Source organism: Chryseobacterium vietnamense (genome assembly GCF_031454475.1).
In the GTDB taxonomy this organism is placed as follows: Bacteria; Bacteroidota; Bacteroidia; order Flavobacteriales; family Weeksellaceae; genus Chryseobacterium; species Chryseobacterium vietnamense.
Genome location: NZ_JAVDQX010000002.1, coordinates 1 through 115,343 on the forward strand (window position 1 = coordinate 1; position 115,343 = coordinate 115,343).

A 115,343-nucleotide genomic window follows, 5' to 3' on the forward strand; every position below is an offset into this window, starting at 1 on the left:
CTAATATAAACCAAGTGCTTTATGTGCAGTAAAGGTTTTGTCTTTGTGAAAGTTTTTATCGCTTAAAACAGGGAGCAGATGGTAGCAATCAGGAGTCAGGGAAACCTGCAGCCTATTACCTACAACCTGTAACCTTATATACCTTCTTTAGGGTGGTTTTAGCGGTGGGGCTCACCTGTTCCCATTCCGAACACAGAAGTTAAGCCCACCAGCGCCGATGGTACTGCTAACGCGGGAGAGTAGGCCGCCGCCAGTTTTTATTTTATTTTTAAAAATCCTTTATCATAACGATAAAGGATTTTTTTTTGCTTTATACCCAGCTCAGGGTAATGAGCAATGAGTAATAGATAATAGATAATAGATAATAGATAATAGATAATAGATAATAGATGCGCGTAGTAAGCAATCATCAATTATTATTCATCACTTATCATTTACCACTTATTATTTGCAGCTTATTACTATTGTCACATACTCCAATTGTCACTCCGCAGAGTCTCAACAATTAGAATTAACTATATCTATTAAACTTAAGCATATTTCCTTTTTTACTTTTTAAATCCATAAAATGTACATGGGATTCCTGCGGAATGCCTCACCACTTAGGTGATCACTTATTAATAATCATTTATAACCCAACAGTCACTCGATAGTAATTCTAACAAATCCATTATTTCCTTCAACCCATCCCTACAGAGTATTAAATTTAGACCATAGCCCATCCCACTTTAATTTTCACTTAATCATTTAATTATCAAAAGCTTTTCACTCATAGTAATGATCTATGATATTGTGATTAAAAAGATTTGGTTGCTTTTATTAATAGATTTAGCATAAATAATTAGTGATTGTATATTAATTTAGTAATAATTACGTTTATTTGTTGAAATATCTTGTGATATTGTTAAATATATACCAAATCTAATTTTTATGAAAAAAACCATTTTTAAGGTTGGACTGCTCCAATCCTTATTCTTTTTCAGTGGATTGTATGCACAAACTGATTCAACTAAAGCGTCAAAAATTGACGAAGTAGTTGTTACAGCTTATGGTGTAAAAAAGGAAAAAAAAGCACTTGGATATTCATTCCAGGATGTGAAAGGACAAACCCTTGTCGACGCTAAAGAAAATAATGTAACCAATGCATTAGTAGGAAAAGTTGCCGGATTACAAGTGATTAAAGCAGGTTTTGGACCAGGTTCTTCCTCCAAGATTAATCTACGGGGTTTTAATTCTTTTACAGGAGATAATCAGCCTCTTATTGTGGTGGATGGAGTTCCGTTAAGTAATAACTTAGGATCAAAGGTTAAGCAGAATGGAAAAGATTCTAATAACGATTTCTGGAATCCGGATCTTGATATGGGAAATGGTTTAAGTGATATTAATCCGGACGACATCGAAAGCCTTTCCGTTTTAAAAGGAGGTGCAGCTTCTGCTCTTTATGGTTCCAGAGGTGGAAACGGTGTTATTTTGATTACAACCAAAACCGGTAAAAGAAGAGGAGGATTAGGAATTACATATTCTACAAGTTTAGGTTTTGAAAATATTTTTATGAAACCTGATTTGCAGCATAGTTTCGCACAAGGAAGTAATGGTTTACCCAATCTACAAGGGGGTGATAACACAACTTCCTGGGGACCCGCCTTTGAAGGATCAAATATGACGGTCCATGATAACTTAAAAAACTTTTTTAAGACAGGAACTACCGCACAGCATACATTGAGCTTTCAGGAAAGCATTGGTGAAGGATCAAGCTTATACACTTCTGCTAATTATTTAAACAGTAATAGCCAGATTCCGAATTCAAAATATGAGAGGTTCAATTTTATGGCAAAAATGAATTCTAATTTTGGGGCTAATAAAAGATGGACTACTGAGGTGAAAGCCCAATATATGAGTGTTAAAGGGACAAACAGACCTTCTGCAGGGCAAGGGGATGCTAATTACTACCCAAGAATCCTTCTGATGCCTCAAAATATTGATGTAAGAGATTATCGTGAGGGACAGATGCAAAATGAAGTAATGTCGCGCTGGATAACCTCCAATGGAGTTAATCCTTATTGGACAGCCTATAATGCATTAAATGCTGATAAAAAAGATAGATTTTTATTAAACGGTTATCTTAAATATCAATTTAATAACTGGCTGAGTGCAGATGTAAGGCTAGGGACAGATTTCTATTCTTTAAATAATGATGCAAGGGTTTGGACGGGATCTGGCCGTAATAATTCTTATTCTACCGGTCAGCAAAAGTTTTATGAGAATAATTATATTATAAGTCTTAATGCTAAAAAAGATAATATTATTGGTAAATGGGGAGGATCGCTTTCTGTTTATGGGCAAATGATGGAAAGCAGGGATAAGGCACTCTATTTTTCCACACAAAATCTGATTCTTGCCAATGTTTTCAGCACTTCTAATACGAGTGATCTTGCTTCTGTTACAACGACTGAAGTTGATATGTGGAAAAAAATTAATTCAGTATTTGCTGCTGCTGAAATTAATTATGACGGATATTGGTTTCTGAATGTTACGGCAAGAAACGATTGGTCTTCTACTTTGAATATTAATAACAGGTCTTATTTTTATTCTTCCGTGAGTACTTCACTAGTTTTGACAGATATGCTGAAAAAATTAAATGGTACAACTTTAAATGCCTTAACATTTGCTAAACTTCGCGCGGCTTACGCAGTTACAGGAAATTCTTTACCACCCCAACAGTTATATAATACCTATACCGCTTCCACAGATCCAAGCGGACATATAGTGCTTACAAGAAATAAAATTCTTTTTAATTCAAATCTTCATGCCGAGAAACTTAAAAGTTTTGAAGTCGGGGCAGATATGAAGTTTTTTGACAGAGTATCTCTGGATGTAAGTTATTTTAGTAATAATGCAACAGAGCAGCTGATAGATTTACCAATAAATCCTCTTTCAGGATATGAGAAAAAGAAAATTAATTCTGGAGGGCTGCATAACAAAGGGTTTGAATTTGTATTGAATACGGATATCTTTAAGAAGGAAAGTTTTGTATGGAATGTTAATGTCAACTTTTCAACATTAAAAAGTAACATCGATAAAATTGATGGGATTGTTTCAAAATACCCTTTATCAGGTTTTGATAACGTTGCTTTCTTCGCAGAAGTAGGAAAACCCTACGGAGCGATTTATGGAACGAAATTCTTAAGAGTAGAAGATACCAGCAGTCCTCATTATGGAAAGCTTATTGTGGATCAAAACGGATTACCGCGGGCTACTTCTGATCAATATTATCTGGGAGATCAAACCCCAAGAGCTTTGTTTGGCTTTACAAACAGCTTTGTTTATAAAAATATTGGACTTTCATTTTTAATTGACGGAAGAATCGGAGGTAAATTTTTCTCTGCAACACAGGCTGCATTACAAGCGAATGGACTTGCTGCAGACACTGCACCCGGAGGAAAACGTGATAATATGATTTTGGATGCCGTAGTGGAGGGCAATGGCGGTTATACAGCAAATACCAAAGAAATTACTCAACAGGATTATTGGGGAGCTGTAACATCTGGAAACTTAGGAATTACAGAACAAAACATTTATGATGCTACCAATATTCGCTTAAGAAATATTCAGCTGACCTATAATTTCCCTAAAAGTATTTTCCAAAAACTGGCCTTACAGAGTGCTAAAGTAGCTTTTACGGCCAATAACGTATGGATGATCTATAGTAAAGCCAAAGGAATTGATCCGGAATCCGTATTTGCAATTAATTCTAATGCTACAGGATTTGAAAACCTTGCTTTTCCTACTTCAAGATCTTACTTATTTACAATCACTTTAGGCTTTTAATTAACAACTGAAACAATGAAAAAATATATCTTATCATTTTTTACGATTGGTTTACTATGTACTTCATGCAATGATTTTGAAGACATCAATAATAACCCGTTTGCCGTAGACGCTAATAAGGCAGAACCTGAATATTTTTTAAATAACTCAATTCTCGGTGCCCAGCAAGATCCTAATATCGCAGAACGTGTTTTTGTTTTATACTGGAAAACGGCAGCAAGACAGCATTTGACAACCGGAATTGCAGGTGGAACTTACGACGATTCCTGGACTTCCGAGTACTGGAAATACATTTCAGACTGGTTGAATAATGCAAATGCGGCCATTCAGTTGGCTAATGAGAAAAAGGTAGCCGGGCAGGGAAAACCTTATTATGACAATGTCATTCAGATTTCCAGAATCTGGAGAGCTTATTTAATGAGTGAATTTTCGGATAATTTCGGACCTCAACCTATTCAGGCTTTCCAGGGAACGAATCCTACTTTCAATTCTGAAAAAGAAGTGTATTATTTTATTTTGGAAGAATTAAAAGATGCAGTCGCAAAAATGGACACAACCCAAGGCGTACCATCCAATGCAAATGCCTATGATATGGTGTATGGGTTTAACTGGACACAGTGGGTAAAATATGCCAACTCTATGAGGATGAGAATTGCCATGAGAATTGCCGAAGTAGATCCTTCAAAAGCAAAAACAGAATTTGAAGCAGCGGCTAATTCAAATATGTTTATCGCTACAAGTGCAGATAATTTTAAAGTTACTGAAAAACCGGGATGGGATGCGCTGACAGGTGTAATGTCCAGAGAATGGAACTCTCAGATCTTATCAGCAACCCTTAATAATTTATACATTGGCTTGGGAGGAGTAAATTCTACAGACCAGTTACCAGCGGCTCAACATACACAGGTAAAGGCTTCTGATTATATTGGTATAAAATATGATCAACAGTTCACTACAATGACCAACGACCCAAGTGCAGGATACTGGTTGGACGGATTACCCAATAAAATAGATCCGAGAGCCTATAAAACATTCTATATTCCTGGGGATCTTACAAGCCCGGTTTACTCATTATATCCAACTTATACCAATCAGGCAACTACCAATCACGGAGATCTTACGTTTGAAGACAATTCTAAAATAACAGTAAATACCGTAAATACATGGAACGCCTATACCATTGGAAACTGGGGCGTAAAAGGACAGAGAAATGGCTTAAGAAATGTAGTAGGATGTATGCCGGCTTTAGGTAAGCAGTACAGGGAAAGTAAGAATGCAAGAATATTTTTTGCAAGCTGGGAAACCTATTTCCTTTTGGCGGAAGCTGCATTGAAAGGCTGGACCGTTCCAATGAGTGATGAAGCTGCCTATAATAAAGGAATTCAGGAAAGTTTTGTTTATAATGGAGTTTCTCAATTCTATGGTCAATATATTGCTTCAACGGATTATAACCGTGATGGTACTTCTGTTTCTTATAGTCATATTACAGAACCGGGAGCAAGCCATACCATGAAATATAAAGATCCTGTCAACGGAAACTTAGTTTCGGTTGAAATTAAATATCCTGTGAATACCATCTATAAGAATGGATCGGTAAAGAATGATAAACTCACAAAGATTATTACCCAGAAATATATTGCCAATATGCCTTGGTTACCATTAGAATCCTGGAATGATCAGAGAAGACTCGGGCTGCCATTTTTTGAAAACCCAGCCATCGAAACTCCATTGCCAAACCTTCCTAATTTGAGCTCAGGAAACTATATGACGAATTCTATTCAGAATTTTCCTCAGAGATTAAGATATCCAAGTACTTTCAGAAATACGGATCAGCCCGGATATGATAAAGCTGTACAATTACTTGGTGGCACAGATGCTGTACTGACTCCTCTTTGGTGGGCCAAACATTAATTAAGTTTACATACTAAAAAACAATTCTTTTCTGATTTTGAAAAGGATTGTTTTTTTTATACAAATTGACTGAATATCTCTTTAAATGGATTGTTCAATTAATGATGATAAGTAGTATCTGGATTGGCTTTGGAGTTTAATTGGCTGCAATTGTGAAAACTATTTGTGTACTGTATGCCGCCGCAGGAATTGTTACAGAAACGCCGCTAATTTCCAATTGTACATTAATAGCGGAATAATCAACATTGTGGCTCACACCTAACACTCCGGTAAAAGTAATTGTTGAAAGTGTTGCGGAGCCGGTTTGCGGTATTTCTACATAATTCACATTTCCTCCTGAAATTGTTGCAGCGCAGCCTACACAAAGGCCATTGATCTTGGTTGTACCTCCGCTTCTTTTTGCGTAGAGTTTCAAAGCACTATTCCAGGAAGTGGGAACATGCTGCATACTGATTCTGGCGCCGGCACTTGTAAGAAGACTCAGGAAAGATCCTGGTAAATGTCCGGACAAAACTAATTGCGAAGGATTATCATAAGTTCCGGCATAGTTACTTCCTGCCTCTGTAATGGTAGGAACACTGACCGTCCAGCTTGTTCCTGCAATGTTTATGGTTTGCCCTTCAAGATAACTTCCCATTAGTAAAGCAATAATGTATAGATATCTTTTTAAGAACTGTTCTTTGAGAAAAGGGCTTTTTATTTTCATTTTTAATTTATTCTGTGATGGTATAGGTGATGACAATTGCTGTATTGGCCTGAGCCTGTAAGTTGGCATAAGTATTAGTGGCAAGTGAAATGGTGAGCGCGTGGCCGTTATTCGCTCCATTTCCGGTAAATGCTCCTCCGATACCACTAATAATGGTAGTTGGAGTAGTGGTAAGCGTAACCTGTCCTGCAGATGTCCCCAATGTTCCACCTCCGGCTCCGGAAGCTGCAGCGGCCTGAATTCTTATATTGACCCCTGCAATAACCTGATTAACAGATGCCGTAATTCTTCTTGTAAGTCCTCCGGAAGCGATAGCGGATGTATAGTTGATCCACTTTGATGTATTGGGAGTTGGCGCTACCAAAGCATTTCCAGCCTCGGTAGGACGTGTAAAATTTAAGGTTATACTTCCGGTAGGTTCAACATCCATTAACGTTACTACAGGCAATGTTATACTGACAGTAGTACTTGCGGTCTGGGAATAGATTGGACCGGATACAGCACAAAATACAATTAATAATATGGTACGGATCAGAATCATCTCTTCTTTTTTATTTCATTATATCCTACTTTCAAGGATTCCTGTTGATATTTGATCTCTATCTGCTGTTTAACAACATTGATACTTAATTTTTTTGTTTCCGAAGGTTGTAAAGTAAACAGGAATTTATCTGTTGTGATTTTATAGCGTTTATCCAGTCCGTTACGGTAAACTTTTACAATCCAGTCTCCCGGGCGGAGATAAGTGAAATCAAAATCTTCTCCTATATAGCATACCTTACGGAAAGTCTGGTCATTATTGGTAGCTTCCACAATAATACTTTCCCTTTTCTTTTTTCCTTTTACAGGTGATAGTTGCCCATAATCTTGTTGATCTTTCTCTCCGGTTTCCAGGAACTTGACATGTCCCTGAACATTGGCTGCTGTTGTTAATCCGAAATTAAAAGTATTCTCCTTATTCACCAATGAAAGACTGGCAGGAAACGTTTGAGTGGGAATATCATTGATTGCTGTAGTGGAGCGGTCTATTTCAAGAAAATAATTACCCGGGATAACATTTTTAAACATATAATTTCCCTCCTTATCCGTAATAGACAGATAACTTCCAAGCATTAATCTTACGCCTTCAGTCTTTTTTATACCCAGATTGCTGACATTTCCCGACAGCGAAATATATTCGGCAGTTTTCTGTACCGGAATGTTAGGACGCCAGGTATACCGCATTGAAAATATAAAATCTTTATCTCCGATTTCTCCTCTCTGCAATGAATATCTTCCGGATAGATCAAGTTCATTTCCGGGAAATAACTGCTGGCGAAAAAGAAGTTCAAACAGATTTCTGTCTCTGAAATATTCCTCTGGCATATAATTGTTCTGATAGAAGATACTTAAGCTGGTCTTATCAGAAAACTGACTGAAGATTCTAGCTCCGTAGTAAAGATTTCTCTGGTTTTGAAGCTGATATCTTGAGCTTATAGCATAACTTCCGAAGATGTTAAACGATGTTCTGAATTTTTGAAATGAAAGATTCGCAGAATAAAAACTGGAATTTCCATTAAATCCTGTCAGATAATTATCTGTTTTACCGAATTGTCCATCCACATTTATCTGAAATATACCTATCTGCTGATTAATACTTACCTTGAAGTAACGTTCATAGTAATCAAACTGTTTAGGTTCTAAACGGTCTTTATAGATTTGATATCCATTATTAAGGATGATGGAGCCGCGAGGGAGATATTTGTACTGTACGCCATATTGAAAATACTTTCTGTAGGGAGCAGCCAGTAACAGTGTATCTCTTTGAAAGTTTTTGGCATCCTGCATGTAATTGGCAAATACACTGATCTTTTTGGTGATATTATAGTAAATATTACCGTTAAAGGTATTTGTATTGGTAAAATATCCGGCAAAATCTGGGCTGGCTCTCATGTACATCAGGCTTCCGTTCAATTTTTTAAAAATGGCTTCTGCCTGTAATAAATAAGCTGTTCCATCTGTTTTTTGTGTTGTACTGTAGGCAAATTCTCCGGAAAGATTAATATTCTTTGAAACTTTAAATTTCCCTTTAGCATAAGGAAGGTGAGCATCTGAGTCAAGCTTTACATCTCCGAATCTGATCTCTCCATTTCTTGGAGTTTTGTAGAGATAGCCTACTGAAACTTCAGATTCTTTCCTGATTTTAAAGGCCGAATAGAAATTAAATTCATCTTTAATATCTCTGAAAAACCTCGGGTGATTATAGAACCCACCAAAGCTCACTTTATTAAAATCATATCGGATTTCTGCCCCGCGGCCATATCTTGCAAATTCTGTAAGATAAGAAGAAGAGTAGGTTTTGTCACCAAGATGAATATACAGTTTATCACGTTTATAATTCACAAAATATTCTTCATACTGGGTGAATGTATTAAGTTCTATCGGGTTGTGCGTGACAGCCCTGAATTCAATCTGATTTTTATTGTCTTTATCAAGAGTTCCTTTGCCATAAATTTCGCCTTGAAATCCATCATTATAAACGCCCATGTTCTGCATTCCTATGAAAGATAAAGAGAGGGCAACAGGTAATCTGTGATAAATATCGTTTTCAGATGGTTTTACCGATATTACCTGAGTGGTTGCATAGACGTCCTGATTTTCTTTAGGATAATTCTTCGGGTATACCGAAAGATTTAAGTTTTGAAATTCGTTTTGAGGAAGTTCAGGGTTTGTTACTTTGTGAATAGTAATGATCCTGGATTCATTGGGAGTAAGAACCAGTGACGGTTCATTATCAACAATAGCATTTTTACTTTCAAGAACAATGCTTTCTGTTGTATTACCATTATTTTTTAAAAGAAAAGACGAACGGATCGTTTCTCCTGCTCTTACAAATTCAGGTGTATTTAAAACCGTAACCAAAAGCTTCCTGTTCACTGAAACTATAATTTTTGCATTTTTTGTAAAAGCTGTTCCATGATTACGATCGGTAATGTTCAGGGTTACAGAATAAGTGCCCTGTCCTGTTTCTGATCCGATACGCAAAGGAACGAGATATACTGATGTCTCGTGAGGAGAAATCTGGAATTCTCCTTTTATTAGAATAGGACTAATCAACGGGCTTGATGTGGTAACTGAAATATCATAGGTCCGGGTTTCAGCCGAATTATTTTCCAATGTGAAGGGAATAGAAGTAGACATTCCCGGCATTAAACTATCTTTTTTACTGATCAATCGGTTGGATTGCTCCTGAGAAAAAATAAATACCGGGAATAGTGATATGATAATAAATAAAGTCCAAGTTCTAATCATTTTTTACTTCTAATTCCACATTGAGTGCAAAAGCATTCTCTTCTTCATCTGTAGCTATGATAGCTGCTTTGTATTTGTCAGGAGGTAGTTTACTGAGATCAATGTAAAATGTTTTGGAGGTGTCTGGTAACAGCCCCATCGTTAAACTTGAATACGTTCCCACCTTTTCACCCGTTTTACGGTTATAGATTTCAATGGAAGCTGTAGGTTTACAGTAAAGATTGCCATTATTGGCTATTGCTATCTTTGCTGTTTGTTTTCCCTCCTGTTTTTCCACTTTTACACTTTCAAATTTAAGGTCCGTTTTGCCCTTTTCTGTTTCAAAATCTGTAATGACCTGAATAGCATACCGTATAATAGAAGTGATACTGACTCCCGGTTTATTATCACTGGGTTTTATCTCTTCTACCGGTTCTACAATGATCACACTCCAGTAGCTTCCCGGTTCCATTGCCTTATCGGGAACTGTTATTTCATACAATATCTCGGTCTTTTCCTTACCTTTAAGGGTAACAAGATTGGTATTGAGCTTTAACCATTCTCCGTTACTGCGTTTATTGGTACGTAAAGCTGTATAATTGATGGTTCCATCTGCGTGATAGGTATAATCCTGTAAAAATATTTTTACACTCTGAGGATTGCTGCCTGTGTTTTCAATAGCAACTTTTCCTTTATACACCTTTCCGTTTTCGATTTTATAAGAATGCGTAAGCCCGTTGATAATCACAATACCGGCATGTAAAAAGCTGAACTGCAAAATCAGGGTGATCAAAATAAGGATACGCTTTATCATGATGTAAAGTTTGGAGTTAAATTATGAGTAATACAAAGCCAGGAAGAAACTGAATAACAGCTTCTTCTTGTTTTTGAAAGGCAAAATTGAATTTTAATTAAATTCTAATTATCTGATATTGTATAAGTAACGGTAGCAACAACAGTAGCTGTTGCCTGTAAATCTGCATAAGCTGCTACACCTCCAGGACCGCTTCCTGCAGCGAGTGCATAGGTGAGATTGTGACCGTTATTAGCTCCATTTCCTGTATAAGCACTTCCAATACCAGAAATAATAGTCTGGTCAGTACCGGTTAAGGTAAGCAGACCTGCAGAAGTTCCTAATGTACCTGCTCCTGCTCCGGTGGCAGCCGCCGCCGTTACATGAAGATCTACTCCAGGAATGATAGCGTTCATTTTTACGCTTACGTTACGGGAAGGATCTGCCACAGATTTAATAGAAGAATAATTAAGCCACAAAGTAGTGTTGGCCGCAGCGGGAAGAATAGGATTTCCCGCTTCAGTAGGAGCTGTAAATCCAAGAGTGATATTTTTTGTTGCTGCTGGTTCAATATCTACCAATGCAACTTCGGGAATAGAAATGGTAACCGTATGGTTATCTGTAGCAAGGTCTTGTGCACTCAGATTCCCAGATAAAGCAAATGCAAATAAAGACACTGCAATAGTTAAATTTAGTTTTTTCATGACATTGTAATTAGTTACATGAAGATAATAAAATTCAGCTTATGGTGATAAAAATATACCACATTTTTTATTTAAGTGTTTATTTATCATATGTAATGCATTATAATTATGAAATAACTCAAAAAAAATCCTGCACAATTTTGTACAGGATTTTATCGGTATTATAAAGGTTTTTTACGCCCAATGCGGATCGGAAACAGAGACTTTTCCGGTTTCTATACGTCCGGCAAAGTGCCACAAATGCTCGTTTGATGTTATTTTCAGATCATACCACCCTTTAAATTTATCAAGATCGATCATTATTTTTTCCTCTGATTTTTGTACAGAAATTGTTTTCTTATTTTTTGTGTACAAATCTTCCAGATTGATGGTGAAATTTTTCTTTTTGTCATTTCTTATAGTCAGCTCCACTTGGTTTTTTGCGCTCACATTCACCAAAATTATCTCTATTTCCGGTGAAATACTTCCCTGGAATTTCCTGAAAAAGCCATTGGGACCGAAAATTTCATAATCATAGGCTCCGGAATGTACAGCATGGGATAAACTTTGCATGGAATATAAAGCATATGAAAAGTGATAATTATTACTGTTAAATTGCGTCCTGTCATAAACAAGCAAAGGAACTCCATTCTCTTTGAGATTCGTCATTTTGATCTGCCCGCCTTCTAAATTGACATGGAAGTGATACGGCAGCGGATTGGATGGCTTGAGACCTCTTTCCTGAATGTCAAGTAAGCTGTCTTTAAGTTCATCTTCAGAATACCATTTCAGATCAGGAACAGGCTTATTTCTGGCGGCATTGATGGTTTTAGCATAATCTTTCTGATTCAGATAATTCATCTGTGGAGCTTTTACACCGGAAGAGTTAAACGCAGAGGTAAGATCTCCGCATATTGCTCTTCTCCAGTCACTGATATTGTCAATATGTACATTCTTTTTGAATTTTTTCATAATAAACTTCTCCAGAAACTGCAGTACAGAAGTGTGATCTGATACTTCGGAATTGACGAAGCCTCCTTTTGTCCATGGCGATGCGATAATCATCGGTACTCTATATCCTAATCCTACGGTTCCTTCAACTTTTTCATAATTTTTTAAAGAAGGATTACTCATATATTCCTGAGATTGATCTACATATTCCACCCCTTCTTTTCCGTTCATATCAACAGGCTGGCTTGGATTCACAGGTGGAGCGAAAGGCAGTACGTGGTCAAAATACCCGTCGTTTTCATCGTAATTGATGATGAAAATTGTTTTTTTCCAGGTTTCAGGATCTTGGGTCAGAATATTCAAAACTTCTGAAATATACCATGCTCCGTACCAAGGTGATCCCGGATGGTCCGAGAAATGTTCAGGAGCTACCAGCCATGAAACCAATGGAAGCTTTTTTTCTTCTACATCTTTACGGAACTGAAATAATACATCTCCTTCCGGCACAACCAGTCTTTCTCCGTTTTCATCTTTTCCGATCTCCAGTTTCCAGTAATCCGGATCGTTGGAATTGGTCGTAAAAGCTTTTTCGTGAAGGTTTTTCTCCTCTTTTGAAAGTTTGGAATAATTATCAGGATGGTATTTCACCTGATCTTCCTGTACCTCCGCCAGCATAGCTTCAAGTCTTTCTTTCTGTTTAGGATTTTTTTCAATTTCCTGCTTCAGATAAGCGATGATGTTGGGAATATTCTGATAATATCCTTTTGAAAATTTAACGTTGAATCTTGAAAACCATTCAATCGGGTTATCTGTAAAATTACTTAGCCAGGCTTCCTGCTCTCCGGACATTCCCTTTGGAAGGCTGATTTCGTTCTGATAAATTCTCCACGAAACATTCTGCTGTTCTAAGATTTCCGGGAAGCTTTTCCATTTTGCCTGTCTTGCTTTGTCATAGTCAATGTTTTCATTCACAACATTGGCTTTTACCTTTCCGTTTTGCTGTTCTCTCAAGGTTCCGGACCAAAGAAACAACCTGTTGGGAGTTGTTCCGGTAAGAGAAGAGCAGAAATACTGGTCGAATATCGTGAATGCATCGGCCAGCTGATAATAAAACGGAAGATCTTCACGGTTATAATAGCCTAGTGTCAATGGGATATTCTTATAATCTTTATTACCTGAGGCTTTCGCCTGCAGCCATTGGTCAAATTTTCCTTTGTTCAATGCTTTTTGCTGATCAGCCCATGAATGTGGAAGCGAGCTCATCCAGGTAGATTTTGTGTTTCTTAAATCCAGTCGGGCGGGAGATGCATATTTTCCGTCGTCATTTTTTTGAAAGAAAACAGAATGTCCATCCTGTTTTACAAAAGCTCTTTTATCCAAAAAACCTCTTACTCCTTTAAGCGCACCAAAAGCGTGATCAAATGAACGGTTCTCCTGCATCAGGATGACAACATGCTCTGCATCATAAAATGTAGACTGAGCAGCCGGATCAATGGCTAAAGCTTTTAAAATAGAAGGATGCAGAACACCTGAAGTTCCTAATCCTGCTAATAAAAGACTTGATTTCTCTAAAAATTCTCTTCTGTTCATGTTCAATCGTAATAAGAAAGAAACCGCAAGTTAATAGGATTTTCCTGCGATTTCTTTGTTTTATATAAAAATAATCAGATTTTTATTGTAACCACCAGGGTTTGGAGTTGATATTATCATTTCCTCCATACTGAGCGGTTAAAGAAGCTTTTAAATTATTGCTGTTGTAATTATACTCAGACTGTGGATATCTGAATCTGAAAGGTGCTGCAACTCCTGCCTTTAAAGGATAATTTGGAAAGCCTGTTCTTAAATAATCAAAGTAAGAAGTCCATTGTGCCTGATGGAACATCGTCATGTATTTTTGAGTCATGATCTTCTCCAGTTGTGTTTGTAGTGGATCCGCATTATTATAAACGACTAAAGGAGTGGCCAGATATTGATTCACATCAAAGCCTGAGAAATATTGTCCCGGATTTTTCACATAGGTCTGATAAAAATTGAAACTCGCTTTAATGGCATTGTCATAATGTGTCTTTGCAGATCCCGAAATCCAGCCTCTTGCCGCAGCTTCAGCCAGAATAAACTCAAGTTCTGAGTAACTCAATACAGAAGAAGGTTCATTGGTAGGATCTTTATAAAAACGGTCGTTTACTTTAGAAATGTTTTTTGCCGTAATCAGTGCTGCATTATCAGAATAAGGGGAAATAGGATTTCCGCCGTTATATCCAGTGTAATCTGTAATTGCTTTTCCGGCTTCTTTAGCTCCGGTAGTTTGTGCTGCAAAGGTGAACAAACGCGGGTCATGTCTGTCTTTGAACATATTAATAAAATAATCTGCCATGTACAGACTTGAACCATATCCACTGTTGTTAAACATAGTGTATCTGCTGTCAGCAGCATCCGCAAACTTAAGTTCACCATTATCTGCAATGGAAGTCATGAGAGACTGACTTCCTGCAATAGAAGCAAATTCTGCAGCGATATTATAACTTCCTATGGTTGTTTTTTTAGATAAAGTGATCAGAATTTTCAGACGGAATGAATTGATCAGTTTTTTCCACTTTAAAGCATCGCCGTTGTAGACAATATCTCCTTCAATTTTATCATTGGTATTAATAAGATCATTGGCTTCCTTTAATTCTGATAAAATTCCGGACATGATTGCTTCCTGGGTATCATATTTAGGCTGAGTAATTCCTGATTCACCTTTAGCTGCTTCAGAATAGGGTGCACTCCCTACTTTTAAGCTGATATTGAAAAAATGATAAGCTCTTAAAAACTTTCCAATGGCCAGATAATTTTTATTTCCTCTTTTTTCCGCCTCCTGCATCATTTTTCCGGTATTCAGGAGCTCTCTTGTATATACTTCAAATGAGGTATCATTCCATTTCATATACTGGTATGAATTCTCGCCATCGGTACCAATCATCATCCTTGAAGCGTACATATTATCTCCATTGACCTGGAAAGTATACTTTTCTACGTAGGTCAAAAGATATTTGGGGTCAATGCTGGCCTGGTCATTCGGGTTTTCATTGATAGTATCAAGGTTGGATTCACATGATGCTAATGTCAGAAGTCCGGCTGTAAATATAGATTTCATCATCCATATTGCGGTTTTACCTTTTTGCCCTTTCACTTTGTTTATATTATTTTTCATTGTCTAGACGTACTTTTTAGTTAAAACTTAAGATTAAATCCGATTCCAAACCATCTGCTGGATGGATCCTGAATGTCATTCTCTGTTTTTGCCTGAAAATCAGGGTCAGAATATAAGTTCTTTGATTTTTTCCACATTGCCAGATTATAAGCAGAAATATTAGCAGTGAAACCTTTTACCATTCCTTTAGGATTCAATAATGAAGAGAAGTCATATTCTAATACTACAGATCTAAGCTTGACGAAAGTTCTGTCGAAAACGTTCGCAAACTCTTCGCTTTCATCCTGCGTTACTCTTGCACGGTATGGATAGTTTTGTGCCCAGTCCTGATAGCTGATTGCTTTGGTGTGTGGTGTATAAAGCCCGGTTGCCGGATTGTAATTAACCCCATCCGGTACAAAATAGTACGTTCCCGGATTCGCATATTCAAGATCTCTGTACGCTACAGAATTAGGATGTTTTCCTCCCCACCACATTTTTTCCACTACCTGCGACCTCATCACGCCACCGATACTTCCATCGATTCCGATGTTTAAAGTGAATTTTTTATATTTAAAAGTGTTGTTGAAACCGAAAGTCCAGTCAGGATTGAAATGTCCCAGGTTACTTGGGTTATTAGCTCTTGTCGGCATTCCTGTATTAGCATCAAGAATTACTTTTCCATCCGGAGACTTTTGCCATGTATAATCATAATAGCTGTCCATTCTTTCTCCTAACTTAATATTCTTGTAGTTCGGCATATTATCATAAATGGAAGTCAGCTTTTGTTCATAAGTACTCCAGTTGATCAAGGTTTTCCAACTGAAATCAGCAGTTTTTACCGGAACTAAACCAAGGGAAACTTCAAATCCTTTCGTAGTATATTCATTTCCGTTTACATATTGTGAGGTAAACCCTGATGATTCAGCTGCCGGGAACTGAAGAATATTATTATAATCTAATGTTCTGAAATAGGTGGCATCGAAGGTAATTCTGTTATTCAGGAAACCTGCGCTTAACCCTAATTCATAAGATTTTGTCTGCTCCGGTTTCAAAGAATTTTCTACGTTCAGAGTGGTTGGGTAATAATACGTAGGATTTCCGTTGAATGTGATTCCCTCATTGTTCAGATAATAGTTTCTGATGGAATATGGCTGGAAATCATAAGCTACTTTTGCCCATGATGCGGAAAGTTTCAGCATGTTGATAGATTCCGGTAGTTTTACCAGATTTGAAATAACCGCACTGATGGAAGCAGAAGGATAGAAATAAGATCTGTTGGCTTTAGGAAGAGTGGAAGACCAGTCATTACGTCCGGAAATATTGATGAAGAAAGCATTATACACTCCGATATCAATGGTTGAATAAGCACTGTAAATTAACTTTTCCTTTAAATAGGTATAATTTTTAAGCGCTCCGATAGAGTTTTCGAATGTGTATACTTCAGGAATCTTTAATCCGTCTGTAGACCTTTCATTGTTGTTGTTTTTATAATAGAAAGCAGAACCTCCGGCATTGATTGTAAAATCAAAGTTTTCAGATATTTTTTTCTTATAAGTTGCCAGAACATCATAGTTGAGATTCCATGTTTTATTATCTTTCAGAATATATCCACCACTTCTTGGCGCGCTGTAGTTGAAATAAGAGTAAGGACTCAATACTTCCGTTTTGCTGTGATTTTCAACCAGGGAAATTTTTCCTTTTACAGAAAGGTCCTGTGTTGCTTTATATTCTAACCCTGTCTGGGCATTGATGATATTGGTTCTGTTCTGATTTTTGTAATATTCCGCTCCAAACCATGGATTGTTGTACCATGCATAGTTCCAGTTGGCCTGTGCTCTTCCTTCTTTTCCGGGAATCCACATATGGTTTTTCAATGCTTTTCCGTCTACATCGCCTCCCATCCAGATCAGGATGGTGTACATATGCCCGCTTGGATTATAATCGTAATTAGGAATATTAGGAGTAAAAGCCTGGTTGAAGTTGAATTTTGTATCAAATATTAATTTTTCACCAAGATGATTTTCAGAAGAGAAGTTGATTCCATATTTCTGAAGATAGGAATTGGGAACTCTGTCATCATAATTCATGAAGTTCCCGGAGAATCTGTAGATGTCTTTGTTGTTTCTATAGCTGATCGCAAAATTATTATTGTTGATCACCGCAGGCTTTAGGAAAGTGCTTAAGTTATCATGGTATTTCCAGTCGATCGGAACTCTTTCATACCTTGATTTATCATCATACTGAGTTCCTGTCACAGCTCCGTACCACGGAACAACCTGTCCTGTTACTTTATCTCTGATAGGGCTGTTCCACTGGGCAATCTGTAGCCCGGGAACAAATTTTGGGCCCCAGATCATATCTCCGTCATTCACCCCGCCATCGGCTCCGTCCCAGAATTCGTATTTTCCATGGGACCCGTTTCCATATTCAGTCTGGGTTTTTGGAAGATTGGTAAATCCTCCCGTAATCATGGTGTTTTGTGAAAACTCTACGGAGAATCCTTTTTTCTTAGCATTTTTTGTGGTGATTAAAACAGCTCCGTAACGACCTCTTGAACCGTATAGCGCAGAAGCGGTAGCTCCTTTCAGGACGTTGATGTTTTCAATATTGTTAGGATCTAAATTCTGGAAAACTTCTTTTTCTACAATCACACCATCAATCACAAAAACCAGATTGGAATTTCCTCTCAATGTAAATTGCGGAGCCTGTTGCATTCCTGTAGGATTGGAAACATTAAGACCCGCTACCTGTCCTGAGAATAAATTACCAATACTTGGCGTAGTGATGGTTTCAAACTGTTTCGTTCCCACTTCCTGAGTGGAATAACCAATCTTTTCTTTCTTCTTGGCAATACCTAACGCGGTAATAACAACGCCTTCAATCAGCTTTTCGCTTGGTTTTTTTAAAATAACGGCATACTGTTTTTTGGAAGAAACCTCAACGGTATAAACAGAAAAATCAGGTGCAAAAAATTCAAGAATGTCTTTGGGGTTTGCAGAAATGGTGAAGTTACCATTTTCATCTGTAGTAGCAGTCTTTCCTGTGTTTTTGTCGGTGATATTTACACCGGAAACACTAGAACCGTTTTCTGATTTTACATTTCCTGAAATATTGATTTCCTGTGCAGAAAAATAAAGAGGAAGTAAAAAAACGGCAAAAGTGGCTAGAGTTTTCTTCATTTTTTTGAAGGCAAATTTAGCAGTGCACTGTTACCTGTACTTTAATGATGTATTAAAATAAAAATACGATTTAATATTTTTTAACATGAAGAATTAATAAATAAGTAAAATGGAAAATATCCTTTGTTTAGGGACTTTTGCTTTATTATATAGATATTAATATAAGTAGGGATGCTGAGAGAGGGAAGTTGGAAGTTATTGAGTCTTATCAACTTCCTGAAATCCTCAGTAATAAATTTTTGAAAAAAAACTTTTCTATAAAAACAACAGGATAGTAAAACTGTGACTTCGAGAACTTCCAGCCTCCAGCTTCCCTCTTCCTTTCTTTTTTAAAACCTGCTCAGAATTCCCCAGTGAATTTTGATATCATTAAATTTAAAAGGATTTCCAAACTCATTACCATTAGACAGCTGGAAACTCATCAGACCAATAGGAATAAAGAAATTGAAACCGAGTCCGACACTATAGAGTTTAGGTTTTACATTTAAAGATTTATTATTGAGCTGGCCATATTGTCCAAAGACGTCAAAGAATGCCTGATTACCGATCAGATACCGGTATTCCAGACTACCATAATAATAAAAGTCGGCGGCAAGAGAGTTTTCATTGAATCCCCGCATGGAATTCCAACCTCCAAAACGATATAATTCATTGGCGGAAAACTCTATTTTGGAATCCATCATGGCACCTTCCGCTTTAATGTTCAGAAAATGATTTCCTGAAATGTGATAATTATGTTCACCAAAGAAATAAAACTGATTCTGATTGGCTTTAATATTATCTTTAGAATAGGTGGTTGTTAAGAAGTCATATCCGGCATTGATCCTTGTTTTGTAAAGGAAAAGGTCAATATCTGTGGGTTCTGTCATTTCATACCATATCCCGATCCCTTTTTTGTTGTAATCTTTTCCCTGAACGTATAGGGTGTCAATAATAGTAGAGGTTTCGAGAGTCGCTCTCAAACCGATTTTATTTCGGTTATTGATATGGTAATAAAAGGCCGGAAGGAATTTCACGTTGGCAAATGTTGAGTCCTGTCTGTAGATATTTACTTTCGTATCCATCCCGATATTCGATTTGAACAGGTATGGAATATCCACCCTAAGATCGAAATTCTGCCCTTTATCCGGGTTTCTCTGCCAGTATAAATTGACGGTTTCAAAACCATTGAACATATTCCTGAAATTGACATTCATGGTTCCGTTTAAGGTAAACTTGGAGCTTTTGTCATTTCCAAAACCAATCACTCCATCGAAGGTATTCGTCTTTTTCTTTTCCAGGAACAGGTAAATACTGGTAGAGTCTTTCGTAAATAAAGTTTGCGGCTGCCGTTCAAGTGTCAGGAAAGGATGGCTCTGGAAGGTTTTGTTGATGGCTAAAAGATTTTTGTCATCATAGTTTTTACCTTTAAACTCCTTTTCCAGGTTTTTGATAAATCTTTTGGGAACTTTTTCGTATCCTTTTACCACAAAGCCGTTGATCGTTCTTTTATCATTCTTGTTGATGTCGAGTTCTACAATGGGATAACCGTTTTTCTGCCCTTTATATTTTGATTTGATTCTGCTGAAAGAATACCCTTCATCAATATAAGTTTTGTTGATGCTTTTCTTGGTAGAGTCTAAATTTTTAGTGAAAAAATCTTTCTGAATCTTTAATTTCTGAACCAGAGAATCCGTAAGGTTGACATACGTTTCATTGAAATTTTTTCCTTTATCGTAGAAAATTTCCGTGCTGTCCCCTTTTACCTTTACGTTTTTCAGCTGGGTGAAAAAATAATTACTTTGGGCTAAGGAATCAAGAAACTTTACTGCGGAAGTAGAATCTTTTACTTTTTTCCTGACTTTAGTTTCCGTGTCAATCAGCCAATACTGCTTCTTCTGCGCTTGTGTGAAAACGCAGAACAGTACAAAAAATATTTTTAAAAGTAATTTCAATTTATCCTTCTGAATATGAAGAGGAATCTCTATAAAAATACAAAAGATTCTTCACTGCATTTCATTCCATTCAGAATGACAATGCGCCTTATCAATCAACTAATTTTTATCCAGTTTATTATACTTCTTCATCAAATTCTCATAAGTTCCCTGTGGAAGAATCCATTTCAAAGGAACCCCGATTTTCTGCCCGAATTTACCAAAATAATAATGAGCTTTCCATTTATTTTTTGCTAAAAGTTTTTCAATGTATTCTGCTACTTCCAAAGGTTCTGTTCCGTCATTCACGTGAGAATTCATCAGCGCATATACTTTGTCAAAAACATTTTTGTAAGGCTGGGAAACCTGTGCAATCACTCTATTGTCTGCAATATTGGTTTTAATATCTCCCAAATGCAGCGAACATACATCAATATTCCATGGGTAGACTTCATACCTCATCGCTTCAGTTACTTTATCCAATGCAGATTTGGAAGCCGAATAAAATCCGCGGAAAGGCAGACCCATTTCACTTCCTATACTGGAAACATTAATGATTTTTCCGAATTTGTGTTCACGCATATTCGGAAGAACGGCGCTCATCATCTGTACAGGTCCGGCAAGATTCAGGCTGAAAAGTTTCAGAATATCTTCTTTGGTAGAATCTTCTACGGCACCTACCATTCCCATTCCGGCATTATTGATCAGAACATCAATTTTAGTTTCTGTTTTTAAAACCTCAGCAACAGCATTCTGAACAGCGGTGTTGTCTGTTACATCTGTAGGTATGGATTTGAAGTACTGGCTTTCTGTATGCTTTCTGCTTAATCCATATACTTTATGTCCTTTTTTACCAAAATATTCGGCCAATGCAAACCCGATTCCTGATGAGGTTCCTGTTATAATGATGGTCATTGAATTCGTATGATTTTTAATGTTTTTATTTTACTTCTGATGCCAGTGAGACATTTTTAAAGGTCTGTGTTCAAAAGTAAAATCTATTTTCAGCAAATGTAAAAAAAGAAAAATGAACTCAGGGATAGATAATATCTGAAAATTAGAGATATTATTTAAATAATAAAGCTTTTGAAAAATTACTTATATTTAATTAATTAAAAACAAAGTGGATATAATGAGAAAAAATCACTTTTATTTTACCAGCTATGTGCAGGCTTTTTATGGGATTAAATAGTACAAGATATAATTGTTTACAGATGAAACTGATATTTATATTATTATTAATCACTGGTTCTTCTTTCAATGCTCAGGAAGTCATCCGTGAGAAAGATGGTACTGTTATTATAATAACCCATTGCGAAAGAAAGTATGCAAGAGATACACTGGCTTATCTTAAAGAATTTGAAGTAGCTAAAGACAGATATATTGGGAAACCTTTCTCCATATTGCTAAGCGATATGAGATTGGTACAACCTAAGATGGTATCGTCTGAGTTCCATGGCAGAAAGAAAAATATAACACCAGGTTCTATGTTTAAATTTTCTGCAGGAACGCCAGGTGTGGATAATCCAGCAACTTTATTGATACGCTGGCAAGACCCTGTTCCAAGAGATCAAACAAAATATTACGAGCAAAAGAACAGTTTCTATTTTACCACTGAAGAAAAGAATTTCTACGGAAGTAAGATCGTAAAAGATATTATTATATATAGATAAATATTCTGAGCAATATATTTATATAAAATGGCCTCCAATTTTCTGGAGGCTATTTTTATAAGCTAACTTCTTATTTGTATCTGCTGTAAACTTAAAATAAAGTTAATCTCAATTATGCATAGAATATTTGAGGAATGATTACTTTTAATTGCTTATATAATTGAAATACAATTGTTTAATTTTGTTTTGTGATGACAGTCATCTTAAAAAAGCTAAAATTTCTTAATAAAAACATAAGAAAACCTTAATGAGTGGTGGAAGCAGGCTGATCTAATTTTGCACCTAATCAAAAAGGAGATCATGAATGTATTTAAAATCCCTGTATCCGTAACGTATTTAACGGGAAGGGTATTACTTATTGGTGCAATATCAGCTTCACCGATGTTCCTCGCTCAAAAAAAAGACAGCTTAAAAGAAAAATCCATCGACGAGATTGTTGTTGTCGGGTATGGAACACAGAAAAAAAGTAAAGTTTCCGGTGCTGTTTCGGAGGCTTCGCTGGATAAGCTTACTTCGAGATCTTTGTCCGGAGTAGGAGAAGTACTTCAGGGTAAAGCACCCGGAGTTACTGTAGTGAACGAGGGTGGTGATCCTAACGGCTCACCTAAAGTAAATATTCGTGGTCTGGGAGGAATCAATGGTGAAACGCCTTTGTATGTTGTAGACGGAGTAGTTTTTAATGGAACACCCTCTATTAATCCAAATGATATTCAGGATATTTCTGTGCTAAAAGATGCTTCTGCAGCTATTTACGGAGCAAGATCTTCAGGAGGGGTTATTCTTATTACCACTAAAAAAGGGAAAAAAGGAAATCTTACGGTAGATTTTGATGTTAAATACGGAGTCAACCAGGCTTGGAGGCTGAAGGAATCCCTGAATGCTGCGGAATTCCAGGATGTGATGTACAAAGCCTATGAAAATGCCGGGAAGCTGGGAAGTTTGCCGATGGCTTTTAATCCCAATCAATATCCGGACGGAAGAGTTACCAGAACAGACTGGATGAAAGAAATTTTCAGAACAGGAACAATCCAGGAATACAATGTAAACTTAAGTGGAGGAAGCGAAAAATCCAGATATTTCGTAGGTATGAACCACAGAAGTCTTGAGGGGATTTTATTGAATACTCAGGCAAAACGATACAATTTTAGAGTCAATTCTGAACATAAAGTAAAAGACTGGCTGACAATTGGAGAAAATATGTACTATAATTACTCTGACGGAAATACAGCCGATACAAAAAGTGGATATACAGGAGCTTTAGTAGCTGCCATGTACTATCCGCCCAATGTTCCGGTATATACGCCAAGTGGTGCATTTTCCGGATTACCCATTGATGTGGCAGGAGGTTATGGAGATATGATCAACCCGGTGGCGTATCTTAAAAGAATCAGCATCAGAAACCCTACCCACGAGATTTTAATCAATCCTTATGCTGAAATCACACTGGCAAAAGATTTAAAATTCCGTTCCAATTTTTCACAGACTTTTAAATTGGGAGATGTAAAGAACTTTACGTACAGAGTGTTGGAAGTAGGAAAAATTTTTGATACCAATAATCTAGAATATCAATCCAATAATTCATCTACAGCTCTTGCGGAGCAGTTGTTGACTTATAAAATATCAGCGGGGCAACATAATTTTGATTTCCTTGGAGGTTTTACTTTCCAGAAAACAATTGATGACGGTTTTGTGGCAAAATCGTATGACTTCAGAAGTGAAGCTGAGGTTTTCCAACACCTTCAGAATGCTGCGGATACCAATAAAGATGTTTCCAGTTACAGATTCAAACAATCTTTGGTTTCTTACCTCGCGAGAGTAAACTACGACTATGCAGGAAAGTATATCGTGAGTTTATTGGGAAGACGTGATGGTTCTTCACTGGTAGCCAAACAGAACAGATTTGCTAATTATTATGCCGTTTCTGGTGCATGGGTAGTTTCGAAAGAAAACTTTCTGAAAGATATTTCATGGCTTTCAAGTCTGAAACTGAGAGGAAGTTATGGTATTCTGGGAAATCTTGGAGGAATTTCGCCACAGGCAGTGAACCCATTGATGACAAGAGATAATAATATTATTTTCGGACAGGATCCTTCTCAGAATATTGCTTATTATGCAACCACACGTCCAAATCCGGATCTGAAATGGGGTAAATCTGAACAGACCAACTTTGGGGTGGATGCTTCATTCCTTCACAACAGTCTTTCTTTACAGTTTGATTATTTCGTAAAGAATTCCAAAGACCAGATCTTCAACGTAAGCTTACCGAGTACGGCAACCTATAATAATCAGTATGTGAATGCAGGATTATTTCAGGATAAAGGATATGAATTAGGAATCAATTATAATAAGGTGATTTCAGGTGATTTTTCTTTCTCAGTAGGCGCTACAATGAGTCAACTAAAAAATACGGTGAAGCAGCTTGCCAATGTAGATGAGATCTTTATCAATGATAACGGAGTAAGAGGAGTATTGAAACCAACCCGTGTGAAAGTAGGAGATCCTCTGTATTCCTTCTATGGTTATAAGACGGGAGGGATTTTCCAGACTCAGGAAGAAATCAACAATTATAAGGATGCTAACGGAAATCTTATTCAGCCGAATGCAAAACCCGGAGATATCAAATTCCTGAAGAAAGAAGGAAATACAGGAGTGCTTAATAATAACGATTTTGTCAATCTTGGAAGTCCATATCCTAAATTCTCTTACGGATTCTCTTACAACATGACATGGAAAAATTTTGATCTGAATCTATTCTTCCAGGGAGTATACGGAAATAAAATATTTAACGGGATGAAGTTTATTTCTTTAAATCCAGGCGGGACAGGACAGAATTATAATATGGACAGAGATATCCTGAATGCATGGACACCTCAGAATACCAACACCGATATTCCAAGACTGGTACATGGTGATCCAAGTGGTAATTATTCCAAAGTATCGGATTTCTATGTGGAGGATGGATCTTATTTAAGACTGAAGAACCTTACCATCGGGTATTCATTACCAAAAGAATTGTACAGGAAACTGGATGTGAACAAAGTGAGAATTTATATGACCACCAACAACCTGTTTACCATAACGAAATATACAGGATTCGATCCTGAAGTAGGAATGAACTCTTACGGAGTTGATACCGGAAGATATCCTCAGGCACGCTCATTCATCTTTGGAGTGGAGGTCGGATTATAATTTTTTAACCAACAAAAAGTAAAAAAATGAAATTTTTCAATAAAATATTGTTAGTATCAGGAATATCTGTAATGCTTTTATCTTGTACAGGAGAACTAGATGTGCAGCCGGAAGGAACCCCTACGGAAGCCAGTTTCTGGAAAACGGAAAACGATTTGGTTACCGGAGCAAATGCTATGTACAAGCCTTTATTCGATGGTGAATTTTATGGAAGAGGACTGTTCTGGTTCATCAATGCCAGTGATGATATGGTAACCGGAAGAGCAAAAAGTGAGGCGGATAATGCGAAAAACTTCAGCAGCAATTATATCGCGGCAGGAGATCTTGAAACCCAATGGAACAAAAGATACAATGTGATTGGAGTGGCCAACCGTGTGATCCGTAACGTTGATAATATTCAGACTTCACAGGCTACCAAAAATAAATACCTGGGAGAAGCTTTGTTCATGAGCAGCAGAATGTATTTTGAGCTGGCTTATTCGTACGGAAATGAAAAAGCCGGAGTTCCAATTATCGATCGGTCGAAAGATCCGGATACCAACCCGATTCCAAGAGCAGCCAATGTAATGGAGAATTACACTTATATTGTGAATGACCTGAAAAGAGCCTCAGAATTATTACCTGCACAGGCAGAACTTCCTGCAAAAGATTATGGAAGACCTCATAAAGCAGCAGCATGGGCATTGTTAGCAAAAGTATATCTGTTTATGAAAGACTGGAAAAATGCAGAATTCTGGGCTAATGAAGTAATGACGAAAGGAAACAGAGCCTTATTGGGAAATTTCGCGGATGTTTTCAAAGCTGAAAATAACTACAGTTCGGAATACATCTGGTCGATCCCGGGAACACCAAAGTTTACCGCATGGGGAAGTATTCTTCCAGGAGTAATGCTTGAAAACAAAGGATGGGGAGAATATAACGGATGGGGATACTTCCAACCAACGAAAGAGCTATTTGATGAATACGAAACAGGAGACCTTAGAAGAAGTGCTACCATTCTTAAAATAGGAGACAAATTTACCTTTAATGGAAAAGAAAGAATATACGCTTCTTCTAATTCCCTTACCGGATACCAATTCAATAAATATATGGATGCGTTCAAATATCAATTGAACAGTGGCCACGTGAGTGCCAACGGAGATTATCCATGTACAGACCTTGCCGTGCCGATTATGCGTTACGCTGAGGTAATTCTTATCAAAGCAGAAGCTTCACTAATGCAGGGGAAATCTGCAGATCAGGAAATCAATATGATCAGATTACGTGCTGGGTTATCTGCGAAAAACGGATGTACTCTGGCTGACCTGAAGCATGAAAGACGTTGCGAACTGGCAGGAGAATGGGCAGACAGACACAGAGACCTTGTACGTTGGGGAGACGCGCAGGCAGCTTATGCGAAACCTTTGCACGGTATCAATGGACAGGTAGTCTGGGCAGCAAGAAACTTTAATCCGGCAGTACATAATGTTTGGGCAGTTCCACAGGCTGAAATCGTAAACAGTCACGGGATTATTAAACAAAATGAGGGCTGGTAAAATTTTAATCTTTTTATATATAAGTCACTATATCATTACAGAACCTTCTGTGGTGATATAGTTTTTTCAAAGGTATGGAGATAGGTCGTTTCATTTTGACCTATAAAATAATAATGATATACGAATGAAACTATCAAAAATATGGGCTGTATTGGCCCTGGCTGTTTTTTCTGAAAACCAGGCACAGAATTATTTAAATTATAATGTAGGGAATGCGCATTCGCATAATGATTATATGCAGGAAATTCCCTTTTGGCAGGCTTATTATGCTAACTTCGGTTCCATTGAGGCAGATGTTTTTCTGGTAAAAGGAAAGCTTTGGGTTGCTCATACTGAAAAGGAACTTTCTGCAGACAGAACGCTGGAAAATCTTTATCTCGATAATATTTCAAAACAGATTAAAATCAACAAAGGGAATATCTATCCTGACGCTGGTAAGAAACTTCAGTTGCTTATCGATATTAAGCTGGATTATAAAACATCACTGGATGCTTTGGTCAGTACCTTAAAAAAATATCCGGAAATCACGGATAATTCAGGAATAAAAATTGTGATCACCGGAGGAAGACCTCAGCCTGAAGATTTTAAAAATTATCCAAGCTATCTTTATTTTGATGGAGATCTGGATAAAAATTATTCTGCAGATCAGTTAAAAAGAGTAGGAATGTTCAGTGCAGACCTTCCCGGATTGGTAAAATGGAATGGAAAAGGAATTCCGAGAGACGAGGAAACGGCAAAGATTAAAACTGCTGTTGAAAAAGCACATGCCCAGCAAAAGCCAGTACGTTTTTATGGAGCACCGGACTTCCCGAATGCATGGGTGAATTTTATGGATATGGGCGTGGATTATATCAATACCGATCATATTCCGGATCTTAAAAAATTCATGAACTCTATTCCAAGAAACTTTTATAAAAATACAAAAGAATACAGCACATATACACCGACTTATGCATCAGATGGAGTAACTAAAAAAGTAAAGAATGTTATCCTCCTTATACCAGATGGAACTTCTCTGCCACAATATTATGCTGCCTTTACAGCCAACAAAGGGAAACTGAATGTTTTCAACATGAAATCCACAGGGCTTTCCAAAACCAACTCATCCAATGCCTATATTACGGATTCTGCACCGGGCTCTACAGCATTTGCAACAGGAGTGAAAACTAAAAATACTTTTGTTGGAGTTGATACTATGGGGAAAGCACTGGCACAAATTCCTGATATTATTGCTGAAAAAGGAATGACTTCCGGTCTTATTTCCACCGGAGATGTTACAGATGCTACACCTGCAGATTTCTATGCGCATTCAGATAACAGAAACAGTTCGGAACCTATTCTGAAAGATTTTGCAGCTTCAAAAACAAAAATTCTGATTGGAGGTCCTACCAGTGGATTGTCTCAGGAAAATATTCAGAAATTTAAAGAAGCGAAAATAGATTTGTATCAGAATCTGAGATCAGTAACGAAAATCAGCAACTGTACTTTAGTTATTGATCCTTTGGCCTCACAAAGAATCACCAATGGAAGAGGAAACTGGCTGGCAGATGCTTTTGATCTTACTTTAAATGATTTAAAAAATAATAAACAGGGATTCTTTATGATGATTGAAGCCTCCCAGACGGATGGCGGTGGCCATAGCAATAATATAGAACAGCTGGTTACAGAATTGCTGGATTTTGATCATGTTGTAGGGAAGGCGATGAAATTTGCTGATGAGAATAAAGAAACTTTAGTGATTGTGGTGGGAGATCATGAAACAGGAGGTTTAACCCTTTTAGACGGAAGCCTGAAAGACGGTTGGATTTTTGGAAATTTCAGTACGAATGATCATACCTCTATTCCGTCAAGTGTTTTTGCTTACGGGCCGAATTCAAAAGAATTCACAGGATTGTTTGAAAATACGGAGATCTTCAACAAAATACTGGCTGCTTACGGAATTAAGAAATAGCTTTTAATTATACTTTTACTTTTACAAAGAGAGATTGTTTCGTTTTCGAAGCAGTCTTTTTTTATGAATTAATTTAGAGCTCCTGCGGATTTAACAGATTAAGCAGATATTTATGGTAATCGGCGTTATCTGCAAAATCTGCGGGAGATAAAAAGCAGAACAAAATTCAAAAAGGCTGTCTCAACAAGAGAAACAGCCTTTGAATAAATCTAACAAATAATAATTTAGAAATTGGTGTTAACGATCAATTGAGAAAGCTCAGCATTCACAAAATCAATTGGCATTATTCCGAATGATCCCTGAGTATTCGTCTGGAAGAATGTTTTAAGTCTAGGATTGATATTATTGGATACCGTAGGAATACTTGGAATTCCAAAAATTCCCGGCTTATAACCGCTCGTGAAATTCACGAAAAGCTTACCGTTTGTATCATTTTTAGCTTCATTAAGAAGGCTGGAAATCCCATTCCACTTATCGTCATTATTAGTTACTTTATAATAATCCTGCACTTTCAACTGTACCCCGGAATTGTTGATATCAAAAGTAGTATTGTCTGCCCATGGTGAGGCGTTGATTCCTTTGGTTGTTCCCGAAGAGAATCTTCTTAGTAATTTGATCTTTCCCCTAACAGAACCCAGTGTAGGAATGTTTGCTCCAAGATCCCACTTAGAAGGATTTTTCTGTACATAAGCATCAAAGGTCTGTTCAAAACTTCTGGTCGTGTTGGAAGCATCATATTCTTCCTTTACAGACATAATAATGGTTTCAGACGGATTGTTTTGAAGGAATGTATAGCATGCATTTAAAACATCATCAAAGTTCAGGTTTTGGTAAATTGCTCCGTGATGAATAGTGAAAGCATTGTCAATATGTCTGCAACGTATATCCAGAAAACGGACTCCTGCATTAAGTTGCTCCGCAATGCTGAGGTCTTGGGTTTTAGCCGTACCCGATACCACGGGGGCATCTACACGTGCTCCTGAATCATGAGTTCCGGGAATGGAGATTTTTGAAAGGGAAATATTATCCTGAAGACCAGACATCCAGTTATTCAGGGCAACAGGTAATAATGAAGCCTTATTACTTGTTTTTGCTAAAGAAGCCCTAGGATTCTCATTAGAATCTCTTTCCATCATGCTGTCATTTGAACACGAAAAAAAGATAGACGCAGTAACAACTCCAAGAGTAATGGCTGTAAAGCGTTTCATGTTTTGTTTGAACATAGTTTTTTTATTTTTTAAGGTAGCTTAAAAATAAGAATATATCAAAACACGAGGAGTTAATTTAACTTTAAGAGATAATTAAGTTGGTATAAAGTCAGGGAGTTGGATGATGGAAGCTAGAAGAAATAAGACGATTTTTATTAACGCAAAGATTATTTTCTATTCTTAAAATTGAGGAAGCAAAAATGAAATCAATAAATTGATTCTTTCTAAGCGAATGCATAGCAATTAAGCTTCATTATCGACATTGTCACCTTCTTTGCTTTCTTTAAATAGAACTATAGAATTGTTTTTTTTTGCATTTTTAAAAGATATAGCTTTTCCAGATAGAAGTCTCTCTTAAAACACAAAATCCTCTTTCAAACCGGGAAGCCTGAACTTGTGGTCTCCGATAAAGAAATCATTCATTTTAATAAGAGCCGGGAATTGATGAGTAAATTCTTTATGCGAGTTTTCTGGTACTTTGGTATCATCATCACAGGATGAATATTCTCTGTCAATAATCACCTGGCCTGTAGAAAAATTGATCTCATTCGTAAAACTGAAATCACAGGTATCTTCAAAATGATCGTATAAACCTATCAGATAAAAATCCCCGTTCTGAAATCTGAAGGTATGCTTATATTGCTGGGTATGCCTTGAATTGGTAAAAAACAGCTGTTCGATAATAAGACAGTTATTTTTTATATCGATTGTAAGAGTATTATCGGAAGGATAAAATCCGAATCCGCTAGAAAAAATGATCTCGGAATTTTCTTTCCATACTTTCAGGCCGTTGTTTTCCTTTTTCAGAATATAGAAAACCCTTTTATAATCACTTGTACCTTCCGGGTTCTGCTCGTCTGATGCTTTTATATTCGTATTAAATATGAGGACTGTTTCATCTTTTCCATCTTTGTCAAGATCGCCTTTGGCTTCTGCAATCTGAGTATAGCCTTTCGGAACCGAAAAATTTTTCAGCTTCTGAGCAGATAAACTCGAAACAGATAAAACAAGCAAAAAGGAAAAGAAAGTTTTCATCATTATTATATTCAACTTGTTTAAACTTTTGTTTTTGAAACATTAAGATTGTATTAAAGTGTTGAGAGTAATAAGATGAGCTTCGCTTTTAAGCTTGAAAATCAGAATGATTCATCTTAACTATACTTTATTTCTTCAATCCTTCTTAAACAACTTCATTGTAAAAATGTGGTAATCCGAAATAAAAATTATTATTCAAATTACCACATTTTATAGTATTAAATTAATGGGATAGTATGCTTTCAAGATCTTTCCAGAACATTGGATAAGACTTTTCTACCACATCTTCATCTTCAATATTGAGCTCGCTGATCAGACAAAATGGTGCAAAACTCATGGCCATTCTGTGATCCTGATAGGTCTTAATAGAAATATGGCCTTGTGGCTCTCCAAAACTGATTGATTTAATCGTCTGATCTGTAATTTCTGTTTCAGTACCTAGTTTTTGCAGTTCATTATATAAGGCAAGAAGCCTGTCGGTTTCTTTTACTCTTAAGGTTCCCAGTCCTGAAATCTCAAAAGGGATTTTTAAAGCGGCTGCTGTTACACAAAGAGTCTGCGCAATATCAGGACAGTCATTCATATCCAGAACAATTTTTTCCGGGAAAGAAAAATCTGGCTGAGGTTCAAGTGTTAATTTATGCTCATCTTCAGAGAATGTAGTTTTAATTCCGAAGAACTTTTCGTAGATGTCAGCACTTGCAGAATCTCCCTGCGTTGACTCTTTATAAAAACTTTTCAGGTGAATCGTTTTTCTTCCCAATGCACAGATAGAGTAGAAGTAAGAAGCCGAGCTCCAGTCACTTTCCACCTCATAATGTACTACTGCGGAATTGTCAGGAGTGAAAGGTTCTACTTTAATGGTATTTCCTTCAAAACTGCTTTGGATTCCAAACTTTGTCAGAATATCAAGGGTCATTTCAATATACGATCTTGAAGTCACTTCTCCCACAAGGTTAATCACCAATCCATTCTCAAGTTTTCCTGCAACAAGAAGCAGGGAAGTGATAAACTGGCTTGAAATATTGGCAGGAACATTCACGGACGTCTCAGTAATCTTTCTTCCTGTAATTTTTAAAGGGGGAAAACCTTCGTTCTCCATATATTCAATTTCCACTCCAAGATCCCTCAAAGCACTTACCAGATTTTTGATAGGCCTTTCTTTCATTCTCCCGGAACCGGTAAGAATTGTCGTTTTACCTTCCTGAATAGAATAATAAGAAGTAAGAAAACGCATAGCCGTTCCCGCATGATGAATGTCTACCACTTCAGTATCCTCAGATAAAGCTTTTTTTAACAGTTGAGTATCCTGGGAATTGGATAGATTTCCGATTTTTATATTGCTGAACAGGCTTTCCAGAATCAATAAACGATTCGAAATACTTTTCGAACCGCTGATCTGTACTGTTTTATCTCCTGATAATTTTGATTTTTCTAGCTTCATTATGATCTGCATTATCTTAAAAAATAATGAGTTACAAATTGATGTATTATTTATAACTCATCATTTAACATTATTTCAATTTTTCGTTGTTCTGATGCCGGTCTTTATCCCGGTCAGTTTTAATTTTCATTTTTCTGTCAAAAGCGTCCTGTAGGTTGACTCCTGTTTGATTGGCTAAACATAACGTTACAAAAAGCACATCTGCCAGTTCTTCACCAAGATCTTTATTCTTGTCACTTTCTTTTTCGCTTTGTTCACCATATCTTCTGGCAATGATTCTTGCTACTTCACCTACTTCTTCTGTCAGCATCGCCATATTGGTAAGTTCATTAAAGTATCTTACCCCAATGGTTTTGATCCATTCATCTACCTGCTGTTGTAACTGGGTAATTTCCATTATTGATAAGCTCCTAAAGTTGGGTTGGCAGTTCTTGATACATTCACAATATCAAAAGGTACTGTTGCTGCTACAGCTGTATTTCCTTTTCCAAGAGCTGGTGAACCCGGTTTTACTCTTAAATTCATTTTTGCCATAAAATAATTGACAAACTGAGGCTCTGCATTTTTTACCGTTTGTATCACATTCGGATTGTTGTCAAAAGTGAAACCTGCTCCGGTGGCACTGGTATATTTGATTAATGAATTTTGAAGTAAAAATTCAAACTGCTGTCCTGGGGTTTGCTCAAAATGAATAGCATCATCTCTGTCAGAATAGACAATACTGTTTTTGATGTCAAGCTGCTGTAAGGCTCCTTGCTGCGATTGCCCTGCATCATTTTTCCATTCATTGGCGGCAAAAATTCCTGTTCTGTCAAAAGAGCTCATCGTCTTGGAGTAATTCGCGATCGTAGCATGAGTATAGCTGTGTTTTCCACCCAGGAAAATCCCGACACAGGATAAACCACAGTTGTTCATTACAAGATTGTTCGCATTTACTGTAGAACCTACAGCATAAATTCCATATTCAAAGAAAGTATGGATGAATGAATTGGTAATGGTAGCATTGGTTTGTTTCATATCCAATCCTCTCGTACCTCCGAAAAGCCTCGCATGGTTCATCTTAAGGGTAGAATTGGCTTCCATTTTAATAGAATTCCAGTTTTTAGGAATTGTATCATAATAAGGATCATTTCTGTCACCACGAAGAATAACCTGATCTGCCTGAGTTCCGTTAATATTCAAGACCGCTCCGGAAGATACTTTCATTCCACTGTTTTTGTGAAAATAAACCTTAGTTCCGGCATTGATATCAAGGGTTACACTTGGATTGATGGTAAGATTTCCGTAGATGATCTTTGCTTTATTGTTATTCCATGTGGTGGAACTGGTAATTACATTCGGGTTGCCAGGGGTCTGGATGAAAAATTCAGCATCCTGAACCACAGAAAATAAAGTCACATGTTGTTGTCCGGTTGGGCTGGTGAAAAGAACTTTGTCTTCTGCAATAGCTTCCGGTCCGGTAGCTTCCGGGGCAATTTCAACAAAAATATAAAGGCTGTCTTTCTTTCTTAAAGGAACATTTTTAAAATCATATCCCGGTTTTCCATCTACATTGATCCTATATAATGAAGAAGCTCCTTTTTCAAGATTCACTCTTGGAATCATAATGTCCTTATCTTCATTATTATATACTTTCACAACGTAAGTTTCTGAACGTACCTGATGATATACTGTATCACAAAATACCGTATCTCTAGAGAAACGGAGTTCCTGTGAAGGACTGTCAAACGTTATATCATCTTTATTACATGATACTGCTACAAGTAACATCCAGAAGGAAAAAGCCAGTAATAATTTGAATTTCATTGAAATTAAAGTTTAAGTAAGTTCCAAATTTAACGAAAATACTTTGAATTTCTTATCTATAAAAAAATATTGAATTCAGTATTTGGAATTTAGAAAAAATGTTGTATTTTTGCAACCTAAAATTTAGCAGAGAAATATCCATTACTATTTCGAAAGCAAACTTAATTTTTTTAAAAATAGTATTATGAAAAACGGAATCCACCCAGAAAATTATAGACTTGTTGTTTTCAAAGATATGAGTAACGACGAGGTGTTTCTTTGCAAGTCTACTGCAGAAACAAAAGACACTATCGAGTATGAAGGACAAGAGTATCCTCTAATCAAAATGGAAATCTCTTCAACTTCTCACCCTTTCTACACTGGTAAAGTAAAACTAGTTGACACTGCAGGTAGAGTTGATAAGTTCATGAACAAGTATAAAAAATTCGCTAAGTAATTTTTATACATTTAAAATATTAAAGTCTTCCAATTTTTGGGAGACTTTTTTTATTGTAAATTTGTTGACCTTGAACATAAACCTTAAACTTAAAAACTGAATGATGCAGTTAGTATTTTCAGACGCACAATATTGGGAAGACTTTCTTCCGCTTACTTTTACACGACCGGTTGCAGCGATGCGATGCGGAATTCTTACATTCTCAGAACGTTGGCAGAAAATCCTTGAAAATACTGAGGTAGCCTACTTCACAGAAATGTATCTTCAGGATAAATTTAAAAGCCCGGAGGAAAAAGAAAGTCTTTTTTTAGTTCCTAATTTCCTTCCCACAGAAACTGTAATTCAACAGATTAAAGACCTTAAGCAGGGAGAAGCATTGGTTTATGAAGACGAACTGATCGCTGCTAAAATCAATATGAAAGGTTTTTCTCTGAACCAGATTGAAAAAATGACCGATATTAAGGAAGAACTTGTTTTTTTCAAAAGACCGAAAGATCTTTTTTCTTATAATCACCTGGCGATTGATTTTGATTTTGAATTATTGACTACAGGAAGAGCTTCACAAGAGCTATCGTCTACCAATGGCTTTTTAGGAGATAAAAAAGATCTGTTCATTGAAGAAGGGGCCGAAATTGAATTTTCTACCCTGAATACTAAAACCGGAAAAATTTACATCGGGAAAAATACTGAGATCATGGAAGGCTGTCATCTTCGCGGACCAATAGCGCTTTGTGATGATTCCAAATTCAACCTTGGCGCTAAAATTTATGGAGCTACCACCATCGGCCCTCACTGTAAAGTAGGTGGAGAAGTAAATAATATCATTATCTTCGGATACTCCAGTAAAGGACACGAAGGCTTTGTGGGGAATTCTGTGATTGGGGAATGGTGTAATTTCGGAGCGGATACCAATTCTTCCAACATGAAAAATAATTATGGTAGCGTAAAATTCTGGAACTACAGAACAAAAGCATTCGAAGATACTGGATTACAGTTTGCAGGTCTGATTATGGGAGATCATTCCAAAACAGCCATCAATACCCAGCTGAATACAGGAACAGTAGTAGGAGTTGCATCCAATATTTTCAAACCAGGTTTTCCCCCTAACCTTGTGGAAAACTTTTCATGGGGCGGACTGAAGGATGATGAAAGATTCAAACTTGATAAAGTATATGAAGTGGCAGAAAGAGCCATGGCAAGAAGGAAAGTTGCTTTAACAGAAGAAGATAAAGCGATTCTGAAACATATTTTTGATACGTATTAACTAAAAATAAACCCCTCAGAATTTTTTTTGAGGGGTTTATTTTTAGTTTGAGTATAATAACTGTAAACTATCCAGATATCAATAATATTCAATTTCTCTCACCCATTTATAAAGATCTTTTCCGTCCACATTCTTAATCATTTCTATCCAGTTTTTTTGTTTGTCAAACTTATATTTGAAAGTTATTAATTTAGGAACTATGTTTTTATCTTCCATCCCGATTTTATTAAGGTAAGTCATATTGGTGATATAATTACCTTTATATTCAAATCGGATATCATGCCAAATATTATTATTGTAGTGTGCTGTTGTTCTTTCTAATTTTTGATCTTTGGTATAAGTATAAGTGATTGACATGGGTTTTTCATAATTACCATCTTTTTCTTCTGTGATTATTTTACCGTTTTCAAGTATAGTATAATAATGGTACTTTCCATCTTTAATTTCAGCTTTCTGTATTAGATTTCCGGATTTATCATATTCGTATTTCATATGCTTGCTTAAAAATATTTTTTTGTTTTCATAATCAAGTTTATGATCGAAAGATTTTTCTTCAATTACACGATATTGATTATCATAAATTTTTACACGATTTAGTTTCTTATGATAAATAGAATCTTTAACCTCAGTATAAGAACGCTCACCTACCTTTTTCCAAATATCATTTGTTATTGTAAAAATACTGTCTGTTCTTGTTAGAGTATCAAATTTAGTTATATACAGAGGTTTGAAATTTTCAAGATTGCTTATGTATTTTTCCATAGGCTTATCTTTAATTTTGTAATAGGCTTCTTTAAATTTTACGGTTTTATTATTTCCGTTGTAAAAATAATGATAAGAGATTTCGGAGTATTTGTTTTTCCTTTTTTCTTCAATTAACCTAGTAAGACTATCAAATGTATAATCATAATTATCAACAATTTCTCCTGATTTGTAATACCATGTTTCTTTTGTTATATTCCGGTTTTTATCATAGTTAGTTTCATTATTTATATATCGGCAGAAATCTGTTTCAAACCATGTCTCCCGCATTCTGCTTCTTAGGTTTTTGGGAATCATGATTACAGCATGTCCATATTCACCATCACCCTTCATAAAGGTAAATGGACCAGAATCGTTTAGAAAAACTACGTATTCTTTTACGAATTTAGGTTTCCCCAAAATTGAATCTTTAATGACCTGAGAAGATGAAAATATAGATGAAAAAATAAGAAAAAGTAGTAGAGCTCTCATTATTTGTGATATTATTAAACTGGAATATTACTGTTTTGTGAAAATTAAATCCTTTGTTTCAGGAAGGTAAATTTTTATATCTGTTCCCAGAGGACACTTGCTATCATCAAGAATAATATCATTAGGTCGATATTCCCATGAAATTTGTGTAGAACTAATTTTTTTTAATTCAATACTTCCCCAGCTCTTTGATGCAAATCTCGCTGAAGAATTATAAGAGCGTTGTTGAGAAGAATCTTCTGTAGAGAATTCTTCATTCCGGCAGCACCATAAGGTAGACAGAATGGTAAGCAGAAAGCATAGCCGTAAAATAGCTTTTTTCATCACTGGCATTTAGTTTTTATGATGTTAAATATATAAAACTTTTATAACTCGACAAATGTGTGAATAATAAATCAAAATACTATGGTGAAACATTACGGATTTCCTTATTTATACTTCCTTTCCGAAAGGTAAATGTGTGATTTTGGAGTAGCTTTACTCAGGCAGTCCTGGGTTGAAAATAAAAAATATCAGAATTTTTCAAAGTTTTTTTATTTTTGATGTAATAGATAAGTAATGGCAATTGTCTTACCTATAAGAAACAAAACTCATGACCCAAGAAACTTTCAAGAATACGGTGTTTATTCTCAAAGACGAGATGTATCGTTTTGCGAAGCGGTTTGTCATGAGCAGTGATGAAGCGGAAGATGTAGTACAGGATCTCATGATGAAGTTTTGGCAGAAGAGGGATGAGCTTGAGCAATTCGGGAATTTTAAATCCTATGCGCTGAAGTCTGTCCGGAACGAATGCCTGAACCGCCTGAAGCATCATGATGTAAAGATCGGCTTCGCGGATATGCAGCTTCATCGCTCGGAGCTTTACAGTATGGAAGTTGATAACCTTAAGGAACATATTGTAGGATTTATCAATCAGCTCCCCGAAAAACAGAAGATGGTCATCCACTTGAAAGATGTAGAAGAGTATGATGTTTCCGAAATTTCTGAAATGCTGGAAATGGAGGAAAATGCAGTAAGGGTAAACCTGATGCGTGCGAGACAAAAAGTAAAAGAACAAATCTCACAACTGATGAGCTATGAAAAAAGATCAATTACAAGATAAATACAACGAAGTCTTCCGGGAAATTAAGGAAGAAAAAATGGACTGGAGTTTTGAAGACTTTCTTCAGACTGCAGAAGGTGCGGAACCTGAACAGAATATGGCCCCTATTATACCATTGGAAAAAAAGAAACCCTCTTTTCCGAAATGGTTCTGGATGGCGGCCAGTGTAATACTGGTTTTTGGTATCGGCTTATTTCTTAATTATAATAATTCCAGGACAGCAGATGCCCAGGACAGAGAAAAACTGGTAAAAGATGAAATCTTAAAACAGAAATCCGGATTTATTGAAGAAAACAGTGATCATCAGGAACAGGTTGCAGTGAATCATACAGACTCTATTTCCGGGGTGAAAAAAGATTCTGTTTTTCAGGACAACCCGGTGGCAGAAAAAGATGTTATGGACGAAATTCTGCCAAAAAGAGGAAGACTTAAAAAGGAAAGAAAACCTAGATACGTGGATAATTCTTCCTACCGGAACAGTAGAAATATAAATGACTCTGCTTCTGCATACGATGACTCATATGTTATTGTAAACGGCAAGAGAATCAGCAGTGAAAAAGAAGCCATAGATGTTGCCAAATATTCCTTTATGAAATTAGGAAACGAATTTAAAAAAACAGTAGCATCTTCTCAAAAAAATGAAAATCTTGACAGCGAATACTAAAAATCAGAACAATCCCATGAAAAAAATATTTTTTATAATAGCCGTAATGCTAAGCAGCTTTGCAACTTATTCTGCACAGACTGAGAAATTAGACAAGCTTTTTCAGGATTTTGAAAGAAAGGGAAGAGTGACATCCATCAATATTAAAAAACCGATGTTCAAGCTACTGAATACCATTGATGTAGATGATGCTTATATCGGAAAAATAAAACCGATTCTGAACGATGTAGATGGACTTAAAATTTTAATTATCCCTAAAATTACCTTTCCGGATCGTTTAAAAGATGAGAATCTTGCCAATATAAAAATGAACGAGGATAAAACGGCGAGAATAAACGATGCCTTAAAATCATTAAACTTTAACGAGCTGATGTCTATGAGCAGTGATGGAACTTCTATGAAATTCCTGGCTGAAGATGAAAAAGATAACTATCTTGAAAATCTGGTGTTCAATGTAGACTCCAAAGAAGAAAATATCATTTTTATTCTGAATGGAAAAATGAAACTGTCGGATGTTAATAAAATCATTAATTCCGGCGAAACAATTACCTCTTCTGTGACAAGCTCGGTAAGAAGTGACCTTACATCAGGAAATACATCTTCTTACTTGAATGGTGATAACAGAAATGTTGGTGAGTTTTCAAAAATAGATGCCAGTGTGGGAGTAAATGTTACCTTCAAGCAGGAAAATAGCAGGAGTGTAAAAGTGATTGCAGATGCAGATAAACTTCAATATGTAATCACCAAAGTGGAAAACGGAGTGCTGAAAATATATGTGGATAATAAAGGAGTTCGAAATCTGAGATTTAAAAACCTTAATGTTAATGTTTCAGCTCCCGGTATCAGTGCTATAAAAACATCGTCAGGAAGTGTCTTTACAGCAGTGAACCCTGTTACAGAAAGCAGCCTTGCAATCGAAGCAGAATCTGGTTCTATTATTAAAGGGACATTCAAATTGAATGAAAATGCTGCCATAGCAGTAAACTCAGGTTCAGTAATAGATATTGATATTAAAACACCAAAGCTGGCATTAGATACTTCCAGCGGAGCAAGTATTAGCTTATCAGGAGAGGCAGCCTCTGCCGTAATTGATGTCAGCAGCGGAGCTTCTTGTAAAGCTGATGATCTTAAAATCGCAACAGCAGTAGTAGAATCTACCTCAGGAGCAAGTATTTCTTTACTTGTTACAGACAAGTTAAAAGTAAGTGTTTCTTCAGGAGCCGATGTAAAACTGAAAGGGAACCCTGAGCTGGATGCTAAAGTGGACAAAATTTCAGGAGGAAGCTTGAGACAAATCAAATAAAAAAACTAAACTATGAAGACTCTTAAAAGCATTTTCCTCGCTATCTTGACAGTGGCTATGCTTCAATCATGTATTGTTTCAGAAAAACCGAACATAGATTTTTTTCAGAATTCAAAATATGACTTCAAGGGAGCACAGTTTGCAAGTATTAATGTACCCATGGTTTTGGCTAAGTCTTATATTAAGAAAGCCTTGAGAGAAGAAGGAGAAAGTGAAGAGACCATAGATCTGGTGAAGAAAGCTTCCAAAATAAAGGTTCTTACTGTAACCAATGGAAATGAGGAAATGCTTAATGACTACGCTCAGTTTTTGAATCATAATCATTATGAAGAGTGGGCCAGCATAAAACATGACGGAGATGATATCAACATCAGAGTAAAACAGGATGGGGAGACCATTAAAAATCTGCTGATTACAGTTGGCTCCAAGAAAAATGACATAGTATTCGTAGATGTGAAAGGAAACTTTACTGCCAGTGATATTTCAAAAATGATTAATTCTGTTTCTGATAAATAATCATACTCTTTCAAACATTCAAACCGGATGAAACTGAAAACCTCGTCAAATAGACCTTCAATGTTCATATTTAACATATATATAAAGTAGTTTCATACTCATTCAATTATTTTGTACCGTAACCGTTCTGACAAAAGGACGGTTTTTTGATTTAAGTTATTGATTATTAATTTTTATTTAAACTATCAAAAAGGATTTTCATATCTCACTAAAATAACCTAATTTTGCAAAGAAAGTAAAGATGTCTATTCATAACAAAATTGTAGAGACAGCCATCACTTTCGATGACGTTCTTCTAGTCCCTTCTTATTCAGAAGTTTTACCTAACCAGGTTTCATTAAAATCAAGACTTACCGACAAAATCACGCTGAATGTTCCGATAGTTTCCGCTGCGATGGACACTGTTACTGAAGCTGATCTGGCAATTGCTTTAGCAAGAGTCGGAGGGTTGGGATTTATCCACAAAAACATGACAATCGCTGAGCAGGCAGCTCAGGTAAACCGTGTGAAACGTTCCGAAAACGGAATGATCTCTGATCCGGTTACTCTATCTAAAGATCATACTTTAGGTGAAGCTAAAGATCTTATGTCAAGGTATAAGATTTCCGGTCTTCCGGTAGTAGATCCCGATAATGTCCTGATCGGAATTATTACGAACAGAGATGTAAAATATCAGGAAAATCTTGATATGAAAGTAGAAGAGATTATGACCAAAGATAATCTGATCACTTCAGATAAAGATACCAACCTTGAAAAAGCTAAAGAAATTCTTCTTAAAAACAGAGTTGAAAAACTTCCTATCGTAGATAAAGATAATAAACTTGTAGGTCTAATTACCATCAAGGATATCGATAATCAGTTGGAATATCCTAATGCTAATAAAGATGAAAATGGTCGTCTTATCGTAGGAGCAGGAGTAGGAGTAGGAGAAGATACATTAACGAGAATTGAGGCTTTAGTACAGGCAGGAGTTGATATTGTAGCAATTGATTCTGCACATGGCCATTCAAAAGGAGTTTTAGATAAAATTTCAGAGATCAGAAAAGCATATCCTAACCTTGATATTGTAGGAGGGAATATTGTAACAGCAGATGCCGCAAAAGATCTTATTGCAGCAGGAGCAAACGTATTGAAAGTAGGTGTAGGACCCGGATCGATCTGTACAACCAGAGTGGTTGCCGGAGTAGGAGTTCCTCAGCTATCTGCCATTTATAACGTTTACGAATATGCTAAATCTCAAAATGTAGCAGTAATTGGTGACGGAGGTATCAAACTTTCCGGAGACATTGTAAAAGCTATCGCCAGCGGGGCAGGTGCTGTAATGTTAGGTTCACTTTTAGCAGGTACAGATGAAGCTCCGGGAGAGGAAATTATTTTCCAGGGAAGAAAATTCAAATCTTACCAGGGTATGGGAAGCCTTTCAGCAATGAAGAGAGGTGGTAAAGAAAGATATTTCCAAAGTGAAGCTAAAAAATTCGTTCCAGAAGGAATTGAAGGAAGAGTTCCGCATAAAGGAAAACTGGAAGATGTTATTTTCCAGTTGACAGGAGGTTTGAGAGCCGGAATGGGATACTGTGGTGCAAAAGATATTGAAACGTTACAAAGAGATTCAAAATTGGTTATGATTACCGGAAGCGGATTGAAAGAATCTCACCCGCACGATGTAATTATTACACAGGAAGCTCCGAATTATTCTTTGTAAAATTATAATTCATTTTAAATATGAAAAACCGCACAATTTGTGCGGTTTTTTTATTTTATGATTTTGTTTTAATGGTTTGATTGATAGGGTGTTAATTTTAAATTTCCGATTTTTAGAATTATCTATTTATGTATATTTTCATTTATTTATTGATTATATTGTAAATAAATTTACTCCTAATTGGTTTGATGTTAATTTTATTTTCAATTTAAATGTAACAATAGTTAAGTTTTTTCTACTAACTGTAATGAAATTTTAATTTTATTGCTTGTTTTTAGCTGTGAATATCACAGGTAGGTATGTAAACGCAGTAAATTTGTAAATTGTTTAATTTTTTAAATTAGTAAAATGAAGAAAACTATCCTTTGTGGGGCTTTGTTACTATCCCTTTCAGTATCTGCACAGCAAAAAAAAGATTGGTGTGACTTTGATAACGAACAGAGAGTACACCAAAAACAGAATGCGGAAATTGATCAAATGATTCGCAATATCCGTAACAAAATTATTAGCGGTAACCAAAATACGACTGCTAAAAATGCAAGTGCATACAAAATTGTAAACGGAGTTTATGAAATTCCTGTAGTAGTACACGTAATAACACCTACTGGTGCGGCTATTGGTACTGCTTACAATAAGAGTGATGCACAGATTCAGGCTTGGTTGGATCACTGTAATCAAATGTATGCAGGGACTTACCAGTGGACTCAGGGAGTTCCGGCAGATTTTGGTAGTGCTGCCACAATGCCGATTAAACTGGTATTGGCTAAAAGAGACCCTAACTGTAATGCCACTACAGGGATTGTTCGATATAACGGAGGAAGTCTTACAGGATATGATACTTATGGAGTAAAACGTAATGGCGCTAACGGAGTTACTACAGCACAAGTAAAAACTATTGCTCCACACTGGCCGGAAGCATCTTACTTCAACATCTATATTATGAATAAAGTAGATGGTGGCGGTACATATGGTATCATGGGATGGGCAGGATTACCTCAGAACCCTGATTCTTCTTATGAATCCTTTATGAAATCTTTTGTAGTTACACTACAGGATGATATTACTCTTGCACACGAATTTGGACATAGTATGGGATTACTTCATACTTTTGGAAATGTAAACCCGGATGCACCACAAGGAGATACCACTACTAATTTCTGCCCACCAACCACTGGTAACTGTGAGAATGATGATGACCAGGTTTGTGATACAGAAAGATCAAGAAGTTTGCTGAACGATCCGGCACCTACCAATAATGATATGAATTATTGTTCAGGAGTGAATTATCAGGGAGTACAGTATAATATGATGAACTACACAAATCCATCAGCATTTAAATTTACCAATGGGCAGCATGATAGAGCAGCTCTTTATTTCTTCCTGATGAAAGGAGGGCTAAGTACTTCATTGGGAGCAACAGCTCCGTCTGTTGGAGCAGCTATTGGAACTCCTATTGCTGCGGCATGTAATCCAACAGGTATTACTACACCAAGTAACTATTTCGTAGGCCCTACTTTAGTAAAACTCGGAAATATTAATAATGCATCAACAGGATATTGGCAAAGTGCTGCTAATTTCTATGAAGATTATACAGGAGCTAGCTGCTTAAGAGCAACATCAACTGAACTTTCTGCTACGGGAACTCATAACCTTCAGGTGAATGTATCAGATTCAAATAATGATATAAGAGTGTGGATCGATTATAACAATAACGGAACCTTTGAAGCTTCTGAGCTTGTAGGTTCAGCGGATAATATTATTGCAGATCCAGTTACTTTAATTGGTACTTACAGTACTACGATTACAGCTCCTGCTTCAGTAGTATTGAATACTCCACTAAGAATGAGAGTTCTTGTAGATGATGAGAATACCAACATGACACCTTGTGGACAATTGAAATATGGGCAGGTTGAAGATTATACTGTGAAATTTGTTACCAACTTGGGAACAAGTGAAGTGAAAGCCGATAATGGTGATTTAACAGTTTATCCTAATCCGGTAGCAACCGGAGATAAAATCTTCATTAAAGCTAAAAATGGTAAAAACCTAAAAGTATCTATTTCTGATATGTCAGGAAGATTGGTATCAAGCCCATCTGTAACTGAAGAAGGAAATGGCGTTTTCAAAGTAGACCAGCAATTAGAAAAAGGAGTTTATATGATTCAGGTTTCTAATGGAAAAGACAGCAAGTCTTCTAAACTGATTATTAAATAAACTGATCATCATTTAAATAAATCTAAATGTCTCCATCTCAATGGGGACATTTTTTTATTCAATCTTCATGTATTTAAATCTGGGCTTGATCACTTTATTTAAAAATTGCCCTTTGGATCTTGCCTCCTTAAACTTTTCAATAATGTCAGACGGAACTTTAAAATAATCATAAACCGCTCCTGACTGATATATAATTCGTAATATTTCAGTATCCGGGAAATAAATGAAATGATGTACAACACTTGATGGCATATTCTGATTGATACAAAAAATGTTCCTTACCATGAAAAATTAAAGCTTCCGGAAATTCCGAAAGCTTTAGTAATTAATTTCTTAAAATACAATAATGCTCTATTTTTTCACGAATTTAAATTGATGCGTTTGAAAATTTCGGGTATTTATTTTTAATACATATCCACCAGGAACCAGCTTTGAAACATCAATCCTGGAATCAAACATTTCCGATTTTACAAGACGTCCGTCAATAGTGTAAATCTGGAAAGATAGCCCGTTGTCAATACCGGAAATATTTATAAAATCGGTAACAGGATTAGGGAAGATCTGAATTTTGCCTTTTGAAAGTTCCGAAGTCCCCAATGTTGAGGTCTGTACATCACCTGTCATAGTGGAATTGACCGCAGTAAGGTTTCCCCCGCATTGTCCGTTAGTCATTGTTGTATTTTCAACCCAGGTTCCAATATTGTTACCCGGAGGTATCGGGACAGAATTGTTACCTGTGGAGTTGTAATAAATCAGATAAGGAGCTGTAAAAGTTCCGTTTCCTTCATCACCGAGAAATTCCCATCTTGTAAGAGCGTTGTTCCATTGAATTTTAAATTCGCAGGTACCTAATCCACTACAATCCTGCCCGCCATCAACAGGAGTAGTCATATAGATGTTCTTACTGAAGGCATCTACCCCGGTTTTGTTAAAGACGTACGTATTAGGCGGGCTGTCAAACAGATTTGGACATCCGCTGAAAGTTATTGTCTGCGCGAAAGCTGAGCTTCCCATAGCAAGACATAATAAGTAAAGAATTTTCATAACGATTAGTTTTGTGATGGAAAGACTCCTGCCAATGCAATGATGCATTTCAGGGTAATAAAAGGAGGTCTGTTTTCATGAGGCTGACTTCCTCCGGTGTTTCCTACCATTGTGTTTTTCATCGTAGTATTAGCCGCCGCGTCGGAATATTCTTTGTCAAGAGTTTTGGTGTCTGCAGGAAGGCTGTTGGTAGGTGAGTTTTGATTTCCTTCCGCTGTTACCGCATTTATTGTGTGGTTATGAGCCGGCATTTGTGTTATCAGTAATGTTACACTTTCAGTTCCGCCGATTTCTCCCATAGTGTAGTTCGTTGGCCCTCCCGGAGCTTGTCCGTTATGAACGAGTACTCTTCCTCTCATGTCAGGTAAAGCAAATGTAGTGGTTCCGTTTCCTCCATAAGTGGTTCCCAGCAATGAAAAAAGTGCTTGATTTTGCGCGATGGGCAGAAGTTGCCCATTACATTCTGCCCAATATTTTGGAGCAAAATTATAAGGTACAAAGGCTATTTGCCCTAAAAATGGTTCTGATGCCTGTGCTTTTAGGGCAGGAGCAAATGCACTGCCTATCAGCAGTGTACATGCAAAAATTAAGTTTTTCATGATAGCAAGAATTTTAAGTAGTATAAAATTAGAAAATATTTTACATAAAATACCTTATTAAAAGAAAAACCTTTCGTTGTATATCGAAAGGTTAGATTTTATTTATTGAAAAATTATTTATTATAGATTTTTTCTCTAATGTTTAGAAGTGGATGCTCTAGGGAATGATCACTTTAATTTTTCAGATTATCTTTAAAATCGTCAATTCTGAAATCAGTCAGGGCATTTCCTTTTTCAATTTTTTCTTTGGAATACAATCTGAAATCGTTTTCTGTTTTTTCTAAAAGATAATCATATGGTCCTATATGAGAGATCAGTTTTACCAGAACCGGAGAAATTTCAAGACAGATAAACAATCCCATGATAAAAGCGGCTGCAAGTCCGATAATGGCAGAATTTTTACCAAGTTCATCCAATGCCTGAAGTCTTGCTGCAAAGCCATTGAACTTATCTTCAAAAGTTTCTGTAGATTTTCTTTCCGTTTCCAGATTCGTGTATACCTTGGATATTTCTTTATCCAGATATTCCAGTCTGGGAGCTGCTTGTTTCTGGTAATTTTCCAGATCCAGTCTGCGCTGCTCCTTCAGTTGCTGCTTACGTTTTGCATTGGGCCCATAACCTTCTTTTCCACTGGTTAATCCAGATTGTTTACCCAGAATCTCTTTTTCAAGCTCTACGGAAGCAGAATCATAAGACTGTTGGTACTGAGCAATTTTCCCTGAAATCTGCTGCTTTTCTGTTTCAAATGGACCACTTTGTTGAAGAATCCTGCCGTTCATTTCACCCTGAAGCTGTTTTTTATTTCTTTGAATAATAGTATTCAGCTGTTTGTTGACCTCCTTTTCAAAAATTTTAAGTTCTAAAGGTTTGGAAATAATAATTCCCAGGAATGTAGCAAGGATAAGACGTGGAATAGCCATTAAAATCTGATTCCACCATGTTCCCGTTTTTTTGATGGAAGAAACAATATAACGGTCAAGGTTGAATATCATCAGACCCCACAGAATTCCAAATCCTACAGCTGCCCAGATATTATCGAATACTGTATACATCGCATAGCCTGCAGACAAAGTGGCGAATACTGCAGTGAAAAGGACAATACCTCCAATGCCGGAAAACTTATTCCATTCACTTGGAGTCTTTCTTAAAATATGGATGTTCCCGCCTGAACATACCATCAGAAACTTTTGGAACCAGTTTATTTTATGAGTCCCTTGATTTATAGTTTGTTGGTTTGTTTTCATAACTGAAAATTTATACAAAGGTAGTACTAAAAATCATACCAATGTAAAAGATAGTATTATGTTTTACCAAGTAATTGTCTGTGTTTATGTAAGGTGCTGCTTTTTAGAGGGTTAATTTTTATTTTGAAAACGAGCAAGAAGAATTGGAAAACTATTTCAATCTGTCCGGATTTTGTTTCAGGAAACTTTCCCATCCGGAATAGGATTTCGTATCGGTTATTGTTCCTGAATTAAAATGATGACATACTGCTACGGCAAGACCATCGGAAGCATCCAAATATTTTGTAGGGAATTCCTTTAATTTAAGAAGGTTTTGAAGCATTCCTGCTACTTGTTCCTTACTGGCGTTTCCGTTTCCGGTGATCGCCATTTTGATTTTTTTTGGAGAATATTCTGTAATCGGGATATTTCGGTAAAGACTGGCGGCCATAGCAACACCCTGAGCACGGCCCAGTTTCAGCATACTCTGAACGTTTTTTCCATAGAAAGGAGCTTCAAGAGCAACTTCATCAGGGTGAAACTCATCAATAAGAGAAAGGGTTCTTTCAAAAATATACTTCAGCTTGGTTTCGTGATTGGGATATTTTTTTAAGATGAGCTCGTGAATAGAAACCATCTCCATTTTTCCTTTTTTTACGGAGATGATACCAAATCCCATTACTGTTGTCCCCGGGTCAATTCCTAAAATTATTTTCTCTGAAATCATTGCTTCAAAGATAGCAACTTTCTATGTTTTTTAAATGGAAAAAGTATTGACAATGATTTTAGTTTATGTTTAAAATTTTAATATCTTTAAATAAAAATGATCATGAAAAATGTATTTAACGTATTTATCGTTCCTGTTTTTCTCTTTTTTGGTGTTCAGGAGAGAAATAATTTAGTTCATAATAAGCGTTCGGAAACTTTGACAACGAAGAGCGAACGGATTATTTATTTGTTTTTCAAGGCAGATAAAGATCAGTCTGGAAATGCAAAAATTACTCTGCAGAGTACTAAAATTGTAGATGGCAGATTAAAACATATGCCTCCATTTGAAAGAAGCAACATCCGTAAGGGTGATCTTGTGATTACATTAGCAGGAGCTGATGGGAAAGAAGTAGGAAAACAACTTGTGAAAGACCCTTTTAATCCTGAACTGGAGGTGTATGAAAAAGAAGGAATATCAAGACATAAAGCTTCCCTTCAAAATACTGAATTCAGTGCCAGGTTTTCTTATTCTGAAAATGTACAGTCAGTAAAGATTGAAAAAGCAACTGATGATGGTTCACAAGTAATATTCACTCAAAAACTATAATCATGAAAAAAACTTTATTATCCCTTTTAATTGGAAGCAGTTGTTTTGCACAAACATTCGAAACCGTTCCGCTTTTACAGAATGGAGACAACAGTAAGCGGATTGTTATTGCAGTGTTAGGTGACGGATTCACCTCTGCACAGCAAACTGCCTTTACAACATCAGCTCAGAATACAATTAATTATCTTTTTACAAAAAGCCCTTATACTGAATATAAAAATTACTTCAATGCCTATGCGGTAAAAGTGATTTCCACAGAATCAGGAGTGAAGCATCCCGGAACTGCAACTGATGTGGCAGAGCCTGTAATTCCCGTAACCAATCCCAATAACTATCTAGGATCTACGTTTGATGTAGGAGTCCACAGGTGTATATACAGTAATACAACCAATAAAGTAGGACAAGTTTTGGCAGCCAATATCCCGGACTATGATATTACTTATGTACTGGGTAATTCTACAGAATACGGAGGTTGTGGAGGCACTTATGCTTTTGCTTCGCTCAATGGATCTTCCAATGAAATTGTAGTGCATGAGCTGGGACACTCATTTGGTAAGCTGGCCGATGAATATTGGTTTTCAGGTTCACTGGAATCTCCCAACAAAACACAGAATTCTAATCCGGCCACGATAAAATGGAAAAACTGGGTAGGATTAAATGGGGTAGGTGTGTATGCCCATGCTGAAAGTCCAAGCTGGTTCAGACCGCACCAGAGCTGTGAAATGAGGTACCTTAACCAACAGTTCTGCTCTGTATGTAAAGAGGCAATTATTGAAAGGATTCATAGTCTGGTTTCCCCTGTAGATTCTTATACTCCGGCCAATAATACAACCGTTGATGCTACATCAAATATTACTTTCACAGTTAACGAAATTCTTCCTATTCCGAATACTCTGGTCAATTCATGGAGCTTGAACGGAACGGGCCTCGGAGCAACAGGAAATAGTATTACAATAACTCCAGGGCAGCTTAATAACGGAAATAATACTTTGACATTTTCGGTAGTTGATAACAACCCACTTTTGAAAGTAGACAATCACAGTACGCTTCATGTTACCAATGTTTCATGGACTCTGAGTAAGTCAACGCTTAAAATTTCAGAAGTAAAAGCTGAAGAGCGTCGTTTGAGTATTTATCCTAACCCAACAGACGGAGAAATTTTCATTAAAGGAAAACAAGGTTTTTCAAAAGAGGTAAAAGTAGAAGTATATGATGCTTCAGGAAAGCTTATTCCATCCAGGTTTGAACTGAATGATTCTGCAATAAAGGTTGATATTAAAAACTATCCGGCAGGTACTTATCTGTTGAATGTAAAAGAAAATAAAAACCTGATTATTTCTCAGAAAGTCATTAAAGAATAAATAAATGAAACGAAACCGGCTCCAGCAGCCGGTTTTATTTTTTCAGTTTTTTCTCTGCGATAGGGATCCACTGGCCATCATGACGAAGAAGTACTATTTTATCAACTAAGAACTTAGTTTTATATTCCCTGTTTTCATATTTTTCCCAGGCTTTAAGATAATTTTCCCAGGTCAGATCTCTGTATCCTACAGTCATATGCGGGTGAAAAGAATACTGAGCAAAATTAAAATACTCCTTTACCCTATGATAAAGCTCTGTTAATTGAATGTTTTCTTTTGGCTGAATGTAAAGTACAGGATTTTTAGGATTGGGAAAGCTTCCGAAGCCATCCAGTTCCATTTCAAAAGGTGTGATTTCCGTGTTGATCTTCTGAAAAGCAATATGAATATCCTCCTCTAATTCAATTTCTCTTGAAAACGGAGGAAAGAGTGTAATATGTGCTTCATTTTTCAAAGCCTTGGAATTGGCATAGTTTGTTGCCAGATCTTTTTTAAATACTTTTATATCTTCAATAATCTCCTGAGGAGGATAAACCGCAATGAAGTACATTTTTTTCATTCGGCAATTTAAAAAGTTTTGTATTAAATTTACATGCATAAGAAAATTATGCATATGTTTGCAATGTATATAAATCATTCCATGAAAAAGAATAGTCTTTATAAAGGTACCCTGCAGAATATTATTTTGAAGCTCCTCTCAAAAGAAGTTAAAATGTATGGGTATCAGATTACTCAAAGAGCGAAAGAACTTACTCTTGGTGAGCTTGAAATGACAGAAGGGGCACTCTATCCATTGTTGCATAAACTGGAAAGCGATGAAATGATCACTTCCGAAATTCAGAAGATTAACGGGAGAGACAGGAAATATTACCTGTTGACAGAAAAAGGCAAAAAACAACAGGCAGAACAGGAGACTGAGATGAAAAGCTATTTACTTAACCTACAGACAATATTCAATATATGATCACCGAATTACAGGAAAATAAAATTACGGATTATCTGATCACTCAGGAGCTGTCCTTAGATATTCTGGTGGAAATCAGAGATCACATGATCAGCCAGATTTCAGATATTCAGTTTAATGAGAATATCAATTTCGAGGAAGCTTTCTTAAAGGTAAAAGAATCCTGGGATGGCGAGTTTAAGATGGTTAATTACCTGTTATTTTATCCCACTAAAATTCCTTTGATTGCTAAAAGAATTATTCAGGAAAAATACAGCAGCCTTTTCAAAAAATCTTTGATGATAGGTGTTCTGGCATTTGGTGTTAACCTTATATTGATTTTTTTGGCAGGAAATCAGGAGGACTATAAAATACTTTTCAGACTTCTTAATGGATCATTTGTATTGACAACCATATTGATATGGATTTTTAATTATAAAATCTGGAAATATATAAAAGCAGACTTTAAATACAAAGGAAAATGTCTTTATACCATGTATCAGCAGAATCTCGGATTAATGGTTGTATGCACCACTTCTATGACGCAGGTAGCATTGAAGAGCGGAGATTATGCTTACCAGTTTTTCAGACAACAAAATTATACAGATGTTGTTGGAGTTCTGGTGACTCTAGTTCTTCCTTTCGTATTGCAGGTATCTCTTGCTTTTGCGGTATTCAGTTTTCTGGAACATAAAAAGAACCTTGTAAAAATGCAGGAATTTCTGGATCCGGCATAGAAAATTACCAGTAAACTAATGCTTTGGTCTAAGTTGTGTAAGTGTATTCTCCAGATGATCAGTGATCTTTTTTACTTCAATATGAGGTCTGAAGATCGCACCTTTTCCTTTTTCCTCATCAGCAATATTCGAAAGAATGATTATGGATGTTTTGGTGTCCGGATAATAAATATTTAAAGAGGGAGAACCTTTTACATAACCACTGTGGAAATAGGAATTAGGCTGGCCGATATTAAGCATGATTCCGTAAGCATAACCCATTTTTCCAAATGTAGCATGATGCCTTTCTGCGCTTTTGGCCATGAAAAGTTTCAATGTTTCAGGTTTCAAAATTTTTCCGCCGTACAGTGCATTATTCCATGAGTGAAGATCCTGAATGGTAGAAAGTATTCCACCGGCAGGCGTTCCGATTTCTGGTCCTCCTAATCTTTTCGGCATATTGGGAACCTCTGAGAATTTAACAGGAGTACCAACATAAGCACTGGCAAAATTATGACCTTTAAAAATATCTCCTGTTGAGGAATGAGTCATCCCTGCTTTTCTAAAAAGTTCCAATACATTTTCATGATAAGATTTTCCAGAGACTTTTTCCACAATTTTTCCAAGTGCATTGAAGCCATCATTGGAATAATAGAAATCTGTTCCGCTTTTGAACATCAGCTTTCCACCCATAAGATTCAATCCGGAAGTATGGTTTAACAGTTGATGAATCGTAATATTTTCATATTCCCTGGTCTGAAATTCTTTCAGGTATTTTGATGCCTTATCGGTTACATTAAGTTTTCCCTGTTCCATCTGAAGCAAGACTAAAACAGCGGTGAATTGTTTGCTCACAGATCCGATCGCAAAAATGGTATTGCTGTCAATTTTAGTTTTTCTTTTAAAATCTGAGTATCCGTTTTCCCTTCTGTAAAGTGGGATAGAATCTTTAAAGACGGCAATACTTCCATTGAAATGATATTTTTTGAAAGCAGAATCAATCTGTTGCTCTAAAAGTGTTTTCTGAAAAGCAACAATGGTTGAATCAATGATAGCTTTTTTATCAACCGGGGCAATTTTTGAAACCTCAGTTGTGGTACAGGAAGATAAAAAGCAGAAAAAGGACAGGAATAATAAATTTTTGATCACAGGTGTTGTATTTTTAAATGATGATTGATATTCTTAAAGATACTAAAATATCCTGAAGAGCAGTAAGGGAAGCAAATTGCGTGCTAATATAGGCTGGCGGATCAAGTTAATATAAATTTAATCAGTCTTTGTATCATATTTTATACTCTAACCGGAAGTGCCGTCGAAAAGAGAATACATTGAAAAAGCCTGTGTCAGAAATTTACAGGCTTATTTTAATACCAGGTCACTGAACCAGAAAACATATTCGCTATCTTCTTCTTCAGGGCTTGTTTTAGGTTTGGGATAAGTCTTTTTCACGGTTTCCCCGATTTCGAACTGAATCGGATTTTTGAAAATGGGCCCATCAAAAGTAAAGGTGTGAAATTCTCCGTTTTCTCCGCATGGATCTACATTTTCAGGAAGGTCATCAATGAATTGCTGATCAATAATTCGTCCGGCAAAACTTTTATCCAGATAAGTTCCATTTACACAGGTTACAATGGTTTTAAAACCAAGATCTAAAAATTCATGGATGAGGTTGGATGTATCTTCTTTCCACAAGGGAAATACGGCTTTCATACCGACAGTACTTAATTGGTCTTCTCTGTATTTTCGCAGATCTTCCAGAAAAATATCACCGAAAACGGAATGGGTAATACCGTGAGCTTGAATTCCGGCCATTGTTGTACTCATAATTTGCTGATACTCTTCCATTGACGGTTCTTTAAGAAGCTCCATTTTAATCAATGGAATTCCGAGGCTTTCCGCTTGTCTTTCTAAAAGCGATACATGAACTCCATGCATGGAAATCCGTTGAAACTCCTTATTAATGCTGGTAAGCAGTGTGGAAATCTCATATTGATCCTCCTGTAGTATTTTGTAAAGAGCCAGGGAAGAATCTTTTCCGCTGCTCCAGTTGAATAAAGCTTTTGGTTTCATTGTAAAAATAAAAATCTCCCAAAAATAGGGAGATTTCATGTATTTATAAATTATAATGATTGTATCTGTAGATTACATATTTCTTCTGTACTTACCACCCACTTCAAATAAAGCGTTGGTAATTTGTCCTAAAGAACAGTATTTCACTGCATCCATCATTACTTCAAATAAGTTTTGCTGGTTGATGGCTGCATGCTGAAGTTGTTTCAGAGCCTCTTCAGATCTGCTGTCATTTGCTTGCTGGAAGTTATGAAGAGATTCAATCTGTGCCTGTTTCTCTTCCTCCGTAGAACGGATAACTTCTCCAGGTAAAACTGTTGGTGAACCGTCTTTTCCTAAGAAAGTATTTACTCCGATAATCGGATATTCACCTGTATGTTTCAGCCATTCGTAATGCATTGACTCTTCCTGGATTTTTGAACGCTGATACATCGTTTCCATCGCTCCAAGAACACCTCCTCTTTCTGTGATTCTGTCAAATTCTGCATATACAGCTTCCTCAACAAGATCCGTTAATTCTTCAATGATAAATGATCCCTGAAGCGGATTCTCGTTTTTAGCCAATCCTAATTCTTTATTGATGATTAGCTGGATTGCCATTGCTCTTCTTACAGACTGCTCGGTAGGAGTCGTGATTGCCTCATCATAAGCATTGGTGTGAAGTGAATTACAGTTATCATAGATCGCATAAAGCGCCTGAAGAGTTGTTCTGATGTCATTGAAATCAATTTCCTGAGCGTGCAGAGAACGTCCTGAAGTCTGGATGTGGTATTTCAGCATCTGGCTTCTTTCGTCAGCCCCATACTTTAATTTCATGGCTTTTGCCCAGATTCTTCTTGCTACACGTCCGATGACAGAATATTCAGGGTCAATACCGTTGGAGAAGAAGAAAGATAGGTTGGGAGCAAAATCGTTGATATCCATTCCACGGCTTAAGTAATATTCCACGTAAGTGAATCCGTTAGCCAGTGTGAATGCCAATTGGGAAACCGGATTCGCTCCTGCTTCAGCAATATGATATCCTGAAATGGAAACAGAGTAGAAGTTTCTTACTTTTTCTCTGATAAAATACTCCTGAACGTCACCCATCAATCTCAGGGCAAATTCCGTAGAGAAAATACACGTATTCTGAGCCTGGTCTTCTTTTAAGATATCTGCCTGAACAGTACCACGAACCGTAGCAATCGTTTTAGCTTTAATTTCTGCATATACATCGGCAGGGATTACTTCATCACCGGTTAATCCTAAAAGCTGTAGTCCTAAGCCATTATTGGATGGAGGAAGTTCACCGTTATATTTTGGCCTTTCTAACCCCTTATCGTCAAATTTTTCTTTAAGCTTAGCTTCTACTTTAGCTTCTAAACCGTTTTCTTTGATATATTTTTCAACATTCTGATCGATGGCAGCATTCATAAAGAAAGCCAGTAGCATCGGTGCAGGACCGTTGATCGTCATTGAAACTGAGGTTAGTGCATTGACAAGATCAAATCCGGAATATAATTTCTTCGCATCATCTAATGTTGCAATAGAAACTCCCGCATTCCCGATTTTACCATAAATATCCGGTGGTAAAGCAGGATCCTGACCGTATAACGTTACAGAGTCAAATGCTGTAGATAAACGTTTTGCAGGCATTTCTGCAGAAACATAATGGAATCTTCTGTTGGTTCTTTCAGGACCTCCTTCTCCTGCAAACATCCTTGTTGGATCTTCACCTGTTCTTTTGAACGGATAAATACCTGCAGTATAAGGGAAGCTTCCCGGAAGGTTTTCCTGGCCTTTCCATTTGATCAGATCTCCCCAGTCATTGTATTTTGGTAATGCAATTTTTGGAATTCTCAAGTGAGATAAAGATTCTGTGGATGTTTCCACTTTAATTTCTTTTCCTCTTACGTAATAAGAATAAAACTCGGCATGGAAAGCCTTTTTCGTATCGTCCCAAGTCTTTAAGAAGTCGATGTTATCCTGTTGAAGCTCTTTTTCTGCCTTTTGGTATTCAGCATCCAGAACTTCATTCGAAATGATATTTTTAACGCCTTCAATATGATACATTTTTCTGGCTAACTCAGCCTGCTTTTCAATATTGATGTCGTATTGTTTGTTGTTTTCAACGATTTCAGAAAGGTAACGGACTCTTTTCGGAGGAATAATGGTTACTTCTTCTGTAACTTCCTGTTCTACAAAAGTTTTTAGATTTAATTCAGAGAATTTATCATTTACTTTTGATACTAATCTGTTGTATAATTCTGTTGTCCCGTGATCATTAAACTGAGAAGCTTTGGTGGCATATACCGGCATATCATCTAACGGGCTTTCCCATAGTAAATGGTTTCTCTGGAACTGTTTTCTTACTGCCTGAAGAGCATCCAGTGCACCACGTTTGTCAGATTTATTCAATGCTACCAGATCCGCATAGTCTAACATGTCGATTTTTTCCAACTGTGTAGAAGCTCCATATTCAGGAGTCATTACATACATGGAAACATCTGCGAAATCGGAAACTTCCGAACCAGACTGCCCGATCCCTGAAGTTTCAAGAATAATAACATCCGGATGAGCCAGTTTCAGTACATTCAGCGCAGAGTGAATGAAAGGAGAAACAGAAACGTTATTTTCTCTGGTTGCCATAGAACGCATATAAACTCTTGGATCATTGATCGCGTTCATACGGATTCTGTCTCCCAATAAAGCACCTCCTGTTTTCTTTTTCGAAGGGTCGATGGAAATAATAGCGATTTTTTTATCGGTATTTGAACGTAAGAAACGTCTTACCAGTTCATCTGTTAAAGAAGATTTACCCGCACCTCCGGTACCTGTAATACCAATAATTGGAATGGTTAAATCTTTGGATTTTTCGTCGATTGCCTTTACAAGCTCAGGTTTTTCTTCTGAAAAGTTTTCAACGGCTGAGATGATTTGTGCAATACTTGACGGGCTTTCAAAGCTGATATCATCAAGATCTTTTGCGGTAACATCTTTTCCGGTAGCGAAATCTGATCGGTGTACCAAATCATCAATCATACCCTGAAGCCCAAGCTCACGGCCGTCATCCGGAGAATAAATTCTGTCAATTCCGTAAGACATAAGGTCTTTGATTTCTTCCGGAAGGATTACACCGCCACCGCCACCAAAAATTTTGATCTGCGGAGAATTCTTTTCTCTCAAAAGGTCATAGATATATTTGAAATATTCGTTGTGACCTCCCTGATATGAAGTTAATGCAATAGCATTGGCATCTTCCTGGATAGCTGTATTTACAACTTCCTCTGCTGATTTATCGTGTCCTAAGTGGATCACTTCGCATCCTGTTCCCTGAATAACACGACGCATAATATTGATCGCAGCATCATGCCCATCAAATAATGAGGCAGCAGTTACGATTCTTACCTTGTTGGTTGGAGTATATTTTTGGGTTTCCATAAAAATTCTAGAAAGTTTCTAAGTTCTCAAATATAGTAATAAAATGAAAACCCTGTTGCGTGTATTAATGTTGTGATTTTCAGTAATTTGTGATAATTATTTTTTTGCTCCGAAAGACTTTGTTAGAGGTAAGGTCTGTATTTTACAGATTATTACACTTTTCTGTAAAAATATAAATGTCAGCAGATAAAGTTCCGCTGACATTTTTCTATTGTATTGCCTTGTAGTTTGTTTTTTATTTCAGGGGAAACTATCTGTATTACTTTTTTTCTGAGAAAAGAGTTTTTCTTTTGCTGTCCAGTCCCCAGTTTAATCCTAAAAATGTAATAAGATTATTCTTGTCACCATAATTTTTTCCGAAAGCAGCATTGATATACACACTGTCAGATACTTTATAGTTGATGATTCCGTTGGAACGGTAGGTGTTATCCAGATCGCTGCTTCTGTAAATGAATTCATAGCCAATAGAGAATCTGTTGTACACGAGTTCTATTTTGCCACCAAAATCATAATTATCAGTTCTGCTGAATCCATTGGCAACATCATAAACTGTTTTATCCTGCATGTATCTTGCAACAGCGTAGAAATTCAATCTTTTCTCAATTTTTGATGCGTCTGTGGTGGAAGCTTCTTTGATGATTACTTTTGATTTTTCATTGTTTTCATCTTCTTTTTTCTTCGGAGTTTTTGTTCTTTCCAGATTGATCCCGGAACTCATGGTCATCCAGAATCCCAATTTTCCAAACTGATTATTCTTGAACTGATTATCTAAAAAGAAAGTACTGTAGGCAGAAGCAACATCTAATTGAAAAGCAGGTTTTTCATCAAGGTATTTCTTATAGTTTTCAGTTTCCGTTTTGTAATAATCGGTGACAAATTTTTCTAATGCCCTTGCTCTCCTCTCATTTTTTTCATCTGGGCTGGCATTGGATGTTTCTATATCATTATACTCCTGTGATCTTTCAAACTCTTTTTGAATATCAGTTAATTGTTTTGATATATTGGCGTTTGACTTCGTAATAGCCTCTATGTTTTTTTTATTCCTTATTTTAAATACGGTGGTTCTTAAAGAAAAAGATACCGAAGGGTTTTCCGTGTCAAGATCTTCAATTTTATAATTTCTCAGAAAGGCAAATGAGACAGAAACGTTTTTTGCTTCACTGAAAATGTTGTTTTTATACTCATAACTATTATCTGGTTTTTTAATGCTTTTAATGCCGGCATACTTTAAAGCATCCATTTCCGTCAGAGGAAATAAATGGGTAGGGGTGAGTTCTACAGCATAGGCATTGGGAAGACCGTCATTTTCGCTGAATGAATTGACAATACTGGTCATGAAAGCTTTTTTTGATTTGGGGGTTTCCAAATCTGAACTTGCCAAACCGAGAAGCATTACACTGGGAGCATTGGAAAGTTCCAGTTTGTTTAACTCTGCACTGATTTCTTTACTTTGAGCAAACAATAATGTCATATTGGATATCAGTGCTGCTACTATTAAGATCTTTTTCATAGCTCAACTTTTATGTATTTATAAACACCATAGATAAACTTACCGGATAAATCATCAGTTGTTTTACCTTCAAAAGGATTGAAATGAAAATTCCTGGAAGGAATCTGAGGGAATTCAAACTTTATCCTGCACGTATTGATCAATATCTGCAGATGGTTCACCTGCATATTAATATTGAAAGAAGTCGCGAAAAGTAAATGGTCTGATGCTAAATCTGCTTTTGGAATAGTAAAAGAAAATTTATCGTCATTTAAATTGTTATCATCTATTCTCTTTCCATTAATGATAAAATGCGGGTCGCCAAATTGTGTATTGGCACTGATAATTACATTCACTTCAACATTATTTTCTTTAAAGTGTGTGATTTTTACTGTTTTTTGAGGGATTTTTTTCATGTCTATTGACTTTTGGGTTTGTGAATTTCAGCTATTAATTCTATTTCAAATGTATAATTTGTGATATTTGTATGCAATTACCTTTTTGGGTGATATTGTATTGTTTTTAATGATACTGTCAAATTATCCTGATGTACAATAGCAGCATGTGGTTCAATAATTAATTAGTTCCAAAGATTCTGCACCACAATTAAATTCTTTATTTTTGCAGCATATTTTTACAGACATGCAAAAAGCGTTGATATATTTCACATTGGGAACTGTAGTAAGCTTCCTGATTAATTATTTCTTTTTAAGTTCAGAGAATATTGGTTTAGAGTTCTATTATGCTATTGCTTTTGGTGCAGCCTGGGGCATTGCTTATTATCTGGATACTCCGAATTTTACGTTAGCTAAAAAACTGGGACTATCTTTCGTAGTGATGGCTATTCTGGTTGTGGCAGGTACTTTAATTTTTAAACTTGAACTTGCTATTCCATCCATTCTGAAGTTTTCCATGGTGTTTGTCGCCTATTATGTAATAGCAAGTTTTAGGGCAACTAAATCATTAAGAAAATAAATAAAAAGAGGCTTTTCAATGTGACAGCCTCTTTTTTATTAATGAATCATCATGAAACTTATTAAGGCAAGCCCTAGAAGTAAAAACATGAATGCCATAAAATTAATAGTGAATAGTATCATTCCGACAATAATGCTTACCAAGCCATGGGCACGATAAACCCGCCTGTGAGCAATAAAGAAATAGGCCATAGTATATAATAGCAGGAAGGATATTATTAAATATAAAATAGTATTCAGCGGCCAGAAATCTGTGAGGCCTGTCAATTTGAAAAGTAGGAATATGAATAAAATGGTAAGCAATAAAAATGAGAAGTAATGCAGAGTGAAAATTCCGTGATCAAAGTACCACCATTTTTTCTTACTGTGGAAGATCCACAAAAAGAACGCGAAAAGAGGAAGGTAAATAAAAAGTGCTTTGGGAAGATTATGGAAAGACTTTTCTATCATCCCGGCAATAATCTCCTTTTTCTTTACACCCTTTTCTTTTAGTTCAAAGAATTTGTGAACAATGGGAGCTTCAATAAAACCGAGAGATGATGGGTTTTTGGCTTTAGCAGAATCATAAGCCTTCCTGGTTTTATATTCTCCAAAGCTAACGTCCGGATCTATTTTTTTGTCCATGTCAATGATGTCTTCTATTTCAGAAGAGTCAGGAACTGCTTTTATTCCTTCAATGGCAAGAGAGTCTTTTTCAGTAAGGTGTTTTTTGGCTTGTATACTGTCTATCAGCTTTTGTTTTTCGACAGGTTTCATGACTTTTAAAAGGCTGGTCTTACTTTTTTCTGCAATATTTCCCTCTTTCGCAGAACCTATATCAACCATAGGAAACAGGGCAAAAACAAAAAATGTAATAAAACTGACAAAAATATAAAGCTTCACAGGAGGCACGAATTTTTGTCTTTTCCCTTCAAGATAAGTGTTCGTTAGTCTGCCGGGTTTAAATAACAAATTTTTTACGGTCCCCCAGAACTGACCGTCATAGTGCGTAAAATCTTCAACGAAATGGGTAAAAAGAAAATAAAAGGGCTGTCGTCTTTCAGTATTTTCCTGTCCGCAGTGAGGGCAGAACCTTTCTTCAACCTGATGCCCGCAGTTCAGGCAGGTTTTGTCTTCTCTTAGTTTTCCGTGGCTCATGAATTATGGAATATGATTAACGCAAATATAATTATTTCAATGAAATTATAGTTATATCCAGGTATTTTACGGAAATCTTTAAAGTAAATTTAATAAAAGAAAGAGTTGAGGGAATAAACTCTTTGCTGTTTCATTGGTGTTTTTAGAATCTTCGAAGTGTTTTTTTCATCGGCTCATCAGTTCGCAAGATCTGTGCCAAAAGTATAAATAGTGTTAAAATCTATTGATAGCGGGGTGTAGCACGAAGATTATATAGATTAAATGAAATATGTTTTTTGGTTACGAAAATAATTTGTACCTTTGCACACCCTTTTAGGGGTAAATTATGTTTAATCTTTAACTAAAACGTGTGAATACATTAAGTTACAAAACTGTTTCAGCGAACAAAGCTACTGCTAATAAAGAATGGGTTGTGGTAGACGCTGAAGGACAGCCGTTAGGTAGATTAGCTTCTACGGTTGCAAAGATTTTGAGAGGTAAGCACAAAACGAATTACACACCTCACGTAGATTGTGGTGATAACGTAATCGTTTTGAATGCTGGGAAAATTACACTTTCCGGAAACAAGTGGGCTGATAAGACTTATATCTGGCATACAGGATATCCTGGTGGACAGAAGTCTATGACTGCGGCTGAACTTCAAAAGAAAGATTCTTTAAAGGTATTAGAGAAATCTGTAAAAGGTATGTTACCTAAAAACAGATTAGGAGCTGCTATCCTTAAGAACCTTTACTTATATGAAGGAACTGAGCACAAACATGAAGCTCAACAGCCAAAAACAATTAATGTTAACGAATTTAAATAATTAATTATGTCTATAGTTCACAAAATCGGAAGAAGAAAAACTTCTGTAGCGAGAGTTTATGTAAAACCAGGTTCTGGTGTTATTACAGTAAACGGTAAAGATGCTAAAGAATATTTCTCTACAGACGTGATGGTTTACAAATTAAACCAACCGTTTATCCTTTCTGAGACTGTTGGTCAGTATGACGTTACCGTAAACGTATTCGGTGGTGGAAATACAGGTCAAGCAGAGGCTATCAGATTAGGTATTTCTAGAGCTTTATGCGAAATCAACGCTGAGTTCAGATTAGCATTGAAGCCAGCTGGTTTACTTACAAGAGACGCAAGAATGGTGGAAAGAAAGAAGCCAGGTCAGAAAAAAGCAAGAAAGAGATTCCAATTCTCAAAACGTTAAGATTTCTCGTTGGCAGATGGCTTATGGCTACTGTCTACAGGAATGTATTAAATTTTTTTTAAACTTAATCTCGGCGAAAAGCCCATTGCCAAAAGCAAAAAAGCAGACCGCCAATTGCCCGTTACGTTTAGCATCCAAACGCTTCTCCCATCTAAAGAAGTTGTTGATTGTTTAAAAGACGGAAAGTAAACTAACAAAAACAGAAAACATGGCAAAAGCAAATGTAAAAGACCTTTTAGAGGCTGGCGTACACTTCGGTCACATGACTAGAAAGTGGAATCCAAATATGGCTCCATACATTTTTATGGAGAAAAACGGTATTCACATTGTAGACTTACATAAAACAGCAGTTAAATTGGATGAAGCGTGCAGCGCTTTAGAAAAATTAACTTCTGCAGGTAAAAAAGTTCTTTTCGTAGCTACTAAAAAGCAAGCGAAAGAAGTTGTTGCAAAACACGCTTCTGAACTTAATATGCCTTATATTACAGAAAGATGGCCAGGTGGTATGTTAACGAACTTCGTTACTATCAGAAAGGCTGTAAAGAAGATGAACTCTATCGACAAAATGAAAAAAGACGGTACGTTCGAAACTTTATCTAAAAAAGAAAGATTACAAGTTGACAGACAAAGAGCTAACCTTGAGAAGAACTTAGGTTCTATCGCTGACATGGTGAGACTTCCATCTGCTGTATTTGTAGTTGATATCTTAAGAGAACACATTGCGGTAACTGAAGCTAAGAAACTAGGTATTCCAGTTTTCGGTATCGTTGATACAAACTCTGACCCTAGAAAAGTTGACTTCGTTATCCCAGGAAACGATGATGCTTCTAAGTCTATTGATATGATCCTTAGCGTAGTTTCTGAATCTATCAAAGAAGGTCAGTCTCAAAGAAAAGCTGATAAAGAAAAATCTAAAGAAGAAGGAGAAAAAGTATCTGCTGATACAGATGCTGATTTCGATGCAGAATAATTAAAGATTTTCTTTAATATAGGAAAAACGCTGGATTTCGATCCAGCGTTTTTTATTGTTTATATCAGAAATTATTTCTAAGGATACTATTTTTGATTATATCTTCTTTGCCTGAATATATTGGTTTCGGGAGAGCGCTAATTAAGAGCTTTTAAACAGTGAAAAATAATTTTATACCTTGGTCTACTGGAGTTATTCTGAAAGCTTAAAAACAATGCTACAGCCATCAGCCATTACAATAGAGATATTCATTAAAAATAAGAACCTGCAGGACCCTGCAGGTTATATATTAGTTTGAAAGTTTTATAGAATAAGAGGTTGTGACAAACTTTGTAGACTGGTAGACCGAGTTACAAAGCATACCCGATAATCTGTAATTTTGATTTTTCGGAACCATAGTATATCCTATTTTCCCTGCGCCAATGGGAATTTTCTTAAAAAAATTACCTCCGCTTACCGTAAGCACCATATTACAGGGAGACTTATTTTCTACAGAAATAGAAGTCCTGGGATTTTTAGGATCATCACTGTTGAGGAGATCATTAAGGACGTCGGCTGTTTCCGGCTTATAAGTTTTTATAAGATCATTATATTCTCTTTCTGTATTGGCTCTGTTCCCCGAATTATTAGCAGGATAAGGGTAGGATGTCCTTCCCGGATAGCCTCCGTAATTCACATTACAGCTGGCAAGAATCAGCGAAATTCCGGTGAGAACTAATAGTTTTTTCATCCTATTTTATTTTTTGACTTTTGTTTTTTCTGTGATTGTTCCGTTATCGGCTCCTTTTGAATAGTAGATTTCAGTTCAACGTTGGAGGGTTTCGGGTTGTCTACTGTTACAAATATACTTTTTTTAATGTCTTTCCGGGATGAATATTTCAGATCACAAGTATTGCTGCTTAATGTATATGAATCTTTTTTGAGCACAATGAAGTTTTCTGCATGGGCAGGAACAGCCAGATTATAAAATTCTTTTCCTTCTATCCGTAATACAATATTGCAGTCAGAATTATTTTTGAATAAGAGAATCGCTTCATTGCGGCTGATATCCTCATTAAACATAGCGTTCAGAAGCTTCACTGTTTTTTCCTTATGTTCGGCAGAGGTTTCAGCGATAAGCTTTTTAAACTCTTCCGCATCGTCAGAATTAGGATTCCTCATCGCACTCTTCGGAATATCGGCAATTACTGGCCTTGCTTCCATAGGTTTGGCGGTACGGGCTCCCTTTGTCCATTCCGAGTTTTTTAAAGCAATAAGCTTGGGTTTCAGCACCGTCCTTTTAGGGTCATCAGGGTGTGCGTTCTTCAGGTATTCTTCAATTTCTTTAATGTTTGTGCTTCTTAAAATATCTTTACTGCTTTTCTGAGCCTGTATAAAGCCCGGGATAAGAAATGTGAGGAATAAAATTGTTAGAAAATTTTTTTTCATCAGGTTTTTATTTCATCAGCTTATCCGGAATTTGATATAAGTAATGGTTTTTCCTTTTGCTGAGAACAGCTCTTCATAATACGTTTTGATATCTCTCAGATGCTCTGTATTAGGGTCATATTCCGGGGCGCCATAGATATCATGGTGGGCAGAGATGATCTCGTAACCTGCACCCTGTAAATATCCAAGCGTATACCCATGCAGGAATTCTGAATCGGTTTTCAGGTGAATGATTCCTCCTGGTTTCAGAAACTTTTTATATCGGTTTAAAAAATCCGGATGTGTTAATCTGTGTTTTGTTCTTTTGTATTTAATCTGTGGATCCGGGAACGTAATCCAAATTTCGTCTACCTCATTTTCTGCAAAGAAATAATCAACAAGTTCGATCTGAGTTCTCAAAAACGCTACATTATTCATGTTGTTTTCTACAGCTTCCTTCGCTCCGAACCAAAATCTTGCACCTTTAATATCTACTCCGATAAAGTTTTTTTCAGGAAATGTTTTTGCGAGTCCTACCGAATATTCTCCTTTTCCACAACCTAATTCCAGTACAACCGGATTGTCATTTTTAAAGAAATTATCTCTCCATTTTCCTTTTAGATCAAAGCCATTTAAAGCATCTTCTCTTGTTGGCTGGATTACATTCGGTAATATTTTGTTTTCTGCAAATCTTGCTAATTTATTCTTGCCCATTGAGTTATAAAATGAGTGCAAAAATAGTGAAAATTTATGGAGTCTCTATGTCTTTTGGTAGTAAAAGACATAGAGATCATATGCTTTTAGTTTGTATTATTGACGTCCCAAAGCCACCATAATGGGTCTTTCGATCGTTTTTTGTGAAGCATATTGAGCCCCGCAAACCAGACTGGTAAATAGATACTGTCCTTTTTCTATAACAATGGATCCTTCACCCTGAGCAGGAACTGCCAGTCTGTATTTGGTAGTTCCTACGCCTTCTATTCTTACAATGATATTACAGTCTGATTTATTTTGAATCAAAACAATGCATTCTTTAGCATTAGGATCATTATCAAATAAGGAATTTAAGATTTTTACAGTCCTGTTTTTATGTTCTACAGGAGAAACAGCCATCAGCATATTGAATTCTTCTGCTTCCGCATTAGGAATTGCAGTATTGGCAGTGGTATTGACAACATATGTATTTTGAGCGGTACTCGGTGTATACACTGTGGTAGATTGTTTGGCAGCCAGCTCGGCCTTATATTTTGCAATCTGCTTTTGTTTGATGATCGCATTCATTTCATCAAAAGTAATTTTGGTAGAAGGTCTTCTTCTCAGCATCGCAAGCATTTCCTGCATATCTTTTACTTTTTGATCAGCTGGATGAGCATTTTTGATATACTCTTTCATCATTTCCATGACCCTGGGTTTCAGAACGGATCTTCGGGGATCATCAGGGTGGGCATCTCTCAAAAAGGCATTGATCTCGTAGATATTCTTACTTTTCAAAATATTACTGTAGTCTTTCCCTTTTTTTTGAGAAGACATAGCAACGAAAAACATACAACAAAGAAGTAAAAGTACTTTTTTCATTAATTAATATTAAATTAAAAATTTGGTGCTTCTCTTTTAATTTGTTTTCAGCGGTCGTAGTTTTATTTGAATAACGAAATACCAGTGTTTTTATTTTAAACACTTGTTTGTGAGATAAAATTACACATATTTTTGAAAATTGAAGAGTAATATATTGTAAAATTTGAATAATTCATAGTGTAGGTACTGTGGTAAATGGTAAGTTGGTTTTATTCTATCTAAGGAAAAGAAATTTTGAAAAGGAACACAGATGGACTAAAATCATTTTTACATTTCTATATTGCCTACATCATATATACGTCAAGCCCGCATAAAGCATACATCATTTAATATACTTATCTAAATTATGGAAAATGCACGGCTAAATATATTTAGATTTGGTTTATCAATAGAAGGTTAATGAACAGGATAGACTTCTTGTTGCCTTTTTGAAAAAACTAAATACTGACTTGTATGAAAAAATTATTACTTACTTTTTCGCTTTTATTAGCATCGTTTGGATATGCACAAACTTATTTTTCTGATAATTTTGATGATTTAGATATTACAGACTGGACTGTCTATGATCAGGATGGCGACGGGAAAAATTGGTATGACTTTAATGATATTCAGCAAAGCTATAACACAAATCCTGCGCTTGTATCTGTAGGAATTAACTCCCATCCGGATAATTATATTGTTTCACCGGTAATTAATCTGTCTACGGCGTCCTCTGCACAACTTAAGTATAAGGTGAAGGTATTACAAAATACAACTGAAACCTATTCTGTTTATGCTGCAACAACAAACAGTGTAGCCGCATTTTTAGCAAATGGACCTTTATTAACTGAAACTGTAAATAGTAACGGACCCATTAAGAAATATTATCTTAAAACCATTGATCTATCCGCATATGCGGGACAGCAGGTTTATATTGCTTTTAGACATAATAATTCTAATTTTTTAATGTTCCTGGATGATGTGAGCGTGACTGCTGTTCCTGCTACAGCACCTAATTGTTCTGCATTGATATCTCCTGCAAATATGGCAACAGGTGTGCATTATACTCCCTCAGCAAAATTAACATGGAATAGTCCTTCTACAGGGAGTATCGTTGATTCATATGATATATATATGGATCAAAACTCAAATCCAGGCACACTTATTTCCAATGTTATAACCGGTACAAGTTATGAGGTTTCAGGTCTGATGCCATCTACAACTTATTATTGGAAAGCTGTACCCAAAAATACAGCGGGTAGTGCGACCGGATGCCCTGTCTATTCATTTACAACCCCTCCAACTGATTTTTGTAACGCAGGTACTAACCATCCTGTTTTTGCGAGAATAAACAATGTTACATTTGCTGATATCAATAACAATTCATCAAACGACTATGTAATAGGTTACGAAGATTATACATCCATAATTGGAAACGTTGTATTAGGTCAGACTTATGATTTTTCGGCACTAAGTCTAAATCAAGGAATTTGGGATCAGGTTTTAGTTTGGATAGACTTTAATAATGATTTTGATTTTGACGATGTAGGAGAGAAGGTTTTAGAAACTGTTGGTAACAACCACACTCCTTTGGTTGGGCAGATTGCAATACCACCTACTGCTACATTAGGAACAGTTCGTATGAGAGTAAGATTAAACAATGCGAATCTAAACGATCCAAATAATTATTCTAATCAAACTCCTTGTGGGAACGCAGCTTTTGGTCAGGTTGAAGATTATACCTTAAATATTGGTAATGTGCTGTCTGTCAAAGAATCAAGTAAAGTTTCAATTAAGGCATTCCCAAATCCGGTAACTGATATTTTACATATTGAATCACCCTCAAAAGTGAAATCGGTTTCTGTAGTAGATGCATCTGGTAAATTTGTCTCTAGTTATAAGCTCAATACTGCCAAATCTCAAATTAATTTGTCAGGATTGGTTCCGGGAATCTATTTCGTAAATATTGAAATGGAAGATATAACCCAATCTATAAAAGTGATCAAAAAATAAAGTATTACTTGATAAAAAAAAGGCTGAATAGTTTATTATGCGAAGCAATAAATATTCAGCCTTTTGTAGTTATATTCTTGTCTTCTAAAATACTGATGGAGCGCGTTCTTGCTTACTTCATGATTTTCTAGTTACCGCCTACAACGTCCTGAAGGTGCGAACTTCTAAGCCTTTTTTGATATATAGGAAGATATTTTTCAATAGGAATTTTCACTGCTTCAAAGTTGCCTGCCAACACGTAAGCCTGGATATTTTCTGAAGAATAAACAAACTGAAGGAAGTTGTCAATTAAGTTTTCCGGTATTTTAAATTTGACAAAATAATCTTTACCCAGATAATTTTTGATTTGTGCTACAGAACTGTTCATCCTCTCGTAGGCCTGATAACGCTGCTTTTTCTTTCTTTCTCCTGAAAGAATATCATAGATGCTTTCAAGGCTGAAAGTAAGTCCTCCATCCCGAAGTCCGGCAACAGGAAGTTCAGGAGGTGTTCCATCTCCTTTGGGCTCTGGAAGACCAATTACTTTTTTAAGCGCATAAGCTTTATCTTCTTTTCTTAAAGAGTTTACATCATACCTAAGGTTTCCAGTAGGTTTGAACCTGCTGAGAACAATTTCCTGAATTTCATAATAGGCGATTTTAAGCTCAACCAGATTTTTTTGTTCCATGGCTTGAGGGGTCAGTTTGATATCTTTTCTTTCGGTAACGATAGAGGTAAACCGAATGACATCCCCGGTGTTGGCCGGAATATTAAAATTACCATTGTAGTCCGTAAGAACGGTTTTTTGTGTATTCAAGTTGGTGACATACACCTGATTGAGATATAAAATAGAGTTGTCTCTCAGAAATACCTCCCCGGAATATATTTGTGCATTAATTTTTGCCAGAAAAACCAATAGCAGTAGAGTAAACAGTTTCTTCATATAATGCGCAAAATTACATAGAAATAAAGCAATTCTGTGTAGTTAGATGAAGAATAGTGGTTAAAGTTATATTAAACTTTGGGATTTAATTGTTAAGGAGTGTTAGAAACTTGTCATTCATTTAAAAAACAAAACATTTATAAAAAATCCGGAAGAAAGAAGTGCTGAATGTTCAACTGTTCTTTCTTCCGGATTTCTGTTTTTATCTATGTTTTACAAGCAGCCAGCTTGTGTATTTTACCGTAAGGTTTGAGCCATATTCCGTCCAGGTGATAAAGTACCAGTAATTTGCTGTAGGAACATACCTGCCGCCAATTCTTCCATCCCAGGTGTATCTGTTTTCAGGAGTACCTCTGAAGACCTCTGCACCATACCTGTCAAAGATCCGGAAGACAAGATTGTCATTCTTCATTAAAGCAGAATAATCTATTACTTCATTATAACCATCACCATTCGGAGTAATAGTATTGATCAGATTAATAATGGCAAATGGTTTTTTAACGTCCGCACACATTTTAGAATCTCTTACAAATACATTGTGTGCTCCTCTGGGTACATTGTAGAAAACATTGGAACTCTGCCATACCACACTATCTAAAGAATATTCATAAGGAGGTGTACCACCGCTTGCCCCAACTTTTACCGTTGTTCCATCAATTTCAATAGAGGTTATTATAGGAAGCGGCCATTCAGTAACATTTACATATTGCTTGTAAACACAGCCGTTGAAGGTAAGTTCTACCCAATAATTTCCTGGGGCAACGTTTGTAATGGAAGGAGTGGTTGCACCGGTGCTCCATAAGTATTTTTCAAACCCAGGCCCTGCATTAAGTGTGGTGGTGGTTTTCGGGCAAATTGCCTTGTCTTTTAAAATATCTGATTTCTTAGGTACTTTAATGTTGATTTTCAGAGTACCTACTTCAGGGCAGACTCCATTTTTTTCGAAACGGATATAATAGGTTTGTGAAGTTGTAATATTTACAGGGGATGAAACTGCATTCACATTATTCTGTGCATCTGCTAAAGTTGAATGAAAAGTGTAGGTTACATTCGGATCTAATGTAAACTGAGGGATAAACTGGGTTAAGTTTACACTTTTTATTCCATCCAGATCATCATCACAGGTACTTTCTGTAACGGTTTTGGTAATCAATGTTATTTTGGCTCCAATACTGAATTGTAAAGGTTTGATCACAGAAGCACATCCGTCAGGAGAATCTACTCTGATGTAAATGGTTGTGGTGGCTGTATAGCTCCAGTTGTTAGGAAGGGTATTGTTGTTTCCTGCATTGGCATCTGCAAGATTGCCATAGTATCTTACACTGGTAAAGTAATTCGGATTATTAAGTACAATTGGGGTTATATTGGAAAGTATAACTGTAACTGTTCCATCCAGATTATCATCACAGAAAACACCATTGTAGTTATCCAGTACAATTGCTTTATTAAAAAGAGATAGTGTTATCTGTGCAATATTTTTACAGCCAATATGATCATTAACAACTGCGTATACAATTGTTCCGTTAGTTGCGGTATAGGCGGTTGTGTTAGTTATCAATGCTGAAGCATTTTCGTTCTGAGCATCCAGAAGGGTAGGGTAATAAGTAATGGTAACAGGGGAATTGCTGGTAACATTTGCTGTTGTCAGGTTAAAAGTTCCCTGCCCGTTAACGTCACAGGCAAATAATGTTGCATTCGTTACCGTTAGAGCCTGAACATTCAGGGTAACGGTTACTGTTTCACAATCCGGGAAGTCAGGATCGTCTCCGCAGAATGTATAAGTGAATGTATCTGTTCCTGTTGTACCCATGGTGTTTACAGTATAAGTAATAATACCGGTAGCAGGGTTTACAACCGCTGTGCCCAATGAAGGTGCTGTCGTAACAGCTACAGTACTTGGATTAGGAGTCTGTGATGAAGTACTGAATGCAGGAACTATGGTTTTAGCATTACAAACGTTATATGATGTATTGGTAAGTTTTGTACAGTTCAGAACTTTAAATTGCTCAGTAACCAAAGGAGCGCAACTTCCCATTGTTACAGAGCACGTATAATATCCTGGTAATGTAGGAGTGATTGATGAAGTGGTAGCTCCCTGAACAATAACCCCGTTTCTATACCATTGATAGGTATCATAGATTAAAGGATCTACGGTAAGAACCATTCCTGGAATACAGCCGCCTCCGGACTGTAAAATAACGGGTTGCGTAGGAAAGCCGGCAAAAAAGCCTCCATATCCTACAGCATCACTTCCGGCGGTAATACCAGCCATAATCGCTTTATCTGAAACTACAGTAATCGTACCCGTTACATTGGGAATACCATAGGTAACCCAATTCGTTGTGCCTGTCATATTGTAAGGGCCGGTTATTGCAGGAGGATTAGCTCCGTTCACTGTTATGTTAGCTCCTCTTTCTGTAATAATATTCAGCTTGGTGGTGATATTCAGAATACCTCCGGGATGACCGTTGGAATGAACAAAATTTTCATTAATAAGTCCCAGTTCATTAATCTGCTTGGGAAGATAACAGTTTAATGCTGGAATAAAATTGAATCCGCCTGTAAATACTTCACTTCCTGCATTTGAATCTCCCGCTAAAATCTGGTAGACATAAGCATTTTTAGAGGTTTTTAGATATAAATTATAATGACCGTTTCCCTGAAGTATATATTTGGAGTCGGGAACAATAAAGTATTTCCCTGCATTAAGGGTTGCTATCGGCGGTATTTCATTATTGACAAAGATCTGAGTATTGTCTTCAGTAGCAATTACAATGGCTCCTTCTGTACGGGTACCAATCGGTCCGCTACCTTTTACAATGGCAAATTCATTCCCAAGTCTGTTGACAGGTACTGCCTGATCCATTAAAATATCTGAGCTGGCTGGATAATTTCCTGCATATTGGCCGTTAAAATTCCCATTGGTGACATTAATGGGTCTGTTTGAAATGATTTTTGAGCCTATGAAGCCGTTAAAGTTTCCTGCTATATTGCCGATTCCGTCAATAATATAAGATTGGCCTTTATTTAAGGTAAATGTTATAGACGGGTTTGCAGCTCCTGTCATTCCGTTTGAAAATTGTACGGTAGGACTATAGCCGGAAACGGTAACAGTTGTGTTGTCTTCAGTTGCCAGTACGCTGGTCATGAAATTCAGAATGGAATTGCTCACAGTAATAGGAGCGGCTGCAGCGTAAAACTTCAGTCCTGTAGAAGAAATTCCTTTGGAAGTAATAATTTCTGCATGGTTGAATACTGAGAACCTTAAATTAGCATAAAAAGGAAATTCAGCCTTAAGATATAATCCCTTAGTGGTTGGGGTAAACAAATCTCCCTGCAGTTTGGTAATAATATAATCCCTTAATACATCAAATTTCTGCGGATTATTTTTACTGATATTTACAGTCCCGATCAGAACATTATTACTGTAAATGCTTACAGGAAAAGGAGTTGTTCTGTTAGTGGATAAATAAAGTTTCTGATAAGGATTGGGAGCGGTTGTTCTGTCTATCATTGGAGCAAACCAATGCTCCCGGTCCAACTGGGCAAGAGCAGAGGTGAATATGCAAAACATAAACAAAAAACATAAAATTTTTTTCATTCAGCGGTGGTCTTTACCACAAATTTAGTGATAAAAAGTATTAAATTATTGAAAATAGAACAAAAAAAATATGATTTTGAAATTGTGGTTAAGAAGAGTTTAAATTTTTATTATTTTTTTTGTTTTTTATATGATCACTAGGCGAACTTAATCAAGCCGTTAACAAAAATGAGCCACGAGAAGATACTTGTGGCTCATTCAATATAGTTTTAAATTAAGTATTACTCTCTGTTCTTAACAAGAATCCAGCCTGAATACTTTATTGAGGTCTGCTTGGCATCAGGCTCGTTCCAGCCTAACTCATACCAATAGGTGCCTGTAGTAACTCTTCTGCTGCCGTCGGCGGTTCCATTCCATTTGTAACCGTTGGATTTATCAGCCTGAAAAATTTTACTTCCATATCGGTCAAAAATACTAAAGACCAGGTTATTCTTAACAGCTAATGAAGAATAATCTACAACATCGTTTACTCCGTCGTCATTGGGTGTAATTACATTGATCAGGTTCGGGATTGTGATATCCACTTTTATCGGGTCACAATTATAACGGTCTTTTACATAGATGCTGGCGTTTCCTCTATTGATATTGGTGAATACATTTGAATCCTGCCAGTTGATATTATCCATGGAGTATCTGTATGGTGAGGTACCTCCTATAACATTCACTGTTATTGTTTTGTTTGAGATATCGATATTTGAAATTACGGGTTGTTCCGACGCATATACCTTTACCGTCTGCAGGGTAGTGCATTCTCCGGTTTTTATTTTTACCCAGTAAACTCCAACGCCTACGTTCTCAATTGTTTGAGTAGTTGCTCCGGTACTCCATTCATAATTGGAGAATCCCGGTCCGGCATCAAGTGTTGTTTTTCCTTCCATACATATGATTTTATCTGTCAGTACGTCAGATTTTGCAGGAGGTAAAACAACAAGAGTCACCATGGCTACTCTATAACAGCCACTCCCGTTGATTACTTTTATGTAAACAACTCCATTAGGTGCGATGTAATTGGCAGGAGTTAAAATTTCATTCGTTCCTGCATGGGCATCAGCCAGAGAAGGATAGTATTTCCTGGTAATTCCGGTAGCTAAGGTTACATTCACATGGGTGAGATCAAATAATCCTGTGGCTGGATTGGCTTCCAGGAAGCAGGTTCTTACTAAGGAATCATTTACTATCGGACTTTCAGATACAGTCAGGTTTAAAGTAACTTCTTCACAGTCTGTAAAATCAGGATTGTTTCCACAGAATTTATAAATGATCTTGTCCGCACCAATATAGCCGTAAGAAGGAGCATAGCTGATTACTCCTGTAGCTGGATCAATAACAGCATTTCCATGAGCAGGAGGAGTAATGATTGTTACAGTTCCTGGTACTACCGTCTGGGTAGAGGCTGAGAATGTGGGTACAATCTCTTTTACTCCGTCACATATAGTTTCATTGATAGTTGTCTCCTTAAGGCAGGTATAAACTTTATACATAGGTGTAACGACTGGCGGACATGAGCCAACTGTAATTTTTACGGTGTAATTTCCTGATTGTGTTGGAGTATAGGAATAACTTGTTGCACCCGGAATCGGATTGTTTCCATTATACCATTGGTAGCTGTCAAAACTGTCATCAACTTGCAGCATAATTCCCGGAATACACTCTCCAGTAGTTTTTGCAATAACCGGAATAGAAGAAAATCCGGCAAAATAGCCACCATATCCTACAGCTCCACTTCCTCCTGCAATTCCTGCAGTGACAGCCTTAGTGGAAGTTACTGTTATATTTCCCGTAATGTTTGGAACTGAGTAAGAAACCCAATTGCCGGTTCCGCTCACTGGGTAAGGTCCCTGAGTAGCAGGAGGAGTACTTCCATTAACCATAATGGTTGCTCCGGTTTCTGTTAGTATGTTTAATTTTACAGTATTGACCGTAGGGGGAAGGATGTTAATCATTCCAATTTCGTCAATTTTTCTGGGTAAAAAGCAATTAAGAGGAGGAATATAATTGAATCCACCTGTTGCAGCCCATGAATCATTGGCAACACCTCCCAGCAGTTGATATACATAAACATTTTTAGTCGTTCTGATGTACATGTTGTAATGATTATTACCCTGATTGATGTAATTTGTATTTGATGCTTCATTAACCCTGTAACTTTGTCCTTCACTAAGCGTGGCTGCGGGTGTAGCTGAATTGTTGATGAATACCTGAGTATTGTCTTCTGTTGCAATAATTAATGCATCTTCAATCCGTTCACTGATATTAGCATTTCCTTTTACCAGCACAAACTCATTACCCAATCTGTCCACCGGAACTGACTGGTCCATCATAATATCCGTTCCGAAACTTGTAGTAGAACTGGTATTCAGAGAAAATTGCCCGTTGAAATTACCATTGGTCACTGAAATAGGTTTGTCGGCAGTAATTTTTGCACCGATAAAACCTTTGCGGTTTCCAATTTCATCTCCGTCACCTTCAATGATGTATGATTGTCCCTTATTGAGGGTAAAGTTTATTGTAGGATTTGTGGTGCCTGTCATATTATTGGAGAATACTACATTAGGAGAATATCCGGAGATTGTAATCTTCGTATTGTCTTCTGTAGCTAGTATCCCCGTAGTAAAATTTAGACCAGTATAGTTGGGTTCTGTTATGGGAGCTGCTGCTACATAGAAAAGTTTACCAATTCCTGCTTTCCCTTTAGACGTTAATATTTCTGCATGATTAAGCGATGAAAATCTGAAAGTTACAAAATAGGGTTTGGTGCCTGTTGTATGCAATCCCATTTTGACAGGTTTGAATAAATCTGCCACGGATGTGGTTATCATATTTTGAAAAGGTACATCGAAGACTTGTGGATTTCCCTTACTGACCGTAACGGTACCAATCAGAATATTATTGTTGTAGATTTCTATGGGAAAAGGAGTTACAGAATCTGTAGAAAAGTATAACCCTTGCTGCTCAGCATCGTTTGTATTTCTTTTCATCATTGGGGCAAACCAATGATCTGTATCTCTTTGTGCAAATGACATATTCATGGTGAATAAAGTCAGTAGAAAAATACATGCCTTTTGAAGGAACATATTGGTAATACGCTCTTTCCTCGAGAATAATTTTTTCATCATATCTTTTGTGTTTTTTATAATTAATTTTCATGTGTATGCAGATAATAACTGCAATAAGGGAAAGGAATTTAGGATAGTAACATTTTGAAATGCTGCTTTTAAAAAACAGATTATTGTGATAAAATGTTAATATCAGTTTTTTGAAAAAAAGGTTCTTATAAAACTTAAAACAATGTTCCGGCTCAATCAGAGTAATGTTGGAAGCTTTGTCAGGTTAATAAGTAGAGCGGCAATCCTAAAAGTAATATTGTAATCATTTTTTTATCAGTTTGGGTTATTCGTTGCAAATATACTATAATAAACAAGTTTTTTGTGATTATTGTAATTAATTAGTTGTTTTTGTATTTAATATTATGTTATTGTTTTGTTTTGTTGAAAAAATAATTAATAATTACTTTTTTTATTGTAAAATTTTTATTGTTTTTCTTCTTCACATTAATGTGGAATAAATGATTTTGTGATGATATAGGCTTTATATGACTCAGCACTCATATTTATACTTTACTTAGATGGGAGAGTTGCGTAATAAAATAGGCCACGATTATAAAATCGCGGCCTATGAAATATAGTTTTAAACTAATTATTACTCTCTGTTTTTAACAAGAATCCAACCTGTATATTTTATTGGAGTCTTTTCTTTGTTGGATTCATTCCAGCTGATATGGTACCAGTATGTTCCTGTTCCCAGTTTTTTATCAAAGTGTTTTCCATCCCATCTGTAGTTGTTGAATCTGTTTCCGGTAAACACCATATTTCCATATCTGTCATACACAACAAAGCTAAGATTTTCTTTGTAAGCAAGCTCACTGTAATCTATATAATCATTTACATTATCTCCGTTAGGTGTAATCGCATTTAACAGATTAGGAATGGTTACTTCTACAGCAATAGGAGTACAGTTATAAAAATCTTTAACATAGAAAGTGTGCTGTCCTCTTGTTAAACCTGTAAAGGTACTTGAATCCTGCCAGTTTGCAGTTCCATCAACTGCATATTGGTAAGGAGCTTTACCACCGCTTACAATTACAGTTGCTGTATTATTGTTGATCTCAATGGTTTGAATTACGGGATCCTCCACTTTTTTAACTTTTACAGTTTGTGTAAGGAAACATCCGTTCTTACCAAGAATTACGGTGTATTCACCAACACCAACATCTCTGATGCCTGACGAGGTAGCTCCTGTGCTCCACTGGTATGAATCATATCCGGGACCAGCGTCCAGGTTAGTTTTCGCATCCATACAGATATACTGATCTACAAGGATTGGAGACTTTTTAATTGGAAGTACAATTAATTCAATTTTTGCATTGGCCGTACATCCCTCAGCAGTTGTTACTTTCACATATACAAATCCTCCTGTTGAAGGGAAGTTTTCTGGTGTTGTAATTTCATTGATCCCTGCAGTAAGGTCATTCAGGGTACGGTAGTATTTTTTTGTAACAGCATTATAATCTGTAACCTTTGCTTTGGTAAGGTCAAAATAAGCGTAAGGTGCTACATCATACCAGCAAGCCTTAATAGAAGTATCAGTTACGATGAATGGTACTACAGTAAGGTTGAGTGTTACCTGTTCACAATCTGTAAACTCAACAGAGTTTCCACAGAATTTATAAACGATTTTATCTGGTCCTAAATATCCCGGATTAGGTGTATAAGTAATCGTTCCGTTTGGATTAACTACAGCTGTTCCTTTGGTAGGCGGTGTTAAAATTACCACTGTACTTGGAACCACAGTCTGTGTGGAAGAAGTAAACGCCGGGGTAATAATTTTAGTAGAACAAGCATTAAGAGCCTGTGTAGTTTCTTTTAAACAGTTTTGTACTTTATAGATAGGAGTTGTCACAGGAGGACATGTTCCCATTGTTACCTTTACGGTATAATTTCCTGATTGTGTAGGAGTATATGTATAACTTGTAGCACCTGGAATAGCAACTCCGTCACGGAACCATTGGTAGGTTTCATATCCATCGTCTACCTCAAGAACGATTCCCGGAACACATTCACCTGTCTTTTTCGCAATTAGAGGGATTGATGAGAATCCGGCAAAGTACCCTCCGTACCCTGCAGAACTATATCCTCCGTTGATACCTGCTGTTACAGCTTTTGTAGAGGTAATCTTAATATTTCCAGATACACTGTTGATTCCATAGGTAACCCAGTTAGCATTTCCTGCCAATGGATAAGGTCCGGCTTCAGGCAAAAGAGGAGCATCATTTACCATGACAGTAGCACCAGCTTCTGTTAGGATGTTTAATTTTACTACAAGATCACTTGTTGTCATGCTGGCTCCTCCTACTCCAAGAGGCATTTCATTGATCTTTCCGATTTCATCAATTTTTCTTGGAAGGAAACAGTTTAATGGCGGAATATAGTTGAATCCATTGGTGGCATCACTTAATAATACTCCAATAAATTGATATAAATATACATTTTTGGTTGTGGAAATGAACATGTTTGAATGTCCTGATGTCCCCTGAGCAACATAGCTGGTTTCATTAATTCTGTACCATTCTCCGGCAGCAAGTGTAGCAACAGCAGTACCTCCGCCATTTAAATATACTTCGGTATTATCTTCAGTGGCAACAATAAGACCACCCTCCATATTTAAGGTAGGAGCTGTAGATCTTGTTTTTACTATGGCAAAAGTATTTCCAAGTCTGTCAACCGGAACCGATTGATCGAGAACCGGATCACTTCCTGTTGTTGAAGCAGAGAAGTTGGCATTACAGCTTCCATTGGTCAATGTTACTGGTTTGGTTGCAACTATTTTGGCACCAATAAAACCTGTTTTGTTTCCGGACTGAGAGCCGGATCCTGCAAGAATGAAAGATTGTCCTTTTTGTAAAGTAAAAGTCTGAGTATTTCCAGTTGGGCTACCGTTAATAAAAACTACTCCGGCAGTTGGGTTCCATGATACTGTTACATTCGTATTGTCTTCCGTAGCAAGAACACCTGCTGTAAAATTCTGAATACTACTGGTATTGGTATTAGGTGCAGCGGCAACGAAAAATGTTTTTCCAATTCCAGCCTTTCCTTTACTGGTAATTACCTCCCCGTGAACACTCTGAGCTAGTCTTAAACTGCAGTAAAAAGGTTTGATCGCTTTTAAATAAAGCCCTTTATTACCCACAATGAATGCTTCGGTAGATGTTCCTGTGGAAATAAGGCTATTGGTAACCTTATAAGTTTGTGGGTTACCTTTACTGATGGTAACAGTGGTAAGCGGAATATTGTTGTTGTAAATAGTTACATCAAAAGGGGTGGGGGAATCAGTAGAAAGGTATATCATATTGGTATACCCTCCAACACTGTCATAATAAGGAGCAATCCAATGCTCGGTATCCCTTTGTGCAAAGAGTGTATTAATTGTTAAAAAAATTAATACCAAACTGAGTAGAAATCTTTTCATGAGTATGGAATTAGGATTTCTACAAAAATAAAATAAAAAATGAAATACTTTTAATAAAATTTAAATAAATGTTAAATATAAGCCTTCGATTTTTAATCAAAAACCCTGTTAGGTATGAAACTGGTAATTAACTCTTGAGCGTAACCATGGTGATTATCTGCTAATAATTCTTTTTTGAGTGAATTTTTTAGTGTGTTAATTTTTTCAGATATATGACCACATTGTTGAGTGAAAATAATGATAATAAAAAATCCCGGTGAAATTTTCACCGGGACTCTATATTCTTTTGAAACAGTCTGCTTATAGGCTTACTCTTACAAATCCTGTTACTTTTAAGTCTGCGTTTACAGATTTTACGTAATCAGCAACTGAGATACTACCGTCTTTAATGAAATCCTGGTGTACCAAAGTGTTGTCTTTGTAGAATCTCTGCATTTTACCTTTCAGGATGTTGTCGATAATGTTTGCAGGCTTACCTTCTTCAGTAAGTTTGTGTCTTTCGATTTCCAACTCTCTGTCGATAGTTTCCTGAGAAACTGCAGTTTCGTCAAGAGCAATTGGGTTCATTGCAGCAACCTGCATAGAAACAGCTTTAGCAGCTTCTTCAGCTCCATCTACTTTTGCAGAAAGAGAAGTGATAGCAGCAATTTTGTTTCCAGCGTGGATGTAAGCTCCTAAGAAATCTCCCTGGATTCTTTCGAAAGATCCGATTTCGATTTTCTCACCGATAACTCCTGTTTGCTCAACTAATTTCTCAGCAACAGTGATTCCGTGGAAATCTGTAGCTAAAAGCTCTTCTTTAGTAGCAGCGAAAATAGCCATTTCAGCTAATTCGTAAGCTAGCTCAACGAATGCTTCGTTTTTAGCAACGAAGTCAGTTTCACAATTTAAAGAAATTACAGCACCTAAAGTGTTGTCTTCGTTTACTCTTGCGATTACTGCGCCTTCAGTAGACTCTCTGTCTGCTCTGTTAGCAGCAACTTTTTGTCCTTTTTTTCTAAGGATATCTACCGCTTTTTCGAAGTCTCCTTCAGCTTCAACTAGAGCTTTCTTGCAGTCCATCATACCTGCACCTGTTTGGTTTCTTAATTTAGCTACGTCTGCAGCAACTGGTGTATAAGACATAATATCTATTATTTTTTATTTAAGATTAGTATTAATTTTTAGCTTAATTTTAGAGCAGTGCAAAGATAATGATTTTAATGATAAACTAAAAAATGACTTTTCACGTTATTAATATATTTAATACTATTTTAAAGGTTTGATTAATGAAAAAAATCTTCTTCCTTCTATTTATATGCATTTTCGCTCTAGGTTTTTCTCAAAAAAAGAAAAAAACAAAATCTAAAGCTGTTGTTGAAAAAGAAACTGTAATCATCTATACCGAACAGGAAGCTGAGATCTCAAAAGAGGCAAGAGTAATTGCCGGTTTTTTAAAACAGAACCCCGGACACGCCAAAACAGACTATTTTAAAAGAAGGCTGATTGATATTATTATGGCAGATAATTCACCTGAAGCAAAACCTACCATTAAACCAATTAGTAAGGAGAAAATAGAAAATATCGTTAAAAATAATGAGCTGAATAGCGGTAAAACAGTAGCTGTTAATAAAACTAATACTGTTAACGGCAAACCTGTTTCTAATAATACAGCCGCTGCTATTGAAGCTTTAAAAGAAGAAAGAAGAAGTACCTCTTTTGCTTCAACAGGTTCTGCAGGCTCAGCAAAAAGTGCCGGAAGTTCTAAGTCTGGACCAAGTGAGGAAAATAAAAGGACAGCAGCGATGCTTACCCATCTTTTTAATAATGATTTGAATAAGAATGAAGCGTATGTGAATATCAAAAACAGATCGGCTTGTAATCTTATTGTAAAAATAAGTGGAAAAAAATATTATAATCTGACTGTTCCTGCAAGAGGGGAGAATTTTATCCTGGTTGATAAAGGGGAATACGTAATGACCACATCAGTCTGTGATGCAAAATATTCTTCTGTGAAGAAAATTACTCAGGATATTGAAATTGCACTGAACGTTGCAGAATAGATAAAAGAGAAGAAAACTAAAGAAAAAAGGTTAAGAAGAAATTCTTAACCTTTTTATTTTTTATCCTTTAAACTGACCCATTGCAATGAATTTGTCCTGTCTTTGGGTTTCAAGCTCCTGTCCTGTAAATTTGGAGAAAGCTTTGATATTTTGTAAAATTGAATTTTTCAAGTTCAAATAAGTGGTCTCCTGATCATAATGAGCACCTCCAAGTGGTTCCTCAATGATTCCGTCAATGAACTTTTCTCTTAAAGCATCTGCCGGAGTAAGATTTAATGCATTGGCTGCATCTTCTTTATGATCCCAGTTTCTCCATAAGATAGAAGAACAGCTTTCCGGTGCAATTACTGTATACCATGTGTTTTCCAGCATGTATACTTTATTTCCTACACCTATTCCCAATGCTCCACCGCTGGCACCTTCTCCGATGATGTATGTGAAGATTGGAGTTTTCAGCTGTACCATTTCAAAAATATTTCTTGCAATAGCTTCTCCTTGTCCTCTTTCTTCAGCTTCCAGTCCCGGATAAGCTCCCGGTGTATCTACTAAAGTTACCACAGGGATATTAAATTTTTCAGCCAGCTTCATTAATCTTAAAGCTTTTCTGTATCCTTCCGGATTGGGCATCCCAAATCTTCTGTGCTGTCTTTCTTTAGTTGTTCTTCCTTTTTGAGTCCCTATGATCATCACTTTCTGACCATCAAGGGTAATCAATCCTCCAATCATTGCCGGATCATCAGCGAAATTTCTGTCTCCATGAAGTTCTAAGAAACTGCCTTTGTCTGCCATTCCGTTGATATAATCCAATGTATAAGGACGATCCGGGTGACGGGACAGTTGTACTCTTTGCCAAGGCGTAAGATTTGAATAGATTTCTTTTTTCTTTTCTAAAATCTTATCCTCAATCTGGCTGCATGCTAATTTTACATCAACACCACTTTCTTCTCCTACTAAAGAACACGTCTGGTATTGATCCATCAATTCTTTGATAGGAAGTTCGAAACTTAAATATTCCATTTCTTGAAGTAAATTAAATCTTTCAAATGTATGAAAAATTATGGTTATTCTATTTAAAATTATTTATAGCATTGTTTATTCTGGAGATACTTTCCTCTTTACCAAGGGTTTCCAGAATGTCCGGAACGTCCGGTCCTTTTAATTCTCCTACTAAAGATAGTCGCAATGGCATCATTACTTTACCCATTCCTAATCCTTTACTTTCAGCGAAATCATGCATTGCCTGCTTTAATGTTTCAGCAACAAAGTCTGTAGCTTCAAATGCAGCGGCCAATTCTCCTAAAATTGCTGATGTTTCTTCATTCCATGCTTTTTTTGAAGCTTTTTCATCATACGAAGCTGGAGCTTCAAAGAAGAATTTTCCATTCTCATAGATGTCTTTCGGGAAAGTAGCTCTTTCTTTCATCAGATGAATTACTTTCAATAGTTTTTCATCAGATGCACCGGAAAGGTCAAGATCAGTATTTTTCAGGATCTGAAGAAGCTCTTCATCAGATTTCATCTGAATATATTGGTGGTTGAACCACTCTGATTTTTCTTTACTGAATCTTGCTCCCGCTTTATGTACTTTGTGAAGGTCAAATTCCCTGATCATTTCATCCAAAGGAAGTATTTCTTTATCATCGGCAGGAGACCATCCTAATAAGGCAACCATGTTAATGAAAGCATCAGGAAGATATCCGTTTTCTCTGTATCCTTTAGAAACTATCCCTGTAGCTGGATCTTTAAAGTCAAGAGGGAATACCGGGAATCCGAATTTATCTCCGTCTCTTTTGCTTAATTTTCCTTTTCCTTCGGGCTTTAAAATTAAAGAAAGGTGAGCAAACTGTGGTGCTTCCCACTGCATTGCTTCATATAATAAAGTGTGAAGTCCTAAAGATGGCAACCATTCTTCTCCACGGATAACGTGAGAAATTTCCATTTCGTGGTCATCAATGATGTTCGCAAAATGATAAGTAGGCATTCCGTCATTCTTTACCAGAACTTTATCATCTAAAGTATTGGTATTAACTGAAAATTTTCCACGGATGATGTCTTCAAGATTTAATACTCTGTCAACAGGCATTTTAAATCGTACCACGTAGGGTGTTTTTTCATCCAATAGCTTCTGAACTTCTTCTTCAGAAAGAGCAAGACTGTTTCTTAAACGGTTCCTTGTTTTGTTATCATATGAGAAAACATCACCTTTCGCTTCATATTCTGCGCGTATTGCATCCAGTTCTTCAGCTGTATCAAAAGCAATGTATGCATAATCTGTCTTTAGGATCTGTTCTGTATATCTGTCGTAGATGTCTCTTCTTTCAGACTGTCTGTAAGGAGCGAATTTTCCTCCTTTTTTGGGACTTTCATCAGGAATGATTCCGCACCATTCTAAAGCTTCTTCAATATATTCTTCAGCTCCTTCCACATATCTGGCTGTATCTGTATCTTCAATTCTCAATACAAATTCTCCCCCTTGATTTTTAGCAAAAAGATAATCATATAATGCGGTTCTTACGCCTCCCAAATGTAATGGCCCTGTAGGACTTGGAGCAAAACGTACTCTTACTTTCTCCATTTCAATTTAAATTTTTGCAAATTTACTTAAAATTATGCGTTTAAGAGATGATTTCTGACGGCGTATTGTTTTTTAATCCTGACTTTTTTACTTATTTCCAAAGATTTTCGATAAATACGGTTTTTAAACTTCCGATTTTATTTTTAGCATTATATTTTTTTTATTCATGAGCCATAATTTATGAATGGTTGGTTATGAAAAATGAACTCATAAATAACAAGTGTTAAGTTTGATGTGTGAATCTGTTTTTGAATGTATGTAAGTTTCTTCTTATAAAATAAATTTTTTAATTAAATCACAAATAAGTGATTGTAAAAATGTTTATTCATATTATTTTAACTACGTATTAAAATCACTAATAAATGATATATGTCAGTTGTTCTTATTGTATTTCACCTAATAATGAAGTTTATATTTGTTGAAAATTTTTAAATAATACTATGAAAAAACAAATTTTATTTAGCTTCAGTGCAGCACTGATGCTTCTCATGGGATCATGTTCTTCGGAAGATCTGAATAATGAATCTGCTCCTGATAGCCCGGCAAAATCTAATCGTTTGTCGGCAGCAAAATTTGCAGGAGACGGTGTTTATGATGTTTTAGGACACGGTTTTAATGCAGCAGGGGAATATGCCAATGCTAATTCTGCAGGATTTAAAGTAATTGATATTGATCGATTCAATTCTGAACAGGCAGGAAGATTGCTTTCTGAAAATACCAATACCCAACAGTACGTTGAAGAATATGGAGAAAATGCAGAAACCTATTCTAAAATGATTTCCACAAAAGTAGAGGCAACTGCAGGAATTCCTTTATTTAAAAAAACAGTATCAGTAGGATTTAATTCTGCGGTGACTACCAACCATAAATTTGATGCCAAATATATTTATGGCAGTTACAATCTTATCATTAAGCAAAAAAGATTAAGATTCAACGCTACTACAGATATGTTAGCAGATTATGTAACTCCGGAATTTACCCAGGATCTGCAAACGAAAACTCCTCAGCAGATTGTACAGGACTACGGAACCCACGTTATGATTGATATTTATACAGGAGCTAAGATGGATATCATGTTCCAGTCTGAAACAACTAACGAAAGCCGTGACCGCGCTGCAAGAATTGGCGTAAAAGTGGGAGTGAAATCTATCTTTGATGTAGATGTAACCAACGATGTGAATACTTCGGAATCATCTATGAATTATTCTAAGAAATTATCCTATAGAACAAGAGGAGGAGATCCTTCAAAAGGTTTGGTTGGAGAATTGAATCTGGATCAGAATACTCCGAAAATTAATATTTCAAACTGGCAAAACAGTTCTACAGCCAGTAATTCGGTATTGGTAGAATTCGGAAATAATGGGCTTGTTCCTATCTATAATCTGGTAAAAGATGCCACTAAAAAAGCTCAGCTTAAAGCTTATGTTGATCAGTATTTAATTGATAACCAGATTTCATTGGAGTACAATACAACCATGCTGTATGGTTACCAGAATCAGGCAGACAGTAATCATTATTTTACTTTTAATACGAACCTTCAGCCATCTTCTTACTGGACTAATGAAGGGCCGACATTTAAAGTTTTCCAGTACAAAGCACCTGAAACAGTTCCTATTTACTGCTATAAAAGTACTTCAGGAGCAGATCATTACTTTACCCAGGCAAGTACGTTACAGCCATCTTCCTATTGGAATGTTTATATGGGGGTAGCATTCTATGCTTATAAAGAGGCGGGAGCCGGAAGAATTCCTGTATATAGCTATAAAGCTAAAAACGGATCGGATCATTATCTTTCAGTTTCACCTAATTTAGGTCCTGCAAACTATTGGAGTATCAGAGAAGGCATCGCTTTCTATATTCCAGCTAATTAATTTTTGGATTTATATAAATCAATTTGGTTATATAAGTGGAGTCGGTAATTCTGACTCCACTTTTTATTTATCATTAAATAGAGAGTGAATTTGATGTGAAAATAATAAGAGTAATCATTTATTTTAATTATTTCTCTATTGTGTGATGTTAAAGCTGTTTATTAATAGCGTTTTAATTGATTGTTAAATTCACTAATTAATGATATATGTCATTAATAAATTATTTCTTCACTTGGTGATGAATTTTATATTTGCAAAAACTTATTTAATAATCTATGAAAAAACAAATTTTATTTTGCTTCAGTAGTTTACTGATGCTTTTTATGAGTTCGTGTTCTTCTGAAGATCTGAATTCAGAGATAACGCCTGAAAGCCCAGCGGCAAAGGCTAGTAACAGAATGTCTGCAGCCAAATTTGCAGGAGACGGGATTTATGATGTCTTAGGACATGGTTATAACGTTACCGGTGAATATGCCAACGCAACAGCTGCCGGTTTTAAGGTGGTTGATATTGACCGCTTTAAATTAGAACAAACCAACAGATTAATCAGCGAAAACACAAACTCTCAGGAGTACGCCGAAGACTATGGTGAAAATGCTGAGGCTTATTCCAAAATGGTTTCAACCAAAGTGGATGCAACAGTAAATTTTCCACTGTTTAAAAAAATACTCTCTGTAGGTTTTGGTTCAGCGGTAACAACCAACAATAAGTTTGATGCAAAGTATATCTACGGAAGTTATAACCTTACGATCAAACAGAAAAGAGTAAGATTCAATGCTACTACAGATATGCTGGGTGATTATATAACTCCTGAATTTGCTCAGGATTTACAAACAAAAACTCCGCAGCAGATTGTTCAGGATTATGGGACTCACGTAATGACTGATATTTATACAGGAGCAAAGCTTGATATTTTATTCCAGTCTGAAACAACCAGCCAGACTCGTGATAAGGCAGCCAGAATCGGGGTAAAGGCGGGGATGCTAAGTATTTTTAATGTAAATGTGGACAATGATGTAAATACCTCTGAATACCACATGAATTATTCTAAAAAGTTAACATACAAAACCAGAGGCGGGGACCCTTCAAAAGGTTTAGTTGGAGATTTGAATCTTGATCAGACCAATCCTAAAGTTAATATTTCCAATTGGCAGAACAGCTCCAATGTAAGTAATTCTGTTTTGGTGGATTTTGGAAGTAATGGGCTGATTATTATTTATGACTTTGTAAAAGATCCTGTTAAAAAAGCTCAGCTTAAAGCTTATGTAGATCAATATCTGATTGATAACAAAGTGTATCTTGAATTTAAAACAATCCCAATTTACAGATATTATAACGGGGTTGATCATTACTATACAAAAATTGCTGGAAGCTACAGCGGGTATTCTTTTGAAGGAACAGAGTTTAATGCGTTCTTATATAAGGCTCCGGATACAGTTCCTATCTACAGATATTGGAATGGTAAAGATCATTACTATACAAAAACTCCGGGATATTATCAGGGATATGTAGACGAAGGAATTGAGTTCAATGCTTTTGCTACTCAGCAGCCTAATACAGTTCCTATTTACAGATATTGGAATGGTAAAGATCATTATTATTCAAGATCCAGCGCAAGACCGGCAGGCTATGTTTCTGAAGGAATTGAATTCTACGCATACTAACTAAATAATATTACTATTTTACAAAAAAACCGTCTCAGCTTTGAGACGGTTTCTTTATACAACAAAGAATAAAAACGAATATTTGTAAAATGTTTTCGTTGATAAAGAAACAGTCGGTAGTCTTTCATTAAAAATGTATTTTTGTAACTTATAAGTTTAGTTGATCAATGAAAAGCTTTTTTGCTTGTCAGAATCTATCTCATAAGCTACAGAAGTAAGATTATATACTTTTATTACGGTTATGGAGAAAGGTTAAAACTAAATAATTTAACGTACTAACAAATGAAAATTATTTTCCACGAAAATCAATTATGCTATAGAGGGACTTCTAATGCTCTTTTTGATTATGCTTATTATAATGAGGAAATGCTTGGCAACGAGTCGATGATTCTTTATCCTGAAAACAGTCCGAATAACGCTGAAGAAGCTATTGAACGTTTTAAAAAAAGGTTTAATGTTGTTGGATATAGTGATATCAGGGAAAGAGATGAAATCATTAAAAAGGCAAATGCAGATCTTTTTTATGCAATAAAATCAGGAGAAAGAGAAACAGATACTCCACATGATCTTATAAAAACGGCTATTCATGCAGTTTTTAAATATAATGAACCTTACGGTGATGTTTATGCCTATGTCTCTGAATGGCTGGCAAAAACAATGAGCGGCGGAAAACTTCCTTTTGTTCCTCATATTGTAGATCTTCCTGAAGTGAGTGGTGATCTTCGCGCTGAGTTGAATATCCCAAAAGATGCCGTGGTATTTGCGAGATACGGCGGAACCGAAACTTTTGATATTGGTTTTGTGATGGAAGCTGTAAAAAAAACAGCCCTGAAAAATAAAAATATATACTTTGTTTTTATGGGAACTGATGAATTTGTAAAGAGAAACTTTTTCAGGTCTTATAAAAACATTATTTTTCTTCCTCCCACAACAGATGTTGAAAGAAAAGTGAAATTTATTAATACTTCTGATGCATTTTTGCATGCCCGCACACAGGGAGAGAGTTTCGGAATGGCTGTAGGTGAATTTTCTATCAAAAATAAACCTATTATAACATGGTCCGGATCTGATGAGAAATCACATCTTGAGATTCTGGGGGATAAAGCCATTTTATATAGCGACAAACAGGATATCATGCAAATCCTGAAGAATTTTCGACCGGATGAAGGTAAAAACTGGGATTGCTACTCAGAACTTTTCAATCCGAGGGCCGTTATGGAAAAGTTTGAAAGTGTTTTTATCAAATAAATTAGAAAAAAAGGCTAATGTTACACTAACATTAGCCTTTACTATTTTGGTCTGAAAGAATTAAAAAAGACTTTTAATTCTCATCTTGATTTTCTTTGTGAAAGATAAGTTCAGATTAAGTTTTTGCTGAGGATATTTCTTTGAGAAGGAGAGAATAAATTCATCAATATTTTTCGCAGGGAAAAAGGAAAGTTCTTTCCATATGCCCTTATATAAAGGATGGAAGTCGATAAATGTCTTATAATTGTCAGCATTTACTGTTTTCCAGGAATTTAAAAACGTTGAGGTGTCAAAATCATTTTTATGCCCCCAGTTATTGATCTTTTCTGAAATTTCACTTTCTTCCCGCGCCCAGGACTGATGTATTAAATAAAAATCCAGTGGCAGGATTCTGCCTTTATTTGTATTTCTTGCGTACTCATATTGAGGATTGTTTGTGATAAGCATACACTTTTCATCAAAAGGAGTAATGACAAAAAATCCCTCCGCATTATGTTTGAATAATGTCACAAAATTTACCTGAAAATTAAAAGGATTTTTGGCTGGATTCTTTAATAAAAATTTATTCCCTTTCAAAAATCCGGCTAATACTCCAAAGTCATAAGCATATTCATCACCATCCATCTGGATATGCCATCCACCGGCGCCCATTTTTTCCGCCATCATATTCCTTTGTCTGGTCTCCAGTTCCATTGGCTGCATCCCTTCAATGAAGAAAGTGTCTTTGTAAAAAATGATTTTATTCTGAGTATCCAATTTTTTGATATCACTGAAAACACTTTCAGGAATATGAATATCATTTCCTGCCCAGGTTTTATTATTGGCATCATAACTTATTACAATACGGTCTGCATGCTCATAAATATGCTTAAGAGATGTAAAAATGTAACAGTAGTCATAAGATAAAAGATATCCTACTTTAATAATATTTTTTTTACTCATTTTTTATTTTATCTAAATTGGAATAAAGGCCATCTAATATACCTTTTATGTAAGCTTTTGCCATAGAAAATTTTCCTTTTTTAAGTGCTTTCCTTGCAAACTTCCATCGCTCTTTGGTTACATATTTTAAATTCCCATCATACAGCCTGCACATCCAGATACGGTTTCTGGTGATATAATATTCATAAAAACTGCCTTTATCACTGGCAAGATTGAAAGCTTCACATTGGGTATTGACCGCAATTTTCCATTTGTTGGTTTTAAGAAGTCGCAGGCACCATTCAGATTCTTCATAATACATGAAAAAGCTGGTATTCATTAAACCTACATCATCCAGTATTTCTTTTCTGAACATTAAGGCACTTCCATCTACATATTTTATATTGTAGTTATAATGAGGCGCATTTACATAGTTTTTATCCTGTTCAGAATTGGTGTGTCCACCCTGAAAACCTTCCTCGGGAAACAGGAGTCCGCCATCTGAAAATATTCTGTCACGAATGTTTCTGTAACAGATTCTTGGGCCAATGATTCCAATATCCGGAAATTCTTTTAAATCGTTATATAACTGGCTGATTGTGCTGCGGGATATTTCAATGTCCGGATTTAATAATAAAAAATAATTCTTACCATCTTCCATTGCTTTTTTAATGGCTAAATTATTACCGAAAGCATAGCCGCCGTTATAATCACTTAAAATAGAGTTGATTTGCTTTTGAGAACCCAGTTTCTCAATTTCCTTTCTGTCTTTTGAATTGTTATCTACTATATAAATAGATTTTTCCGGGATCCCTTCGCTTAATAATGAATTAACCTCTCGCTGGGTATCCTCAAAAGAATTGTAATTAAGTATGATGATGGCCAGGTCATCCATTAATGTAAAATTTTTTTCCATTTTTCTATTGCTTTTTCTTCAGAAAAATTATTCTTAAAATAGGCTTTAGCCTGTGTTTTTATATCCTCATAATAGGATTGGTCCTGTAGTAAAGACATAATTTGATCTCTGAACAATTCCGGATGATCACTTACCAGACATCCATTTGACGTTTTTGAGGGGAAACCATCAATTGCTCGTTCTGTTCCTACAACAGGAAGCCCGTAAGATAGCGCTTCTATTACTTTAATTTTGATCCCTGTACCTTCCAGCATTGGACAAATTGCAATTTTAGACTGGTGATACTCCTCCTCCAGGCTTTCTATAAATTCTATTAAGGTTACACCTTCTCTTTTTTCAATATGCTTGCATACTCTCCCGATAATGACAATATTAATGCCTGAGGGAAGCAATGGATAGACATGATCAAAAAACCACTGTATGGATTGTATATTGAAAATGTTTTCAGACCCTACAAAAATTAAATCATACTTTTTAACACGATCATTTTTTTCGAAATGAGATGGAAAAGAAGGAGATATATTGATCACCTTTTCCCCCAGGAACCTTTTAAATACAAGATGCTCATCTTCTGAAATGGTAATTATTTTATCAAATTTTGAAAGATTTCTGATTTCCTCATTGAAACGTTTTCCAATATCTAATGATCTGTTTTTATAAAATTCATTGAGAGTAATCCAATCATGGGTATCTATGATCTTTAAAGTATTTTTCATAGATTCATGATCAACTAATCCTGCCCAAAATTCATAATTGATGATAATCGCATCATATTTTTCCTTATGGAAGATATCAGCAAATTCTTTCCTGGCAAAATCTGTCAGTAAGTGATTATACTCATTAGGTTTCTTATAGAATTTTGATATTTTGTGCTTCCAATATTCTGATGATGTTTTTACTTTTAATGGTCTGTGTTTAATTAAAAACAGATGATCAACAATATCTTTATCAATATCTGTAGTGTCATTTTGGCTCTTATAAATCTCAGAGACTCCTACCAGATCAATCTGATATCCCATTTTTTTTAAAACAGTAAGGGTGGTTTTTGCTCTTGTTGTATTTCCTGCCCTGTTTGAAAATGGATTTTCAGGAAAAAAAAATAGAATTTTTTTGGTCATTATAAAGATGTAATGGCGGAATTAAATTTGTTGATGATGGTATCCCATGAATAGTTTTTTAAAACATAATCTCTTGCTTTGATGCCTTCAGAAACAAGATTATCCTGTGACTGCTGCATATAAAACGTTAATGCCTGAGAAAATTCTGTACTGTTTGTAAAGCTTTTCCCGGCTTTACTCTTTTCAATATGCGAGTACAAGACCTCACAGTTTTTATTTACAATGATAGGGATTTTCAGTAACATAGCCTCCAATGTAATCAAAGACAGACTTTCATAGAATGAAGGCATTATCAGTGCGCTGCCATTCTTCAGTAAAGCATTTTTGAGGTCGTGGTCTACAAATCCGGTAAGAATAATATCATCTCCCTCAGTTATGCTTTCCTCAAGAGAATTTTTTCCTACCAGCACTAATTTTACGTCTTTATATTCAGGATGTTTTTCTTTGAAATCTTTAAAATATTCAATCATCATGACACAGCCTTTGTCTTCAACAATCCTTCCTATATAAATAAAGTATTTGGTCTGATATAGATCCTGAGGAAGTTCGCCTGATGAAACATCATAATCGTCAAAACCAATTCCTGCAATTTCTGACTTTAGCTTTTTTGCCTGAGGATAAACGCTCTCTACAAAATCCTTTTCAATCTGTGTATTGTACATGATGAATTTTGGAAGAGAAAATAACTGGGAATACCCATCAAGATAAAATTGAGGCTCATCGTGTGCTGTTGGGATGAGAATACTTTTGTCAGCCACTTCTCTGATCCCGATATTGGTAGGATGATATAAGTAAGTGAAGAAAATAAAAGCCTTATAATCTTCTTTTTTGTCTTTAATAAAATGAATTAAATCGTTTGAAAATGGTCCCTGTACTTCCAACCATTCATTGAAATTAAAATCCTTTTTGCTGTATTTAAATCTCTTATAAAGCAAATAAGGGAAGTTTACAAAGCTGAGCTTTCTGCTGTAATATTTATATAAGCTGCGAGCAATTTTACTGAGCTCGTTGAATTTTTTTAAGTCTTTTTTTACAGTTTTAAATCTTCGTACAGTTATACCATTGATGCTTTCAATTCCTTCCGGATAATAATTATCCCAACGTTCGAATTCTATAGCACAGGTTGTAATAATTTCAATATCATAAACTCCAGACAATTTTTCAGCTAATAATCTTGCGTGAAGTTCTGCACCTCCGTTAATTTCCAACCCATACCTTTGGACTACTATTGCAATTTTGTCTTTCATCTGAAATATTGTGAGTTTATCATTAATCTGGTGATTCTATAATCTGATCAACCAGAAAATTAACCAATAAAACTATTTTCTGTTTTTTTTGAAGAAAGCATTTACTTTCTTTCTTATTTTATTATAAAGAGTTCGCTCAAGATAATTGACTCTGGAATTTAATCTTTCAATTTCGCTTAAATAGAAAACATTATTAACATCATTGCCACCACTACTTTCTTTTTTACCAAAACCATCAATGAAATTCAATCTGATTTTGAATAGCTCTCCGATAGATTGGATGGAAAAATTGTCTGAAATTTGTGATTCTGCCTTTTCTCTCATCAAGGTCAGGCTTTCAAAATTATTTTTGATATACTGGAGCTTTTCAACAGCATCTTTTAGACTTGGTCTGGCAAGCGTTAAACCCTCATCAATCAGTCCCTTTGTATTGGCCGTTTTGATGAAATCATACTGTATAAGAAAGCTGTTATTTACATTCATAAAATCCAGATTCCCGGAATAACCTGTTCCCACAACAATTTTTCCGTATGCCATTGCTTCTGCCATCGTCAGGCCGAAACCTTCTGACCCATGGAGAGAAATCAGAACATCAGACTGCTGGATCAGGGAATGTAGTTTCTCTTTTGAAAAATGCTCATTAATAATTATTACATTTGGAATATTATTGTAAGCTTCCAGCGCTTTCTGAGCATCTTTGCTTCTTTCGAGATTATGAGTTTTCACGATAAGAACACTGTTTTTATCTTCTTTGAAAACGGTTGTGAAAGCTTCAAGCGTAGCTTCCGGATTTTTTCTGATCGTGGTACTCAGAGAATCGAAAATCGTCAGATAGATCTTTGAATCCGGAGAAATATTATACTGGCTTAGTTCAAAATCCTTAGACTCTGCCATTTTTTGGATCGGATGTGAAAATCTGATCACAGGAATTCCTGTATATTTTGTGAAGATATTCACACAGAAATCACTTGGAACCCAAAGCTCGTCAAAGACATTTAATATCTCAACAACTTTATCAGAAACTTCAGGAAATTCCCAGGCCCAGTAAATGATATTATAATGATCCTTAAGATTCAGATCCTGATTCTTGGAGAAAAAATTGTTAATAAAATTGATATTAATATGAAAAACATTGATGGAAGATGGTACTTCTGAACCAGCATCAATTCTTTCAAAAGTTTCACTGGAATAATTTATCCGGTTTACTTTGATCCCGATTGCTTCTAATGCCAAAGCATTTAATCTGGTCGCTTCGGAAATTCCAAAATTCCCGTCAAAAAAACCATGGTAATTTACACTTAATGACATGGATTATAATGTTTTAAGTTTTTCTTTTACTTCTTCAGGTGAGAATGCACTCAGACTGTCTACAGAATTTCTGCTTAAGGTATTCCAAAGATCTTCATCATTGTTCAGCTGAATAATAGCCTCTGCAAAACGGGCTTCGTCATTGGCAATCAATACATTCTGTTTATCGGTAAGTTTCATTCCTTCTGCTCCGATATCTGTGGTAACCACGGGCAAAAAGTATTCAAAAGCCTGTCCGATTTTTCCTTTCACTCCAGCTCCGAATCTTAAGGGAGCTACCATAATTTTAGAATTCATGAAATGCTCTTCGATGCTTTCCACAAACCCTAAAAATGTAAACTTAGGAAATAGTTTAAGATCCAGTTTTTCTGCGACATTACCGATGATGCTTACTTCCAGCTCAGGGTTGGTTTTCCAGACGATGGGCATTATTTTTTCATATAAAAACTTTACCGCATCAATATTCGGTTCATGGATAGATCCGATGAAGGTAATTCCTTTACTTTCGCTGAAATTTTTTCTTTCAGAAATATCAATTTTCGGATAATGAATATTAGATACCGTAATGATCTTGTTTTGATCCGCATACTGGCTCATAATTTCTTTTTCCTTATCAGATATGGCAATTATATAATCGAGTTGCGGTGCAACAACCGTTTCCAGACGGAAAAAATGTTTATAATTTTTCTTTAATGAAATACGGTTCGGTTCCAGTTCTATCGCTCTTTTAAACCTTAAAAAATGAATATCCACCATATCATAAATGAATTTGGCAGAAGGTAAAACGGTTTTCATCTTTTTATAAAAAAGATTCAGAGCCAGCGGACCGTTGAACCAAACATAATCTATCTTTTTAAAAGAAGACAGAAAATCATAGATATTCCTGTACTTATTGTTTTCTATGTAAACGATAACATTGTGCTGCTGATAGAACTTCACATAAGAATCATCTTCAAATTTATGGGGAGCAAATAAAATACAGTTATATCCTAATTCTTTGTAAATAAATATAAGTTCTTTCAATCTGTTAGCCCCGGATTCTTTATCGTGGGCAGGGAAATCTCTTGATGCAAACAGGATTGTTTTTTGGGAAGCGTCATACAGATTAATGTTGACTACATCCTTAGTCTGGAGATATTTAAGTTTTTCTTTTCTTTCGAAGTGCTTTTTTATTTTTTTTAAGATTCCCATTTGTCAGTTTTTAGTATCCAGTTCAAAAACTTTATTCACCCAACTATCCAAAGTGTATCTGTAGTAGATTTCTTCCGGAATTTTCTCGTAAGGTGTTTCAAAAAAAGATTTGTCAAGATTACTAATATTTTTGTTTAAAATCAAAATATTATTGGGATTGTAAAAATCATAGGTTTTAATGGCTTCATTATCGGTAATGATTTTCTTGTCCAGAGCCATGGCTTCAAAAACTCTGAAGCTAAGACCATATTGTCCTTCACGCATCAGGTCCAGTAAAACTTTAGAGTTCTTATAATACTTAGGAAGATCGTTGTGCGGGATCTTTTTGATACTGAACACCAGGAAAAGATTTTTAGGAACTGTCATGAAAATATTCGTGAGCTGATGCTTCCATGATTTTTTTCCAATGATCATAATCTGGAATTTTAATCCCTGTTCAATCAGTTTTTTAGCCAATAACTTTATCAGGGAAACCCTTCTGTTATCATAAGATGTGATATAGAAAAGATCCATTTCCGGCTGCTGAATTTCCTGTGAACAATGGGGTAGATAAATGTAGTTTGTTAACTTTTCAAACCCATGCTTTTTGACGTCAATAGAGTCGAATGAAAATACTTTATCAAAAAGATGTAATTTATCTTCTACCGGAACCCTTTCAAGATTATCGTAAAGATAGGTTACCAGACGGTCTGTAGATTTTCGGATTTTTTGAAGAGTAGAAAGATCGAACGTATCCGGATTCATTACAAGTATCTGATCCTGATGACCTAACTTTTCCAGCGAATCCAGAACATATTTTTGTCTTTTTTCAGTCTTAAGATTTTTGTTTAAAAAAGTTTTGCTTAAAGCATTGACCGCTCTTTCGTTGAAGTTGGAATGAGTAACGGTACTGATCTTTACATGATGTGCATCAATACCCCTTTTGCATAATGTTTCAACAATATACTTATCATAATCCCAAAAATCATAACTAATGATACAAATCTTCATTCAACTAATTTTGCTCTTTTTTTAATGATTCATAGGTTTCATAAACGCTTAAAGATTGCAGATAAGATAACTGATATCCTTCTTTTCCGTCTAAAATTCCTAGTCTCATTATATAGGCTTTAAAGAATTTAAAAGCAGTTTTAAGATATTGAACCCAAATACTATACTTTTTCCCTTTAGCAGCCAGTTCTTTACCCTTTAAAACTCCGTAATGAATCATTTTTTTTCTGTAAGATTCATAATCTGAAACGGAGTAATGGAGTAATTTATTTTTTAAAACTCCAATGGTTCCGTTAACCTCCAGAGTTTCATGTACCTTTTTTCCTGCCATATATCTGGCTTTCGATTTTCTGAATAATCTGAAATTTTTATCAGATTGTGTTCCTGAAAAGTGAATCGGTTTCTGGGCAAAAAAGAATTTCCTGTAAAAATAGTAGGCATCTTTTTGCCCGGGTTTATTAAGCTCATCGATAATTTCCTGCTTCAGGGCCGGGGTAATTCTTTCATCACCATCCAAAAATAAAACCCAGTCGTTGGTTGCAGTATCCAGAGCCAAATTTCTTTGCTTTGTAAAGTCTTCAAATTTATTCTGAATCACTTTTACATTGGGGAATTTCCTCGCAATTTCTACAGTTTTATCCGTACTAAAAGAGTCTACAACTATGATCTCATCACAAAAATCAAAAGACTCAAGGACATCCTGTATATTTTTTTCTTCATTATATGTTATGATCAAACCACTTATATTCATCACAACGATTTGTTTGATAGGGAAGTACGTTAAATACTCCTTAGTATTGTTTTTTAAAATAGTTTTAATCTGCCAAAGATAAGTTTTAATTTGAATTTTATAAGCGAATCTTTGCCTTTTATATCAATTCTACACAGTTCGTATGGGCGCTGGGTAGGGTAATAATTTACTTTATTCCCAATTCTTACTGCAAAATCAATTCCTATTTTTTTTAAAATAGAAAAAAATGTTAATTTATCATGTTTTTTTTGTGGATATTTCCCGTATGGGTATGCCAGAACCTTTGAATACCTGATATTTTGAGCATCAAGAATCTGCATATTTTTTTTTAGATCTTTTTCTATAAAGTCAAAAGAAGCATTTTTTAGATTTTCATGGGCGTGACTGTGAAGAGCAATCTCAAAATATTTTTTATCCAGATTCCTGATTTCCTCAAAGGTCATCATCGGATAATTATTATATCCCTTTTCAATAAATCCGGTTGGAATAAAAATAGTTGCTTTCAGATTATATTTTTCCAGTAAAGAGGGAAGATACTCAAGGTTGTTTTTGTATCCGTCATCAAAGGTTATGATGATGCTTTTTTTTGATAATACAGTAAGATCTGAAAAAAAAAGGGAAGCGTATTTTTTTCGGCTCAGGTAAGAAAACTGTTTTTCAAGATTTTCTACACTCACCGTCAGGTCTTCATGGCTTTCTTTTTCAACCTGGTGATACATAAGAATAACCAGTCTGTTGAGAGGAAAAGCAAATAAATAAAGACGGAAATACACAACGATAAATACCGCCAATACAAATGGAATAAGATACAGAATCATACTATTTTACTGTATTTTGTTCAATTTCTAACCGTCTTATTTTTTCACGCAGCTTGATGTATTTCAAAAAAGTGTAATAAGACATTGTTTTAGCAACATAAAATCCGGGAAATCCATCCAGAAAACCAGCTTTGAAGATAAAAACCTTAATAAACTCAAAAATAGGGCTTACAATGATTTTAAATCTATTGATTTTTTTCCCCTTCTCAAACATCTTTTCCGCCATCATATCAGAGTATCTGTTAATTTTTGAGACATGATGATGAATGCTTTTGTAGGTATAATGATCCAGTTTCCCTTCCATAAGACCTATTTTCTGATCAGTAATCAAAAATTCATGAACTTTATCATCCGAATACCTTGCATATTTTTTTCTGAACAGCCTTTCACGGCATACATTTCCCCAGCCTCCATATCTGATCAGGTGAATTCCCAGATGATTGTTGAATTTTGCTTTATATACATTGAATTCTGTACTTTCTGAAGAAACAATGTTTTGTATAGATCTCTTCATATTTTGATCTGGAACTTCGTCGGCATCCAGAAACAAAACCCATTCATGGGAGCATAAATGAAGGGCATGGTTTTTTTGTTCACCATACCCGTTAAATTTTTTCTCAAAGAATTTTACCTGTGGATATTTTTGAGTGCAAATCTCTTTAGTCTTATCCGTAGAAAAGCTATCAACAATAATGATTTCATCAGCAATATCTGATATTGAATCTAAAAGTCTTACGATGTTCTCTTCTTCATTATAAGTAATGATTGCAAGGGAAAGAGCCATTTATTTATACTCGAGAATAGTCTTTTCAATAATCTTCACACAATCCAGCAATTGCTCTTCAGTAATTACCAATGGCGGTGCCAGTCTGATAATATTACCATGGGTAGGTTTTGCCAGCAAACCGTTTTCTTTTAATTTTAAACAAAGATTCCATGCCGTAGAACTATCAGGTGTATCATTGATCAGGATAGCATTGAGAAGGCCTTTTCCTCTTACTTTGGTAATAAGATCTGTCTTTTCTATCAGCTTCTCAATTTCAGCTCTGAAAAGTTTTCCTAATTCTTCTGCTCTTTCGGAAAGTTTTTCATCAGCTACCACGTCCAATGCTGCTACTGCTACTGCACATGCAATAGGGTTTCCCCCGAATGTGGAACCATGTTGTCCTGGTTTGATAACATTCATGATGCTGTCATTCGCTAAAACAGCAGATACAGGATACATTCCTCCGGAAAGTGCCTTTCCTAAGATCAGGATATCGGGTTGTACATTTTCATGGTGGCAGGCAATCAGTCTTCCTGTTCTTGCGATACCAGTCTGAACTTCATCAGCAATGAAAAGAACATTGTGTTTTTTACATAATTCAGAAGCATTTTTAAGGAAGTTTTCATCCGGAACATATACTCCGGCCTCTCCCTGAATAGGTTCTACTAAGAATGCTGCAATACTTTCTGCTTCTCTGCTTAGAACTTCTTCCAATGCTGCGATATCATTATAAGGAATTTTGATAAATCCTGGGGTAAAAGGTCCGTAGTTTTGGTTGGCATCCGGATCATTGGAAAAAGAAACAATAGTGGTTGTTCTTCCGTGGAAATTGTTTTCGCAAACAATAATTTTTGCTGCGTTTTCTGCAATTCCTTTTACTTCATAACTCCATTTTCTGGCTAATTTTACGGCTGTTTCCACAGCTTCCGCTCCGGAGTTCATGGGTAAAACCTTGTCAAACCCGAAAAGAGTCGTTATTTTTTGTTCGTATTCTCCTAATTTAGAGTTATAGAATGCTCTTGAAGTTAAAGCCAGCTTTTGTGCCTGCTCTACCAAAGCTCCTACAATTTTTGGGTGGGAGTGCCCCTGGTTCACAGCAGAATATGCTGAAAGAAAATCATAGTACTTTTTGCCTTCCACATCCCAAACGAATACACCTTCTCCGCGGTCCAGAACTACTGGAAGTGGGTGATAGTTATGCGCTCCGTGTTTGTCTTCAAGGTCAATAAAATACTGTGAGTTTTTTGTTTGTTCTGCTGTTGACATATTGTTGTTTTTTACAAATTTACGCAATATTAATGATATGCATAAACAAATACCTAGTGTCGTTTTAGTGTAAAAATAAAGTAGAATTTAAGGTGGAATAATATTGAATTAGAGAATATTTTCTTTGTTGATTGGTTGTTATAGGTATTATATCTTTATACTGGAAAAAAAATATTTTCTGATTGTTTATTAATTTTTATTAATGACTGGCAAAGCGTTATTTAAAAGGCCTTCTGATACCTTTAGTGGAAAGGTTATGATGGATATAAATAAAAACTGCCTCAAAAAAGAGGCAGTTTCACTTTGTATTTTAAAATAATCTTAGTGATTATCATATTTTCTGTCCATTACAAAATCCTCCATGAATTTTGTCGTGTAGTTTCCTGCAAGATAATCTTCATTATCCATCAGTTGTCTGTGGAAAGGAATAGTTGTTTTTACTCCTTCAATATAGAATTCCTCAAGCGCACGTCTCATTTTCGCAATCGCTTCCTCACGGGTTTGAGCCGTAGTGATAAGCTTAGCGATCATAGAGTCGTAGTTAGAAGGGATTGTATATCCGGAATATACGTGAGTGTCTACTCTGATTCCGTGTCCGCCAGGGATATTTAATCCTGTGATTTTTCCCGGAGACGGTCTGAAGTCTGCGTAAGGATCTTCTGCGTTGATTCTACACTCAATGGAGTGCAATTTAGGGTAATAGTTAACTCCTGAAATAGGAGTTCCTGCCGCAAGAAGAATTTGTTCTCTGATCAGGTCATAATCAATTACCTGTTCAGTAATAGGGTGCTCTACCTGGATTCTTGTATTCATTTCCATGAAATAGAAATTTCTATGCTTGTCTACAAGGAATTCGATGGTTCCTACCCCTTCGTATCCAATGAATTCAGCAGCTTTTACAGCAGCATCACCCATTTTCTCACGAAGTTCATCTGTCATAAAAGGAGAAGGTGTTTCTTCAGTTAATTTCTGATTTCTTCTCTGTACAGAACAGTCTCTTTCAGAAAGGTGGCAAGCTTTACCGAATTGGTCACCGGCAACCTGAATCTCAATATGTCTAGGTTCTTCAATCAGTTTTTCCATATACATACCTCCGTTTCCAAAGGCAGCTACAGCTTCCTGAATAGCAGATTCCCAGTGATCTTTAAGGTCTTCAGCTTTCCATACCGCTCTCATTCCTTTTCCACCACCACCGGCAGTAGCTTTGATCATTACCGGATATCCGGTTTCTTCAGCAACTTTTACTGCGTGCTCGTAAGATTCGATCAATCCGTCAGAACCTGGTACGCATGGTACACCTGCAGCTTTCATGGTAGCCTTAGCGTTTGCTTTATCTCCCATTTTTTCAATCTGTTCAGGAGACGCACCAATAAATTTGATACCGTTTTTCTGGCAGATTCTTGAAAAGTTAGCATTTTCAGATAAGAATCCGTAACCTGGGTGAATGGCATCAGCATTGGTAATTTCCGCCGCCGCAATAATGTTAGGGATTTTAAGATAGGAATCTTTACTCATTGCAGGGCCAATACATACCGCTTCATCAGCAAATCTTACGTGAAGACTGTCTTTATCAGCAGTAGAGTATACCGCAACGGTCTTGATCCCCATTTCTTTACAAGTACGTAAAATACGCATTGCAATTTCGCCACGATTGGCTATTAATATTTTTTTGAACATCTTAATACTATTTGAAATTTGAAAATTTGAAATTTGAAATTGACTTTATCATCAATTATCAATCATCATTAATCAATATCTTAATTAAGATGGATCTACTAAGAATAAAGGTTGGTCGTATTCTACAGGAGTAGCGTCGTCAACTAAAATTTTAACAATTTTTCCGCTGATTTCAGATTCAATCTGGTTGAATAGCTTCATTGCTTCAATAACGCAAACTACTTTACCAACAGAAACTTCGTCACCTACATTTACAAATACATCTTTATCAGGAGATGGTTTTCTATAGAAAGTACCAATCATTGGAGATTTGATTGTTACATATTTGCTGTCATCAGATGCAGCTTCAGCTTTCTCAGCAGCAGGAGCAGCAGGAGTTGCAACAGGTGCCGGAGCAGCTACCGCTTGTGGAGCAGTGTGATATACCGCCGGTTGTGCATAAACAGCATCGCTTCCAGCTAATGGAGTTTTAATAGTGATTTCGAAATCTTTAGTTTTGTACTTCACTTCTGAAACTTCAGCCTTAGATACAAACTTGATAAGATTTTGTATGTCTTTAATGTCCATAAATTTGATATTTGATTTGATGCCAAAGATACCAAAAAAACGTAAAAAACAACAAAAAACCGCCAAATTTTATCAAAATTGGGCGGTTTTTGTATTAAAATGAGGCTTTTTCAGCGAAAAGCGACTCTTAGTTTTCTTCAGTAGTAGCTACTTCTTTTTCTAATACTACTTTACCTCTGTAGTATAATTTTCCTTCATGCCAGTGAGCTCTGTGGTATAGGTGAAGCTCTCCTGTTGTTGCATCTTTAGCTAATTGAGGAACTACAGCTTTGTAGTGAGTTCTTCTCTTATCTCTTCTTGTAGACGACTGTCTTCTCTTTGGATGTGCCATTTTCTAATAACTTTTTTAATTGATGAGCGATGAGATTCATCATCTCATCATATTTAAATTATTCTATTTAATTATTGTCTTTTAATTTTCTTAAAGCATCCCATCTAGGGTCACTTTCATGTTCTTCTTCTTCAGTTACCTCAATATCTTTAGGACTGAACTGGTCAAGAATTTTAAGATCTTCATCACTTACATTCGGTGAGATTTTTTTCATCGGGATAGAAAGCATTACATTTTCATAAATCAAATGTGCTACATTGAAAGCATGCTCTGCGGTAGGAATGGTAATGACATCTTCATTGCTGTCATCATATTCTTCCCCGAAATTCACCAGAATTTTGATTTCATTCTCAATTGGATAGTCGAAATCTTCATTTGTGATATCACAAACCAACTCAACCCATCCATTAATTTTAATCTCAAATTCTAAAAAAGTAGTGTGCTTATCAAGTGATACATTCACTTCTATTCTAGGATTTGTAAATTCCTGCTCAGTGTCAAATAATTGAAAGAACGTTTTATCTATCTCAAACTTGAACCCGTGTTTTCCGTTTTTAAGTCCGGAAAAGCTTACGTCATAGTTTCTTAACTTGTCCATAAAATGAGTGTGCAAAAATATGCATTTTTTTTATAATAACAAATAAAATCTGAAACAAATTAATTTAAAATTTGTTTTAAAGATTTATGCTTCAGTTTCCTCCGGTAGATCTTCATCTATTCCGTTGTCTACAGCCATTTTTCTAGGCTGAAGGCGGTCATTCATCAGTTCACTGTATTCACTTCTGTTCTTGAAAACCTTGATTGCTGTGAAGATGGCTTCCGTGAAACTCTGCTCATCCGCCACATTTTTTCCTGCAATATCGTAGGCAACTCCATGATCAGGAGATGTTCTGATAAAAGGAAGTCCCGCGGTATAATTTACTCCTTCTTCATACGCTAATGTTTTGAAAGGAGCCAGCCCCTGATCGTGATACATTGCTAACACAGCATCGAAATTTTTGTATTTACTCGGCTGGAAAAAGCTGTCTGCAGGGAAAGGCCCGAATGCCAGTATTCCGTTGTCAGAAAGTTCTTTAATAGCCGGGCTGATGATTTCGATTTCTTCGTTTCCGATAACACCTCCATCTCCTGCGTGAGGATTTAGCCCCAATACAGCAATTTTTGGCTTTTGAATACAGAAATCTTCTATTAAGGTTTGGTTTAAGGCTCTGATCTGTTTTTTTATTTTTTCCTTGGAAATATTTTCAGCTACCTGTGCAATAGGAATATGATGCGTGGAAACAGCTACTTTAAGATCTTCAGTAACAAGGAACATTAATCCTTTTTTGTTAAACTTCTCTTCAAAATACCCTGTGTGTCCGGCATGTTTGAATCCCATTTTTACCATTTCATCCTTGTTGATCGGAGCAGTTACCAATACGTCAATATCTCCTTTTATCAAAGCTTCAGTAGCTGCTTCTAAAGAATCAATGGCCATTTTTGTAGATTCTTCAGTAGGAACTCCCAATTCTACATTCACGTTTTCTTTGGTAAGGTTAACCATATTAAGTTTCCCTGCCTGTGCCTGTGAAGGTTCGTTAACGTAGTTGAAATTAAGATTCAGCTTAAAAATATTTTTCTGATAAGTGAATAATTTCCCCGAACCAAAAATTACAGGAGTGAAAAAATCTGTAATAGTTTTGTCTTTCAGAGACTTCATAATGATCTCCGGGCCTATGCCGTTGAAATCACCGATTGAAATTCCTACTCGTACTTTATGGTTTTTTGGGCTCATTTTGATTATCTTTGAAGATTATAATTTACAAATTTAGCAAAAAATAATATGTTCACAGGAATTATTGAAGCAGTTGGTGTTATTGAGAAGATTGAAGAAAAAGGAAGCAATATAGATTTTACCCTGACCTGCCCTTTTACAAACGAACTGAAAATTGATCAGAGCCTTGCCCACAACGGCTGTTGTCTTACAGTTGTTGAGATAAAAGACAATCATTATGTGGTGACAGCAATCAACGAAACGCTGGAAAAAACCAACCTTGGAAAATGGGAACTGGGAACCGTTGTGAACCTTGAGCGTTGTATGAAGATGGATGGAAGACTGGATGGTCATATTGTTCAGGGACACGTTGATAAAACCGGAGAAGTGGTGAGTATCGAAAATAAAGACGGAAGTTATTTTATTACTATGAAGTATGAAAATGACGGAACTTTTGTAACGGTACCTCAGGGATCCATTACAGTAAACGGAATCAGTCTTACGGTTGCTAAAAGTGAAGATAATCAGTTTTCCGTAGCTATTATTCCTTATACCTGGGAATTTACGAATATGAAACATTTGAAAATTGGTGATAAAGTAAACCTGGAATTTGATATCATTGGTAAGTATATTGCTAGGTTAATTAAAAAGTAGAATGTCAATAAATAAGTATAAAGGATATAGCTTAAGAAACCGGGTGTTTTTCGGTTTCTTGCTGGTATGTTTTTTAAGTGTCGTTGCTACATCTCTTGTTCCTTACTTTGTATTGAGAAATCATTCTTTACAGCAGAGTAATATCGATATGCAGGATAAAACCAATGCTGTTATGCGATATCTGGACTATGCCGTAAGCCAGACCCTTATAGAAACAAAAGATCTTCCCGAGGTTTTAGGAAATAAAATTTTTGAAATAGCGGATATCAACCAGCATGACATTTTTATTTATGATCTGAAAGGAAACTATTTGCTTTCCAACAAAGATGAAGGTTTAGTTGAGCAGAAAACAATCCCTATAGAAATCATCAATAAGATTCTGTCTACTGACGCAAGAGTAGATATGGTGAATTATGATGCTGCGAAGGATGCTAAGCTGACTTCTTCCTATCTTTTGTTGAAAAACAATGAACTTGAGCCTATCGGAATTGTTTATATTCCTTTATACCATAATGAATCAGCTTATCTTGAGGTTCTTCATCAGTATGTAAAATATATTCTTTTAGTAGATATTTTCCTTATTCTTTTCAGTATCTGGATCAGTTGGGTTACGTCGAATAGCCTCGCAAAAACCATTACGAAATTCTCTGATATGATTACCCGTATTACTTTGTTTGAAAACGAAATGCGTCCTATCAGATATTATAAGAATGATGAACTGAATGCCTTGGCCAGGGCTTATAACAGGATGATTTTGCAGATTCAGGACCAGAAAGAAAGACTTAGATTCAAAGCATCTGAAGAAGCGTGGCGAGAAATGGCCAAGCAGGTAGCTCATGAGGTGAAAAATCCGCTGACTCCTATGAAGCTTACGATTCAGAATTTTGAAAGAAAATTTGATCCCGAAGATCCGAATATCAGAGAAAGAGTAAAGCAGATGAGTAAAACTATTGTAGATCAGATTGATCTGATTGCTACAGTAGCTTCAGCATTCTCAGAATTTGCCAAACTTCCTGAAAAAAACAATGAAGTGATCAATCTGAATACGGAAGTTGAAGATATTCTCCGTGTATTCAATGATGACAGTATTTTTATGCATGCCAACAAGACGAATATTATGATCAATATGGACAGGATCTATCTTTCCAGAATTATCACAAACCTTGTTACCAATGCAAAACAGGCAGAAAGTGACCAGAGAAAACTGATCATTAATGTAGATGTGGAACAGCACCAGAGAAGAGTCATGATCTCTGTTCAGGATAACGGAGTCGGGATTCCTGAAAATATGTATGAAAGAATCTTTGAACCGAATTTTACTTCTAAAAGCAGTGGAATGGGGCTTGGCTTGTCGATGGTAAGAAAAATGATCGAGGATTATAAAGGTGAGATCTCTGTGAAATCAGAAGTAGGGAAGGGGTCTACATTCATTATTACGCTGCCTACCAATTTATAGTGAAACCTTTTACATTTAAACAATTTCAAATTCAGCAGTCTAAAGACGTCTTCCGTGTAGGAACAGACGGTGTTCTGCTTGGAGCTTTGGCCGATGTAGAACATGTTTCCGGTGTTTTGGAAGTTGGTACTGGTACGGGATTAATTTCTCTTATGCTGGCACAAAGAAACCCACTGGCAAGCTTTTTAGGATTGGATATTAATGAAGATGCAGCAAGGCTTACCAGGCTCAATTTTGAAAATTCCCCTTTTCATGCAAGGCTGAAAAATGGCCATCAGGATTTTAAAACTTTTGAAACAAAAGAACAATTTGATCTGATTGTGTCCAACCCTCCGTATTTTGAAGAATCAGGATCTGAAAAAGATAAGATTGCGCGTCAAACCGTAGAATTAAACTTCAGACAGTTGATCAGTAAGGTGGCAGAATTATTGTCAGAAAAAGGGATATTTTCTGTAATCATACCTGTGGAAGCAGGGGAAGTTTTTATTTCAGTTGGTAAAGAAAATAATCTGCATCTGAACAGAAAAGTGAATATCAGAGGAATTGAAAATGCGAAGGCAAAAAGATTGATTCTGGAGTTTTCATCACAAGAAAAAGAAATCAGCGAATCTGATTTTATCATAGAAAAAAGTCCGAGACAATACTCGGACCAATATCTTGAACTCACTAAAGAGTTTCATGTTTTTAAGTAGAGAAGTTAGAAAGCAGATTTTAGAAAACAGTTTCTAACTCTTTTAGTTCTTATTCAAATAATTCTGAAGTATCCAATACAGAAACTTTTCCGTCCTCACATCTTATCGCTTCACCCGGGAAGTTTTGAATCATGTGGTAGTCGTGTGTTGCCATTACTACTGCAGCGCCATTTTCAAGGGCAACCTGCTTTAATAATGTCATAATTTCATTGGAAGTTTCAGGGTCAAGGTTTCCTGTCGGCTCATCCGCTAAGATAAGATCCGGGTGGTTAAGAAGAGCTCTTGCGATGGCAATACGCTGCTGTTCTCCTCCGGAAAGTTCGTGAGGCATTTTGTGCTTCTTGCTTTTCATGTTCACACTTCCCAATACCTCATTAATACGGTCTTCTATTTTTACTTTGTCATTCCATCCTGTGGCTTCAAGAACGAACTTAAGGTTTTTCTCAACCGTTCTGTCTGAAAGTAACTGGAAGTCCTGGAATACGATGCCTAGTTTTCTTCTTAAATTAGGGATGTCAGACGGCTTTAGTTTTGCCAGATCAAATCCTACAACAGCTCCATGTCCTGATGCCAATGGAATGTGTCCGTAAAGCGTTTTCAGAAGGGAACTTTTTCCGGAACCTGTTTTTCCGATAAGGTAGCAGAATCTACCTTTCTTTATATTAAGATTTACATCAGAAAGTACAGTAAAGTTTTTTTGCGCAATCTTGGCGTTTTGTAAACTTATAATATTGTCTCCGGCGATATTTGTATGTGGCATAATTTAATTTTAAAGGCTATTTCTTATAAAAATATTTCAACTTTTAAAAATAGAAAAAGATGTTGATTCAGCCTAAATTTTAGTAAATTTTAACAACAAAAAATGCCTGAAAAAGAACTTTTCAAGCATGTTTTGTATATGATAATAAAAAGATTATCTCTTAGCGCGTGCAGCACTTACAGTTAAACTCTTTCTGCCTTTAGCTCTTCTCGCAGCCAAAACTCTTCTTCCATTTGGCGTAGACATTCTTTCTCTGAAACCGTGTTTGTTTCTTCTTTTTCTTTCTGATGGCTGGAATGTTCTTTTACTCATTACTATATGTTTAAATCGTAATTAATCTATTAATTTTCAGGTTGCAAATATATATAAATTTTTATAAGTTACAAACTTTAATTATCTTTTTTTAAAATAAAATTTATTGTTTTTCGGTTGGCTATTTATAAACCCTCACAGGAAAACCATTTTCCGGTGCAAAAATAATATTTAAATGATTTATATAAAAGCTCTATCTTTGAAAACTTTAATTTTAACGAAAAATAAACACCGGATGTTTACACCAACAGAACTTTTAGATATCAATACATTACTTACCCAGGATAGCAGAATAGTGATTCTTACCCATTATAATCCGGATGGAGATGCTATTGGCTCAAGTTTGGGATTAAAACATTATCTGAAAGCAAAAGGAATTCATGCAGAGGTTATCGTACCTAATGATTTTCCGAAGTTTCTGAAATGGATGCCGGAATCTAAAAAAGTTATTATTGCAGAATATAAAAGAAAACTGGCTGCGGATATGATTGCGGGAGCAGATGTTATTTTCTGCCTGGATTTTAATTCTCCGTCAAGAATCGGATTATTGGGAGACTGGCTGGTAAAAGCTCCGGGAAAGAAAATCCTTATTGATCATCACCAGCAGCCGGAACAATTTGATTTTGTTTATTCTGATACAGTCATTCCTGCCACTTCACAGATGATCTATCATTTTATTGAAGCAATGAATGATGAAAAACTGGTGAACCAGGATATGGCAGAATGTCTTTATACAGGTATCATGACAGATACGGGAGGATTCCGTTTTCGTTCTACCAGCGCTACCACACACAGGATTATTGCTAATCTTATCGAACACGGTGCAGATCCAGCCATGATTACTTCCAATACCTGGGATACCAATACGGTTTCCCGACTGCATTTGCTTGCTTTGGTTCTTGGAAGAATAGAAGTGGTGAATGACGGAACAGTAGCTGTGTTAAGCCTTACCCGAAACGAACTGAAAGAATTTGGTTTCCAGAAAGGAGATACCGAAGGTTTTGTAAACTATGGTTTAAGTATTGCCGGCGTAAAAATGTCTGCGTTCTTTATGGAAGATCTGTACGAAGACTTCGTTAAAATTTCTTTCAGAAGTAAAGATGATGTAGACGTAAACCAATTCTCAAGAAAATATTTCAACGGCGGCGGGCATATTAATGCAGCCGGAGGGAAATCTTTAGATTCATTGGCAGGAACTATAGTCAACTTTAAAGAGAAAGTGAAAGAGGAAGGTTTATAGGAATAAAAAACTGTAAATTTTCTGATTAAAATTTCTAAATACTTTTACGAAATCCTTTTTCTTCAAGTTCCTGGCAGGTGTAGTCGTATACCTGCTGAAACATTTCATCCATATATCTTTTGTTGAAAAGACTGTATTTCGTCATTTTGGGCGGATCTAAAAATATATTGCAGTATTTTGCTTTAGAATATACCGACTTTGCAATTGCTAAGTGAAGAATTCTGTCAAACTCCTTCATCAGGCTCATTTTGTTTAATTCATCATAGCTGATGGAATTGACATGAGAAGCAATCAGAAAATTGCATTTATCCATGATGGGCTCAATGGGAAGATTATCCAGAACACCGCCATCCACATAAATTTTCTCACCAATTCTTACCGGAGGAAGAATAAACGGAACGCTGGAAGAGGCAAGCAATGGTCCAAAAAGCTCTCCTTCAGAAAAGAAATCTACGATGCCATGAGTCATTTCTGTAGCTGCTACATACATCGGAATTTTTAAAATACTGAAATCATCTTCCGGGAAATAATCTTTGAACAGTTTTAAAATAAAATTGGAGCTGAAAATTCCGTTTTTGGATAATTTTAATGCAGATCTGGAGAAAAAAGAAGTCTGTCTTACAATTTCCATCATTTCATCCGGCGTTTTTCCAAAAGAATAAAAAGCACCAATGATGGATCCTGCACTTGTTCCTGAGATAATGTGTGGTTTCAGATGATATTCTTCCAGAGCTTTCAGTACGGCAATATGGGCAATCCCACGCATTCCTCCGCCTGAAAGTGTAAGTCCGATAACCGGTGGTGCCGGTGGTTTCTTTTTTTTGAATGAAAATAAAGCCATTACCCAAATTATCCTCTACTAATATACAGGATTTTTTGTTATGCACGGCTTAATTTGTATGGTAATCTATTTTATAAAACCAGTTTTTTAGGAAGATTGTGAAGAAGTTCCGTGTTGATAATTTCTGCACAGATACCGGGTTTTTCCCAATGTCCGTTGTGGCCGCAGTCCAGAATGTAAGATTTGATATTTGTTCTGTCCGGAAGATGCTTGATCATCATATCTGTTTTTACGGCATTATCATGTTTGCCTGCCAGTACTAAGATTTTAGCTTCCAGGTTTTCCAGGACATGCTTTTTATCGGTTCTTTCTACCATACCTTTCACACAGGCAAGTGCCCCTGAATTGTTTGTGGAAAGGGCGGTTTCAAGAGCTATTTCTATTTTTCCTTCCAGGATATCTCTTTCATTCGGATTGAATAAATTAGGAACTCCGGCTCTTGCATAGTGGGCAAATGCATCCTTTATGATTCTATAGCTTTTGATACGCTGCTGTTTCTTCTCTTCGTCATCCGGAAAATAAGTAGAGAAAAATAATGTTAAGCTTTTTAAAGAGTCAGGATATTTCTCCGCAAATGCGAGAGAGGTATAGCCTCCCATAGAATGTCCCAGAAGATGTACTTTTACTAAATGCTGGTCATCTAAAACTTTTTTTACTTCTTCAGCCATTAGTTCCATGGTGTGAACTTCTGCTAAAATTTCAGACTGACCGTGGCCGGGAAGGTCGATTTTAAGCAGTGAAAAATCTTTGGAAAGATGACGCTCCATATCGCTCCAGATGGATATGTTTTCCATAAATCCGTGAAGAAGTACCAAAGTTTCTTTTCCGTTTCCTGTTCTTTCAAAGTTCAGCATGATTCCAAAATTTAGAAGGTTAAAAATAATACAGCAGGTTATCTGCAGATTCGTTTCTCCTTTCAAAATTAATCAAAAAAAGAGCATTTAAAAAATGCCCTTGTCTTTTATTGAGTTAATTCCTTGTAAACCTTTGTTTCCCAGGGTTTGATATCTGTTACCCCATATCTTTCTTTTTTAGAAATGGCAAGGTTGTCCAGCATATCTACAAAATTTTTGTAACTGGCTTCATCCGTGGGTTTTACAATGACTGTGAATTTCTCAGGAGCCGGAGCTTTCTTATAGGCTTCAGCAATGATCTTGGAAATTTTTATTCCACTGAAATCGGTTTCCTTAAGATTGGCGGAATTCAAATCTGTAGCATTGCTTTGATGATAAAATACGCGGTTGTCTTTTCCAAGGATAAAGGTAATCTGGTTTTGATCTCCAATTACGTAATCGGTTGGGATTGGATTAGGATTGTGGTCTTTTGCAGGTAGCCCCAAATCCATTACATTAGGTTTTGTAAAATTGGTGGTGAACATGAAGAAAGTGATCAGTAAGAATCCCAGATCTACCATAGGAGTCATGTCTACTCTGATCATTTTTTTCTTTTGCTTGCTGCCTTGTTTTTCTTGTGCAATAACTTCTGCCATGATTAAAATTTTTAAATGTTAAACGGTATTTTTTTTGAAGAATTCATACAAAACATATGCCTCGATTATTAAAAATTTTATAGATTCATGAATTTATTGATAGTTTTTGGATTAATTTTAAGTATTTCTGTTTCTTTTGATAATTCTAATGAAAAATGTGGATGTTTATGGTGTTTTGGTCACTGAAAGAAACTTATCTGATGATTGTTAATTTCTTTGAAAGCATAATTTCTTCTCTGTTTTTCACCTGTACCATATAAAGTCCTTCAGTAAATGGAGATGTGCTGATTTTAATTTTTTCCTCGTTGTATTTTTGGGAGAAAAGTTTTCTTCCGGACATATCGGTAATGGTAATAGTACTTTCCTTGGGCAGATGATCTAAGTAGAAAAAGTCTTTTGCCGGATTAGGGTAGAGGTTGGGTTTATGCATCTGCTGATTTTCTGAAATGCCCAGCTGTTCCGGACTTAATTTTACTACCCATGCATCGATCAGGCCATGATGTCCGGTAACGTCTCCACTGGTAGATCCTGTACTTCCTGAAACAATATACCCGTTATCAGCGGTCAGTTCAACCGCAGTTAAGTACTCTACATCAGGTCCTCCCAGTGTTTTCTCCCACTTCAGATTTCCGCTGCTGTCCAGTTTTATGATCCAGTAATCCAGATTACCGTGATGATTGGTTACCTGTCCGTTGTTGGAAGCTGTCCAGCCTGCAACAATATAATCCCATTCGGGAGTCTGGCGAATAGTTATTGCATTGTCATGAAAACTTCCTCCAAAATACTTATCCCACTCGATAGTTCCGTTATTGCTTAGTTTGATAACCCAATAATCGGGAAGTCCGCTTTCAAGATTTGAAGGATTAAAAGAAGTGCCCACGGCAATATAACCGCCATCAAAAGTCTGTTGCGCATAATACCCTATATTGTCGCCAATATTGCCTAATGTCTTTTGCCATTGAATATTTCCGCTGGAATCAAGTTTTACTACCCAAAAGTCATTGTTCCCGTAGCTTACAGTAATATCGCCATCTGTAGACACGGTGGTTCCTGCAATAATATATCCGCCATCAAAAGTCTGCTGTACAGAATTAACCTGCTCACTGCTGCTTCCGCCCAGCGATTTCTGCCATTGTATATTTCCGTTACTATCTAATTTTACCATCCAGTAATCTCCTCCTCCGTGATTTCCGCTCACATCACCGTCATCGGAACCTGAAGAGCCGGCTACAATATATCCTCCTTCAGAAGTCTGCTGAATAGATTGGGCCATATCCATACTGCTTCCCCCGAGTGATTTCTGCCATTGCATATTCCCGTTGGCATCAAGTTTTACAATCCAGTAATCATAATTTCCATGATTTCCGATGACATCTCCATCACTGGAATTGGATGATCCGGCAATAATATACCCTCCATCAGTAGTCTGACGGATAGATTGTGCATCATCAACATTGCTTCCTCCTAACGATTTTTGCCACTGTATACTTCCCGAAGAATTCAATTTTACGATCCAGTAATCTCCTCCTCCATGATTTCCACTGACATCGCCATCATTGGACATAGAATGTCCGGCTACAATGTATCCTCCGTCGGAGGTTTGCTGAACGGCATTGGCAGATTCACCATGGGTGCCTCCCAATGCTTTTTGCCATTCTATAGAAGGGGCAGACTGGGCTGTTAATACGGAATAGATAAGAAATAAAAAAGTAGAGGTTAAATATCTCATATGTATTTGAATTGGTGATAGTTATTCAAATATAATTAATTTTAGCCTACGTTTGGTGTTTTATTGTTTATTTAATTCATTAAAACAAAAAACTCACACGATAAAGTGTGAGTTTTTAAATGATATGTAAATAATTTATTTATTCTTTTTATAGAAATTTACCCCGCATTCAAGGAACTTTTTGAAGTCCTCTTTAGGCATATATCCTGAAACAGGTGTGTTAATTACTTTTCCATCAGGAGTTATTAAAACATAGTGAGGCTGAGAATTATTGTTAAAGTTCACCTGCTGAAATAAGCTCCATCGGTCTCCAATTGTTTTTACCTTTTTGATTTGTCCGTCCCCAAGGTCAATTTTGGTTTTCTGATCCTCAGGAAGTTCTTCTTTGTCATCTACATATAAGGAAGCTAATACGACATCATTCTGAAGGATCGGCAGAATGTCCGGCTCGCTCCAAACAAATTCCTCCATTTTTCTACAGTTTTCACATCCGTATCCTGTAAAGTCAATTAGGATGGGTTTATCCTCTTTTTTAGCCAGTTCTATTGCTTTGAAGAAGTCGTGTTCCGGATGCATTCCTAAAATTCCGTCTTTTTCATCATGGAAATAGCTTACGTTCAGAGGAGGTAAAATTCCGCTTAATAATTGAAGTTTCGGACGTTCGGATGGGATTAACCCTTGAATAAGGTAGATCACAAAACCAATTCCCAATACCCCCAATATTTTTCTTGTGACAGAGATTTTAGGCTTTTTATCATCATGCGGGAATCTGATCAATCCTAATAAATACAATGCCAATCCTAATGCAATAATGATCCAGATCGCAATGAAAAGTTCTCTTTTTAAGAAGAATGTTTTGGATACAAGATCAGCTTTAGATAAAAATTTCAATGCCAAAGCCAGTTCTACGAATCCTAAAACTACTTTTACCGTATTCATCCATCCTCCGGATTTCGGAAGACTTTGTAATGCCTGCGGGAACAATGCCAGCAACCCAAAAATAATGGCCCATGCCAGCCCGAATCCTGCCAACGCAAAAGTCAGCAGCATAGGAACATTGGATGAACCTGTCACGGCGCTTCCCAGTAAACTTCCTAAAATAGGACCTGTACATGAGAAAGAAACAATCACAAGGGTTAATGCCATGAAGAAAATACCGATAATTCCTCCTGCCTCTTCCGCTTTGGAAGATTTATTGGCAATAGAACTTGGCAGCGTAATATCATAATACCCGAAGAAACTTCCGGCAAAGAAGATGAATATAATAAAGAATGCAATATTCAGCCATACACTTGTTGAAATCTCGTTGAAGATATTTCCGGCAATTCCGTCAATAATATGGAAAGGAATACTTAGTAAAACAAAGATCAGAAGAATGAAAAAACCGTAAATAAGTGCATCTCTTTTTCCTTTTGCCTTGTTTTTGCTCCCTTTGGTAAAGAAAGAAACCGTCAGCGGAATCATCGGGAAAACACATGGTGTAAGCAAGGCAATTAACCCTCCGATAAATCCAAGGAATAGATATGTCCAGTAATTTTCATCCACTTTGGTAGACGCTGTACCGCAATCAGTCAAAGGTTTTTTGAAATCGATGGTTGCAATTTTCAGCTGCTTGGGATCCAGTTTTGAAGTTTCTGTGATCGTAGCTTCTGTTTTTGCTGGATTTTCAGTAACCGTTTCAGTAATTTTTACAGAGTCTTTTACAGGACCTGTGGTTTCCTCAGTTGCGGCCTCTTCCGTTGCACCTTTTGGGGTAACTTTTTGGTTGAATTCTAATGTATTGGGAGCCAGACAAACTCTGTCGTCACAAGTCTGATAGGTAATTTCAGAAGTAACATCTGCGGGTTTTGTCGGATCTTTTAATTTAAATTTCTGCTTAAATCCGGCAGAATTGGAGTAGAATACAATGGTCCCTCCAAAGGCTTCAGAAAATTCTTCATGTTTTTTACCGGCTTCGGTAAATTTTCCAATCAACTCAATATTCT

At 36.1% G+C, this 115,343-nt stretch carries 94 protein-coding genes and 1 rRNA gene (1 of these 95 running past the window's edge); 32 read left to right on the plus strand and 63 right to left on the minus strand.

Annotation, left to right across the window (positions count from 1 at the left end; genetic code table 11):
• Nucleotides 1–148: 148 nt before the first annotated feature.
• From rrf to J2786_RS09305, 3 genes are all read left to right on the plus strand, one after another.
• Nucleotides 149–256 (plus strand): 5S ribosomal RNA (gene rrf / locus J2786_RS09295).
• Nucleotides 257–930: 674 nt separating this feature from the next.
• On the plus strand, nt 931–3,828 hold the full coding sequence (locus tag J2786_RS09300; RefSeq protein WP_047435769.1) for a SusC/RagA family TonB-linked outer membrane protein: 2,898 nt from the start codon (nt 931–933) through the stop codon (nt 3,826–3,828).
• A 15-nt stretch (nt 3,829–3,843) separates the two neighbouring features.
• Entirely contained in the window at nt 3,844–5,739 is a 1,896-nt protein-coding gene (locus J2786_RS09305) for a SusD/RagB family nutrient-binding outer membrane lipoprotein (RefSeq protein WP_047435766.1), read from the plus strand.
• A 136-nt stretch (nt 5,740–5,875) separates the two neighbouring features.
• Here J2786_RS09305 and J2786_RS09310 read toward each other — a convergent pair whose 3' ends face one another.
• The 10 genes from J2786_RS09310 to J2786_RS09355 all read right to left on the minus strand — a co-directional run bounded on the left by J2786_RS09310 (nt 5,876) and on the right by J2786_RS09355 (nt 21,324).
• The gene (locus J2786_RS09310) at nt 5,876–6,445 is read right to left on the minus strand and encodes a hypothetical protein (protein WP_052187150.1); all 570 of its coding nucleotides are present in this window, start codon (nt 6,443–6,445) and stop codon (nt 5,876–5,878) included.
• Nucleotides 6,446–6,452: 7 nt separating this feature from the next.
• Nucleotides 6,453–6,986: a hypothetical protein gene (locus J2786_RS09315; RefSeq protein ID WP_047435763.1), complete on the minus strand. Its 534-nt coding sequence runs from the start codon at nt 6,984–6,986 to the stop codon at nt 6,453–6,455.
• Nucleotides 6,983–9,736: a COG1470 family protein gene (locus J2786_RS09320; RefSeq protein ID WP_047435761.1), complete on the minus strand. Its 2,754-nt coding sequence runs from the start codon at nt 9,734–9,736 to the stop codon at nt 6,983–6,985. The genes J2786_RS09315 and J2786_RS09320 overlap by 4 nt, the downstream gene beginning before the upstream one ends.
• Nucleotides 9,729–10,529 (minus strand): WxL protein host-binding domain-containing protein, encoded by an 801-nt coding sequence (locus tag J2786_RS09325; protein ID WP_047435758.1) that lies wholly within the window; start codon nt 10,527–10,529, stop codon nt 9,729–9,731. The genes J2786_RS09320 and J2786_RS09325 overlap by 8 nt, the downstream gene beginning before the upstream one ends.
• A gap of 104 nt (nt 10,530–10,633) precedes the next feature.
• On the minus strand, nt 10,634–11,212 hold the full coding sequence (locus J2786_RS09330; protein WP_047435752.1) for a hypothetical protein: 579 nt from the start codon (nt 11,210–11,212) through the stop codon (nt 10,634–10,636).
• 174 nt (nt 11,213–11,386) lie between these two features.
• Complete coding sequence (locus tag J2786_RS09335) at nt 11,387–13,732, minus strand: phosphocholine-specific phospholipase C (protein ID WP_047435749.1); 2,346 nt, start codon at nt 13,730–13,732, stop codon at nt 11,387–11,389.
• A gap of 82 nt (nt 13,733–13,814) precedes the next feature.
• On the minus strand, nt 13,815–15,335 hold the full coding sequence (locus J2786_RS09340) for a SusD/RagB family nutrient-binding outer membrane lipoprotein (protein WP_310024909.1): 1,521 nt from the start codon (nt 15,333–15,335) through the stop codon (nt 13,815–13,817).
• Between the two features lie 20 nt (nt 15,336–15,355).
• Nucleotides 15,356–18,496 carry a SusC/RagA family TonB-linked outer membrane protein gene (locus J2786_RS09345; RefSeq protein ID WP_047435746.1) on the minus strand — a complete coding sequence of 1,047 codons (3,141 nt, stop codon included), beginning with the start codon at nt 18,494–18,496 and terminating at the stop codon, nt 15,356–15,358.
• 329 nt (nt 18,497–18,825) lie between these two features.
• The gene (locus J2786_RS09350; protein ID WP_052187149.1) at nt 18,826–20,430 is read right to left on the minus strand and encodes an autotransporter assembly complex protein TamA; all 1,605 of its coding nucleotides are present in this window, start codon (nt 20,428–20,430) and stop codon (nt 18,826–18,828) included.
• Between the two features lie 99 nt (nt 20,431–20,529).
• A complete protein-coding gene (locus J2786_RS09355) occupies nt 20,530–21,324 on the minus strand; it encodes an SDR family oxidoreductase (RefSeq protein ID WP_047435743.1) in 795 nt (264 codons plus the stop codon).
• A 299-nt stretch (nt 21,325–21,623) separates the two neighbouring features.
• Here J2786_RS09355 and J2786_RS09360 point away from each other — a divergent pair, with 299 nt between their 5' ends.
• From J2786_RS09360 to J2786_RS09375, 4 genes are all read left to right on the plus strand, one after another.
• Nucleotides 21,624–22,082 carry a hypothetical protein gene (locus J2786_RS09360; protein WP_052187148.1) on the plus strand — a complete coding sequence of 153 codons (459 nt, stop codon included), beginning with the start codon at nt 21,624–21,626 and terminating at the stop codon, nt 22,080–22,082.
• 300 nt (nt 22,083–22,382) lie between these two features.
• Entirely contained in the window at nt 22,383–25,271 is a 2,889-nt protein-coding gene (locus J2786_RS09365) for a SusC/RagA family TonB-linked outer membrane protein (protein ID WP_047435739.1), read from the plus strand.
• Nucleotides 25,272–25,297: 26 nt separating this feature from the next.
• Nucleotides 25,298–26,806, plus strand: coding sequence for a RagB/SusD family nutrient uptake outer membrane protein (locus tag J2786_RS09370; RefSeq protein WP_047435736.1), 1,509 nt, complete (start codon nt 25,298–25,300; stop codon nt 26,804–26,806).
• Nucleotides 26,807–26,930: 124 nt separating this feature from the next.
• Nucleotides 26,931–28,757, plus strand: coding sequence for an alkaline phosphatase (locus J2786_RS09375; protein WP_310024918.1), 1,827 nt, complete (start codon nt 26,931–26,933; stop codon nt 28,755–28,757).
• Between the two features lie 224 nt (nt 28,758–28,981).
• Here the strand turns inward: J2786_RS09375 and J2786_RS09380 are convergent, their stop codons facing one another.
• The 5 genes from J2786_RS09380 to J2786_RS09400 all read right to left on the minus strand — a co-directional run bounded on the left by J2786_RS09380 (nt 28,982) and on the right by J2786_RS09400 (nt 34,250).
• Complete coding sequence (locus J2786_RS09380; protein ID WP_047435936.1) at nt 28,982–29,965, minus strand: phosphatidylinositol-specific phospholipase C; 984 nt, start codon at nt 29,963–29,965, stop codon at nt 28,982–28,984.
• Nucleotides 29,966–30,319: 354 nt separating this feature from the next.
• Nucleotides 30,320–31,003: a hypothetical protein gene (locus tag J2786_RS09385; protein WP_052187147.1), complete on the minus strand. Its 684-nt coding sequence runs from the start codon at nt 31,001–31,003 to the stop codon at nt 30,320–30,322.
• A 220-nt stretch (nt 31,004–31,223) separates the two neighbouring features.
• Nucleotides 31,224–32,444 carry a 3-phosphoshikimate 1-carboxyvinyltransferase gene (locus J2786_RS09390; RefSeq protein ID WP_047435934.1) on the minus strand — a complete coding sequence of 407 codons (1,221 nt, stop codon included), beginning with the start codon at nt 32,442–32,444 and terminating at the stop codon, nt 31,224–31,226.
• A gap of 70 nt (nt 32,445–32,514) precedes the next feature.
• The gene (locus tag J2786_RS09395; RefSeq protein WP_034692883.1) at nt 32,515–32,841 is read right to left on the minus strand and encodes a nucleotide pyrophosphohydrolase; all 327 of its coding nucleotides are present in this window, start codon (nt 32,839–32,841) and stop codon (nt 32,515–32,517) included.
• Nucleotides 32,841–34,250 carry a hypothetical protein gene (locus J2786_RS09400; RefSeq protein ID WP_047435732.1) on the minus strand — a complete coding sequence of 470 codons (1,410 nt, stop codon included), beginning with the start codon at nt 34,248–34,250 and terminating at the stop codon, nt 32,841–32,843. Before J2786_RS09400 ends, J2786_RS09395 begins: the two co-directional genes overlap by 1 nt.
• 184 nt (nt 34,251–34,434) lie before the next feature.
• On the opposite strand from J2786_RS09400, the gene J2786_RS09405 reads away from it, so the two are divergent.
• A complete protein-coding gene (locus J2786_RS09405; RefSeq protein ID WP_002976190.1) occupies nt 34,435–34,686 on the plus strand; it encodes a type B 50S ribosomal protein L31 in 252 nt (83 codons plus the stop codon).
• A 103-nt stretch (nt 34,687–34,789) separates the two neighbouring features.
• Nucleotides 34,790–35,950 carry a GlmU family protein gene (locus tag J2786_RS09410; RefSeq protein ID WP_185097573.1) on the plus strand — a complete coding sequence of 387 codons (1,161 nt, stop codon included), beginning with the start codon at nt 34,790–34,792 and terminating at the stop codon, nt 35,948–35,950.
• A 78-nt stretch (nt 35,951–36,028) separates the two neighbouring features.
• Here J2786_RS09410 and J2786_RS09415 read toward each other — a convergent pair whose 3' ends face one another.
• Nucleotides 36,029–37,183, minus strand: coding sequence for a hypothetical protein (locus J2786_RS09415; RefSeq protein ID WP_047435727.1), 1,155 nt, complete (start codon nt 37,181–37,183; stop codon nt 36,029–36,031).
• Nucleotides 37,184–37,210: 27 nt separating this feature from the next.
• The gene (locus J2786_RS09420) at nt 37,211–37,507 is read right to left on the minus strand and encodes a hypothetical protein (RefSeq protein ID WP_156121604.1); all 297 of its coding nucleotides are present in this window, start codon (nt 37,505–37,507) and stop codon (nt 37,211–37,213) included.
• Nucleotides 37,508–37,775: 268 nt separating this feature from the next.
• Between J2786_RS09420 and J2786_RS09425 the strand changes: the two genes are divergently transcribed.
• The 6 genes from J2786_RS09425 (at nt 37,776) to J2786_RS09450 (ending at nt 44,684) form a co-directional block, all read left to right on the plus strand.
• Nucleotides 37,776–38,285 (plus strand): GFO_1088 family ECF-type sigma factor, encoded by a 510-nt coding sequence (locus J2786_RS09425; RefSeq protein ID WP_002976192.1) that lies wholly within the window; start codon nt 37,776–37,778, stop codon nt 38,283–38,285.
• A complete protein-coding gene (locus tag J2786_RS09430; protein ID WP_047435721.1) occupies nt 38,260–38,949 on the plus strand; it encodes a hypothetical protein in 690 nt (229 codons plus the stop codon). Before J2786_RS09425 ends, J2786_RS09430 begins: the two co-directional genes overlap by 26 nt.
• A 16-nt stretch (nt 38,950–38,965) precedes the next feature.
• Nucleotides 38,966–40,252 (plus strand): DUF4252 domain-containing protein, encoded by a 1,287-nt coding sequence (locus J2786_RS09435; RefSeq protein WP_047435933.1) that lies wholly within the window; start codon nt 38,966–38,968, stop codon nt 40,250–40,252.
• A gap of 12 nt (nt 40,253–40,264) precedes the next feature.
• On the plus strand, nt 40,265–40,768 hold the full coding sequence (locus tag J2786_RS09440; protein ID WP_047435718.1) for a DUF4252 domain-containing protein: 504 nt from the start codon (nt 40,265–40,267) through the stop codon (nt 40,766–40,768).
• 241 nt (nt 40,769–41,009) lie between these two features.
• The gene (guaB, locus tag J2786_RS09445) at nt 41,010–42,470 is read left to right on the plus strand and encodes an IMP dehydrogenase (protein WP_047435716.1); all 1,461 of its coding nucleotides are present in this window, start codon (nt 41,010–41,012) and stop codon (nt 42,468–42,470) included.
• A 348-nt stretch (nt 42,471–42,818) separates the two neighbouring features.
• The gene (locus tag J2786_RS09450) at nt 42,819–44,684 is read left to right on the plus strand and encodes a GEVED domain-containing protein (RefSeq protein WP_047435713.1); all 1,866 of its coding nucleotides are present in this window, start codon (nt 42,819–42,821) and stop codon (nt 44,682–44,684) included.
• A gap of 54 nt (nt 44,685–44,738) precedes the next feature.
• On the opposite strand, the gene J2786_RS09455 is transcribed toward J2786_RS09450, so the two are convergent.
• The 5 genes from J2786_RS09455 to ruvC all read right to left on the minus strand — a co-directional run bounded on the left by J2786_RS09455 (nt 44,739) and on the right by ruvC (nt 48,277).
• Nucleotides 44,739–44,969: a KTSC domain-containing protein gene (locus tag J2786_RS09455; protein ID WP_310024930.1), complete on the minus strand. Its 231-nt coding sequence runs from the start codon at nt 44,967–44,969 to the stop codon at nt 44,739–44,741.
• A gap of 66 nt (nt 44,970–45,035) precedes the next feature.
• Entirely contained in the window at nt 45,036–45,728 is a 693-nt protein-coding gene (locus J2786_RS09460; RefSeq protein ID WP_047435707.1) for a T9SS type A sorting domain-containing protein, read from the minus strand.
• Between the two features lie 5 nt (nt 45,729–45,733).
• A complete protein-coding gene (locus tag J2786_RS09465; RefSeq protein WP_082002042.1) occupies nt 45,734–46,327 on the minus strand; it encodes a phage tail protein in 594 nt (197 codons plus the stop codon).
• Between the two features lie 173 nt (nt 46,328–46,500).
• On the minus strand, nt 46,501–47,571 hold the full coding sequence (locus J2786_RS09470) for a DUF4407 domain-containing protein (protein ID WP_047435704.1): 1,071 nt from the start codon (nt 47,569–47,571) through the stop codon (nt 46,501–46,503).
• A 151-nt stretch (nt 47,572–47,722) separates the two neighbouring features.
• The gene (gene ruvC, locus J2786_RS09475; protein ID WP_047435701.1) at nt 47,723–48,277 is read right to left on the minus strand and encodes a crossover junction endodeoxyribonuclease RuvC; all 555 of its coding nucleotides are present in this window, start codon (nt 48,275–48,277) and stop codon (nt 47,723–47,725) included.
• Nucleotides 48,278–48,379: 102 nt separating this feature from the next.
• On the opposite strand from ruvC, the gene J2786_RS09480 reads away from it, so the two are divergent.
• Together J2786_RS09480 and J2786_RS09485 are read left to right on the plus strand one after the other, a co-directional pair.
• Complete coding sequence (locus tag J2786_RS09480) at nt 48,380–48,865, plus strand: hypothetical protein (protein ID WP_156121602.1); 486 nt, start codon at nt 48,380–48,382, stop codon at nt 48,863–48,865.
• A gap of 2 nt (nt 48,866–48,867) precedes the next feature.
• A complete protein-coding gene (locus tag J2786_RS09485) occupies nt 48,868–50,226 on the plus strand; it encodes a peptidase M64 domain-containing protein (protein ID WP_047435696.1) in 1,359 nt (452 codons plus the stop codon).
• Nucleotides 50,227–50,260: 34 nt separating this feature from the next.
• Here J2786_RS09485 and J2786_RS09490 read toward each other — a convergent pair whose 3' ends face one another.
• Nucleotides 50,261–50,785: a 2'-5' RNA ligase family protein gene (locus tag J2786_RS09490; RefSeq protein ID WP_047435693.1), complete on the minus strand. Its 525-nt coding sequence runs from the start codon at nt 50,783–50,785 to the stop codon at nt 50,261–50,263.
• 81 nt (nt 50,786–50,866) lie between these two features.
• Between J2786_RS09490 and J2786_RS09495 the strand changes: the two genes are divergently transcribed.
• Together J2786_RS09495 and J2786_RS09500 are read left to right on the plus strand one after the other, a co-directional pair.
• Nucleotides 50,867–51,190: a PadR family transcriptional regulator gene (locus tag J2786_RS09495; protein WP_047435931.1), complete on the plus strand. Its 324-nt coding sequence runs from the start codon at nt 50,867–50,869 to the stop codon at nt 51,188–51,190.
• Entirely contained in the window at nt 51,187–51,906 is a 720-nt protein-coding gene (locus tag J2786_RS09500) for a hypothetical protein (protein WP_052187146.1), read from the plus strand. Before J2786_RS09495 ends, J2786_RS09500 begins: the two co-directional genes overlap by 4 nt.
• A gap of 15 nt (nt 51,907–51,921) precedes the next feature.
• On the opposite strand, the gene J2786_RS09505 is transcribed toward J2786_RS09500, so the two are convergent.
• The 5 genes from J2786_RS09505 to J2786_RS09525 all read right to left on the minus strand — a co-directional run bounded on the left by J2786_RS09505 (nt 51,922) and on the right by J2786_RS09525 (nt 59,280).
• Nucleotides 51,922–53,034 carry a serine hydrolase domain-containing protein gene (locus J2786_RS09505; RefSeq protein WP_047435690.1) on the minus strand — a complete coding sequence of 371 codons (1,113 nt, stop codon included), beginning with the start codon at nt 53,032–53,034 and terminating at the stop codon, nt 51,922–51,924.
• Between the two features lie 210 nt (nt 53,035–53,244).
• Entirely contained in the window at nt 53,245–53,955 is a 711-nt protein-coding gene (locus J2786_RS09510) for a Dph6-related ATP pyrophosphatase (protein WP_047435929.1), read from the minus strand.
• Between the two features lie 72 nt (nt 53,956–54,027).
• Nucleotides 54,028–57,375: a methylmalonyl-CoA mutase family protein gene (locus tag J2786_RS09515; protein WP_047435689.1), complete on the minus strand. Its 3,348-nt coding sequence runs from the start codon at nt 57,373–57,375 to the stop codon at nt 54,028–54,030.
• 259 nt (nt 57,376–57,634) lie between these two features.
• Nucleotides 57,635–58,885 (minus strand): hypothetical protein, encoded by a 1,251-nt coding sequence (locus J2786_RS09520; protein WP_047435686.1) that lies wholly within the window; start codon nt 58,883–58,885, stop codon nt 57,635–57,637.
• Nucleotides 58,882–59,280, minus strand: a complete 399-nt coding sequence (locus J2786_RS09525; protein ID WP_047435683.1) for a hypothetical protein — start codon at nt 59,278–59,280, stop codon at nt 58,882–58,884. The genes J2786_RS09520 and J2786_RS09525 overlap by 4 nt, the downstream gene beginning before the upstream one ends.
• Before the next feature lie 205 nt (nt 59,281–59,485).
• Here J2786_RS09525 and J2786_RS09530 point away from each other — a divergent pair, with 205 nt between their 5' ends.
• The gene (locus tag J2786_RS09530; RefSeq protein ID WP_310022440.1) at nt 59,486–59,839 is read left to right on the plus strand and encodes a hypothetical protein; all 354 of its coding nucleotides are present in this window, start codon (nt 59,486–59,488) and stop codon (nt 59,837–59,839) included.
• Between the two features lie 38 nt (nt 59,840–59,877).
• Here the strand turns inward: J2786_RS09530 and J2786_RS09535 are convergent, their stop codons facing one another.
• Complete coding sequence (locus tag J2786_RS09535; RefSeq protein ID WP_047435677.1) at nt 59,878–60,975, minus strand: DUF3667 domain-containing protein; 1,098 nt, start codon at nt 60,973–60,975, stop codon at nt 59,878–59,880.
• A 349-nt stretch (nt 60,976–61,324) separates the two neighbouring features.
• On the opposite strand from J2786_RS09535, the gene rplM reads away from it, so the two are divergent.
• The 3 genes from rplM to rpsB all read left to right on the plus strand — a co-directional run bounded on the left by rplM (nt 61,325) and on the right by rpsB (nt 63,143).
• Nucleotides 61,325–61,780 (plus strand): 50S ribosomal protein L13, encoded by a 456-nt coding sequence (gene rplM, locus J2786_RS09540; RefSeq protein ID WP_002976217.1) that lies wholly within the window; start codon nt 61,325–61,327, stop codon nt 61,778–61,780.
• A 6-nt stretch (nt 61,781–61,786) separates the two neighbouring features.
• Nucleotides 61,787–62,173 (plus strand): 30S ribosomal protein S9, encoded by a 387-nt coding sequence (gene rpsI / locus J2786_RS09545; protein WP_002976218.1) that lies wholly within the window; start codon nt 61,787–61,789, stop codon nt 62,171–62,173.
• Nucleotides 62,174–62,381: 208 nt separating this feature from the next.
• Nucleotides 62,382–63,143 carry a 30S ribosomal protein S2 gene (rpsB, locus tag J2786_RS09550; protein ID WP_034692922.1) on the plus strand — a complete coding sequence of 254 codons (762 nt, stop codon included), beginning with the start codon at nt 62,382–62,384 and terminating at the stop codon, nt 63,141–63,143.
• Nucleotides 63,144–63,432: 289 nt separating this feature from the next.
• On the opposite strand, the gene J2786_RS09555 is transcribed toward rpsB, so the two are convergent.
• The 4 genes from J2786_RS09555 to J2786_RS09570 form a co-directional block, all read right to left on the minus strand.
• Entirely contained in the window at nt 63,433–63,873 is a 441-nt protein-coding gene (locus J2786_RS09555; protein WP_047435674.1) for a DUF6759 domain-containing protein, read from the minus strand.
• Nucleotides 63,870–64,571 carry a DUF6759 domain-containing protein gene (locus J2786_RS09560; RefSeq protein ID WP_047435673.1) on the minus strand — a complete coding sequence of 234 codons (702 nt, stop codon included), beginning with the start codon at nt 64,569–64,571 and terminating at the stop codon, nt 63,870–63,872. Before J2786_RS09560 ends, J2786_RS09555 begins: the two co-directional genes overlap by 4 nt.
• Nucleotides 64,572–64,586: 15 nt before the next feature.
• Nucleotides 64,587–65,264 (minus strand): tRNA (guanosine(46)-N7)-methyltransferase TrmB, encoded by a 678-nt coding sequence (gene trmB / locus J2786_RS09565; RefSeq protein WP_047435670.1) that lies wholly within the window; start codon nt 65,262–65,264, stop codon nt 64,587–64,589.
• Nucleotides 65,265–65,360: 96 nt separating this feature from the next.
• Nucleotides 65,361–66,125 (minus strand): DUF6759 domain-containing protein, encoded by a 765-nt coding sequence (locus tag J2786_RS09570; protein WP_047435667.1) that lies wholly within the window; start codon nt 66,123–66,125, stop codon nt 65,361–65,363.
• A 453-nt stretch (nt 66,126–66,578) separates the two neighbouring features.
• On the opposite strand from J2786_RS09570, the gene J2786_RS09575 reads away from it, so the two are divergent.
• A complete protein-coding gene (locus tag J2786_RS09575) occupies nt 66,579–68,117 on the plus strand; it encodes a GEVED domain-containing protein (RefSeq protein WP_047435664.1) in 1,539 nt (512 codons plus the stop codon).
• 127 nt (nt 68,118–68,244) lie between these two features.
• On the opposite strand, the gene J2786_RS09580 is transcribed toward J2786_RS09575, so the two are convergent.
• The 5 genes from J2786_RS09580 to tsf all read right to left on the minus strand — a co-directional run bounded on the left by J2786_RS09580 (nt 68,245) and on the right by tsf (nt 80,290).
• The gene (locus J2786_RS09580) at nt 68,245–69,039 is read right to left on the minus strand and encodes a hypothetical protein (protein WP_047435661.1); all 795 of its coding nucleotides are present in this window, start codon (nt 69,037–69,039) and stop codon (nt 68,245–68,247) included.
• 202 nt (nt 69,040–69,241) lie between these two features.
• Complete coding sequence (locus J2786_RS09585; RefSeq protein WP_310024945.1) at nt 69,242–72,613, minus strand: FIDD domain-containing protein; 3,372 nt, start codon at nt 72,611–72,613, stop codon at nt 69,242–69,244.
• A 248-nt stretch (nt 72,614–72,861) separates the two neighbouring features.
• Nucleotides 72,862–75,756 (minus strand): T9SS type B sorting domain-containing protein, encoded by a 2,895-nt coding sequence (locus J2786_RS09590; protein WP_310024947.1) that lies wholly within the window; start codon nt 75,754–75,756, stop codon nt 72,862–72,864.
• Nucleotides 75,757–76,339: 583 nt separating this feature from the next.
• A complete protein-coding gene (locus J2786_RS09595; RefSeq protein WP_047435656.1) occupies nt 76,340–79,165 on the minus strand; it encodes a T9SS C-terminal target domain-containing protein in 2,826 nt (941 codons plus the stop codon).
• Between the two features lie 300 nt (nt 79,166–79,465).
• A complete protein-coding gene (gene tsf / locus J2786_RS09600; protein ID WP_034692936.1) occupies nt 79,466–80,290 on the minus strand; it encodes a translation elongation factor Ts in 825 nt (274 codons plus the stop codon).
• Nucleotides 80,291–80,433: 143 nt separating this feature from the next.
• Between tsf and J2786_RS09605 the strand changes: the two genes are divergently transcribed.
• Nucleotides 80,434–81,207 carry a DUF6759 domain-containing protein gene (locus tag J2786_RS09605; protein ID WP_047435653.1) on the plus strand — a complete coding sequence of 258 codons (774 nt, stop codon included), beginning with the start codon at nt 80,434–80,436 and terminating at the stop codon, nt 81,205–81,207.
• Nucleotides 81,208–81,267: 60 nt separating this feature from the next.
• Here the strand turns inward: J2786_RS09605 and J2786_RS09610 are convergent, their stop codons facing one another.
• On the minus strand, nt 81,268–82,224 hold the full coding sequence (locus J2786_RS09610) for an acetyl-CoA carboxylase carboxyltransferase subunit alpha (protein WP_047435651.1): 957 nt from the start codon (nt 82,222–82,224) through the stop codon (nt 81,268–81,270).
• Between the two features lie 49 nt (nt 82,225–82,273).
• Entirely contained in the window at nt 82,274–83,782 is a 1,509-nt protein-coding gene (gltX, locus tag J2786_RS09615) for a glutamate--tRNA ligase (protein ID WP_047435648.1), read from the minus strand.
• 440 nt (nt 83,783–84,222) lie between these two features.
• Between gltX and J2786_RS09620 the strand changes: the two genes are divergently transcribed.
• From J2786_RS09620 to J2786_RS09630, 3 genes are all read left to right on the plus strand, one after another.
• Nucleotides 84,223–85,653 carry an MAC/perforin domain-containing protein gene (locus tag J2786_RS09620; RefSeq protein ID WP_047435645.1) on the plus strand — a complete coding sequence of 477 codons (1,431 nt, stop codon included), beginning with the start codon at nt 84,223–84,225 and terminating at the stop codon, nt 85,651–85,653.
• Between the two features lie 275 nt (nt 85,654–85,928).
• Complete coding sequence (locus tag J2786_RS09625) at nt 85,929–87,317, plus strand: MAC/perforin domain-containing protein (RefSeq protein WP_082002041.1); 1,389 nt, start codon at nt 85,929–85,931, stop codon at nt 87,315–87,317.
• A 282-nt stretch (nt 87,318–87,599) separates the two neighbouring features.
• Entirely contained in the window at nt 87,600–88,565 is a 966-nt protein-coding gene (locus tag J2786_RS09630) for a glycosyltransferase family protein (RefSeq protein WP_047435639.1), read from the plus strand.
• Nucleotides 88,566–88,625: 60 nt separating this feature from the next.
• Here the strand turns inward: J2786_RS09630 and J2786_RS09635 are convergent, their stop codons facing one another.
• The 16 genes from J2786_RS09635 to pdxA form a co-directional block, all read right to left on the minus strand.
• Nucleotides 88,626–89,507, minus strand: coding sequence for a hypothetical protein (locus tag J2786_RS09635; protein ID WP_052187145.1), 882 nt, complete (start codon nt 89,505–89,507; stop codon nt 88,626–88,628).
• Nucleotides 89,500–90,402, minus strand: coding sequence for a glycosyltransferase family 2 protein (locus J2786_RS09640; RefSeq protein WP_310024954.1), 903 nt, complete (start codon nt 90,400–90,402; stop codon nt 89,500–89,502). Before J2786_RS09640 ends, J2786_RS09635 begins: the two co-directional genes overlap by 8 nt.
• Nucleotides 90,381–91,520 carry a glycosyltransferase gene (locus tag J2786_RS09645; protein WP_047435636.1) on the minus strand — a complete coding sequence of 380 codons (1,140 nt, stop codon included), beginning with the start codon at nt 91,518–91,520 and terminating at the stop codon, nt 90,381–90,383. Before J2786_RS09645 ends, J2786_RS09640 begins: the two co-directional genes overlap by 22 nt.
• Nucleotides 91,520–92,767, minus strand: a complete 1,248-nt coding sequence (locus tag J2786_RS09650; protein WP_052187144.1) for a glycosyltransferase family 4 protein — start codon at nt 92,765–92,767, stop codon at nt 91,520–91,522. Before J2786_RS09650 ends, J2786_RS09645 begins: the two co-directional genes overlap by 1 nt.
• 72 nt (nt 92,768–92,839) lie before the next feature.
• Nucleotides 92,840–94,075 carry a glycosyltransferase gene (locus J2786_RS09655; protein ID WP_047435634.1) on the minus strand — a complete coding sequence of 412 codons (1,236 nt, stop codon included), beginning with the start codon at nt 94,073–94,075 and terminating at the stop codon, nt 92,840–92,842.
• 3 nt (nt 94,076–94,078) lie between these two features.
• A complete protein-coding gene (locus tag J2786_RS09660) occupies nt 94,079–95,266 on the minus strand; it encodes a glycosyltransferase (RefSeq protein ID WP_047435631.1) in 1,188 nt (395 codons plus the stop codon).
• 3 nt (nt 95,267–95,269) lie between these two features.
• On the minus strand, nt 95,270–96,256 hold the full coding sequence (locus tag J2786_RS09665) for a WaaS/CpsH family glycosyltransferase (protein ID WP_047435629.1): 987 nt from the start codon (nt 96,254–96,256) through the stop codon (nt 95,270–95,272).
• Between the two features lie 4 nt (nt 96,257–96,260).
• Nucleotides 96,261–97,007, minus strand: coding sequence for a glycosyltransferase family 2 protein (locus J2786_RS09670; protein ID WP_047435625.1), 747 nt, complete (start codon nt 97,005–97,007; stop codon nt 96,261–96,263).
• A gap of 53 nt (nt 97,008–97,060) precedes the next feature.
• Complete coding sequence (locus J2786_RS09675) at nt 97,061–97,825, minus strand: polysaccharide deacetylase family protein (RefSeq protein ID WP_052187143.1); 765 nt, start codon at nt 97,823–97,825, stop codon at nt 97,061–97,063.
• 1 nt (nt 97,826) lies between these two features.
• Nucleotides 97,827–98,609, minus strand: coding sequence for a glycosyltransferase family 2 protein (locus J2786_RS09680; protein ID WP_047435622.1), 783 nt, complete (start codon nt 98,607–98,609; stop codon nt 97,827–97,829).
• Complete coding sequence (rocD, locus tag J2786_RS09685) at nt 98,610–99,857, minus strand: ornithine--oxo-acid transaminase (RefSeq protein WP_047435621.1); 1,248 nt, start codon at nt 99,855–99,857, stop codon at nt 98,610–98,612. It lies immediately after the preceding gene.
• A 321-nt stretch (nt 99,858–100,178) separates the two neighbouring features.
• On the minus strand, nt 100,179–101,534 hold the full coding sequence (gene accC, locus J2786_RS09690; RefSeq protein ID WP_047435618.1) for an acetyl-CoA carboxylase biotin carboxylase subunit: 1,356 nt from the start codon (nt 101,532–101,534) through the stop codon (nt 100,179–100,181).
• Between the two features lie 84 nt (nt 101,535–101,618).
• Complete coding sequence (gene accB, locus J2786_RS09695; protein ID WP_047385964.1) at nt 101,619–102,101, minus strand: acetyl-CoA carboxylase biotin carboxyl carrier protein; 483 nt, start codon at nt 102,099–102,101, stop codon at nt 101,619–101,621.
• A 127-nt stretch (nt 102,102–102,228) separates the two neighbouring features.
• On the minus strand, nt 102,229–102,432 hold the full coding sequence (gene rpmF, locus J2786_RS09700) for a 50S ribosomal protein L32 (protein WP_007843326.1): 204 nt from the start codon (nt 102,430–102,432) through the stop codon (nt 102,229–102,231).
• A gap of 67 nt (nt 102,433–102,499) precedes the next feature.
• A complete protein-coding gene (locus tag J2786_RS09705; RefSeq protein ID WP_047435616.1) occupies nt 102,500–103,030 on the minus strand; it encodes a YceD family protein in 531 nt (176 codons plus the stop codon).
• A gap of 84 nt (nt 103,031–103,114) precedes the next feature.
• Complete coding sequence (gene pdxA / locus J2786_RS09710; RefSeq protein WP_047435614.1) at nt 103,115–104,206, minus strand: 4-hydroxythreonine-4-phosphate dehydrogenase PdxA; 1,092 nt, start codon at nt 104,204–104,206, stop codon at nt 103,115–103,117.
• Between the two features lie 48 nt (nt 104,207–104,254).
• Between pdxA and J2786_RS09715 the strand changes: the two genes are divergently transcribed.
• Genes J2786_RS09715 through J2786_RS09725 form a run of 3 tightly spaced genes read left to right on the plus strand, consistent with a single transcriptional unit; the run spans nt 104,255 to nt 106,987 of the window.
• Nucleotides 104,255–104,839, plus strand: coding sequence for a riboflavin synthase (locus tag J2786_RS09715; protein WP_047435612.1), 585 nt, complete (start codon nt 104,255–104,257; stop codon nt 104,837–104,839).
• Between the two features lies 1 nt (nt 104,840).
• Nucleotides 104,841–106,295 carry a sensor histidine kinase gene (locus J2786_RS09720; RefSeq protein ID WP_047435610.1) on the plus strand — a complete coding sequence of 485 codons (1,455 nt, stop codon included), beginning with the start codon at nt 104,841–104,843 and terminating at the stop codon, nt 106,293–106,295.
• On the plus strand, nt 106,295–106,987 hold the full coding sequence (locus J2786_RS09725) for a tRNA1(Val) (adenine(37)-N6)-methyltransferase (RefSeq protein WP_047435608.1): 693 nt from the start codon (nt 106,295–106,297) through the stop codon (nt 106,985–106,987). Before J2786_RS09720 ends, J2786_RS09725 begins: the two co-directional genes overlap by 1 nt.
• Nucleotides 106,988–107,036: 49 nt before the next feature.
• On the opposite strand, the gene J2786_RS09730 is transcribed toward J2786_RS09725, so the two are convergent.
• Nucleotides 107,037–107,747 (minus strand): cell division ATP-binding protein FtsE, encoded by a 711-nt coding sequence (locus J2786_RS09730; RefSeq protein ID WP_034692990.1) that lies wholly within the window; start codon nt 107,745–107,747, stop codon nt 107,037–107,039.
• A gap of 153 nt (nt 107,748–107,900) precedes the next feature.
• Nucleotides 107,901–108,059 (minus strand): 50S ribosomal protein L34, encoded by a 159-nt coding sequence (gene rpmH, locus J2786_RS09735; protein ID WP_039365072.1) that lies wholly within the window; start codon nt 108,057–108,059, stop codon nt 107,901–107,903.
• Nucleotides 108,060–108,294: 235 nt separating this feature from the next.
• Between rpmH and J2786_RS09740 the strand changes: the two genes are divergently transcribed.
• On the plus strand, nt 108,295–109,299 hold the full coding sequence (locus J2786_RS09740; protein WP_047435607.1) for a DHH family phosphoesterase: 1,005 nt from the start codon (nt 108,295–108,297) through the stop codon (nt 109,297–109,299).
• 34 nt (nt 109,300–109,333) lie between these two features.
• On the opposite strand, the gene J2786_RS09745 is transcribed toward J2786_RS09740, so the two are convergent.
• From J2786_RS09745 to J2786_RS09765, 5 genes are all read right to left on the minus strand, one after another.
• The gene (locus tag J2786_RS09745) at nt 109,334–110,140 is read right to left on the minus strand and encodes a patatin-like phospholipase family protein (RefSeq protein WP_047435605.1); all 807 of its coding nucleotides are present in this window, start codon (nt 110,138–110,140) and stop codon (nt 109,334–109,336) included.
• A 71-nt stretch (nt 110,141–110,211) separates the two neighbouring features.
• Nucleotides 110,212–110,994, minus strand: a complete 783-nt coding sequence (locus tag J2786_RS09750) for an alpha/beta fold hydrolase (protein WP_047435923.1) — start codon at nt 110,992–110,994, stop codon at nt 110,212–110,214.
• A gap of 107 nt (nt 110,995–111,101) precedes the next feature.
• A complete protein-coding gene (locus tag J2786_RS09755; RefSeq protein ID WP_047435603.1) occupies nt 111,102–111,629 on the minus strand; it encodes a biopolymer transporter ExbD in 528 nt (175 codons plus the stop codon).
• A gap of 193 nt (nt 111,630–111,822) precedes the next feature.
• Nucleotides 111,823–113,358: a T9SS type A sorting domain-containing protein gene (locus J2786_RS09760; protein WP_052187142.1), complete on the minus strand. Its 1,536-nt coding sequence runs from the start codon at nt 113,356–113,358 to the stop codon at nt 111,823–111,825.
• A gap of 135 nt (nt 113,359–113,493) precedes the next feature.
• Nucleotides 113,494–115,343, minus strand: partial view of a protein-disulfide reductase DsbD family protein gene (locus tag J2786_RS09765; protein WP_047435602.1) — the 3' portion only. The gene runs 220 nt beyond the window's last position; 1,850 of the gene's 2,070 nt are visible here — the last part of the coding sequence; its start codon lies off the right edge, out of view; its stop codon occupies nt 113,494–113,496.

Coding starts and splice junctions, on each gene's coding strand:
- J2786_RS09300 (WP_047435769.1), top strand. CDS start 931: ATGAAAAAAACCATTTTTAAGGTTGGACTGCTCCAATCCTTATTCTTT.
- J2786_RS09305 (WP_047435766.1), top strand. CDS start 3,844: ATGAAAAAATATATCTTATCATTTTTTACGATTGGTTTACTATGTACT.
- J2786_RS09310 (WP_052187150.1), bottom strand. CDS start 6,445: ATGAAAATAAAAAGCCCTTTTCTCAAAGAACAGTTCTTAAAAAGATAT.
- J2786_RS09315 (WP_047435763.1), bottom strand. CDS start 6,986: ATGATTCTGATCCGTACCATATTATTAATTGTATTTTGTGCTGTATCC.
- J2786_RS09320 (WP_047435761.1), bottom strand. CDS start 9,736: ATGATTAGAACTTGGACTTTATTTATTATCATATCACTATTCCCGGTA.
- J2786_RS09325 (WP_047435758.1), bottom strand. CDS start 10,529: ATGATAAAGCGTATCCTTATTTTGATCACCCTGATTTTGCAGTTCAGC.
- J2786_RS09330 (WP_047435752.1), bottom strand. CDS start 11,212: ATGAAAAAACTAAATTTAACTATTGCAGTGTCTTTATTTGCATTTGCT.
- J2786_RS09335 (WP_047435749.1), bottom strand. CDS start 13,732: ATGAACAGAAGAGAATTTTTAGAGAAATCAAGTCTTTTATTAGCAGGA.
- J2786_RS09340 (WP_310024909.1), bottom strand. CDS start 15,335: ATGAAAAATAATATAAACAAAGTGAAAGGGCAAAAAGGTAAAACCGCA.
- J2786_RS09345 (WP_047435746.1), bottom strand. CDS start 18,496: ATGAAGAAAACTCTAGCCACTTTTGCCGTTTTTTTACTTCCTCTTTAT.
- J2786_RS09355 (WP_047435743.1), bottom strand. CDS start 21,324: ATGACCATCATTATAACAGGAACCTCATCAGGAATCGGGTTTGCATTG.
- J2786_RS09360 (WP_052187148.1), top strand. CDS start 21,624: ATGAAACTGATATTTATATTATTATTAATCACTGGTTCTTCTTTCAAT.
- J2786_RS09365 (WP_047435739.1), top strand. CDS start 22,383: ATGAATGTATTTAAAATCCCTGTATCCGTAACGTATTTAACGGGAAGG.
- J2786_RS09370 (WP_047435736.1), top strand. CDS start 25,298: ATGAAATTTTTCAATAAAATATTGTTAGTATCAGGAATATCTGTAATG.
- J2786_RS09375 (WP_310024918.1), top strand. CDS start 26,931: ATGAAACTATCAAAAATATGGGCTGTATTGGCCCTGGCTGTTTTTTCT.
- J2786_RS09380 (WP_047435936.1), bottom strand. CDS start 29,965: ATGAAACGCTTTACAGCCATTACTCTTGGAGTTGTTACTGCGTCTATC.
- J2786_RS09385 (WP_052187147.1), bottom strand. CDS start 31,003: ATGATGAAAACTTTCTTTTCCTTTTTGCTTGTTTTATCTGTTTCGAGT.
- J2786_RS09390 (WP_047435934.1), bottom strand. CDS start 32,444: ATGAAGCTAGAAAAATCAAAATTATCAGGAGATAAAACAGTACAGATC.
- J2786_RS09395 (WP_034692883.1), bottom strand. CDS start 32,841: ATGGAAATTACCCAGTTACAACAGCAGGTAGATGAATGGATCAAAACC.
- J2786_RS09400 (WP_047435732.1), bottom strand. CDS start 34,250: ATGAAATTCAAATTATTACTGGCTTTTTCCTTCTGGATGTTACTTGTA.
- J2786_RS09405 (WP_002976190.1), top strand. CDS start 34,435: ATGAAAAACGGAATCCACCCAGAAAATTATAGACTTGTTGTTTTCAAA.
- J2786_RS09410 (WP_185097573.1), top strand. CDS start 34,790: ATGCAGTTAGTATTTTCAGACGCACAATATTGGGAAGACTTTCTTCCG.
- J2786_RS09415 (WP_047435727.1), bottom strand. CDS start 37,183: ATGAGAGCTCTACTACTTTTTCTTATTTTTTCATCTATATTTTCATCT.
- J2786_RS09420 (WP_156121604.1), bottom strand. CDS start 37,507: ATGAAAAAAGCTATTTTACGGCTATGCTTTCTGCTTACCATTCTGTCT.
- J2786_RS09425 (WP_002976192.1), top strand. CDS start 37,776: ATGACCCAAGAAACTTTCAAGAATACGGTGTTTATTCTCAAAGACGAG.
- J2786_RS09430 (WP_047435721.1), top strand. CDS start 38,260: ATGAAAAAAGATCAATTACAAGATAAATACAACGAAGTCTTCCGGGAA.
- J2786_RS09435 (WP_047435933.1), top strand. CDS start 38,966: ATGAAAAAAATATTTTTTATAATAGCCGTAATGCTAAGCAGCTTTGCA.
- J2786_RS09440 (WP_047435718.1), top strand. CDS start 40,265: ATGAAGACTCTTAAAAGCATTTTCCTCGCTATCTTGACAGTGGCTATG.
- guaB (WP_047435716.1), top strand. CDS start 41,010: ATGTCTATTCATAACAAAATTGTAGAGACAGCCATCACTTTCGATGAC.
- J2786_RS09450 (WP_047435713.1), top strand. CDS start 42,819: ATGAAGAAAACTATCCTTTGTGGGGCTTTGTTACTATCCCTTTCAGTA.
- J2786_RS09455 (WP_310024930.1), bottom strand. CDS start 44,969: ATGGTAAGGAACATTTTTTGTATCAATCAGAATATGCCATCAAGTGTT.
- J2786_RS09460 (WP_047435707.1), bottom strand. CDS start 45,728: ATGAAAATTCTTTACTTATTATGTCTTGCTATGGGAAGCTCAGCTTTC.
- J2786_RS09465 (WP_082002042.1), bottom strand. CDS start 46,327: ATGAAAAACTTAATTTTTGCATGTACACTGCTGATAGGCAGTGCATTT.
- J2786_RS09470 (WP_047435704.1), bottom strand. CDS start 47,571: ATGAAAACAAACCAACAAACTATAAATCAAGGGACTCATAAAATAAAC.
- ruvC (WP_047435701.1), bottom strand. CDS start 48,277: ATGATTTCAGAGAAAATAATTTTAGGAATTGACCCGGGGACAACAGTA.
- J2786_RS09480 (WP_156121602.1), top strand. CDS start 48,380: ATGAAAAATGTATTTAACGTATTTATCGTTCCTGTTTTTCTCTTTTTT.
- J2786_RS09485 (WP_047435696.1), top strand. CDS start 48,868: ATGAAAAAAACTTTATTATCCCTTTTAATTGGAAGCAGTTGTTTTGCA.
- J2786_RS09490 (WP_047435693.1), bottom strand. CDS start 50,785: ATGAAAAAAATGTACTTCATTGCGGTTTATCCTCCTCAGGAGATTATT.
- J2786_RS09495 (WP_047435931.1), top strand. CDS start 50,867: ATGAAAAAGAATAGTCTTTATAAAGGTACCCTGCAGAATATTATTTTG.
- J2786_RS09500 (WP_052187146.1), top strand. CDS start 51,187: ATGATCACCGAATTACAGGAAAATAAAATTACGGATTATCTGATCACT.
- J2786_RS09510 (WP_047435929.1), bottom strand. CDS start 53,955: ATGAAACCAAAAGCTTTATTCAACTGGAGCAGCGGAAAAGATTCTTCC.
- J2786_RS09515 (WP_047435689.1), bottom strand. CDS start 57,375: ATGGAAACCCAAAAATATACTCCAACCAACAAGGTAAGAATCGTAACT.
- J2786_RS09520 (WP_047435686.1), bottom strand. CDS start 58,885: ATGAAAAAGATCTTAATAGTAGCAGCACTGATATCCAATATGACATTA.
- J2786_RS09525 (WP_047435683.1), bottom strand. CDS start 59,280: ATGAAAAAAATCCCTCAAAAAACAGTAAAAATCACACACTTTAAAGAA.
- J2786_RS09535 (WP_047435677.1), bottom strand. CDS start 60,975: ATGAGCCACGGAAAACTAAGAGAAGACAAAACCTGCCTGAACTGCGGG.
- rpsI (WP_002976218.1), top strand. CDS start 61,787: ATGTCTATAGTTCACAAAATCGGAAGAAGAAAAACTTCTGTAGCGAGA.
- rpsB (WP_034692922.1), top strand. CDS start 62,382: ATGGCAAAAGCAAATGTAAAAGACCTTTTAGAGGCTGGCGTACACTTC.
- J2786_RS09555 (WP_047435674.1), bottom strand. CDS start 63,873: ATGAAAAAACTATTAGTTCTCACCGGAATTTCGCTGATTCTTGCCAGC.
- J2786_RS09560 (WP_047435673.1), bottom strand. CDS start 64,571: ATGAAAAAAAATTTTCTAACAATTTTATTCCTCACATTTCTTATCCCG.
- trmB (WP_047435670.1), bottom strand. CDS start 65,264: ATGGGCAAGAATAAATTAGCAAGATTTGCAGAAAACAAAATATTACCG.
- J2786_RS09570 (WP_047435667.1), bottom strand. CDS start 66,125: ATGAAAAAAGTACTTTTACTTCTTTGTTGTATGTTTTTCGTTGCTATG.
- J2786_RS09575 (WP_047435664.1), top strand. CDS start 66,579: ATGAAAAAATTATTACTTACTTTTTCGCTTTTATTAGCATCGTTTGGA.
- J2786_RS09580 (WP_047435661.1), bottom strand. CDS start 69,039: ATGAAGAAACTGTTTACTCTACTGCTATTGGTTTTTCTGGCAAAAATT.
- J2786_RS09585 (WP_310024945.1), bottom strand. CDS start 72,613: ATGTTTTGCATATTCACCTCTGCTCTTGCCCAGTTGGACCGGGAGCAT.
- J2786_RS09590 (WP_310024947.1), bottom strand. CDS start 75,756: ATGATGAAAAAATTATTCTCGAGGAAAGAGCGTATTACCAATATGTTC.
- J2786_RS09595 (WP_047435656.1), bottom strand. CDS start 79,165: ATGAAAAGATTTCTACTCAGTTTGGTATTAATTTTTTTAACAATTAAT.
- tsf (WP_034692936.1), bottom strand. CDS start 80,290: ATGTCTTATACACCAGTTGCTGCAGACGTAGCTAAATTAAGAAACCAA.
- J2786_RS09605 (WP_047435653.1), top strand. CDS start 80,434: ATGAAAAAAATCTTCTTCCTTCTATTTATATGCATTTTCGCTCTAGGT.
- J2786_RS09610 (WP_047435651.1), bottom strand. CDS start 82,224: ATGGAATATTTAAGTTTCGAACTTCCTATCAAAGAATTGATGGATCAA.
- gltX (WP_047435648.1), bottom strand. CDS start 83,782: ATGGAGAAAGTAAGAGTACGTTTTGCTCCAAGTCCTACAGGGCCATTA.
- J2786_RS09620 (WP_047435645.1), top strand. CDS start 84,223: ATGAAAAAACAAATTTTATTTAGCTTCAGTGCAGCACTGATGCTTCTC.
- J2786_RS09625 (WP_082002041.1), top strand. CDS start 85,929: ATGAAAAAACAAATTTTATTTTGCTTCAGTAGTTTACTGATGCTTTTT.
- J2786_RS09630 (WP_047435639.1), top strand. CDS start 87,600: ATGAAAATTATTTTCCACGAAAATCAATTATGCTATAGAGGGACTTCT.
- J2786_RS09635 (WP_052187145.1), bottom strand. CDS start 89,507: ATGAGTAAAAAAAATATTATTAAAGTAGGATATCTTTTATCTTATGAC.
- J2786_RS09640 (WP_310024954.1), bottom strand. CDS start 90,402: ATGGAAAAAAATTTTACATTAATGGATGACCTGGCCATCATCATACTT.
- J2786_RS09645 (WP_047435636.1), bottom strand. CDS start 91,520: ATGACCAAAAAAATTCTATTTTTTTTTCCTGAAAATCCATTTTCAAAC.
- J2786_RS09650 (WP_052187144.1), bottom strand. CDS start 92,767: ATGAAAGACAAAATTGCAATAGTAGTCCAAAGGTATGGGTTGGAAATT.
- J2786_RS09655 (WP_047435634.1), bottom strand. CDS start 94,075: ATGTCATTAAGTGTAAATTACCATGGTTTTTTTGACGGGAATTTTGGA.
- J2786_RS09660 (WP_047435631.1), bottom strand. CDS start 95,266: ATGGGAATCTTAAAAAAAATAAAAAAGCACTTCGAAAGAAAAGAAAAA.
- J2786_RS09665 (WP_047435629.1), bottom strand. CDS start 96,256: ATGAAGATTTGTATCATTAGTTATGATTTTTGGGATTATGATAAGTAT.
- J2786_RS09670 (WP_047435625.1), bottom strand. CDS start 97,007: ATGAATATAAGTGGTTTGATCATAACATATAATGAAGAAAAAAATATA.
- J2786_RS09675 (WP_052187143.1), bottom strand. CDS start 97,825: ATGATTCTGTATCTTATTCCATTTGTATTGGCGGTATTTATCGTTGTG.
- J2786_RS09680 (WP_047435622.1), bottom strand. CDS start 98,609: ATGGCTCTTTCCCTTGCAATCATTACTTATAATGAAGAAGAGAACATC.
- rocD (WP_047435621.1), bottom strand. CDS start 99,857: ATGTCAACAGCAGAACAAACAAAAAACTCACAGTATTTTATTGACCTT.
- accC (WP_047435618.1), bottom strand. CDS start 101,534: ATGTTCAAAAAAATATTAATAGCCAATCGTGGCGAAATTGCAATGCGT.
- accB (WP_047385964.1), bottom strand. CDS start 102,101: ATGGACATTAAAGACATACAAAATCTTATCAAGTTTGTATCTAAGGCT.
- rpmF (WP_007843326.1), bottom strand. CDS start 102,432: ATGGCACATCCAAAGAGAAGACAGTCGTCTACAAGAAGAGATAAGAGA.
- J2786_RS09705 (WP_047435616.1), bottom strand. CDS start 103,030: ATGGACAAGTTAAGAAACTATGACGTAAGCTTTTCCGGACTTAAAAAC.
- pdxA (WP_047435614.1), bottom strand. CDS start 104,206: ATGAGCCCAAAAAACCATAAAGTACGAGTAGGAATTTCAATCGGTGAT.
- J2786_RS09715 (WP_047435612.1), top strand. CDS start 104,255: ATGTTCACAGGAATTATTGAAGCAGTTGGTGTTATTGAGAAGATTGAA.
- J2786_RS09720 (WP_047435610.1), top strand. CDS start 104,841: ATGTCAATAAATAAGTATAAAGGATATAGCTTAAGAAACCGGGTGTTT.
- J2786_RS09730 (WP_034692990.1), bottom strand. CDS start 107,747: ATGCCACATACAAATATCGCCGGAGACAATATTATAAGTTTACAAAAC.
- rpmH (WP_039365072.1), bottom strand. CDS start 108,059: ATGAGTAAAAGAACATTCCAGCCATCAGAAAGAAAAAGAAGAAACAAA.
- J2786_RS09740 (WP_047435607.1), top strand. CDS start 108,295: ATGTTTACACCAACAGAACTTTTAGATATCAATACATTACTTACCCAG.
- J2786_RS09745 (WP_047435605.1), bottom strand. CDS start 110,140: ATGGCTTTATTTTCATTCAAAAAAAAGAAACCACCGGCACCACCGGTT.
- J2786_RS09750 (WP_047435923.1), bottom strand. CDS start 110,994: ATGCTGAACTTTGAAAGAACAGGAAACGGAAAAGAAACTTTGGTACTT.
- J2786_RS09755 (WP_047435603.1), bottom strand. CDS start 111,629: ATGGCAGAAGTTATTGCACAAGAAAAACAAGGCAGCAAGCAAAAGAAA.
- J2786_RS09760 (WP_052187142.1), bottom strand. CDS start 113,358: ATGAGATATTTAACCTCTACTTTTTTATTTCTTATCTATTCCGTATTA.